We start from the raw sequence: 115,343 nt of genomic DNA, 5'->3' as shown, positions 1-115,343 counted from the left end.
GCTTCTTTCCCTTGCCTTCTTTGATTTCTCTTTCTCTTTCCTTTTCTTTCAGCTCTTTTTCTATCAATTCCGGCTTTTTCTCAACTCTTACCTTTGCCAGCTTGGATCCAAGGCCAAAGAAACCCTTAGTCGGTTCTTCTAAAACAATCACATTTACTTGATCTTCCGTAAGTTTTAAATCTATCAGGGCAAGTCTTACTGCTTCATCAACGTCTTTACCCCATTTTTCTGAAAAATCCATATGTGTTTTTCCTCCATATAATAGCTCGACCAATTTGCAGATCAAATTGACGGCGAACTTTTGCAAAGAAATCACGAATTCTCGATTATTCATATGATTCCTGCTGCTATTAGCACTATTTGCTTTCTTTTTCTGCCAGTTTCTTCTTTTTCCAGTTATTTAACACACGAGTCTGGAATATCTGAATAAGGGTTCCGATAAACCAGTAAACTGTAAGTCCTGCCGGAAAAGATCTGCCCATCCACACGATCATAATCGGGAAGAAGTATCTCATCATTTTCATCATGGGAGCCATGGTATTGTCACCCATTTGTGTCTGGTTCTGGGTTTGTGAAAAAGAAATGAAAGTGGTGATTCCGGCAAGTATCGGCAGTACCCATGGATCCGGCTGACTAAGGTCAGGAACCCATAAAAATGCTTCATGAACAGCCATAAGCATTTCATTGCTCTTAATGAATACGGTTGGGTTTCTGAGCAGGGCAAAAAGACCAAAAATAATAGGCATCTGAATCAGCATAGGCAGACAGCCTCTCATCGGATTGAACTTCTCTTCCTTATATAACTCCATCATTTTGATATTGAGCATTTCTTTATCATTGGCGTACTTCTTTTGTAAAGCCTGCATCTTAGGCTGTACATCGGCCATTCTGGTGGAGTGTTTTATCTGATCTGCATATAATGGAAATAGGCATGCTTTTACTATTATTGTAAATACAATTAAGGTAATCCCGTAATTATCTATAAAACCATAAAGATAACTCAGCAAAATACCTAATGGCTCTGCTATCAATCCTATTAGTGTGTTCATTCAATATCCTCCTGTTACTCATTTCAAGGGATCATATCCTCCCGGATGAAATGGGTGACATTTCAAAATTCTTTTAATTCCAAGAAAACTACCCTTTATGGCACCATATTTTTCCACAGCCTGCAAAAAATACTGGGAGCAAGTAGGGTAAAACCGGCAGGTTGCCGGAAATAATGGTGAAATAAATTTCTGATACCCTCGAATGAGCAGCATGATAATCGTTTTCAAAATTCTTCACCTGGATCCTTATTCTTTTCTCAAGATTCCGGATTTCATAAATGCGGCATCCATAGATTTTTTCACATCCGCACACTTTACATTACAAATCGTATTTCTGGCTATCAGTATAATGTCATAGCCTTTTGTCAGTTTACATTCTAAATCTCTGTAACTTTCTTTCATAAGTCGTCGTGCTCTGTTTCTTAATACACTGTTGCCAACTTTTTTGCTAGCTAAAAAGGCTGTCCTATTATAAGGAAGGTTGTTTTTTTTTAAAAACAAAACCAGATATCTCTCCCCTACGGATTTTCCTTTATTGTAAATTGCAGAAAAATCCTTCTTTCTTCGTAAAACATTTGGTTTTAACATCAATATCCCCTTACAAGCAATGAAAATCAGGCTTCGTAATACCGGCTTTGCCGGATTTTATGATTTTCCCGCGAATTGCCAACAATCTCCAGAGCAAATTGGGCATGGCAAAAAAGGCAAATTAGAAAAATATTCCATGCCACTAAACAAAAAGACCACTTTTGCGGTCTCTATGCTGTCAATTCTTTTCTTCCTCTTGCTCTTCTTCTTTTCAAAACATTTCTACCGTTTTTTGTACTCATTCTTTTTCTAAAGCCATGCTCTTTTTTTCTCTGTCTAACCTTAGGTTGGAAAGTCTGCTTCATCACTCTTCACCTCCTTAAAATTCCTATCATAACGCAATCTTAATTTCAATTTGCGCACAACTGCTTTGTAATTATACATTTAAAGGTCTTTTGTGTCAATATTTTTGTGCATCTCAAGGCAGGAAGATACAGGGATTTCCTTACTCTCTGCTTTTTAAAAAACTAGATGTAGTTGTGGCTGTGAAAACTTTGCACAAAGTTACCCACAGATAGTGGATAACTACTGGGAAATTTATTTTTTCCCTATTTTTATTTTAAGTATTGCCTGTGGATAACTTTTTTTGTTATGATAGAAGCACATTAAATAACAATCTATTTCAATTCACAGAAGGAAAAACAGTATGAACAATCTAACAGAAAACTGGGAAAAAACTTTAGAACTTCTTAAACCTGAGCTCACCGCCGTAAGTTATGATACCTGGGTTTATCCTCTTACCCCCGTTAAAGTTGACTATAAAGAAAATAAATTGTATTTATCGCTGTACAATGATATGGCCAAGTCCATATTAGAAGGCAGATATATTTCTATTATTGAAAATGCGGTAAAAGAAGCATTCGGCCAAAAGTTAAAGGTTTTTTTTGTTTATCCTGAAGAAACACAGGATCAGCAGGAAGAAATTAATTTTACCGATGAACTGTATCTAAATCCCAAATATATCTTTAATACTTTTGTAATCGGCAACAACAACAGATTTGCCCACGCAGCATCTCTAGCCGTAGCCGAATCCCCTTCCAAAGCGTACAATCCGCTCTTTATTTACGGAGGAGCCGGCCTTGGTAAAACCCATTTGATGCACGCCATCGGTCATTACATATTGCAGCAGAATCCAAGGACCAAGGTTCTGTATGTTTCTTCCGAGATGTTTACAAATGAGCTTATCAAAGCCATCAGAGAAGATAAGAATGTAGAATTCAGAAATAAATACAGAAGCATCGATGTACTGTTAATCGACGATATTCAATTTATTGAAAAAAAGGAACGTACTCAGGAAGAAATTTTCCATACTTTCAATACTCTTTATGAAGCAAATAAACAAATTATTATTTCCAGTGACAGGCCGCCAAAAGAAATTCAAACACTGGAAGAAAGACTTCGTTCCAGATTTGAATGGGGCCTAATTGCTGATATTCAACCGCCTGATTATGAAACCAGGGTAGCCATACTCAGAAATAAAGCAGAACTGGAAGGCCTTGAAACAACAGACAGCCTTATTGAAGTGATCGGAGTCATTGCAGAAAAAATCCAGTCCAATATTCGAGAACTTGAGGGTGCCTTCATTCGGGTTATTGCTTATGCTAATTTGACAAATCAGAAAATTAACAGAGATCTGGCAAAGGAAGTATTAAAAGACGTCTTTTCTTCAAAAGACAGACAAGTTACTCCCGCGTTGGTTAAAAAATATATTTGCAAGCATTTCAATATCAAACAAGCCGATCTGGAATCTGCAAAAAGATCAAGAAATCTTGCATTTCCAAGACAAATTGCCATGTATATCTGCAGAGATATGACAGATTTATCATTACCTAAAATTGGTGAATTCTTTGGGAACAGAGATCATACCACTGTTTTGCATGCCTGTGATAAAATTTCCTCAGAGATGAAAACGAATGAATCCTTGCGTGAGGTCATTAAAGAACTCGAAAATTCCATCAAGGAAGATTAGTAACATTCAGCCGAATAACTTTTTAAAGTTATCAACAAGCAAAAATATCAATGAATCATTCGAATTTTGTTTTCCACAGAAGTTATCCACAAATCCACAGGCCCTATTACTATTATTACTAAAAATCCATATAAAAAAAAGGAGGATTCACCATGAAATTCACTTGCAACCAGCAATCTTTATCAAAAGCTTTAAATACTGTTTCCAAGGCTGTGACCTCAAGAACCACTATTCCAATTCTGAAGGGCATATTACTGGAAGCCTCAAATGATAATACGCTGACGCTTTCCGCGTCCGACCTTGATTTAAGCATTGAAAAGAAAATAGAAGTTTCTGTGGAAGAAGAAGGTTCTGTCGTTGTTTCAGCGAGACTGTTCAGCGATATTATCAGAAAGCTTCCCAATGAAGATATTGAAATAGAAGAACTGGAAAATAACAACATTATAATCAGATGTTTATCCTCAGAGTTTATGATCGTTGGTCTTCCAGCGGAAGAGTTTCCTAACATCGGTGAAATTAATGAAGAACAAAAAATAAGTCTGGAAAAAGAATTATTAAAAGAAATGATAAAGAAAACATCCTTTGCCGCAAGCATAGATGAATCGAAAGGTATCATCGTAGGAGTTCTTATTGAAATGGAAGAAGACTCACTCAACATGGTTGCTTTGGATGGTTTCAGAATGGCTGTCACTCGTGAAAACATGAAAAACGAGGAAAATAGAAAGATTATTATATCGGCAAGAATACTGAACGAAATTAATAAAATCATTTCCGAGACGGAAGAGCAAAAGGAAATTTCGGTGATTTTAGATGAAAAGAAAGCAGTCTTCCTTCTTGAAGATACCAGGATCGTTCTACGATTATTAGAAGGAGATTTTATTAAGTATAAAGATATATTGCCGAAAGAAAATAAAGTAAAAGTGAAGGTAAGCAGAACGGATCTTTTGAATAGCATCGAAAGGGCCTCTTTACTTGCAAAGGAAGGGAAGAACAATCTGATTAAGCTTTCTATTTTCAGAGATAAAGTGATCATTACTTCGAGATCTGAAGAAGGAAATGTAAAAGAAGAAGTCTTCATTGAAAAAGACGGTACCGATTTGGATATCGGCTTTAATTCAAAATATATACTGGATGTTTTAAAAGTTGTAACTGATTCCCAGGTTGTGATGGAGTTTAATACCAGTGTCAGTCCTTGCCTGATCAAACCTGTGGAAGGAAACGCCTACGAATATCTGGTATTACCGGTTCGTATTTCGACTAACTGATTTTATCACGATGTGTAAGTAAATTAAATTTATATAAGGTTACAATTTCAATGTATTTAAAAGAAATTACATTACAAAATTTCCGGAATTATAAAGAAGAAAGAGTCTGCTTTCATCCGAAAGTGAACATCATTACCGGAAAAAACGCCCAGGGGAAAACAAATCTCCTGGAAAGTTTATATATTATGTCTCTGGGAAAATCCTTTCGGACCAACAGAGATACAGAAATGATAGGTTTTGGAGAGGAGTATTGCAAAGTTAGCAGCTCCTCTTTTAAAGACGGAAAAAATCTGGACATAGAAATCGTTATAAGCAAAGAAGGAAAGCAGCTCAAAATAGATGGATTGAAAACCTCCAAGAACATTGATCTCCTGGAAAATGTTTATATGGTTATTTTCTCCCCCGAGGATCTGAAAATTGTAAAAGATGAACCAGAAAAAAGGAGAAAATTCGTTGACAGAGAGCTTTGTCAGCTGAAACCTGTCTATTACAGGAATCTGTCCAGATACAAAAAAATACTGCAACAAAGAAATTCCCTGCTGAAGCAGCAGGATGTGAGAGAAGATATTCTTTCGGTCTGGAATGAAGAACTGGCTGAGTATGGATCAAAAATAATACTTGAGAGAAAGGGATTTATCGAAAAGCTGAATCTGATCAGCAAAGAAATCAGCAAAGGAATCACAAATGGAAAGGAAGAGCTGGCACTTTTCTATGAGTCCAGTATCCCCTGCCGGGAAACTCTGGCACAGCAAAAAGAAATTTTTATGACGAAGCTGAATTCAAGTCTGAAAAATGATTTATTCCGAAGAAATACATCATTTGGCCCCCACAAGGATGATATCAAAATATGCGTAAAGGATATTGATATCAGGCATTATGGATCGCAAGGCCAGCAGCGTACTGCGGCTTTATCTTTAAAATTGGCGGAAATCCGTTTGATTCAAGAGGAAACAGGTGAGGATCCGATCCTTTTATTGGATGATGTGTTATCCGAATTAGATGCAGAGAGGCAAAATTTTCTGATTCACTCCCTTGCAGAAGTTCAATTATTTATTACAACCACAGAGATATCTGATGAATTAAGAAGTAATTTGCCGGAGGGGCAAACTTTTTCTGTCGAAAAAGGTGCTGTTACAAATTGCAATAATCTGTAATTTAACTATATATATATCTTAAAAATATTAACCATCAGAAACGCCGAAATATCGTTTTAGGACTCCTAAAACGATATTTTTATAGATTCAGACCCTTTTAATAAAAAACTTGTAAAAAAGCAGAATTTATTATACAATATATGGTGGTCTATTATAACGCCTAAGTAGAAAAATTTCGACTGTAGAAATTTTTCTTACATCTGTGCGTTTCAACGAGGGGGGGGATATACCCACCGCCTGTGAAATTAGGTTGTACCCGCCACCTAAAAGTGGGAGACATCTCCGCCTCGTTATAAGATTTATAGTGTTGGAAAATATAATTCACCGGAAATTTGCATGGCAAATCAGGTGACAGGATATAAGATTAGAAACTACGAGGTGAGAAAAGGTATGGGAGCAGATACAAAGCAGCAGCAATATAATGCGGAGCAAATACAGGTATTAGAGGGATTAGAACCTGTCAGAAAAAGACCGGGAATGTATATCGGAAGCACCGGCCCAAGAGGTCTTCACCATCTGGTTTACGAAGTCGTTGATAACAGTGTGGATGAAGCCTTAGCAGGTTTTTGCAAAAACATTAATATAACGATACAAAGCGATAATTCCATTGTGGTAGAGGACGACGGCAGAGGTATGCCCGTTGATCTCCACCCAAAATTAAATTTGCCTGCAGTAGAAGTTATCCATACGGTGCTTCATGCCGGGGGTAAATTCGGCGGCGGAGGATATAAGGTATCCGGAGGACTTCATGGTGTAGGTGCATCGGTAGTAAATGCACTTTCTGAAATCATGGAAGTGGAAATCAAAAGAAACGGGAAGATCTATAAGCAGACCTATTCCAGAGGAAAGACTCAGACTCCGTTGACAGAAATCGGAGAGTCTAGAAAAACCGGCTCTAAAACTATGTTCAAGCCGGACTACCAGATTTTTGAAGAACTAGAATTCAACTATGGTACCCTGGAGCATAGATTAAGAGAAATGGCCTTCCTGAATAAAGGAATCAAAATTACTTTAAAGGATGAAAGAGAAGGTCAGAAAAGAACGGAAGTCTTCCACTATGAAGGCGGAATCAAAGAATTCGTAAAACATCAGAATAAAAATAAAGAGGTCATCCACCCGGATATCATCTATTTTGAATTTCAGAAAGATGAGCATGAGGTGGAAGTTGCCATGCAATATACCGATCGCTACAATGAACTGATCCTTTCCTATGCAAATAATATCAACACCAGTGAAGGCGGTACCCATATGATTGGGTTTAAATCAGCCCTGACAAGAGTGTTTAATGACTATGCCCGAAAAAACAAATTTATTAAGGAAAACGAAGAAGGCCTTAGCGGAGAAGATGTCAGAGAAGGACTCACCGCTGTCATTTCCGTGAAACTGACCCAGCCCCAATTTGAAGGCCAAACGAAAACAAAGCTTGGAAACAGTGAAATGCGTGGTTTTGTAGAGACTACCACCAATGAAAATCTGACTGCATTTTTGGAAGAAAACCCAAGTCAGGCCAGAATTATTTTGGACAAGTGTCTCCGTGCTGCAAGAGCAAGAGAAGCAGCAAGAAAAGCAAGAGAACTCACAAGAAGAAAAGGCGTTCTGGATGGACTCACCCTTCCCGGGAAGCTTGCGGACTGCTCAGAAAAAGATCCTGCTCTTTCAGAAATCTTTCTGGTAGAGGGAGATTCCGCGGGTGGTTCTGCAAAATCCGGAAGAGACAGAAAAAGACAGGCCATTCTTCCCCTCAGAGGTAAAATCTTGAATGTAGAAAAGGCCAGATTAGATAAAATTTTAAATTCCGAAGAAATTAAAAATATGATTACAGCCTTCGGCTGCAATATTGGGGAGGATTTCAACGAAGAAAAACTCCGTTATCACAAAATCATCATCATGACCGATGCCGACGTGGACGGAGCACATATCAGAACATTACTTCTCACCTTCTTCTATCGGTATATGACACCGTTGATCGAAGGGGGTTACGTTTATATTGCCCAGCCGCCGCTGTTCCAGACCAAAAAGGGCAAGGAAGTCTATTATACCTACTCCGAACGGGAGCAGGAAAAGCTGATGACAGAGCTTGCTGATAAGCCGGGTAAGGCTGGGATCCAGAGATACAAGGGTCTTGGAGAAATGGACTTTCATCAGCTTTGGGAAACAACAATGGATTATAACAACAGAACTTTGATACAGGTTACGATGGACGATATCACGGCAGCAGATGAAATTTTCACTACGCTGATGGGAGATAAGGTTCCCCCAAGAAAGAAATTCATTGAAGATAACGCCAAGTATGTAAAGAACTTAGACATCTAGGGGGGAGATAAAGAATGACAAGCTTTTTAGATGATGTGAAACTGCTTCAGCATGAAATTCATGATGAAATGAAAAACTCCTACATCGATTACGCTATGAGTGTTATTGTCGGCAGAGCGCTTCCCGATGTAAGAGACGGCTTGAAGCCGGTACACAGAAGAATTTTATACGGAATGAGTGAGTTGGGTGTTACCCCGGACAAGCCTCATAAAAAATCCGCTCGTATCGTTGGTGAAGTAATGGGTAAATACCATCCTCACGGTGACAGCTCTATTTATGATGCCATGGTTCGTATGGCTCAGGACTTCTCCATTCGTTATATGCTGGTAGACGGACACGGAAATTTTGGTTCCGTTGACGGTGACGGCGCTGCCGCCATGCGTTATACGGAGGCCAGGATGACGCCTTTTGCTCTTCAGATGCTTCGGGATATCGATAAAGAAACCGTTGATTTCATGCCGAACTTCGATGAAGAAGAGCAGGAACCGGTGGTACTTCCCTCCAGATTTCCGAACCTGCTGGTCAACGGATCCAATGGGATTGCCGTCGGTATGGCTACCTCCATTCCCCCGCACAATCTCAGCGATGTCATTGATGCTACCGTAAAGCTCATCGATGATGCTGATGCAGACATAGAGGATCTGATTAAAATTGTAAAAGCGCCGGATTTTCCAACCGGTGCCATTATCATGGGAAGAAACGCCGCAAAAGCAGCCTATCGTACCGGACAAGGTAAAGTCACGGTAAGGGCGAAAGCGGAATTTGAAGAGACAAATAAGGGAAAACAGCAGATTATCTTTACAGAAATCCCTTATCAGGTAAATAAAGCAAGGGTCATCGAAAAGATTGCAGAGCTGGTCAGAGAAAAACGGCTGGATCACATCTCCGATATCAGAGATGAATCCGACCGAACCGGCATGCGTATCGTAATCGAGCTGAAGAAAGATGCGAATCCTCAGATTACCCTGAATCGGTTATACAAGCATACTCAGCTGCAGGACACCTACAGCATCATCATGATCGCACTGGTGGACGGACAGCCGAAGCTGTTAAATCTGAAGAATATGCTCGAGGAGTATTTAAAGCACCAGAAGGATGTTGTCACCAGAAGAACCATCTATGATCTCAGAAAAGCAGAAGAAAGAGCCCACATTTTGGAAGGACTCAGAATTGCGCTGGATCATATTGATGAAGTAATCAGAACCATCCGTGAAAGCTATAATGACGCAAAACCTCGTTTAATGGAGCGTTTCGGACTCAGTGAAATCCAGGCCCAGGCCATTTTGGACATGAGACTTGCAAGGCTGCAAGGTCTGGAACGGGAGAAAATTGAAAATGAATATCAGGAACTGATGAAACAGATTGCATGGTTTAAGCAGGTTCTGGCAGATGAATCCATTTTAATGAGCATCATCAAGGATGAACTTCTGGAAATCAAGAAAAAATTTGGTGATGAAAGAAGAACCGATATCCAGGCAGATGCAGAGGATATCGATGAAGAAGATCTCATCCAGGAGGGTAAAGTTGCTGTTACCTTGACACATCTGGGATATATCAAGAGAGTTTCCGTAGATACTTACAAAACTCAAAAACGTGGAGGAAAAGGCGTTACCGGCGTAACAACCAGAGAAAATGATTTTGTAAAAAATTTGATCATGACTTCCACCCACGATTATTTAATGTTCTTTACAAATACAGGAAAAGCGCATAAAATAAAAGCGTACGAAATACCGGAAGCACAGAGGACTGCCAAGGGTACACCGGCAGTGAATTTCCTGAATCTGATGCAGAGAGAGAGAATTACCGCGGTAATTCCGATTCAGGATTTTGCAGAGGATAAATTCCTGATTGCGGTAACGAAGCATGGAACCATCAAAAAGACTCCGCTTTCTCAATTTGATACCAATCGAAAAACCGGATTGATCGCCATAAATCTGAAGGATAATGACGAACTCATCGGCATCAATCAAACCACCGGAACCAGCAATGTCATCATTGTTACCAAATTCGGCAAGTGTATCTGCTTCTCAGAGGAAGATGTAAGGAGCATGGGTAGAATTGCAGGCGGTGTGAAGGCGATTACCTTGGAAAAGGGTGATGAAGTGGTTGCCATGGAGCTTGCTGAAAAGGATGAAGAACTCCTTGTAGTAACCAAAAATGGTTATGGAAAGAGAACCCCTGTTGAGGAATACAAGGTTCAATCAAGAGGAGGCAAAGGACTTCTAACTTATGATAAGGCCAAGTTCAAAAAGACCGGAGAACTGATCGGAGCCATGGTTGTAAATGAAAGTGATGAAATTTTATTGATCAATTCAGATGGAATTATCATCAGAATCAAGGCAAGCGAGGTTTCCAGACTGGGAAGGGCTACCCAAGGTGTGAAAATCATGAGGGTGGAAGAGGATGCAAATATTATTACACTGGCTAAAGTAATCAAAGATGACGATGATGAACTAGCAAATGAAGACGCTGAGGAAACTTTAGATGAAAATGGAGAAGAATCAACGCAGATGACCCTTGATACAGAATAAAAAATCGTTTAAGACCTCATAGTAAGGGTATAGATTTCAGGAGGAAGTAGCAATGTCACTAAAGATACAGAGTAAATTTAATGAAGAATTGGAAAAATGGGATTTTGTTGCAGCAGGAGAGGTTGATATTTCAACAGCACCCCAATTAAGAGAACTGCTGAATGGAGCTTATCAGGAGAAGAAAGCTGATATCCTGATCCATATGGATGACCTAACCTATATTGACAGTACCGGTCTGGGCGTAATTATCGGTGCTTTTGGCAGAATGCAGGAAAATAAAAATAAAATCACTTTGATTAATCCAAAGGAAAATATTAAAAAACTGCTCAGTATCACTAGTCTTGACAGAATACTTTGTTCAGAAATCTAAGAACCCTGAAAGAGGAGAGGAAAATGACAGATATATTGAAATTTTCGGTCCCTGGAAAGCCAGAATATGTCGGGATGGTAAGATTGGCTATATCCTCCCTGGCCAACTGCGCGGGCTTTGATATTGAAGCTATTGAAGATATCAAAGTAGCGGTATCGGAAGCGTGCACCAATGTCGTATGCCACGGAAAATCAAGCTGCGAAGTTTGCTACGAAGTCGCCTGTGAGGTTGGCGATGATAGAATGATCATATCTGTGATAGATCAATGCGGGGGCTATGACATTACTAAATATCACAGTCCTGTATTTGAAGAGGATCCCAAAGAGGGAGGACTCGGAATTTTTATCATTAAAGCCTTGATGGACGAAGTGGATATATTATCGGAATTAGGCGCAGGTACCAGCATTAAGATGGTGAAATATATAAGTCGGTTTTAGTGGGGGATGATATGACCTCTGGACAAACAAATAACAAAGAGCTATTCGAAAAATATCGCCAGACAGGAAATATCGAACTTCGTAATGAAATCGTTGAAAAATACCTGTATATGGTAGATATTTTGATTAAAAAATATCTAAACAAAGGCGTGGACTACGATGATTTATATCAGGTAGGCTCCATGGCCTTAGTTTTTGCTGTGGAAAGATTCGACGCTTCTAAAGGGTATGAATTTACCAGCTTTGCTACACCTACCATCATTGGAGAAATTAAGAGGTATTTCAGAGACAAAGGCTGGGCGGTGAAGGTACCCAGAAGGTTAAAAGAAATTTCTGCACAGATTTCCCCTGCCAAGGAGCATTTATACGGGAAATTATCCAGAATACCTACTGTGGCAGAGCTGGCCGAATATCTCGGTTATTCCGAAGAAGAAATTCTGGAAGCCATGGAGGGCGGACAAGCCTACAGCACCTATTCTTTAAACCAGACCTTTGATGAAGGCGGAGAAGAGGGTGAGGGCGCAGTACTTGAAAAATATACAGGGACAGAGGAGTCCGGCTATAACAGCTTCGAGAATGCGGAATTGATCAAGTCTGTTTTGCAGGTGCTTTCAGATAAAGAAAGAGACATATTTAAACGACGTTATTTTAAAAATCAAACACAACAGGATATTGCAGACGACATGGGAGTTTCCCAGATGACGATATCAAGACTGGAAAAGAGAATCAGAGAAAAATTTAAAGATGCGCTGAGAGCTTAGAAAACGGTACATAATAAAAGCATCTTTATCAGAAACGAGGATAGGAAGAAATGAAACGAGTATTTTCAGGAGTTCAACCGACAGGTAATATACACATAGGGAATTATTTAGGAGCATTGAAGCAGTTTGTAGAGCTTCAGGAAGAAAATGACTGTATCTACTGTATTGTGGATATGCATTCTTTAACATTGCCCCAGGATCCAAAATTACTTAGGAAAAATATATTAGATGTGGCTGCGTTGTATCTTGCAGTAGGCTTAGATCCTGAAAACTCCATTATTTTCGTACAGTCAGATGTACCGGGGCACGCTGAGCTGGCTTGGATTCTCACTTGTAATTCCTATACCGGAGAACTTTCCCGTATGACTCAATTTAAACAGAAGAGCAAAGGAAGCGAATCAGCTCCAACGGGTCTTTTTACCTATCCCATCTTGATGGCGGCAGATATCCTGCTTTATGACACCGATGTAGTTCCCGTAGGAAATGATCAGAAGCAGCATATTGAAATAACCAGGGATCTGGCTTTAAGAGTCAATAATCGTTGCGGGGAAACCTTTGTGGTGCCTGAAGGAAGATTTTTAAAGGCGGGTGCCCGTATTATGTCTTTGGATGATCCGACATCTAAAATGAGCAAGAGTGCGGAAAATGTGCACAGCAGAATTTCGCTTTTGGATGATGCAAATAAAATTAAAAAATCGATTATGAAATCAACGACGGATTCAGAAGGATCTATTCGATTTGATATTGAAAATAAGCCGGGAATCAGCAACCTTTTAAATATTTACAGCGCGTTTTCCGGAATGGATATCAAAGAAATCGAGAAGAAATACGAAGGATGCGGATACGGAACCTTCAAAAAAGATTTGGTAGAAGTAGTGGTAGAGGCCATTTCCCCGATTCAGCAGCGATTTCATGAGATCAGAAATTCCAGCGAGCTGGTATCCATCTTAAAGGATGGAGGGCAAAGAGCAAATGCCATTGCAGAGAAAACCATGAAAAGGGTGAAGGATGTGTTCGGATTAGGTATCTAATCTGCTTTGGCACCTGCCGCCCTATTTATGCCAAGCCATGACGGCTGACAACGGGCAATTGTAAATAGTAAACAGAAGACAAAGAGCTCCTGAATAAAATAAAAGAGACGCCTTTGTCTGTTCATTGTTAGTATACAGTATACAAATCAAAAAATCAAGGCGATTTACAATAAAACCTTAAATATTTCAAGATACAATTTGAAAAACATCCGGAATACAAAAAAATAACGGTGAATCAAAAATATTTTTTAAATTAGTGTTGACAGATGAGAAAAACAGGACTATAATCATCAACTATATAGCAAAGGCGCTGTGGGTAACCACCGGCGTCTTTTTTTATTGGCGGTCTAATAGGAAGGGAGGAATTATTTATGTTTTCATCAGTTGATACTATGTGGGTACTGATTGCAGCTGCTTTGGTATTTTTTATGCAGGCAGGCTTTGCAATGGTAGAGACAGGTTTTACCAGAGCTAAGAACTCGGCTAACATTATAATGAAAAATTTAATGGACTTTGCGTTAGGGTCCGTAGTTTTCTGGATTTTGGGTTTTGGACTCATGTTTGGCACCAGCCTCGGAGGAATTATCGGAATACCCGATTTCTTTGTCTTGTCAAATTATGATTCTGCTTTTCCAACTTCGGCATTTTTAATATTCCAAACCGTTTTCTGTGCAACAGCAGCAACCATTGTCTCCGGTGCTATGGCCGAAAGAACGAAATTTTCTGCCTACTGTATTTATAGTTTAGCAATCAGTGCCGTTATCTATCCGATATCCGGACACTGGATCTGGGGCGGCGGCTGGCTTTCACAATTGGGATTCCATGATTTTGCCGGATCCACAGCGGTACATATGGTAGGCGGCATTGCGGCTTTTGTCGGGGCAGCTATTCTCGGACCCAGAATTGGAAAGTACAACAGCAAGGGAGAAGCCCAGGCCATACCCGCACATAATCTTATCATTGGAGCACTGGGTGTATTTATTCTTTGGTTTGGCTGGTTTGGATTTAACGGCGGATCTACCGTATCTGCCACCGGTGACGATGTACTGGTCAGCATGAGCAATATTTTCTTTAACACGAATTTGGCGGCAGCTGCAGCAGCTACGGGAACGATGATCATAACCTGGATCAAATATAAAAAGCCCGATGTGTCCATGACATTAAATGGCGCATTAGGAGGTCTGGTGGCCATTACAGCAGGATGCGATGCGGTAAATGCAATGGGCGCATTTGCCATCGGTTTGATTGCCTCACTCGTTACAGTGTTTGGAATTGAATTTATCGATAAAAAATTAAGAATTGACGATCCTGTGGGTGCCATCGGTGTCCATGGTCTCTGTGGTGCGGCAGGTACTATCTTGACCGGTGTTTTCGCTCTGGACGGAGGACTCCTTTACGGCGGAGGTGTAAGCATGGTGAGTGTTCAGATTATAGGGGTGGTCAGTGTAGGAGCGTGGATCGCAATTACTATGACTATTCTGTTCCAGATCATTAAAAATACCATTGGTCTCCGTGTTACCAGGGAAGAGGAAGAAATAGGATTGGATGTATTCGAACATGATTTGGTGAGCAGTTATGCCGACTTTATGCCGAGATTGGATGCAGTTACTCTTGAAGATATGAAAAACGGCAACAGTAATGGCTATGGTAACGGCTACAGCAACGGGTATGATGCAACGGCTCAGCCAATAGAATCCACCCTGCCTGATGACAAGGGAAAGGCAAAGATCTCCAAAGTGGAAATTTATGCAAATCAAAATAAGTTTGATGAGCTGAAGGAAGCTTTAAATAAAATCGGCATTACGGGTATGACTGTAACTCAGGTTCATGGCTGCGGAGCACAGAAGGGCAGAAACGACTATTACAGGGGTGTTAAGCTGGAAATGAAGCTTTTGCCCAAAGTCTGCATTGAAGTGGTTGTAAGCAAGGTTCCGGTGAGAAAGGTAATAGAAACGGCAAATGCAGTATTGAGAACAGGAACCGTGGGCGATGGTAAAATTTTCGTCTATGATGTGGAAAATGTAGTCAGAGTCAGTACCGGAGAAGAAGGGTACGACGCTCTCCAATATGATGAGAGCAAAAGATAAATAAGGTTTTTTGAAACATATTTTGCCAATTGAATTAGGATTATTAAGTATTTGAAATTTTCTGACAACGTGGTATAATGAGCGCATGCCATTGAGATGCAGCGTTGCTGAGAGGAAGCGCTCATTGAATCATCTTGGATACTCGGGCTATGATATAATGAGCGATGCCATTGAGATGCAGCGTTGCTGAGAGGAAGCGCTCATTGAATCACCCTGGATGCTTGGCCTATGATAACAATGAGCTAATATGTAACCGGAAAGGTGGTGGCTATAGATGGAAAAGATACTTTTGGTGTCAAGAAAAGGAAAAAGTAAAGATATGCTTTTACAACTGCTGGAGATGGGCGTATCTTCACAAATCACCACCTCGTACAGTGATGCGGAAGCCAGAAGCCTAATTGAAAAAACTGAGTTTGATCTCGTTATCATAAATTCTCCGTTGGAAGATAAATCCGGAACTGATTTGGCGGTTTTTGTCACAGAACATTCTATGGCTGGGGTCCTGATGGCAGTTCAAAATAAGTATGCTGATGCTGTTTCACAGAAAGTGGAACCTTATGGGGTTCTGGTGGTGGGGAAACCCATCGTAAGAGCTTTCTTCAACCAGGCAGTGAAATTTGCCGATGTTACAAGGCTGAGATTCATGACTTTAAAGGAAGAAAACATCAGCTTGCAGAATAAGATAGAGGAGCTGAAGCTTATCAGCAGAGCAAAATGCGTACTGATTGAATATCTGGCCATGACGGAATCCCAGGCCCATAAATACATAGAGAAGCAATCTATGGATTTGCGTATTTCAAAATTTCGGGTTGCAAAAAGAATTTTAAAAGCCTACGAGCAATAGGCAATGAATTTTTATGATGCAACATTATTCATAAGATGCATATAATATAACCATACAAAGGCGTTTTTCATCTGCGATAAAAACGCCTGTTTTATTGATACTAAAATCAGTCAATAGATCAGTCAATGGAAAGGTATAACTATAACGCGATTGCGTTATACGAGGTAATATCATGTGCGGAATAGCAGGAGAAATTAATTACAGCGGGAAAAAATATCAAGCGGATTACGGCTTGATGCGGGATGTTTTAAAAAGAAGAGGCCCGGATCAGGATGGTATTTTTCAAAGGGAGTATGCAACCCTTATTCATACCAGACTATCCATCGTTGACCTTGAAAACGGCATTCAGCCTATGAAAACCGTTTATGGAGAAAAAGAATATTGTATTGTATATAACGGTGAATTATATAATACAGAAGAAATCAGAGAACAATTAAAAGCCAAGGGGCATGGTTTTATAGGACATTCCGATACGGAAGTACTATTGAAATCCTACGTAGAATGGGGAGAAGACTGTGTCAATTATTTAAATGGTATCTTTGCCTTTGCCATCTGGGATCAATTTCTGGAAAAACTCTTTATTGCCAGAGACCGCATGGGTGTAAAGCCATTTTTTTATTACTTAAAAGGCAGTACTTTCGTCTTTGGTTCGGAAATCAAAGCGATTCTCGCCCACCCTATTGCAGAACCTGCCATTGATATAAATTCCATTGCTGAGATTATGCTGATCGGGCCGGGCAGAACACCGGGATACGGAGTATTGAAAGGAATTGAGGAGCTGCATGCAGGCTCCTGTGGGCATTTTGGCAAGGATGGGCTGAAGACATATCGCTATTGGAAGCTGGAAGATAAAGAGCATCAGGACACCTTTACTCAAACTGTTGAAAAGGTAAGGTATCTAGTTTCCGATGCTATAGAAAAGCAGCTGGTATCAGATGTACCGGTATGTACTTTTTTATCCGGAGGGCTGGATTCCAGCATCATTTCCGCATTGTCATGCAAATATTTAAAAAACAAAGGCGAAAGCCTTCATACCTTTTCCGTAGACTATCTTGACAATGAGAAATACTTCACCCCAAGTAAATTCCAACCGAACAGCGATGACTATTATATCAATAAAATGAAGGATTTCCTTCAAACGGAGCATCATAAGATTATCATACGGACTCCGGAACTTATCGACGCTTTGTTTAAGGCGGTCGATGCCAGAGACCTGCCGGGCATGGCTGATGTAGATTCCTCTTTGCTGCTGTTTTGCAAGGAGGTAAAAGAGCATGCTCCCGTTGCCTTGTCGGGAGAATGTGCTGATGAAGTCTTTGGAGGATATCCCTGGTACCGGGATGAGACCATACGCAATATTGATGGTTTCCCCTGGGCACAGTCCACCCAATACCGCAGTACTTTTTTGAAAGATGAATTTCTTAGAGAAATTGATCCCCAGAGCTACGTTTACAAACGATATGAATCAACAGTCGAACAAACCTCAAAACTGCCCGGATTATCCCCGTTAGAGTCCAGAATGAAGGAAATGACCAATCTCAATCTGGAATGGTTTATGCAAACCTTGCTTGATCGAAAGGACCGGATGGCAATGCATAATGGTCTGGAGGTCCGTGTACCTTTCTGTGACTACAGAATTGTAGAGTACCTGTATACCGTGCCCTGGGAAATGAAAAACTATGAAGGAAGAGAAAAAGGCATTCTGCGAAAGGCCATGGAAGGGATCCTTCCGGAAGAAGTGCTCTGGAGAAAGAAAAGTCCCTACCCCAAAACACATCATCCGGAATATCTCGAAGCTCTTTCCAAGCTTCTGCAGGAATTGATTTCAGAAGGTACTTCTCCTATCCTGCAATTTATTAAAAAAACCGAACTGAAAAAACTGCTGACGTCAAACCGCTCCGTACCATGGTACGGCCAGTTGATGACTACCCCGCAGACCATTGCCTATTTCCTGCAAATAGATTATTGGATGAAAAGATATCAGATAAGACTGATCTAGCATATAGTATATAAGGAAACCTGATAGGACGAAGGATCAAGGTTTTCAACATACATGAAACAAGCGGAATAATGGTACAATGATAATACTGCAAAAAACCAAAGACCGAGCTGGATCTTAGGATCCCTCGGTCTTTGGTTTATTATATATGTTAAAAAAAGAGAAGAACAAAATTAGACGCTGAACAGCAATTCTCCAAAGGTCGGGAACGGCCAAGCACTGGAGGCTGTCATGGTTTCCAGAGTATCTGCCACACCTCTGACTTCTTTCATGATGGAAAGAACCTTTTTATTGTAGAATTCAGCTGCTGTCTGTACGTTTTCGATAGCATTGACTTCAATCAATGCATTATCCAACTCCTGAGCGCTCTTGTACAGGCATACCGACAAGGAAGACAGGTTGGAAATCAATTCTTCTTCCAGCTCACAGGTAATTTCTGAGGAAACGGCCTTCTTGCCGATGGCAGTTTCCGTTAAGGATTTAATATAACCGGAAACAGCGGGAAGAATATCTTTGTTAACCATATCAACCATGGTCAGAGCTTCTATATTGATGAGATTGCAATATTCTTTCATGACAATTTCCTGTCTTGCACGAACTTCCACTTCGGTGAAGATACAATGCTTTTTAAATAAAGCAAGATTCTTTTCACTGGTATAAAGCGGATATGCATCTACAGCAGATTTCAGGTTTAGAAGACCTCGCTTCTCTGCTTCAATAACCCATTCATCAGAATAGTTATTTCCATTGAATATAATTCTTTTATGTTTTATAATTGTATTTTTAATTAATGCTTTTGCACTGCTTTCAAAGTCACTGGAAGCTTCCAATTCGTCTGCAAACTGGCTTAAAGCCTCGGCTACCGTGGTATTGAGCACGTAGCTCGGACAGGAGATGGAGGCATTGGAGCCAGCCATACGGAACTCGAACTTATTGCCGGTAAAAGCAAACGGGGACGTTCTGTTTCTGTCTGTGGTATCTCTCTGGAAAGGAGGGAGAACCTGAACACCGATATTCATTGTACGATCTTTCGAATCTGAATATACCTCATCTTTTTCGATTGCATTCAGGATTGCTTCCAAATCCTCTCCGATAAACATGGAGATAATTGCAGGGGGAGCTTCGTTGCCGCCAAGCCTGTGGTCATTTCCGGGGCTTGCAACGGAAGTTCTCAATAGATCCTGATATTCATCAACGGCTTTTATGACTGCGCAAAGGAACAGCAGGAATTTCAAATTGGTAGCGGGTGATTTGCTTGGTGAAAGCAGATTCATGCCGGTGTCTGTAGATAAAGACCAGTTGATATGCTTTCCGCTTCCGTTAATACCCGCAAATGGTTTTTCATGAAGCAGACATACCAGCCCATGATTCAGGGCAACCTTCTTCATGATTTCCATTGCCAGCTGATTGTGATCCGTAGCGATATTGTTCGTTGTAAAGATCGGTGCAAACTCATGCTGGGAAGGAGCGACTTCATTATGTTCTGTTTTTGCCAGGATACCAAGCTTCCAGAGTTCCTCATCCAGTTCAGCCATGTAATCGTTGACTCTTGGCTTGATCGCACCAAAGTAATGGTCTTCCAATTCTTGATTTTTAGGCGGTTTTGCACCAAATAAGGTTCTGCCGCAATATATTAAATCTTTTCTTTTATCATACAATTCTTTGTTGATCAGAAAATACTCCTGTTCTGGTCCGACGGTGGAATCCACTTTGCGGACATCATCATAGCCCAGAAGTTTTAAGATTCTGAGAGCCTGCACATTCAATGCTTCCATAGATCTCAGCAAAGGAGTTTTCTTATCCAGAGCTTCACCGCCGTAGGAGCAGAAAGCAGTAGGAATGCAAAGGGTATTCTCTTTAATAAAGGCATAGGAACTAGGATCCCAGTTGGTGTATCCCCTTGCCTCAAAGGTTGCCCTTATGCCTCCGGACGGAAAACTTGATGCATCAGGCTCACCTTTGATGAGTTCTTTACCGGAAAACTCCATGATGACACCGCCGCCATCCGTTGGGGAAATAAAACTGTCATGCTTTTCCGCGGTAACTCCTGTCATTGGCTGGAACCAATGAGTAAAGTGAGTCGCACCTTTTTCCAGAGCCCAGTCCTTCATGGCATTTGCCACGACATTTGCCACCTCAAGCGTCAGGTTGGTTCCTTCTTCCATATTTTTCTTTAAAGCTTTATAAGTGCCCTTAGGCAATTTTTCTTTCATCACTGCATCATTAAAAACCATGCTGCCGAATATTTCCGAAATTCTACTCATAAGATTTTCCTCCTCTTTTTTTAATTGCTAGTTATGTAAAATACATCACTAAATAGTCCGAAAAAGTAAAAAAAAAGGCACTACGGCCAAAATGACCTTAGCGCCTTTGCTATATTGGATATAGTATAATCATATATTAACGTGTTGTCAAGAGCAAAAAATAAAATACTTGCAAGAAAGTTTATTTTATGTTATGTTCTTTAACATGAATGATTATTGTTTTTCAATAGATAATATAACAATATAAGTAAAACGACATAATACAACGACGGTGATCAAGAAAAGTAGTCAGAGAAACGCAAAGCAGGGAGTGACAACGTGACTGAAATTGTCATTTGTGACACTCGTGATGAAAGAACACTTGGGAGTCGGCATTTTGAACGAAAGAAACATATATTCCTGTCTTTTCAGTAAATTTGTCCGGTTGGCATACGTTATGATGCTTAAGAGAGGATGTGCGACAGTACATCAATTTGGGTGGTACCACGGTTTATTTTCGTCCCTAAGAATTTTCTTAGGGACTTTTTATTTATGAAAATTTGCAAATTGAGTGAGTTAATAAATTGTAAGGAGAAAAACGATGAAGATCACAGATGAATTGATTGATTACATTGGAGAGCTGTCAAGGCTGGAGCTTTCCGGAGAAGAAAAAGAGAACGCCAAGAAAGATTTGACGGACATATTAAATTATATGGATAAATTAAATGAACTGGATACTTCAGGAATGCCGGAAATGACTCACCCCTTCGGGGAGGTAAACCGATTCCGCAGAGATGAGGTTATAAATGAAGACCGGCGCGGGGAAATGCTGGTCAATGCACCCCAGGCTAAGGGAGATTATTTTAAGGTATTTAAGACAGTCGAATAGAAAGAGAAAAAAAGAATCGGAAATCTGCAAATTCATGGTGAATTAAGAATTGGATGAATTAAGAAAGGAAAAAAGATCGATGGATATAAGAAGCATGACAGCTCTTGAGATAGGAGAAAAAATAAGGAAGCGTGAAATCAGCAGTGTAGAGGCCGCCAAGGCATTTCTTGATGCTGCCAAATCGGAAGGAAGTGCAACCAATGCTTATATTACTGTATTGGAAGAAGAAGCTCTGGATGCGGCTGAGAAAATTCAGAAACGAATAGATCAGGGAGAATCCATGTCTCCCCTGGCAGGAGTTCCGGTAGCGGTAAAAGATAATCTGTGTACAAAAGGAGTCAAAACAACGGCAGGCTCCAAGATGCTGGAGAACTTTTATCCCCCCTATCATGCAACAGTAATTGACAAGCTTTCGGATGCAGGCGCCGTGATTCTGGGAAAAACCAACCAGGACGAATTTGCCATGGGGGGCTCAACGGAAACGTCATACTATGGCATCACCAGAAACCCGTGGAATACGGATTGTGTTCCCGGCGGTTCCTCGGGCGGTTCCGCAGCGGCGGTGGCGGCAAAGCTGGCGCCTTATGCTTTGGGCTCGGACACCGGGGGATCCATACGCCAGCCTTGTGCTTTTTGCGGACTTACGGGCATCAAACCAACCTATGGCAGCGTGTCACGGTACGGGCTTCTGGCTTATGCATCCTCTTTGGACCAAATAGGACCCATGGGAAAGGATGTGAAGGATTGCGCCGCCGCCTTATCCGTCATTTCAGGGTACGATATCAAGGACAGTACCTCTATTCTGGAAAAACCTTTTGATTTCTCCAGGGCCTTTGACGGAAACATCAAAGGAATGAAAATAGGTGTTCCGAAAAATTATTTTGAAATCGGCATTTCTGAGGATGTAAAAAATGCCGTGCTAAATGCGGCAAAGGAGTTTGAGCACCAAGGAGCTATCGTTGAAGAATTCGAAATACCAACCATCGAATATGCAGTTCCGGCTTATTATATTATTGCCTGTGCGGAAGCCAGCTCCAATTTATCCAGATATGACGGCATTAAATTTGGATATCGTTCGGATCAAGCAAATGATTTACTTTCCACTTTTTACCAATCCAGAAGCGAAGGCTTTGGAAAAGAGGCGAAAAGAAGAATCATGCTGGGTTCCTTTGTGTTAAGCTCCGGATACTTTGACGCTTACTATAAAAAAGCGCTGCAGGTAAGAGGCCTGATTAAGGAGTCCTTCCAACAAGCCTTCCAAAAATATCAGGTGATTTTGAGCCCTGTTAGTCCTGGGACAGCTTATAAAATCGGGGAACAGATCTCAGATCCACTGGCTATGTATCTGGCGGATATTTATACCGTATCCATCAATCTGGCGGGGTTACCTGCGGTGGCACTGCCTTGCGGATTCGGCGAGAACGGTATGCCGGTGGGAATGCAGCTCATCGGAAATGCTTTTACAGAAGAAACCTTGATCAAAACAGCTTATTGCTATCAATTAAATACGGACTATCATACCAAAACACCTGATTTGGTTAAAAATAAGGAAAGTTTACCGGCTAAGGGAGGTGACAGATAATGAAATATGAAATTGTGTTGGGCCTTGAAGTCCATGTGGAGTTATCGACGAAAACGAAAATTTTTTGCGGCTGCACCACGGAATTCGGCGGAGAGCCCAATTCCCATACTTGTCCTGTCTGCCTTGGTTTACCCGGAAGCCTTCCTGTGTTAAACCAAAGCGTCGTGGAAAAGGCTTTGCGGGCCGGATTGGCTTTGCATTGTGATATTCAAAAACATAATCGATTTGACAGGAAAAACTATTTTTATCCGGATCTGCCGAAAGACTATCAAATTTCACAGCTCTATCATCCTATTTGCAGAAACGGTTATCTCGATATCGACCCGGGTGAAGGTGAAACAAAGCGAATTACCCTGTGCGAAATCCATATGGAAGAGGATGCAGGGAAACTCATTCATGATACCGACGGCACTTTGATTGATTATAATCGATGCGGCGTGCCTCTTATTGAAATTGTAACAAATCCGGATTTCAGAAGCGCTGACGAAGTAGTTACCTTTATGGAACGCCTTCAGGAAATGCTTCAATACCTGGATGTTTCCGACTGCAAAATGCAGGAGGGCTCCATGCGCGCCGATGTAAACCTTTCCGTAAGACCGGCAGGACAGAAGGAGTATGGTACCCGAACGGAGATGAAAAATCTGAACTCCTTTAAAGCTATTTACAGAGCCATCCTGTTTGAAAGCGACAGACAGATCAAGATCCTTGAAGACGGCGGTAAAGTGAAGCAGGAAACCAGAAGGTGGGATGACGAATCAGGAGAAAGCTTTGCGATGCGTTCCAAAGAGAATGCGCAGGACTACCGATATTTCCCGGAGCCGGATCTCCTTCCCATTTCCATTGATGAGGAATGGATTTCCCGTACAGCTGAGGAACTTCCGGAGCTTCCGGAAGCAAAAAGAAACCGTTATCAAAAAGAGTATGATCTTTCTCCGGAAATGGCAAAGACCCTGACATCTGCAAAAGAGATCGCATATTTGTTTGAAGAGACGGCAGCAATCGCCCAGGATGCGAAGGAAGCAGCCAATGCCATTGCAGGAGATATTCTCAGACTGATGAAGGAAAGCGGTACCTTGCCGGAAAATCTTTCTCTCTCAGCGGAGAAACTGGCAGATATTATAAATCTGATCGGCGAAGGTAAAATTAACAGAAACGTAGGAAAAGCCCTGATCGAAGAGCTTTATAAAAATAATATCGATCCGAAAGAATATGTAAAGGAAAACGGGCTTCTTGTGGTGGAAGACCTGGCTTTGATCGAAGAGGTTGCTCTGAGAGTTCTTTCCCAAAATCCGAAATCTATAGAGGATTTTCAAAATGGCAAGGATAAGGCCTTTGACTTTCTGGTGGGACAGTGCATGAGAGAGTTTAAAGGAAAGGCAAGTCCTCAGACCATCCATGCTGTGCTGAAAGAAAAGCTGGAAGGTTACGGGATCATTGGAATCATTCCGGCAGCGGGTGCAGAGACCGTCAGGAAAGAAAAGGAACAAAATCAGGAAAAGGAACAAAATCAGCAGAAGGGAGATCCGGATCAAAAAGAACAAATCAGAGATGAAGCCGGGGCTCCACTAAATCCTGCCTATGCTGCTTATCAAAAATACGCAAAGCTTTTGGGAAAATCAGAGGAAGACGACAAATTGAGCAACCGTCCTGAAATTTATCAATCTTCAGCTTATAGAACCAAAAACTGCGGAGAACTTACCATTACCGATGTCAATCAGGAGGTTAAATTGGCAGGTTGGGTAAGCACGATCCGAAATCACGGGGGAATTGCATTTATCGATTTAAGGGATCATTACGGCATTACGCAGGTAGTGGTAACGGAAAACCAGATTGAGAAGCTGAATAAAGAAATGGTCATTTCTGTGTTCGGAACCGTCCTGAAAAGGGATGCGGAAACCTTTAACCCAAATCTCTCAACGGGCGAGGTGGAGCTGAAAGCTCAGGAGATCCGCACATTGGGAGAGTCGGTATCCAATTTGCCTTTTGAAATCGACAGTTCCACCGACACCAGAGAAGAGGTAAGGCTGAAGTATAGATTTTTAGATTTGAGGAATCCGAAGGTTCACCACAATATGGTAATGCGTTCTCAAATCATCAAGTTCTTACGCCAGGAAATGGAAAGTCTGGATTTTATGGAAATCCAGACACCGATTCTTGCAAATTCCTCCCCTGAGGGCGCCAGGGATTATCTGGTGCCAAGCAGAAAGCATAAGGGCAAGTTCTATGCCCTGCCTCAGGCACCCCAGCAGTTCAAACAGCTGCTTATGGTATCAGGTTTCGACCGGTATTTTCAGATAGCGCCCTGTTTCCGGGATGAAGATGCCAGAATCGACCGTTCGCCGGGAGAGTTTTACCAGCTGGATTTTGAGATGGCCTTTGCCACGCAGGAAGATGTTTTTGCTGTGGCAGAACGAGTCCTTTCCGAGACTTTCCATAGGTTTTCGGACAAAGAGATCTCACCGGCACCTTTTGTAAGGATTCCCTATGCGGAGGCTATGCTGAAGTATGGTACCGATAAACCGGATCTGAGGAATCCGTTAATGATTGATGATTTGACTGAATTTTTCAAGAAGGTTGATTTCAAACCTTTTCAAGGTAAAATCGTAAGAGGGATTGTGGTGCCCGACTGTGCAAAGATGCCGAAGTCCTTCTTTGGTGCCATGGAAAAGTTTGCATTAAGCATAGGAATGAAGGGATTGGGATATATTTCAGTCAAAGAAGATATGTCCTATAAAGGACCCATCGATAAATTTTTCAGCGATGAACAGAGAGCTGAAATCAAAGAGAAAATGAATCTAAAAGCAGGAGACGTTCTTTACTTCATCAGTGATGAAAAGGGGCTGGTGGAAAAATATGCAGGCCAGATCCGGACAGAGTTGGGCAAAAGATTGGACCTTATTGATACCAGCCGTTTTGAGTTTTGTTTTATTACTGATTTCCCAATGTTTGAGATCAACGAGGAAACGGGTAATATTGATTTTACTCATAATCCGTTTTCCATGCCGCAGGGAGAAATGGAAGCATTGCTGACCATGAATCCGTTGGATATCAAAGCTTACCAATATGATATTGTCTGCAATGGTGTGGAGCTTTCTTCCGGTGCGGTGAGAAACCACAGGCCTGATGTCATGGTAAAGGCTTTCGAAATTGCAGGCTATACGGAAGAGGATGTAAAAAATAAATTCGGTGCATTATATAACGCATTCCAATACGGCGCGCCTCCCCATGCAGGTATGGCTCCCGGCGTAGACAGAATGGTGATGCTGTTATGTGAAGAGGAAAGTATCCGGGAGGTAATTCCGTTCCCACTGAACAGCAATGCCCAGAATCCTCTTTTCAACTCTCCAGGCGAGGTGGATGAGAAGCAATTAAGAGAGGTTCATATCAAAATTAGGTAAATTTTTTCGGCAAAAACGAAAAATTCAAAAAAAATGGCAAAATAATTACGGCAATAATGAAAGGAAACCTGAGAATATCCAATTGCCGTTTAAAAACCAGGGCAATCCTCCTGAATTGTTGAAATCTATTGTGTTAAGGCCCTCTGTATAATAGAATAGAAGACGTATCATATTATACTAGGAGGGTTCAAAATGATATACAATAACGAAGACGCAGAAAAAAGAGCGATCATGCAAGTGGCAGACCTTATGCTGGCAGCAGCAAGAACAGCTCCCAAAGGCTGCGGCATAGACAATTTAGTTACGATGATTGTAGATGGAGAAGAGAAGGATAAATTAGCAGATGCCATGAGGAAAATAGCCAAGGATACCAGCACGGATTTCTTTGCAAGAGATGCGGGAAATGTGGATGCCAGCCCGGCGGTTGTTCTCGTCGGCACTTACAATAGACCCTTGGGTTTGGATAACTGCAGCTTATGTGGTTTTGCGAATTGTGTGGAGACAAAGAAAGCCGGTGCCAACTGCGCATTTAACGTAAATGATCTGGGTATTGCACTAGGGTCTGCAGTTTCAACAGCAGCGGCTCATAAAATTGACAACAGAATCATGTTCTCTGTGGGAAAGGCAGCTTTGAAGCTGAACTACCTCCCGGAGGACGTCAGTGTAGTCTTTGGAATTCCTCTTTCTACCACATCAAAGAGCATCTTCTTTGACAGGGATTCAAAGAGCGTATTAAGTGAATAGAAGGAAGAGGTAAAGCATGAGAGAACTATCGTATAGAATGCTCGAGATGAAAGCCTCATCAGTCCGAAAACTGACTAAATACGCAGAAGAAGCAGAAGCAAAGGGAAAGAAAATCTATCGATTAAATATCGGTCAGCCGGACTTGCACGTACCACAGGAATATTACGAACGGATTCGAGCATTTGATGAGCCTACGGTAGAATACATGCCGTCCAACGGTATTCCTGAACTTCTTGAGGCAGTTGAAAAGTACTATAAAGGTGCAGGCATAGACATTGACAAAAAGCACATTTATATCACCACAGGCGGTACGGAAGCGGTAATGTTTACCCTTCTGGCTCTGACAAACCCCGGTGATGAGTTTGTATTGTTTGAACCATATTATTCAAATTACAATACCTTTTTTACCATAACAGGAGCAACGCCTGTGGCGGTGACCACCTATGCAGAGAACGGATTCCACATCGATCGAGAGTCGCTGGAGGCAAAGATTACAGATAAAACAAAAGCAATCTTTATCACCAATCCCGGAAATCCAACCGGAACGGTACTGACAAAGGAAGAGGTGAGAATGGTTGCGGATGTGGCAAAGAAATATGACCTTTACATTATTTCGGATGAAGTATATCGGGAAATGGTCTTTGACGGCAGGGAAATCACCAGCTTTGGTTTCCTGGAAGATATCCATGACCGTCTTGTGCTGGTTGACAGCGTATCCAAACGGTTTAATGCCTGCGGAGCCAGAATCGGTGCCGTTATTTCCAAAAACCAGGAAATCATGGATCTGATCTCCAAACTTTGTCAGGGCAGACTTGCGGTCTCAACGTTGGAACAGCAGGGAGCCGTAGGGTTGTATTCTACCGGATACCGGGTTATTCACCAAATCAGAGATGAATTTGAAAAGAGAAGAAATGTCGTTTTTGAAAACTTGAAGAAAATTCCCGGTGTGTTTTGCGAGAAGCCGGAAGGTGCATTCTATATGATCTGCAAGCTGCCGGTAGAGGATGCAGGGGAGTTTCTGAAATGGATGCTGCTGGAGTTTGACGATAATGGAGAGACAGTAATGGCAGCACCCGGAGATGGTTTTTATGCTACGGAAGGTCTCGGCAGGGATGAAATCCGAATCGCTTATGTTCTGGAGACAGACAAACTGGCACGAGCCCTGCAGATCCTTGCAAAAGGACTGGAAGTCTATAATAACAAAATCAAGTAAGGGCAAATTGATTGCCCCTCTTACACCAAACATGTCGTTTGGCATAATAATAAACACAGCTGATCAGACCTCGTCTGGTCAGTATTTTTTTGCTCTGCCGACATATGCCCTCAGCTCGTAGCCACGCTTCCCATTTGTCGCTTCGCTTCTTACTGCAGAGATCCTTCTAAATGTGTACGTTTCACGCATCTATTTGCCGTTTCGCGCATAAATCAACACATAAATTTTCTTATCTGTTAAAATGCTTATAAATCTATTTACATTAAAATAGTTAAATAAGAAAGTGGTGATGCCTATGAGCACGAATATGTAAAGAGACTTTCACATATTCTTTATTCAACACCTGAGAAGTAATTGGAATAGAACGAATATGGAAAATCCCTATTAATACAATACTTAAATTAATAAAAAAAGTAAACAAATATCTTTTAATTAGAAAAGGTTTCTAATTCCTACAAAGTATTAAACTTCGTTTATTGAATTGGAGGTATACTAATGAAAAAAGTATCGATTATAATAATAGCACTATTGATTATTTCGTCTCAAACGTGTTTTTCATCCGCTGCATCAAAAAAAGTTACCGGTTATTTTGCGCCATATGGATCAGTCCCAGAACTTGGAATAGTTGTATCATGGGGAATAGATCTTTCTCTTACTGTATATTACACAAGTATATCATCAACATCAAGTCGTTTAGATGATGCGTATGTCGTTGTTTCAATGACTCCGAAAGCAACAGCTGCTGCTGGTAATGGGTCTGCAACTGGTACACTTAAAGAAAAAGCAGATGGAAGCTCTTATTCTTCGAGATCACTATCTTCGCTGCCTTGGCAAGATATAATACATGATCCAAGTACATATATATATGAGTCTCGTAAATGGCATTCACTTAGAGTATTTAATAGTTCTGCAACGATACAAGTACCGGTGACATACATAAACACTAATGCTATATATTTGTTTAATAATAGTGGTACTGTTACAGCAACGATAAACCGTTAGTCATAATATGATTTGTATATATGAAAGGAGGAAATAAGTATCAAAAGGTACTTATAAATAAATATGAGAAAGATAGCCATTTCTTTAACTCTTGTAGTAATTTTACTATTCGGTATAGTAGCAGTAAACGCAAGCCAGAAAGATCCATCTTCAGCAGGGGCGTGGATAGGTTCGGCATTAAGAGATATTTTATCTAGTAATGAAAGAACATTAGATAGTAGTGAAAGTCCTGATCGAATCGTAGGCACCATATTAGGGGAGGAAATTGAAGCAAAAGATCTTGAAGTAAGAGCAAAGCTTTTTGAACTTGCAGGATCAGATAACCCGTTGGAGGATGCCTGGGACTCAATGAAAGTACAGGCATATGAGAAACAGTTTGCAGAAGAACACAATATTTATCCTACCGAAAAAGAAATAATTGAGTTTACTGAAAAGCAAAGAGCCTTAGTAGAATCTACACCCGATGGAAAAGCTTATTCTAAGGCAGTAATTGAAGCGGCAGGTATGACGGAGGATGAATATTGGAATGATTATAAGATCAGAAAAGAAAGCCCTGCTCATTTAACCAGTATAAAGGTGGCAGAATATCTTGAAACAAATAATTTGCCTGAACTAGATAAAGAAAAAATTAAAGAAAAAGTTAAAGCCGAGATTACTGATGAAAAAATTAAAGAAAAATTTTAGTACTATCAACATTATATCCATTGAATGAATTTAACTTTTTAAAAGAGCCAAAACCCTAAGGTAGAGGCTCTTTCTTTTTGGTGTGTCAGGATATTTTTTCAATGAAACAGGCTATCAGCAAATGATTACTCCCACTTGAAAAAACGAATGGAAACACCGGTACAGATCACCGTAATGGTAATCATCACGATAACGGGAAGCAAGACCTTATCGAGGGGTAAACCTAAAGAAGCGGCTTTCATCAGTTTGATCCCCTGAGTCAGCGGCATTATATCGGCTGTATTTTGAAGCGCCGGAGGCATGACCTCATAAGGCAGGGTGGCACCGGAAAAAATAAGCATAGGAAAGTACAGCAGGCTGGCCATAACGCTTGCTGTTTTCATATTCGGCGCTAATCCGCCCACCAGGAGTCCTATGCTGAACATGGATAACATCACCAGCAAGAATGCGCCTAAAAAGTGCAGCCACGAGCCCTGCAATTGGTATCCGAAGAAAACCGATGCCACCGTGTAAACCAGAAGAAGTGAAATGACAGCATAAAGTGCGTAGATCACAACTTGAACCGCCAAAATAAAGGCTGGGCTGGTTGGTGTTACCTTGAACCGCTTTAAGATTTTCCTGTTCCGATAATCGGATATGACTAAGGGAAGTCCCATGACTCCACCGGCACAAATGGCAATGGCCGCCACGGCTCCAAAGGATTGCGCCAGAAAAGAATAACCGGCGCCATCAAAAGCGGGCTTATTTCCGAAAACAGCCCCTAAAATGATTACTACCACAACCGGCATACAGATTGCAAAGATAAACATGTCCATCCCGCGTAAAGATAGCTTGAATTCTGTTTTAAGCAGGGTTTTAAATGCTTGCATTTTCTTCTTCCTCCTCTTGTGTAAACCAAAGATAGGCATCCTCAAATTTTTCATAAGGGCTTGAGGCAACAGCATTCTGCACGGTTCCGTAAAAGATGCTGTTGCCGTTTTTTAGAATCATGATTTTGTCACACAGAGCCTCCACTTCGTCCATAAAATGAGAGGTCAAGAGAATCGTTAACCCTTTTTCCTTTAATTCAGAGAGGCATTTCCAGACATCACGCCTGGCTTTTGCATCCAGTCCCGTAGTCAGTTCGTCTAGAAATACGACTTCGGGGTCAGGAATGAGTGCAAGGACAATAAACAGACGTTGCCTTTGTCCTCCCGAAAGTTCGCATACCGGGCTTTTTAATTTATCCGAAAGGCCGAACTGTTTTAACAAATCGTGATAACTCAGAGAGGTTTTGTAAAGGGACTGCGTAACCTCACAAAGCTCAGATACCGTTATTTTGTCTTGGTAATTGGCCTCCTGAAACTGAACTCCGACATTCTCAAAAAGCTTTTTGCGGTCCCTTTGCGGGTTCAGCCCTAAAATTGATACGGTCCCCCTGTCCTGTTTTTTTGTACCTAATATGCACTCAATGGTGGTGCTTTTTCCTGCACCGTTGGCTCCAAGCAGACCAAATACTTCACCGCGGCAAATGGAAAAACCCACATTTCGGATTGCTGCAACGGTACCATAAGACTTACTCAATTGATTTACCTTTATCGTTGTCTCCACGTTGAAAAATCCTCCTATTCTTTTTTTGTAAAAAAAGAATAACACCAGAATCAAGTCTGGTGTTAAAGTGTAGGGTTTGCGTCATAGTGTTTTTTCATTTTCCTTAAAAGAGCTAACATGTCATTGGCATTCTTTTCAACCTTTTGCAGGGAAGTTATTAATTTGTCACATACGGAGATGATGTCTTCATCTTCTTTCGGGGTATCAAGGGCTTTCCGTATATCGGCCTGGGGGTTGTCGGAGAGCATGCTGAGCATCCTTAAAATTGCTGAAAGGGAATAATTCGCACATCGTAAGGAGCGTATGATTGTAAGTCGCCGAAGGTCTTCGTCCGTATATACCCGATAGCCGTTTTGCTTTCGCCTGACTGTCAGCAGTCCATTCATTTCCCAATTTCTCAAGGTATCCATAGAGATTTGAAGGCGTCCGGCTGTTTCCTTTCTGGTAAGGACTGCGCCGTTTATATCCTTCCCGTTGCCTGATAGCAACTGCCTTGCAATATCGATGGCCTCTTCCGCATTTCCTTGTTCTCTTTTGATCTGCTGTAAATAGATTTTTGTCAGTTGGATTGCTTTGTCAAAATCTCCTGCAGCAGAGGTCTTAATAATAGCAATTGCCATTTTCCGTAAACCATTTTGCAGAACCTCAACTTGCAGGGCGATTCTTACCAGTTTGGTCTGATCCATATGAAGATCAGTGAAAATGCGATAGCCGTTTGGTTTACGTTCTGGTTTCGGTATCAGTGCGAGTTCTTCATAGAGCCGTACCGTATTGGGATGGATACCGTTGGAATGAGCAATTTCCGTCGTTTTATAAGTATTCATTCGATCGGATTACCTCCTATTTTTTTCGTCATTTTAGCATCCGATAGAAGGCTGGTGTTATAGTGGAGGGTTTTTCTAAAAAAACACCTGCCGGTTTATTTCTGTTTACTCACCGATAATTTTAATCAGCACTCTTTTATCACGCTTTCCATCCAGTTCGTAATAAAAGATTTGTTCCCAGGTGCCAAAATCAAGCTTGCCTTTGGTAATGGCTACAACACTTTCTCTTCCCATAATGGTACGCTTGAGATGGGCGTCGGCGTTATCCTCGTAGCCGTTATGATGGTATTGCTGGTAGGGCTTCTCCGGCGCCAGCTTTTCCAGCCATACTTCATAATCATGATGTAAACCGCTCTCGTCATCGTTAATAAAGACACTGGCGGTAATATTCATGGCGTTAACCAGAACCAGACCCTCTTGAATCCCGCTTTCAGTGACGGCACTCTGAACCTCATCCGTTATATTTACAAGACCTCTTCGTGCAGGCAGGTGAAAATGCAGTACTTTTCGATAGGATTTCATCGTTTGGTCATCTCCTTTTTTAAATTCGTTATGCAAATCATATCAAACAATATGTAGAGAGGTCAATGTATTTGGAAACAATTAAAAAATCCGGAACAACAAAAAATGGTTCCCGTATCCGGGGAAGGTAGTATATAATAAGGGAAATTCCAACTCTTGAAGAATCCGGGGGATGCCATATGAAACAGATAGGGAAGAAAATAGGCAGAAGAAAATTGAAAAGAAAGAATCAGGAGGAGTTCGCAAGGGAAATCGATACAATCCTGGATGCCATCCATGATGATATTCTCATAACCGATGGGACAGGAAAAATTCTGAAAGTCAGTAAAAGCTTTGCGTCCGTTTATGGTATCGGAGAAGACTACATTCTTGGAAAGACAGTTTTTGAAATGGAGAAAAAAGGTGTTTTCAAGCCTTCCATTATTGCAAAGGTGTTGGAATCAGATCAAAAGGTGACTATGAGGCAGAAGAACAGCCTTGGTCGGGAATTGATCGTAACTGCCACTCCGGTTCGGAATCAACAGGGTAAAATTGAAAAAGTGGTAAGCTTTACACGGGATCTGACGGATTATCTGAACCTGCAGGAGCAATATTCCGCATTGGAAAGTAAAATGGAAAAATACACGGCAGAGATCGAGGAATTGAGAAGCAAGATTGTCACCATAGAAGGCATAGTAGGCAACTCTGAAAGTATACGGGAAGTGATCAGAACCATCAATAAAATTGCAAAATTTGATGCTAATGTATTATTTTTAGGCCCTTCTGGGGTGGGTAAAACAATGTTTTCAAGGTTTGTACACAATAAAAGCAACCGGAGTACAGGTCCCTTTATCGAGATCAATTGTGCGGCGATTCCCGACAATTTATTGGAATCGGAGCTTTTCGGCTATGAGAAGGGTTCTTTTACCGGAGCAGGACAGGATGGTAAGATCGGTTTGATTGAGCTGGCTCAGGGCGGAACTCTGATGCTTGATGAAATTTCTGAAATTCCTCTGAACCTTCAGGCTAAAATTTTAAAGGTCATACAGGATAAAACCATTACCAGAGTCGGTGGAACCAGGGAAATAAAGGTGGACTTCCGGCTGATAGCAGCCTCCAACAGAGATATGGAGGAACTGACGGCCCAAAATAAATTCAGACAGGATTTATATTATCGTCTCAACGTGATCACGATCCATATTCCTCCTTTAAAGGACAGGAAAGAGGATATCATACCGCTGGTTTCTTACTTCATTGATAAATTCAACAAGAAATACAGCTTGGAAAAAAGCCTTCATCCGCAAACCATGGATAAATTACTGGAATATAACTGGCCCGGAAACGTGAGAGAACTGGAAAATATTCTGGAACGCGTCATGCTTACTTCGGAGGGAAATAAAATTACAAAAGAAGCATTGCCTCAGGTGATTTTATGTTCGGACAAGAGAGGGGAAGCACCTCCCGGGTGCGGAAATTTAATGCAAGCCCTTGAGGATCTGGAAGGGGCTTTGATTAAGGAGGCCTATAACAGATGCGGAACATCCGTAGGTGTTGCAAAAGCTCTGCAAATCAGTCAGCCTACGGCGGTCCGGAAGATTCGGAAATATATGAAATAGGAAATCAGGGTATTCATATAAGAATAAGTATTCAATCGTGAATACGCGGGCTTTTGACTTCTAAATATCTGAAAATTAAGAAAACAGGAAAGAAGGTATTCACAAATGAATACTTTCTTTTTGTATGCATTTCCCGGCATGTTGAAAAACGGTAGTTTGAATCTTGGCATAAAAATTGCTCAATGAATAAATGCGCGCACTATAACTTAAGGAGGACAACATGAAATATCAACCACCAAGTGCATCTGCAGCACCAAGATTTGCAGGAATCAAAACCTTTATGCGACTGCCCCATGTTAAGACAACGGAAGATGTTGACTTCGCAATCCTGGGAATTCCCTTTGATACAGGCTGCTGCTATAAAAACGGAGCCAGATTCGGGCCGGGTGCGATTCGTGAATCATCAACGCTCATGCGCAATTTCAGCATGAATTTGAATGTGAATATCTTCGATTACTTATCAGGCATCGACTATGGTGATCTTGATATTACACCGGGATATATTTTGGAGTCCTACAAGCAGATTGAGGAGGGCCTAAAACCGCTGCTGGATGCCGGTGTTCTGCCTGTTGCCATGGGAGGCGATCATTCCATTACCTTAGCCGAGCTTAGAGCCATAGCGAAAAAACATGGCCCGGTTGCATTGGTACATTTTGATTCTCACCTGGACACCTGGGATCAGTATTGGGGACAGAAATACGCACACGGGACACCATTCCGCAGAGCCTGCGAAGAGGGATTGATTGACACAAAACATTCCATTCAGGTTGGAATCAGGGGGTCTCAGTATGGGCCGGAGGATGTACAGGGTTCGGTTGATCTCGGGTTTGAGGTTTTGACTGCTAATGAGCTTCATGAGATTGGCATAGCAGAAGCGGGAAAGCGAATCAGGGAAAGAGTGCAGGATGCAAAAGTATTTCTGAGCTTTGATATCGACTTTGTGGATCCGTCCTGTGCTCCTGGTACAGGAACAATAGAAATCGGAGGCTTCACAGGACATCAAACTCTATGCCTGGTTCGTGAAATGAAGAATTTGAATTTTATAGGGATGGATCTTGTTGAGGTTTTACCAACAATTGACCCGGCTGGTATTACTGCCTATATGGCGGCAAACATTATGCATGAATTTATATCAATCCTTGCACTGCAAAGAAAAGACGGAAAACGATAAAGCTTACAGTCGGAAGAAACCTACAGGAGGTATTCACATGCAAAAGATAAAGAAAATAGTAGACCTGACTCACAATCTTACCAATGGGACTGTGGTATATCCCGGGGATCCGGAGCCGAATATTACTGTTGCCACAACACTGGAAAAGGAAGGCTATAACCTGTCCCGAGTCATTGTAGGGACACAGTCAGGCTCACATGTTGATGCACCTTATCATTTCCGCAATGAAGGCAGCACCATCGATAAGATGGATCTGAAGCTCTTTATGGGGAATGCTGTGGTGATTAATGTCAATTATAAAAAGGCGAATGAAATGGTAACGCTGGAAGAAGTTTTGCCTTATGAAGAAAAAATTAATAAATGTGATATTGTGCTTTTTCGGTTTGACTGGTACAAAAAAATAGGAACAGAAGAATTTTTTGATCATCCGTTTTTATCCGGGGAAGTGGGAGAATTCCTTTTAGAAAAGGGAATTATGACCGTAGCTACCGATTGCATCAATCTGGACAGTACAGGCGGCACCGAATTTCCGCTTCATGATATGTATGCACAGGGTGAAGGTATCATTGCAGAAAATCTGGCACATTTTGATGAAATAGACTTTGAGGATCCATTTGTTATATTTCTGCCGCTAAAGCTCATTGGTGTGGATGGATCACCAGTCAGGGCGGTTGCAGTACAATTTGAGTAATCAGGAAAGTTTGGGAGGTTTTTATGTATCAGACGAAACGTGCACCAATGTCTAAAAAAACAATGATTGGTTATGGCGCACCAGGGTGGGCTACTTTATTCACCTTTACAATGTTTACGACATACGGACTCTATTTTTTTACAGATGTAGTGGGATTGGCCGCTTCCTTTGCCGGTTTGATTATGACAATCGGTACTTTATGGGATGCAGTTACAGATCCTGTGGTGGGTATGCTTTCAGATAAGTCGGATCCGGTTAAAGGGAGGCGGAGACCGTACATGTTCTGGGTTGCGATCCCATTTGGAATCGTTACCTGGTTATTATTTACTGATTTTGGTTTTGAAGGAACCTTATCAAAGGCTTACTTTATCATAGTTGCCGTTATATTCTATACAGCTCAGACCGTCCTTGACATCCCGTATACCGCACTGGCCGGAGAAATTACCGATGATTACGACGAAAGAAGCAAGCTTGGCAGCATCAGAATCGTATGGGCCTTGGCAGCTTGCATTTTCGGCGGCGGCGTCATGTATTTCACCAGCATGCTGGAGCCGTTGACCGGATCTACACAATCCGCATGGTCGGTATGTTTCGCAGTTTTCGGTTTACTATGTACCGTAAGCATTTTTATCGGCTGGAAAGCAACGGACGGCTATGAAAATAAAGAAGCAATTGTATCAGATAAGATCAGCTGGAACCTTATTAAAGAAGGACCGCTGAAAAATCGGTCTTTCCTTCATGTGGCCGGAGGCTTTATCTTTGGTATCATGGCACAATGTGTTTTCCTCGGTACTATGGTTTATTATTACTCCTATAATCTGGCCTTAAGCGAAGGACAAATTGCTACTGTTAACACACTAATGTGGATTATTGGACTGCTGTGGGTATATCCAGTAAACTGGATGTCCATACATTGGTCAAAGAAGATTTCCTGGTCCGTTTCTTTCGGGCTTTGGGGTTTATGCATGGTTCTGTTCCCGCTGGTTTTCAACGTACCTGGGAAGGTGGTTGCCCCGGTGATTATGTGTGGAATCCTGGTTGTAGGTTTGAACGCATTGTATCAGGTAGTATATGCATTGATTCCTGATTGTGTAGAGGTTGACGAATTGAAAACCGGCGACAGAAAAGAAGGCATTTTCTATTCGGCGGCCACGGTTTCTCAAAAAGTTGCATCTGCAGTAACCGTCAGTCTGGTTGGTATGATTCTGGGTATTATTGGCTATCAAGCAGGGGGCGTTCAGACAGAAGAAACCTTGAACGGTATTCTGTGGCTGTTTGCCGGTGGGACAACGGTCTGCTGTTTAATCAGTGTTCTTTTTATGGTAACCAATCCTCTGGATAAGAAAAGACATGCAGAGGTGGTCAAGGCTCTGGAAGACAAGAGAGCAGGCAAGGAGATTAACCTGGAAGACTTTAAAGACTTAATAAGAATATAAGGAACAAAAAAACCAGCGGCTGTCATTCATTTTGAAAAAATAAAGATGAAATAGCGTACGCTGAAATCAGGGGTGAAGCATGCAAAATATAAATGCCAAGCCCCTTCTTATTTGTTTGAAATACTTTAACAGAAAGGCGAAAATCATGACGGTAAAGAGACTTAAATTTAACAAAGAAAATTGTATCGGCTGCCAATTATGTATGCTGGCGTGTTCGGGAATGCATGAAGGCGTATATGCTCTTCATCTGGCAAGATTAGAAATCGAATCCTACTACGAGCAGGGAGAAGAATTAAAATTCGAGAAACATATCTGTTCTCTATGCGGAGTTTGTAAAAAACAATGTCCTGTTAATGCGATTACAATCATTGATAAAGTCTCGGTAGACAGGGATACTTGTACAGGCTGCGGCATCTGCGCTGAGAAATGTGCGTTTAAAGCAATTAAACTGAGGGAAGAGAAAGCCGTTATATGTGATACCTGTGATGGCGACCCTTGGTGTGTTAAAATGTGCCCTCATGGAGCATTGAGTTTTGAGTAGCAGGGATTGAGTAACAGGAGGAGTTAGAAAATGCAGGGATATCAAAACAAAATTCTACGAGTTGACCTAAATAATAAAGAAATAATTACAGAGCCTCTTAACACCAGGTGGGCAGAGAAATATATCGGGGGAAAAGGCTTAGCAATCAAATATTTATATGAAGAATTAAAGGCTGGAATTGATCCTCTTTCCGCAGAAAATAAGATGATCCTGATGACAGGTCCTTTTACCGGAACCCCGGTTCCATGTTCAGGCAAATTGTCCATAGCATCTAAATCCCCCGCAACAGGAACAATTCTGGATTGTTCCATAGGCGGGCATGCTGCCAATCGAATAAAGTATGCGGGCTATGATGCTATTGTGCTGGAAGGCAAGTTGGACCAGCCAGGGTATTTATTGATACAGAACCATAAAGTAGAATTCAAGAATGCCATAGAACTGTGGGGCAAAGGCTCCCATGAGACGGAATCCATATTAATCAATAAATATGGAAAACAGGCATCTATACTATCCATTGGTCCGGCAGGAGAGAATCTTTTAGGGACAGCTTGCATCAATTCTGATTATTACCGTCAGGCAGGCAGAGGCGGTATTGGCGCCGTAATGGGAAGCAAGAATCTTAAGGCCATTGTAATCATTGGTACCGGCAGTGTTAAAGTGCATGATATCGTAAATACAACCAAGAGAATACACGAAATTTTAAGAGAAGATACCTTGACAGATTCAAATCTCTGGACATTCTCAGATGGTACTGCATGTTTTGTGGAAGCTTGTAATGATGGCGGCATTCTGCCCGTTAAAAACTTTTCTGATGCCACTCTTGAAAACTGGTCTCTCTATAGTTCAGAAAACATGAAGGCAAATCGGTCAGGTAAAAAAGGCTGCGGAAGCTGCGGCTTAGGATGCGGTAATTTTACAAAAATAAACGGAACTGCATGTGAAGGTCCTGAGTATGAAACGATAGCTGTCGCCGGACCTAATTGCGGCATCACTGATATCCATACGATTTTGAAATTTAATCAGATCTGTGATGATTTGGGAATTGATACCATCAGCACCGGAGATACCATTGCTTATGCCATGGAGATGACAGAAAAAGGATTGCATGATTTTGGCATCCGATTTGGTGAAGGAGATAAATTGATTGAATATCTTGAAATGATCGCGACAAAACGAGATGTTGGAGCTGAGCTTTGTCTTGGAGTGAAGAAGCTGGCTGAAAAATATGGAGGTAAAGATTTTGCAATGCATGTGAAAGGTCTTGAATACCCTCAATATGAACCGCGGGGCTCCTGGGCCACAGCATTGGCCTATGCAGTTTCAGACAGAGGCGCATGCCATATGAGAGCTTATCCGCCTGCGGAAGAGGTATATTCCGCATCGGTTCCCCCTTACACTTCAGAGGGAAAGGGACAGCTGGTTTATGAATTGGCAAAATATAGCGCTGTAAAATTCTCGCTGATTTTATGTGATTTTTGGGCACTAAGTATGGATAGAATGGCCGAGTTGTTAACAATTGTTACCGGGAAACAATTTTCAGAAGAGGATATGGATGATGTGGCAGAGCGTGTTTTACATATAGCGAGAGCATTTAATCAACGGGAAGGATTTGACCGAAAAGACGATACTGTTCCAAAGAGGATTATCAATGAGGCTCTAAAATCCGGAGCTGCGGCGGGACAAAGAATTCCGGAAGCCGATTTTACGAAAATGCTGGATGAATATTATGAAGCATTGGGATGGAACATGGATGGAACCGTTCCTATATGCCTGCTGGCAGAGTTATAGATAAATAGAAATACAGCAACTGAAGTAGTATAGAGGGTGAATGATATGAGAAAAGATAAAAAATTTGTTTCGTTAGAATTCAAAAATTCAATGATGATTCTAGTAATGATACTCATAAATAGTACCAGTATAGGATTCTTAGTACAGCACAGCAAAAGTATGCTGTTAATTTGGATGTTTATTTTATTTTTCTGTATCGTTTTTTTTACAATCTCATCTCGTATGACCAGAAAGTGGGTTGTAAGCCCTCTTGAAATGCTTTTAAATGCTGCAGAAAGTATAGCTGAGGGCTATCCAAATGTGAGTGTCACACAAAAAACCCAGGACCAAATGGGTGTATTTATTGGATCTTTTTCCAGGATGGCAGATCATATTAATAAACAATTTAATCTGATCCGCCAGATAGCAGAGGGTAATTTCAATTCTGATATTTTTGAAAGGAACGATCCGGGCTTCCTATTACATAACATGCGGCGTATCGTAAATGATCTAAACAAACTAAACGCAGAAAAAAATACATATGTCAAAATTCTGGATAGTATTCAGGTGCCTATATATATCATGGATAAAGAGTATCATGTTACTTTTGCCAATAAATCAGCGCTAGAGCACACAGTCGGTGAAATGGACAGGAAGGAGATTATCGGATTAAAATGTTATGAAATTTTCAATTGTGACAGAGAAGGCTGTAAAGGGCTCGATTCTGTCCAGCCCGATCAGGAAATCTCGTTTCTAAAGAATGAAGAGGGCCTTTGCATGAATGTAAGGATCTTTCCATATGAAGATAAGAAAGATGAGGTCAGCGGATATGTTGAAGTCTGGAATGATGTAACGGAATTTAAGAACATAGAGAGTAAAGTCCAATCTCATGTAACAGATCTGACTTCTAAACTAAATAATCTCTTGCAAACCTTAAATAAGCTTGAAAAAGGAGAGGTGGAGTTACCTCAATTGGAATTGAACCGAGAAAATAATGAAGGCCTTTATAACGCAGTCTATGTTATCGCTGATAATATGAAAGATTTAAATCTGGCAATCCATCATTTAAACGAGGCAGTTTTAAACGGAAATTTATTTTATAGATCGGACAGCGATTTAAAGGGCACTTTTAAACAGGTTATCGACGGGACACATGATATAATGGATTGCTATGTAAATCTTTTAGATAACATCAATTCATCCGTGTTAATCGTTGATCAGGATTATAATATACAATTTGCAAATCAGTTCGCTCTTGACTATTCGGTTGTAAATACAGGCAGGGATAAGGCAATCGGATCAAAATGTTATCATATCTTTGGGTGTGACAGAGAAGAATGCAAAGCAGCTGATTGTATAGGAAAAGATGAGAAGATTTCATTTATTGAGAGTGGATCAGGACTTGACTTTGCTGTTGATATGATTCCTTACAAGGACAAAGATGGTAAGATAAGAGGAATTATAGAGGTATCGAAAGATGTAACGGGACTTAAAAATACGGAAAGAAAAATTCAAAAGCAACTTGATTATCAGAAAAATGAAATAGAAAAGCTTATTACCAACTTAAATAAGCTGGAACTGGGCGATCTGGATCTTGTCGTATTGGAATCGGCAGGAGATGAAGATACGAAAGAAATTGCAGATAATTTTCATCAATTAAATCAGTCTTTAATGAAAAGTACAAATGCTATAAAAAATTATATTGAAGAAATTTCTGAGGTCCTTGCTGAAATTGCACATAAAAATATATCGAGAGGAATTGAAAGAGACTATTTGGGGGATTTTTACAGCCTTAAAAATTCAATTAATTATATTACAGATCAATATAATGTGATCCTTTCTGAAATTAGTTCAGCAGCAAATCAAGTTGAAATAGGTGCACAACAGGTATCACTTTCAAGTCAGGACTTATCACGCGGTGCATCAGAGCAAGCTGGTATAGTGGAGCAAATAGTAGCAACAATAACCAATGTAGCAGAACAGACGAAACAAAATGCAGTAAATGCAAATAAAGCAAATGGACTCTCTTCAAAAACAAAGGAAGATGCACAAAATGGCAAGCTGCAGATGCAAGAAATGCTTACTGCGATGAATGAAATCAAAGAATCCTCGAAAAATATAGGAAATATTATAAAGGTAATAGACGATATTGCCTTTCAAACAAATCTATTGGCTCTGAATGCTGCAGTTGAAGCGGCAAGAGCAGGTCAATATGGAAAAGGCTTCGCCGTAGTAGCTGAAGAAGTACGTAACTTAGCTTCAAGAAGTTCAGAGGCTGTAAAAGAAACCGCCAATATGATTGAAAATTCCATCCATAAGGTTGAAATCGGAAATCAAATGGTCATCCAAACTGCAGAATCACTGAATAAAATCGTCAACGATGTAACAGATACAGTTGAAATTGTTGGAACAATAGCGGAAGCATCCTTACAGCAGGCCGAAGCCATTGAACAGATTTATACGGGTATCAATCAGGTTTCAAAAGTTACACAGGCAAATACTGCAACAGCAGAGGAAAATGCAGCGGCCAGCGAAGAAATGGCCGGACAGGCAGAGTTGTTAAAAAGTCAGATTAGTGAATTTAAGCTTAAGGAAAATCAACCGGAGACTTTATTATTTGCTATGCAAAGTACCAATAGCCGATTTTAATATCAGCAAAAGGCAAAAACCAATAGACCAGCCGCCAAGGACGTCGGTAGGATAATGAACGCCCAGATAAATACGACTGAAACCAATGAGAAAGATCATGCAAGACAGCAGGACAGTGGCAATATTCGCCTTTGTCCTGTCTTTTATATATCGCCGGCAAAGCAGAATCATCATGCCATAGAATACCAGTACTGTCATGGAATGTCCGCTTGGATAACTGAAGCCTCCCTGATCAATCAAATGCAGGGCCAAATCAGGCCGCGCCCTGTGAAAGGTTATTTTCAATGCAGTCTGAAGAGTTGAGGAAATAATTGCGGAAATGGTCAAAGGTATTGCTATCAGCTTTCGTTTTGGGAAAAATAGCAGGAGCAGGATGCATATCACGGAAATAGTCTGCTTATTTCCCATGTAGGTGATGGTTCTCAGCACAAAGGTAAGCCCATCATTTCGCATCTCATAAATTTGCTCCCGTACCACCGTATCGAATAACAACGTATCATTTGCCATCACGATAAAGGTGATAACGGAAAAAATAATAAAGCTGAGTAAAGTGGCTGACTTTCTATAATCGAACATTTTCGTTTACGAACCTTTCTTCGACCGTACAATTGACCGTGTACAGCCTATCTATATATTATAATAGTTTTTAGTAGAAAAAACCATCTGCTTTATGATATGATAAAATGGCTGGTAAACATTACGTTTTGGAGGAGATTATGAAGAAACTATATAAAACTATATGCTTTGCAATCTGGATGTATTTCAATTTAAGACATCTCAGGGGTTTTCATTATAAGATAAAACATTTCAGGGAAGCCGGTGATGCAGTAAAGGAAAGAGAACAAATCCTAAATGCCACCACAACCTGGGGCAAAGGAATTATGAAAAAGTACAAAATAAAGCTTACGGTTACAGGCCTTGAAAATGTTCCGGAAGGACCGGTTGTGTTTGTATCGAATCATCAAGGCTATGCGGATATTCCCGTATATGGTGCAGCCATAACAACGAAGCAAATCGGATTTGTGGCAAGGATCAGTTTGGGCCAGATTCCGGTTTTCGGTGAATGGATCCGGGATATCAGAAGCGTATTCATCCAAAGGGATGATCCCCGGGCTTCTTTGAAAACCATAGAAGAGGGAATCGAACTTTTGAAACAGGGTTTCTCCCTGGTAATCTTTCCCGAGGGTACCAGAAGCAGAGGGCCTGAAATGGGCGAGTTTAAAAAGGGAAGCCTTAGATTGGCAACTAAGCCGGGAGTTCCGGTGGTGCCGGTTACCCTGAATGGTACCTACCACGTATATGAGGACAAAGGGTATGTACATCCCGGTGCCTCCGTAGAATTTTATATTCATCCGGCCATAGAGACAAAGGATATGCCTAAAACGGAAGCCAATAATCTTGCCGAAAAAGTAGAGGAGATTATTAAGACTAAATTGACTGAAATGAACAGCCAACAATAAATCATAAGATGAAAAATAGGAACGGGATCGGTACAAAAAGAAATTTTGAGACTGTTTCAAAGTTTGTTTATACCTCTTGGATGATGTAGTATAGCATTGACCAGGAGGTTTTTAAATGGGAAGATGAATTAAAAGGCTATAATTTCCCACCAATCCGAAATTCCAAATTGTGAATCTGTGTTCACCAAAATAAATTAAATTTTTTTTAAAATTTTGAAACATTCCCCTTAAAATCTTCCCCTAATAAATATACTGCTATAGAACAGTCTATTTTTTAGGAAGGGGTGAATGCATATGATTGTAACTCTTTTATTATAATTTTTTAAAGGTGCACTATGCGTTTTATTAAGAAAGGAAGGAAAAAATGAAAAAACTAATGAGAAAATCAGCGATATTTTTACTTGTGGCTATAATGTTGATGTCAAGTGTAACATTATCATTTGCCAACACTAATCAATTAGGTTTATTTAACAGAACATTAGCTATGAATATAGGATTATCAATTAGTAATGAGACTCTAAATAAAGATGGCTCAAAGTCATTCACTACATATAATGAAGCTGCTGACGTTACATCTTATTTTACACAAACTAATCAAAATAATGGCGATATCATCTACAAGATAGTGGAAGGCGAAAAGCAAGATGAAGTTACAATAAAACAAGACGGTTCTCTTTACCTAGATGGTGTTCCTGTTACATTTACAAAGGTTAGTAACGGTGAAACTAAAACAGATATGTTAGACATAAATCAACCAAATATTATTGTACCAAATGCACAACAAGTACATTCTTCAACAAATCCTCCTAGTGGCACTACGTCTCAGCAATTCAGTGATTATAGGGGATTGAATTCAACAGTGGTATCCTTTGGAGACAAATTAATAACTCAACTAACAATAGGTGCTTTGGGTATTATAATAGGCGCTTATGGCGGAATGGGTGTAACAATAGGAGTTATGGTTGCGGGAGCCATTTATGCCTCTATGGTGGCAATGAATCCTACAGCAAACGCTCTTTCTATTAAAGATTACACTTATTGGCATTATAATGGATTTAATTGCAGTCCAGGTACATCAGCTGAAAAACATTTTATGTACTATTACGCCTATCAGAATTTTACTGGTTTAATAGATGATTCTATATACTATAGAATTTGGACTTACTAAACATGGATTAATAATGATACTTTAATTTGTGAGAACGCTATGATAAATTATATTATATAGTTTAGGATAGCGTTCTTTCCTAAATTATAGACTATGTTATTTTTTTATCAGGCCGTGCTGAATTTTATCTAAATAAGAAGGTGCAATTTATGAAAATTTTTAAAATTAATTTTAATTTGTTTATCAAAGACGTTAAAATACCTTTGCATATATTAACCATATATGTGTTACTTGTTACTGTAGTAAAAATGCTTATTTTAAGCTACGTCCCTTTTATTGATGTCTATTATCCTTCCAAAGATGCGTTTCTTTTTGAATTAATTTATGTTCCCCTAGTTTTCTTTTTATTTTGTTTGTATGTTACCCATTTAAAAGTCAACAAAGTTTTTTTCACAGAAGGCAACAATAAGAAAATATTTCTTAGAAGCGCTTTTATTGTTGCCGGAGGAGTTTTCTTATCTCAATTCATTATATATTTATTAATAAAATGAGCATACAAGTTCCTCTTTCTTCATTTATGCCGGTTTGATGCAGATCGTTGTGATCCCGCTTATGCTCTCATGTGTTATCTGCTTTGGACCTTATGTTCCGGAGGCGGCGCTATCCTTGGTCAGACTTTGATCGTACTTATCTTTCTCAAGGATACGATACGAAAAAATTTCTTCCTGAATTGATGACCTATAAAATAAGAACCGCCAGAATTTCATCGGCGATCGCCTCGGGTCTTTTCCCATCAATTTTCACCGTAAAGGAAGCTGCCTCCTGATAGAGTGTTTCTCTTTTTTTGTAAAGATCCAGGAACTTCTGGAAGCGTTCTTTCTCGTCGGCCACATCCATAAAGGCAAAGGGTCTTCCGGTGTCACCGTTTACTCGTTCAAACAAAAGCCTTGGATTTCCCTCCAGAAACACAGTTTTTTGCTTTTTTAAAATCATACGATTCAAATCGTCCAGAATGATGCCGCCTCCGCAGGATATGACAACACCGCCTTGAAGCCCCGCAAAAGATTCATATTTACTTTTCTTATCCAGGACCCTGGGGGTATTCGTATTCTCGCCTGCCATGAGATCAGCGGCGCTGGACACCTGACAAAGCTTGTCCAGCAGCTCCGATTCTTTATTCCTGAATTCATGTTCCCCGTATTTGATAAACATGGTACGGATCGGCATCTTTTCAGCCCGTTCTATTTCAGTGTCCATATCCACAAGCTGAAAGCCCGTCCTTTCACTTAATATTTTGGAAACCGTTGTTTTTCCGGAACCCATATAGCCTATTAAAAATATACGATTGTTTTCTGCTTTCATGTTCACTCCTGTATTCGCTTAAGATCGCCGCCCATTACCAAGTAATTTGACAGACGTAATCTTACAGATGTAATTTGACGGTTGTAATTAGATTGTAACCACTTTATCTCTATCTATTTATTATATACGGTAGTCCGTGATGGTGACAACAGCAATTTTAAGTTGTAAAGCCATACCCGTTAGTATAGAATAAAAGTCGGGATAAGGATGTAACCAAAATTATTTGTGTAATATTGTGCATAATAATTATAGATTTTATTTTGGGAGAATCCTGGAGATTATGAAAATAAGATATGAGGTGGAAATATGAAAGAACCTGTGTTAATCGTTATGGCGGCCGGAATGGGCAGCAGATACGGCGGACTGAAACAAATGGATCCTGTAGGCTCTGCAGGAGAGTTGATTATTGACTTTTCGCTCTACGATGCGGTTATGGCCGGATTCAAAAAAGTGATATTCATCATAAAGAAGGAAATGGAAGAGGACTTCAGAGCCTTAGTGGATGATAAAGCAGGAAAATTTATCGAAATAGAATACGCTTTTCAGGATATCAATGATTTACCGGACGGCTTTACGGTACCAGAAGGAAGAGTAAAGCCCTGGGGTACTTGCCATGCGGTGCTGAGCTGCAAGGATAAGATCTCAGGCCCCTTCGCTGTAATAAATGCAGATGATTACTATGGTGCAGGAGCCTTCCAGTCTATGTATGAATTTCTGGAAAAGGCAGAGGACAAGGAGCGTTATTGCTACGCTATGGTAGGCTATCGGTTGGAGAATACCTTGACGGAAAACGGCCATGTGGCCCGCGGCGTTTGTGAAACTTCCCCGGAAGGCTATCTTACGGGAATTACCGAGAGAACCAAGATCATGTGGAGAGACGGCAAGATACAATACACGGAAAATGATACTGACTGGGTAACGGTTGCGCAAGGAACTACGGTATCCATGAATTTCTGGGGATTTACGCCTAGTATGATGACGGAAATGGAAGAAAGATTTCCCGCTTTTCTAGAAAAGGCTATGAAAGAAAACCCTTTAAAAGCGGAATATTTTCTGCCGCTTGCAGTGGATCAGCTTTTGAAGGAAAACAAAGCAGACATTAAGGTACTGGAATCCGCCGACCGTTGGTATGGCGTGACTTACCGGGATGATAAGGAATCGGTAATTGCAGCGCTGCAGTCTATGAAGGACAAAGGGTTTTACCCGGAAAAACTTTGGGGATAATGGGCGTGGGGGTAAGCATATGAATTATAAAAATGCATGGATCTATGGGGAGGATTTTACTTTTCATAAAGGCGGATTTACCGTCGCCAACGGGATATTTACGTCTATGGAAGAAAAGGATGACGCTGTCGATTTACATGAAAGCTATGTGATCCCCGGATTGATCGATATTCATTTTCATGGCAATTCCGGTTTTGATTTTTCTACCGGAGGTTTGGAAGGGCTTCACAGGATAGCAAGCTATCTTGCTGAACATGGAATCACGTCCTTCGCGCCGGCATCCATGACCTTGCCCGAGGAGACCTTGAAAAAGGCCTACGAACATGCTGTTCAATTCAGAAACCGGCAGCCGGAAGGGCTGGCAAGGCTGATGGGCATCAACATGGAAGGGCCGTTTTTCTCTCATGAAAAAAAGGGTGCTCAGGCCGAGGAACATTTAATACTTCCCGACTATGATATGTTTCTACGGTTAAATCAGGCAGCTGACGGATTGATAAAAGTTGTATGCATCGCACCGGAGCTTTCGGGAGCATTGGAGTTTATCAAGAAAGCCAAAGATATTTGCACGGTATCTCTGGCTCATTCCACAGCAGATTACGAAACGGCAAAGAAGGGATTTGAGGCAGGAGCGACTCAGGTGACACATCTGTTTAATGCAATGCCTCCGTTCTTACATAGAGCGCCTGGTATTGTAGGTGCGGCAAGGGATGCAGAACAGGTGTCGGTGGAATTGATCTGTGATGGTGCGCATCTTCATGAAAGCGTGATACGCGCTGCCTTTGCAATGTTTACGGCGCACAGGATTATCCTTGTAAGCGATTCTCTGTCGGCCTGCGGAATGCCTGAGGGCGTCTATGAATCCGGCGGTCAGAAAATCTACATGAAAAATGGTGCCGCCGTATTGGAGGACGGAATTACTTTTGCGGGATCGACAAAGGATCTTTTCGAATGTATGCAAATGGCTGTCTCCTTTGGAATCAGGCCGGAGGATGCAATTAGAGCCGCTACGATAAATCCGGCCAGGGCCTTGGGCGTTCAGGATCGGGTAGGCAGTATTTCCTCAGGGAAACAGGCGGATTTCCTTATCTGTGATAAAGAATTCCGGCTTAGGGAGTGCTATATCGGAGGAACCCTTGTATCCTGACAGTACCCGAATATCTGTTATATAGAGTTGATAAGAGAGTCAAAATATTTCTCTCTGGAAATCGCAAAGAGGCCCATAATTCCGGCATAATGGCCCAACTCAGAGGGCAGAATGGCTGGAGTAAACAGACAGTGTTTGTTTACAATTTTCCTGATCTGCTCGATAAAAATTTCCTGGAAGGCTACGTATTCCCCGCCCAGGATAACGGTGTCGATCGAAAGAAGATTGACCGTGTTGGATACTGTACAGCCCAGTTCAACTCCAATGTCTTCTAAATGCTTTAAAATATAAGGATTACTGTCTTTATAAGCTTTCACTACACTATGAAAGTCCGATACATCCTCGCCGTAAGACGAGGATTTTCTTTTCATGCTATCCTGGGCTTTTTTGATCAGGGTGTCAAGATAAATGATTTTTTCTAAGTTTGTTCCGATGCTTAGCTTTCCAGGGTCTATATGATTGAAAATTTCTCCGGCGGAATTAAACCGGCCCTCATAAAGTTTGGAATTCAGGATCAAACCGGCTCCCAACCCGATGCCGCAGCTGACATACAGCATATTTTGCGAATTTTTGCCTGCCCCGTATCTGGATTCTCCAAAAGCGGCCATATTCACATCGTTTTTCACCAAAACATTGACGTTGAATTCTTCAGAGATCAGCCTTGGAAGATCAAGATCGAACCATTCTTTAAACTGCGGATTGGCAAAGGATAATTCCTTTTTGTCCGGGAATACCCCTGGAGAGGAAATTGCTATGCATGCCAGACTTTCCGTATTTAAATCCTTGGAGTTTAATAGAATATAAATAGCATTTTTTATGAGGCGCATACGGACCTCGGCGTTTGCATTCTCCGTTATCTTTACAGAAAATTCATTAAAAATATCCCCCTTCAAATTACCCAGGACAAAGATAGGATCCTTGAAATTCAGCTCAATGGCGATAATATTTTTATGATTTTTATTAAAACGAATCAATCTTGGTTTTCGGCCGCCGCTCTTGGCGACTTCTCCCTCACCGCATTCCTGTACAATGCCAACGGATAAAAGATCATCCAGATTGTCGGCAATAGCAGGTTTGCTGATCATCAGTTCCCGGGACAATTCGGTCCGGGAGGTAATATTTTTTTCAAAAATGGCATCCAGAATTACTCTCTGGTTTATGGATCGAAGCGTGGCATTGCCAATGGAACGATTCACACTTCCTGAGACGTTTTCTTGATTTTTTCTGTCCTCTGACATAAGATCCCTCCCGTATCAAATCATAAACATTAAATAAGTAATCATATATTATCAACCTAGTAAATATGATAATAACAATCTGAGTTTGAGTCAAGATAATAATTACGGATAATAAAAATTATCAAAACCAGGGGTTAATAAGAAGCGATTATTATTTATGATAAAATGGCATAAAATGTTGAAATATAGGGGTTGCTTGACAATTTTTCAGAGTTCGATTTTACGGATAAAGGCCTAGATTTGGGACGGCCCATCTGTTGACATGCTCGCAAAATTTAAGTTATAATGCACTCAACAAAGATGGTTCGGACTTGGTAAGGTATGCTTAGATGGGAATTTCAATCTAGTAAACAACAAAAATCAATTAAACGGGGTTCCTTGTAATATTTCATGCAGAGTGGAATGAAACGGTTAAATACCGCATAATTATTCGGATAAGATTCCAATAAGGGGAGGATATTCAAATGGAAAGAATCATTGGTGTTAATTCGAATTGCTATCATGGATATGCCATTGAAGAGGCAATTGAGGGAATTGGTAAGGCGGGTTTTCATTATATAGAACTTACTGCAACCAAGGGTTGGACCGAGCATGTTTTTCCAACCATGAGTTTTACATATTTAAATAGTGTAAAAAAGAAGCTGAGGGAAGCGAAGCTGATTCCCTTTGCTATGAGCGGCCATTGCAATCTGATGGATCGGGATCGTATTGACGATTTCATTTCCAACATGAAACTGGCTGCTTTTTTTGGCTGCGAATATATCGTATCTTCTATTGGTGAGGCACATCTTGCGGATAAGGCAGTGGTCTCCAACGAAGAAGTGGCCGGTCATGTGAAAGAGCTGATTCCTTACCTGAAAGAGGATGGCTTAAAGCTCGTCCTGGAAGTGCACGGAGATCACGGTACAGGGGTAATTCTGAAAGATATCGTTGACCGGGTGGATTCGGACTTGGTATCCATCAACTATGACACGGCAAATGCCATTTACTACGGAGATGTAGAGATGGAAAATGATCTTGACGCCTGCCTGGAAAAGATCGGGTTTATTCACCTAAAAGAGAAAGCAGGAGGGAAAAAGGAGTGGAATTTCCCTGCTCTGGGAAAAGGTTATGTAGATTTCGCCATGCTTTTTCAAAAACTGGAGCAAGGAAAAAATCCTTGTCCCTTCAGCATTGAAATTGAGTTTACGCAGGCCGGACCAAAAGATCTGAAAGAAATCAATGATGCAGTACAAACTTCCTATGATTATTTAAAAGAATACGGATTTGAACTCTAAAAGAAATCGAAGCATTTTTGCTTTGATGATAAAAGCACATTTTATAAGGAGGGTAAACAATGAAAAAGTTTTTAGCTATTATGTTAGTGCTTTCCATGGTACTTGCATTATTTGCTAGCTGCGGCGGCAGTGAAAGTGCCGATAAAGGTGATCAGGCACCTGCCCAGGGATTCAAAGTTGCTTCTCATAACGCTGAAATCGAAGGCAACCCGTATCGAGTTGTTTATGAAAATCAGCTGTTGGAAGCAATTGAAGGGTATAAGGCAGATGGGATTGTAAGCGAATTTGCATCCTTCACTTCCAACAATGACTCTGCTGTAGAATCGCAGCAAGTAGAGCAGACCATCAACGACGGTTATGATCTCATTATGATCAACCCAATCGCTGCAACTGGTCTGGATCCTGTGATTGCGAAGGCAAAAGAAGCAGGTATTACTTATATCAACGCTGACTGTGTTTACAATTCCAATGACATCATCAATGTGACCGTTGACCAGGAAGCCTGGGCGCGCATCAATGTTGAATGGGCAGTTGAAACGCTGGGCTCAGGATCTAAGATCGTGCTGTTTAACGGTATTGACGGAAATTCTGCTTCAGAACTTCGTAAAGCCGTTTACCATGAAGTCTGCGACAAAAATAACGTAGAAATTGTAAAGGAATTTGCGCATGGCTGGGATGACACGCAGGCTCAGCAGCAGATGGCACAGATCATCAGCTCCGGTGTAAAATTTGATGGTATCGTGAACCAGGAAGGTGCAAACGGCATCATGAATGCCATCGAAGAAGCGAAAATTCCTTATCCCGGATGCATCACTTCCTCTGAAGAGGTTCGCTGGATCAGAAAAGCAGCCGCAATCAATGAAAAGGAACTGGTTATGCCATTTATTATCGTTGAAAATCCTCCGGGAATCGGTGCAACGGCTTTGGCTGTAGGGCTGAATCTGTTACAGGGCCATAAGCTTGATGATTCCAAGCTTGCCGAATGGAATAATATTAAATATACCCCATCCTGGATCATGACTTATGACAATATGGGTGAAAAACTGGACAGCATTAAAGATCTTCCGGATTCCACTTCCGTATCAAGCTATATGTCTTTAGATGAAGCCAGAGCGGCTTATTTCGTAGATTAAAAGAAAAATAGATTGATGGAACAAATTTTTATGTTGGCCGACGGGTTTCCGTCGGCCATATCAGCAAAGCCATAGGTAATTGGAAGGAGGTATCCGCTATTGTTTAAAATGCATGGAATCACAAAAAGATTTGACGCGGTGGTAGCCCTGAATGAAGCTTCCTTTGAAGTAGAGCCGGGAGAAATCAGGGCATTGCTGGGCTCCAACGGTTCCGGAAAATCCACTTTGGTAAAGGTTCTTTCCGGCCTTGTCAACCCTAATGCCGGGAAAATAGAGTTTGATGATATGCCTGTGCAAATTCATAATGCACAGGATTCAAGAAAGTTGGGTATTGCTGTTGCCTATCAGGATTTGAGTTTAATTCAAAGCATGAGCGTCATGGATAACATTGTTCTTGGAATGGAACCGAAGGGTGCGCTCGGTATCATAAATCGAAAACAAGCTTACGTGCAGGCAAAAGAGATTCTTGCACGACTTAAAATAGATTGCAGGCCTGAAGATCTGGTACAAAATCTTGCTCCGTCTTTACAGAGTATGATAGAAGTGGCAAAGGCCATTTCTCAGAAACCAAGATTACTGCTTCTGGACGAAGTGACAGCCTCTCTGCATCATGATGAAGTAGATATCCTGTTTGAAACACTGAAAGAGCTAAAAAAAGAAGGGGCAGCTATTGTCATTGTAACCCATAGAATGGAAGAAATCTTTAAAATCTGTGACAACTGTACCATTTTAAAGGGCGGAGAGACCGTTGCCCGGGGCAAGATGTCAGAAATGGACTTAAATGAAATTGTCTATCATATGACAGGAAAACGTCCCGACGCAGATGCCAGGGGAGTTTGCTCCGATCAGAACGAAAACATGGACCAGGGAGAACCGGTTCTGGAAGTAAAAAATCTGGTCCTGCTTCCGAAGGTAAAAGATATTTCCGTAACGGGCCATAAAGGGGAAATCATAGGAATCGGGGGATTGGAAGGCCAGGGTCAGTCGGAATTCATTCGAACTTTGCTGGGTGCTCATAAACCTTCCAGCGGTGAAATTATCTATAAAGGAGTATCTGAAAAATTCAAATCACCGGCTCAGGCCATAAAAAAGGAAATGGGCTTTGTATCTGGTGACAGAAATAAAGAGGCAGTCTTTCCCATTCGTTCCGTTGCGGAAAACATCTTTGCAGGGAAAACCACAAAGGGGAGAATGTTCGGTTATCTGGGGCCAAAAGAAATCAACCGGTTTGCGAAGGAAACGGTGGAAGAATTCAATATCAAGGTGGGGTCTTTGAAACATCCTGCAAATTCCCTGTCCGGCGGAAACCAGCAAAAACTTGTAGTTGGGCGATGGATCGCATTGGCACCGAAGCTTCTGCTGCTGGATGACCCGACGAAAGGCGTAGACATCAACTCTCGAAGAGAAATACATAAAATTCTAAAGAAATGCACGGAAGAGGGAATGACAGTCATGATTTCCTCCAGCGATAATGCGGAACTATTGGAAATTGCCGACCGTATCTATATCTTTTACGAGGGTAGAGTCAGTGCCATGCTTGCAGGGGAAAACCGCACCGAAGAAAAATTAGTTGCTGCCATGATGGGGCTTACCAGCTGTGAAGGAGGTGCTGAAATCAGTGGATAGAGTAGACCAAAAAATGATTGAGAGATTCGAATCCTTCCGACGTGCGCCGGCTTTTACCGGATTTGTTCTCTTTTCTCTTGTCCTGTTATTAAATATTGGATTGCAGGGTCCGCAAAATTTCTTTACCGCAAGCAACTTTGGACTGCTGCTGGAGAAGAATACACCGCTGATTCTGGTCACTATGGCGCAGGCAATGCTGATGCTTCTGGGCATGATCGATATCTCTATTGGCGTTCAACTATCTTTGGTGAATGTCATCGCTATCATGCTGCCCCAGGAACTGGGAGTGCCCTGGCCTGTGGCATGGGCACTTGGAATTCTTGCAGTTATGGCAATAGCCGCTATTAACGGATTTTTCGTAGCATATATGAGGATCCCTTCACTCTTGTCAAGTTTTGCTATGATTTATATTGTAAAAGGGATCAATGTTATCATCATGTCAAAACCTCAGGGGACAGTGCCCGAGGTGGTCTGGAGAACCTACAGCAAGGAAATCGGTGGTATGATTCCCATTACTTTCGTAATCGTATTGATTATTTTCCTATTCTGGATCTACCTGAAGAAGACAGATTATATGAAGCATGTCTACGCGGTAGGAGGTAATGAAAGAAATGCTTATGCCTCCGGAATCAATCCGGCCAGAGTCAAAATGAAAGCTTTTTTGATCGCCGGTTTTATCACGGGAATTGCAGGTCTGTGCCTGACAGCCATGAGTGCTTCGGGAAATCCGCTCATGGGGGAAGCTTACGGGCTGAAGAGCATCGCTGCCTGTATTCTGGGCGGTATTGCTCTCTCAGGAGGCTGGGGCACCATGAGCTGTGCCTTGTTTGGATCCGGATTTTTAGTATTGATACAAAGCAGCGTATATTATCTGTTTAAGCAATTATACGTTCTGATCCCAGGATTTCAGGTCACTACCTACTGGCAGAACCTCGTATCCGACAGTATCATTTTATTGGGGCTGGTTGCTACCATCTTTACGGCTCAGACTCAACGGGCAGCCTTTAAGAACGGAATCAAAAAACAGCTGAAGGGTGGTGAGCGCCTTGGTGAATAACAACAAACTGAAGCAATTTGTCAGGGATAATCAAATAGGAATGGCCTTGATCATATCTGCGGCCCTTTTCACAGTCAATATCGCCATTAACCCGGCATCGTTAAATGCGAATACCTTTGGCTCGATTATTGCGCTGACCCTCCTGTTAAGCTTTGCCTCGGCAGGCCAGACGATGATTATGATCACCGGAGGAATAGACCTTTCCGTCGGTGCTGTCATGTCAATGGCTGCTATTTTTACCGCAAATACTATGGCAGGGCAGGAAGGCATGATGCCCTTGGTGCTGGTTCAGGTAATCCCTATGGCATTGATTGTCGGCCTCATTAACGGGGTTGGTGTTGTAAAGCTGAAGCTCCCTGCGATGGTCATTACCATGTGCGTGTCCAACGTAGTAACGAGACTTCAATATGTATACACCCAGGGTCTGCCAACGGGGACTACCTCCAAATTCTTTACCCAGACGCTGCAGCACCGGTTCTTTGGCTTCATTCCGGCTATGAGTCTGTATGCCGTAGTGATTTTTATTGCGGTGCTGTATTTGCTAAACCGTTCCCGGTTCGGGCAGCAGCTTTTCCTTACAGGGAACAATAAAAATGCGGCGTATCTTGCAGGAATCAGGAAAGATACCGTTGAGATATTAGCCTACGTAATCGGCAGTCTTCTGGCAGGAGTTGCCGGCATTATCGGTGCCGGCTACATGAACTTTGTCATTTGCCAGTCATTGGATTCCTATACTATGATGTCCATTGTGGCAGTAGTGGTGGGAGGAACCCTGCTGATAGGCGGTAAGGGGTCCTATCTGGGTACCGCTGCGGGGGCGTTGCTGATCATTGTGCTTGGCAATTGCCTGTCGGTTTTAAATTCTTCAGATTCAGTGCGAAGCATTATCATGGGAGGTGTCCTGATTTTGCTGCTGGCCCTTTACAATAAAGAAAAACCAATCAGACAATAAAAAAAGCAGGACCGGAAAATACCGGACCTTCAATGTGAAAAAGGAGGAATTGAACATGAGGCAAATGAGAGCGGGAATTATCGGAGTCGGATTTATCGGTGCGGTGCACGTTGAAGCATTAAGAAGGCTTGGATATGTGGATGTTGTAGCCCTTGCGGATACTGCTGACGCAGAGAAAAAAGCAGCGGCTCTGCATGTACCGGCCGGATATGCTGATTATAAGAAGATGATAGATTTGGAAAGTCTGGATGCCGTACATATTTGTACTCCAAATAGTATGCATTTTGAAATGGCCATGTACGCCATGGAAAGAGGTGTGAACGTCATTTGTGAAAAACCTCTTTCCGTAACGGTAGAGCAGGCAAAAATCTTAAAAGAATACGCATTGGCTCACGGTATCGTGACGGGTGTAAACTTTAGTCTTCGTTTCAATCCTCAGATTGTACAGATGAAAGAAATGGTGAAGGCTGGTGATGCAGGCAGCATTTACACGGTTCATGGATCTTACCTTCAGGATTGGCTGTATTATGATACGGATTACAGCTGGAGATTGGAGCCGGAGCTTTCCGGAGAGTCCCGGGCATTTGCTGATATCGGTTCTCATTGGATTGATATGGTGGAAACGATTATCGGTCAAAAAGTCACGGAGGTTTTTGCCGATTTTGAAACCTTCCATAAAACCAGAAAAAAGCCGCTGAAGGCTATCGAGACGTATTCCGGTATGGCGCTTCGGCCTGAAGACTATCAGGAAGTAGAGATCGGGACGGAAGATTACTGCTCTGTTTTGTTCCATTTTGACGGTGGTGCAAAGGGAAGCTGCAATATCAGCCAGGTTTACGCAGGCAGAAAGAATCAAACCATTATATCCGTTGCGGGCAGTAAATGCTCCCTGCACTGGGACAGTGAGACAGCCAATGAATTGTGGATCGGCAGAAGGGAGACCTATAATCAAGTAATCGTAAAGGAGCCCTCTATTTTATACCCCGAAACAAAAGCCGTGATCAGCTATCCCGGCGGCCATGCCGAAGGTTTTGCGGATACTTTTAAACAAAACTTCTTAAAAATATATCAGGCTATCGAAGATAGAGACGTAAAAGTTCGAGATTTTGCTACCTTTGAAGCGGGCTATCGGGAAATGCTTTTATGCCAGAAGGTATGTGAAAGTGCAAGAACAAGACAATGGGTGAAAATAGAGGAAGCGTCGTCAAATTCATAAGAATCAGATTTATTCGTAAGCAGTCAAGTACAGAAATATTAGGAGGATAGGGTTATGATGAAATTAGGTTTGGTATCGGCAATCCTGCCTGGCTTTACCTTTGAAGAGCTTATGGATTACGCAGCGGAAACGGGTTTTGGCTGTGTTGAAATTTGCTGCTGGCCTGTAGGGAAAGCGGTTCGAAGATACGCGGGAGTCACGCATATCGACATCAACAATATGGATGAAGACCGAATGGAGTATTATAACAATTACGCAAAGTCATGCGGTGTTGAGATTTCGTCACTGGGCTATTACCCGAATCCCATGGATCCTGATCCCGAAACGGCAAAGGCCGCACAGGACCATATCATAAAGCTAATTGACGCGTCTGCAAAGATGGGGATTCATATGGTAACCACATTTTTGGGAAAAGATAAAAATAAAACCGTGGAAGAGAATCTGGATCTGTTCCGGAAAATCTGGACTCCTATTATGAAAGTGGCAGAGGATAAAGGTGTAAAGGTTGCTATTGAAAATTGCCCCATGCTTTATACAAAGGATGAATGGCCGGGTGGCAACAATCTTGCATCAACACCTTACGTTTGGCGGCAGATGTTTGAGTTGAGCCCCAACCTTGGATTGAACTATGATCCTTCCCATCCTTATCTGCTTGGAATGAATATCACAAAGCCCTTATACGAATTTTCGGATCGTATTTTCCATGTTCATTTTAAAGATATTAAAATCAATCAGGACAAATTGGATGAATATGGTTTGTTTTCCTATCCCTCCCTTTGGCATTCGCCGAAGTTGCCCGGTTTGGGAGGCGTTGATTTTGCAGGATTTGTCAGTGCGTTAAACGACATCCGATATCAAGGCTGTGCCTGCATCGAGGTAGAGGATAAGGCTTTTGAAGGAAGTATTGAAGATGTGAAATACGGCATTGAGCAGAGCTGCCGATACATGTCCCAGTTTCTTGGAAAATAAATGGTCTGCAGTTTATGAAATGTAAAAAGATAAACAGGAAAGGGATCGCGATATGTTACGAATTGGTATTGTAGGAGCTGGCGGTATGGGAACCGTGCACAGGAGCAACTATGCCTATATGAAGGATTGCCAGGTAATGGCCGTCGTAGGCCGTACAAAGCAGGATGAAGAGCGGGCAGCGGAATGGGGGCTGCCTTTATATGACGACATAGACTCCATGCTGAACCAGGAAGAAATCGATGTGGTGGACGTCTGTACCCCTACATTTTTGCATAAAGAGCATGTAATAAAATCGCTCTCAAGGGGAAAACATGTCATTACGGAAAAACCCATTGCGCTAAGTGCATCGGATGCCAAAGAAATGTTTGATCTGGCAAGGGAAAAAGGTGTACAATTACTTGTCGGTCAGGTTTTACGGTTTTACAGAGAAAGTCAAATTTTGAAGCAACTGGTGGAGGATCAGCGATATGGCAAGGTACTTGACGCCACCTTTGAGCGATTATCAGCCTGTCCGCGGTGGGCGCAGGGGGGCTGGCTTTTTGACAAGTCAAAAAGCGGTCATTTGCCCTTTGATCTGCATATCCATGACTTGGATCTGATGGTAAGCCTGTTCGGAAAACCTGAAGAATTTCAGTTTACCAGCTGCGGAAATAATAACAAGGATTACAGAGAACAATACCGATTCTTTTATCGGTATCAAGACTTTCATGTTGTAGCAGAGGCCGCATGGTTTAACGCGGATATTCCATTCACAGCAAGGTGGAGAGTCTATTTTGAACATGCAGTGGTAATCAACGACGGAACCAGACTGGTGGCCTATCAATTCGATCGGGAACCTCTGGTTTTTGACACGGAAGAAAGAATCAAAATCCCCACAGGTATTAACGTACCTCCAACCGGGGTATATTTAGAAGAATTGGAACATTTCACAGAATGTATCAGAAATTGTCGTCCTTCCGAAAGAATAAAGGAAGACGAGATTATGACAGTCATTGAGATTTTAGAGCAAATTTCTAAAGAATAATAGGAGAAAAGGAATGTATCAAGTAGGATTTGATGTAGGCGGTACGAATTTAAAGGTGGGTGTGGTCCACGACAATTTGGAAATCGTCGCCAGCAGAAATGTTGCGTTTCCTAAGGGAGAAACTTATGAAAAAGTGGCAGCGCTCATGGCTGAGCAGGTTGTTGCATTAGCCAAAGATATGAATATTCCGGTAACAGATTTCAAATCAATCGGAATTGCAACGGCGGGCTCCATCGATGCCAGCGGCTCGATTATTATTCATGCCCATAACCTGGGATTTCATGATGTCCCTATGATTGATGAAATGCATAAGCATTTTCCGAAAATACCGGTTTATTTGGCAAATGATGCGGATGCGGCGGCTTTGGCGGAACTTCATGCGGGAGCATTTCGGGGAAAGAAGACAGCAGTTCTGTTTACACTGGGCACGGGAGTCGGCGGAGGCATCATTCTTGGCGGTAAAATGTTCAAGGGCGGCATGGGCCACGGAAATGAGCTTGGACATATGATCGTACAGCATGGCGGACCCATTTGCACCTGCGGAAACAGGGGGTGTATCGAATCTCTTTGCACCGCCACCTGGCTGATCCAACAGGGTAGAAAAGTGATCGTAGAGTACCCCATCAGCATGATTTATGAAAAAGCTGAGGGCGATATGAATAAAGTTACAGCCAAAATCGTGATCGACAGCGCAAAAGAGGGAGATACCATTGCTTTGGATATTTTCAATACCTATGTGGATTCTCTGAGCTCCGCCATTACTTCTGTGGTTGCCCTGCTTGATCCGGAGGTGGTAGCCCTCGGAGGAGGAGTCAGCCTGGCGGGAGATTTCCTCTTTGCACCTGTGAGAGAGATGGTGAAGCAAAAATCCTTCTTTAAAGTATATCACGAGGTTGTCCCTGCACAGCTGGGAAATACTGCCGGTATTATCGGTGCAGCCATGCTTGCAAGAAACGAGGAAGGGTCAGTCTGAACAGACGTCATCTTTTCATCTGATAACTTTAGGGGGGAAGGCATTGATTGAAGTTAAGAATCTAACGAAGTACTATGGGAAAAAAATGGCACTGGATCGGGTAAGCTTCTCCGTAAAGGACGGGGAAGTTTTGGGGCTGCTGGGTTTGAACGGTGCCGGAAAATCAACCACCATGAATATTCTGACCGGATATATCGGCGCTACGGAAGGTACGGTAACCGTAAATGGGTATGATATCATGCTGGAGCCCATGAAAGCGAAGAGCACCATCGGATATCTGCCGGAACAGCCCCCGCTCTATTTGGATATGAAGGTAAGAGAATATCTGGAATTTGTCTGCAGCTTAAAGAAAGTTAGAAATAAGGATGTACATATTGAGGAAATTTGCCGGCAAGTAGGGATTACGGCAGTTTCCAATCGGCTTATAAAAAACTTATCAAAAGGGTATAAACAACGAGTCGGTTTAGCCCAGGCTCTGGCAGGAAACCCGAAAGTATTGATTCTGGATGAACCTACAGCAGGTTTGGATCCGTCTCAGATTATTGAAATCAGAACCCTTATCAAGGAACTTGGAAAAGAAAGAACCATTATTGTATCTTCTCACATTCTCCCTGAAATCAAGGAAATGTGCAGCCGGGTGGTCGTTCTTCATCAGGGAAAACTGATTGCGGATGATACCCCCGAGAATTTATCCCGTACCATCACCTCTCCTCATCAGGTCACGGCCTGGATCAAAGGCAGTTCGGAGGCCGTAATCCAGGCCGTGTCCGCTATGGCTGTACCATGCCATGTGAAGCTGCTGGCGGAAAAAGAAACGGATGTATATGAATACGAGTTAACTGGACCGGAAGACCAGGATATCCGCGAGGCTGTATTTCGAACCTTTGCGAAAGCGGATTTGCCGATCCTTTCAATGAAGGGAAATGACTTTACGCTTGAAGAAATTTTCCTTAAGCTGATTCATCAAAGCCCGGAAAAAGGAGGTGGCAAGGATGCTGGCAATATTAGACCGGGAAATTAAAGCTTATTTTCAGTCTCCCCTTGGCTATGTATTCGTGGGGGTTATGTTTCTATTTACCGGATACTTTTTTTTCGCCTATAACCTCTATGGAAATACTACGGACATGCGCGGTATTTTCAGCACATTGTTTACCGTAGTTTTATTTCTGATCCCTATCCTGACCATGCGCCTGATGAGTGAGGATAAGAAGCTGAAAACAGATCAGCTTCTCTTAACGGCACCTGTCAGCAGGGCTAGTCTTGTGCTTGGGAAATATCTTTCTGCTGTATGCGTTTATCTTCTTTCCATCATGAGTACCATGGTGGCAGCGGTGGTGATTTCCAGACTTGCAGAACCGGAGTGGCCGGTGATTTTCAGCCATTTTATCGGATTGTTTCTTTTAGGCATCACGTTAATCGCTATTTGCCTGTTCCTGTCGTCTTTGACGGAAAGCCAGGTAATTGCAGCTATATGCGGTTTTGCTGCCAGTTTTTTTCTAATGCTCATTGATACCCTTTCCCCGGTGATCTCCCTTCCTTTTGTAAAGAAGATTCTTGAAGGCCTATCCTTTCAGAACAGGTATACCTCTTTTACACTGGGCATTTTGAATGTAACGGATATTATTTTTTTTCTAAGCATCACTTTTTTGTTTTTATGTTTAGCCGTTGGTGCTCTTGAGAAAAGACGCTGGAGTTAGGGGGTTACGAGATGAAGCAAAATTCCATCCATAAAACCGGGCAGACCAAGTTTTATTTCTGGGCGTTCCTTCTGCTTTTGGTTATCATCGTCTTCTTACTCAATGCCATAATGGGAGTTTTACATGAGAGATATCCCATAAGCGTCGATTTGACCAAGGATGGACTTTATGAGATCAGCCCGGAAAGCAAAGCTTTCATTGCCGATCTTCAAAATCCGGTGGAGATTCATGTGCTTGCAAAGGAAAATGATTTTGTAGGCGATTCTACATACATGGCCCAGGCGAACGAAATCATTCGTCAATACGAAAAATACGGAAAGAATATTTCTCTAAACTACGTTAATTACGTGGCGGATCCAACCTTTTCTTCCCAATATCCCGATGTGATCATGTCGCACGGAGATATTCTTATCTCCAGCAACGGCAAACATAGGGTTATCACAACAAAGGAGCTGTTCAATTATACCTATGACAGCAATGGAAGGTCTGCCATTGCTTCTTCCAAGGCGGATCAGGTACTGGCATCTGCCATTTTGAACGTTATCAGCGACGATCCGACTTTGGTTACCATACTTACGGGAAGCGGGGAATATACCATGTCATCCTTTGCCACTCTGTTAAAAAATAATAATTTTGAAGTAGTGACGGCAAATTTGATTACGGAGGACTTAGATCCAGAATGTAAATTTGCTGTACTGATTGCTCCGCATACGGATCTGAGCCAGGATGTCATAAAGAAATTGGATGAATTCTTATACAATAACGGTAATTACGGAAAGACACTTCTTTATACCGCTGATGCGGAACAGAAACCCCTTCCGAATCTGGAAGCATTTTTGCGGGAATGGGGGATCCAAATAGAAGACGGTGCTGTTTTCGAGACAGATGAGAAACGCGTTTATAACTATCATCCTTTCTACGCGGCAGCGGATTATGCCGAGGAAGAATACAGAGACATGCTGCGGGACAGGAATTCGCCAATGCTGATGCCCATTTCCAGGCCGTTGGAAACGCTATACGAATACCGCAATAATAATTCGGTAAAAGTACTGTTGGAGTTTGGGAAAACTGCGGCGGTAAGACCTTCCGACGCACCGGAAAGTTTTACACAGAAAGACGCTTCGGTGAGGGGACCGTTTCCGGCATTGGTACTGGCCAGCTACGCTATCAAAGATAAATCCACAGGAAAGGTGGAGAAGCAGTCTAATATTATCGTATCCGGCTCTTCGGGAATGCTGGACGGCTATTCCATTGAAAATGACTCTTTATCAAATAGTGAATATTTATTAAATTTATTCAATACCCTTTCCGAGAAGAAGGATTCTGTTAAAATACAGTCGAAAACCATAACCGGGAGAGAATTGAACATTTCTACTTCGCAGGCAAACTGGCTTGGATTGGTCTTTGCATTGCTGATTCCGCTGGCGATTTTCGCAGTAGGTATCGCGGTATGGCTTTACAGGAGGCATAAATAATGGGTAATCCAAAAAAACTGCTGATAGGGATGCTTGTATTTGCCGGGGTACTGGCCGTAGTACTGGTGTTTTTGCTTTTTTCTCCAGTTGAAGTGAAGAAAGAAGAACAGGACGTTTTCTATCTTCTTGAACATGACATGATGGACGTGGCTCATGTTTCCGTAAACAACGAAGAGGGATTTTATGAGGTGATTCAGGAAGGCGGCGGATTTACCGTCCATGATATTCCTGCTGAGCTTGTAAACACCGATTATCTGCAGCTCTTGCTGGATGAATGCAGTATGATTGCAGTGAGTGAAAAAGTATCCGATCAGCCGGAGGATCTGAGTCAATATGGACTGGAAGCGCCAAGAGCTTCCGTGGAAATTGAATATACGGACGGGTCCGCTGCCCAACTGTTGATCGGGCAGGAGGAAAAGCTTTCGGATGGTGTTTACGTGCAGATGGCGGGTGATCCCGCAGTTTATTTAATGCCAAGGTCTTATACCATTCGTTTCACCATGGCAGTGGAAAAATTTATACAATACCAGATCACACCTACCCGAAAAATGCCCTCCGCTCTGTCGGTGGTCAGAGATGTTACTTTTGGAGGTTCCCTGCTGCCGGAACCCATCGTTATTGAATGGGTGGATGAACACGATAAGCAGGAGATGAGAGAAGCAGCTTCCTTCGGCGTGGCCACGCACTTGATCCGGTCTCCTGGATTTCACGAACTGGATCAGACGAAAGGTGCGGAGGTATTCCAGTCCATGCTCGGAATTGTTTCAGAAGGGATTGCGGCTTATAATTGTGACGAAAATACCCTTTCTTCCTATGGTTTTGATCATCCCTATCTTACCGCTGATTTTACCATACAGAACGGGGAAGATGCCAAATCGGAGGAATATCATCTCAAAGTTGTGAAACAGGATGACGGCAGTTTGATCATGACCTGTAACGATAATGCAGTAATTTATAAAATTTTGGATGTGGCATTTACAAAAATTACGTATGAAGACTTTGTCATGCGTTGGTTTTTGACTCCCTTTATTACTGATCTGGATAAGATGAAGGTCACCACACCGGCAGAAACGTTGGAGTTTGCGTTTTTCGGTGAAACCAACAAAGATCTGTCGGTTACCCTTTATGGACGAAATCTGAATATGGAACTGTTCCGGTCCTATTTCCGGCTGATAACCAGCGCCTGCAACGATGGAGAACCGAGAACGAAGATGATTGCTGACGGCAGCCCTGTTCTCACCGTCGAGTACGTTTATAAGGACAAAGAAAAACCAAAGGATACCATGAAGATTTATGAAGCTGATTCCAGAAAGGTTTTGGTAGAAGTGAACGGAAAGCTGGAATTTACCATGAAGTCTTCCTATCTTGAAAGGGTATTGGACGGTTGTGAGGGGATCAAGAACGGAACAGCAATAGAAGAAAATTGGTAAGGTATAAGGAAACATCCTTGATGGCAAACTAAGTCTGTCAATCGTTAAGATTTGATTTTAGTTTACTGATAGGAGAATAACTCTATGATTCATACCAATATGAAATTGCCGCCTACATCCTGGCGCGTTGACCGGAGTACGGATCCGGAGATCAATAAGAAAATTAGAGAGCATACGGTAGAAAGGTTAAGCCTTTTTAAACATGCAGATAAGGATGTAATAACGGAGCAAATCCATAAGCTTGATTCAGAATGGGATACGGAACGTTTTCTGGAAGCGAATGCGGCCACCTTGGTAGTGGCGACTTCTTTTGCGGCTCTTACGAAAAGCAAATACTGGTCCCTGCTGTCTCTTACAGCAGGTGCATTTCTTCTTCAGCATGCGCTTCAAGGATGGTGCCCGCCGGTTCCGATCATAAGAAGGATGGGAGTCCGTACTGCAGAGGAAATTAATCAGGAAAAAATGGCCTTAAAGCTGCTGCGGCGAGATTTCACGAAATCCAGGTTAACAACTACCAATCGGATTCTCAAGAAGGCGGAAAAGCACTAAGGGGCAAGACCCATCAGCACAATTGCATATTTCTATATTTGATGGAAAAGATAAACATGATAGATACAGGACAACTGTATCAAAGTCGTTTTAAGACCATAAAAAATTAAATATAGGGAGTAGAGACAATGAAAAGACTAGAAACAATGGATGGAAATCAGGCTGCTGCGTATGCATCCTATGCGTTGACGGAAGTAGCCTCCATTTTTCCAATCACACCTTCCACACCAATGGCGGAAGGCGTAGACGAGTGGTCCGCTCATGGAAAGAAAAATATCTTCGATCAGGAAGTTAAAGTAATTGAAATGCAATCGGAGGCAGGTGCCGTAGCGGCTATGAGAGGTGCGCTTCAATCCGGATCGTTGGCAGCTACCTACACGGCATCGCAGGGGCTTTTGATGATGATCCCGAATCTATATAAGATGGCAGGAGAGCTTTTGCCCGGCGTCCTTCACGTAACGGCAAGATCCATAGCCACTCATGCTTTATCCATTTATGGTGATCATCAGGATGTCATGGCCTGCCGTCAGACCGGTGTTGCTCTGCTGGCTTCCACCAATGTGCAGGAAGTTATGGATTTAGGCGTAATCGCCCACTTGTCGGCCATTGAGTCAAGAATCCCTTTTTTACACTTTTTTGATGGATTCCGAACATCTCACGAATATCAGAAGATACAGGTTATTGACTATGAGGATATTAAAAGTATAGTAAATCATCAAGCGATAGATGCATTTAGAAATCGTGCCCTGAATCCCGAGCACCCTGTAGCAAGAGGAACCACACAGAATCCGGACATCTATTTTCAGCAAAGAGAAAGTGCAAATCCTTATTATGATGCACTACCGGATATCGTACAGGGTTATATGGACAAATTGGGTGCAATTACGGGCAGAAAGTATAAATTATTCGATTACTATGGTGCGGCGGATGCGGAATATGTAATTGTAGCCATGGGCTCAGCCAGTGATACCATTGATGAAACCATTGATTATTTAAACAATAAAGGAGAAAAAACCGGAGCAATCCGAGTTCACTTATATCGACCGTTTTCCGAGAAACATTTGCTGGAAGCAATGCCGAAGACGGTAAAGAGAATCGCTGTACTGGACAGAACCAAAGAACCGGGATCACCGGGAGAACCCCTGTACCTGGATGTTCTGAAGGCTTACAAGGATATGGAAAATCCGCCTGTTATCGTAGGCGGCAGATATGGGCTTTCTTCGAAAGATACAAGACCGTCACAAATCATTTCTGTGATAGAAAACTTAAAACAGGAAAAACCCAAGGATCGCTTTACCATCGGTATCGTAGACGATGTTACGGACACATCGCTTCCGGAGGGTGAAGTGGTTGATACAACACCGGAAGGAACCATCAGCTGCAGAATCTGGGGACTTGGTTCGGACGGAACGGTAGGCGCAAATAAAACAGCCATTAAAATCATCGGCGACAATACAAACCTGCATGTACAAGCCTATTTTTCCTATGACAGCAAAAAATCAGGAGGAACTACGGTATCTCATCTGCGGTTTGGGCCAAGTCCGCTGAGATCTCCGTATCTGGTTTTCAATGCAGATTATATTGCCTGCCATAACAAGGCTTTCGTTTATCAGTATGATTTGTTAAAAGGGTTGAAAAAAGGCGGCACTTTTGTATTGAATTGCCCTTGGACCGAAGATGAATTAGAAGAGAAGATACCTGCCTGCATTAGAAACTATATCGCTGAAAATGATATTCATTTTTATATCATCGATGCACTGGCCATAGCTTCTGAACTGGGACTTGGAAATAGAATCAATATGGTTATGCAGGCGACTTTCTTTAAGCTCTCAAAGGTGCTTCCCGTGGAAGAGGCATTGAATTACCTAAAAGACTCTATTGAGAAGATGTACGGGAGAAAGGGCAGTGACATTGTAGCAATCAATAAAGCCGCCGTGGATCACTCCATAGCAGCTTTAAAAAAGGTAGAAGTTCCTTCCTCCTGGATCAATGCGGAAGATGGCGATGACCTGACGCAAAAGGATGAGCCGGCATTTGTAAAGAGTATTCAAAGACCCATGGCAAAACTGGAAGGTGATGATTTGCCGGTAAGCACCTTCAAGGGAATGGAGGACGGAACCTATCCTCTTGGTACGACCGCCTATGAAAAGAGAGGAATTGCCCCTATGATACCGGAATGGCAGATTGATAAATGTATCCAATGCAATCGCTGCTCCTATATCTGTCCGCATGCCACCATACGTCCTTTCCTTTTGGATGATAATGAAAACAAACAAAAACCCGATACTTTCAAAACCAAAAAAGCAGCAGGTAAGGGGTTGGAACATCTGGAATACCGCATACAGGTGGCGCCGTTGGATTGTACCGGATGCGGTAACTGTGCCGATATTTGTCCGGCAAAGGGAAAAGCGCTGATTATGAAGCCGGCGGAGCAGGAAATCGAAATGGAAGCTGATAATTGGGAGTTCGCTATGACAGTAACTGCCAAGGACGATTTAATGGACAAAAAGACATTGATCGGAAGCCAGTTTGTAAGACCGTTGCTGGAGTTTAACGGAGCTTGCCCAGGCTGCGGGGAGACACCTTATATCAGATTACTGACTCAGCTTTTCGGAGATAGAATGATGATCTCCAATGCCACCGGGTGTTCTTCCATTTGGGGAGCCTATGCTCCGTCCATTGCCTATACAACCAATGCTGAGGGGAAAGGGCCTGCCTGGATCAATCCGTTGTTTGAAGATGCTGCTGAATTCGGGCTGGGAATGTGCCTGGGAGTAGAGCAAATAAGGGAAAAACTAACGGAAATAATAGAGAAAGCCGCGAAGGCACCCTTTGATCCTACGTTAAAAGAGGCATTTTCCAATTGGCTGGCAGTAAAGGATGACGGGGAGGAATCCAAGAGGGCAGCCGCAAAAATTTTAAATGTCATAAAAGGCAAAAACTTTAATGATCACCATTTAATTGATGAAGTCCTGAAACGAAAAGATTTTCTCATCAAGAAGTCTGTCTGGGCAATCGGCGGAGACGGCTGGTCCTATGACATTGACTTTGGAGGTCTTGACCATGTATTGGCCATGGGGAATGATATTAACCTCTTCGTCATGGATACGGAGGTTTATTCCAATACCGGAGGACAATGCTCAAAGTCTACACCTACCGCTTCGGTTGCAAAGCTGGCGGCAGCCGGAAAGAAGATCAGGAAAAAAGATCTGGGGCTGATTGCAATGACCTATGGTTATGTCTATGTAGCCCAAATTGCAATGGGAGCCGACATGAACCAAACACTGAAAGCGATATCAGAAGCAGAGAACTACAAAGGACCGTCACTAATCATCGCGTATTCTCCATGTGTAAGTCATGGAATCAAATCCGGGATGGGAACCAGCATCATGGAGGAAAAGAGGGCAGTTGAAGCAGGCTATTGGCAGCTTTACCGATTTAACCCGGATCTAAGGAAAGAAGGGAAAAATCCATTTACCCTTGATTCTAAAGACCCTAAAGCTGACTTTAAGGAATTTATTCATGGAGAGGTACGGTATTCACAGCTCAAAAATGTATTTCCGGAAATCGCGGATAAGATGTTTGATTTGGCCGAAGAACATGCAGAGATCAGGTTAAAAAGAAACAAGAGTCTGGCTGAGCATCAAATTTTATAATAAAAATAAAATTTAAAAAGGAAGGTTATTAAAGACCTTCCTTTATTTTTGGTTTGTATCCACGTATTCCTTTGCATTGTTTACTTGAATTTCATCTGGTATTGGAACGTTGGAGACTTCTTTCATTGCATTGATATTTGCCCAAGCTGCCGTATCATGGTTTTCTACCGGCATGGACATATGCGTTTCTTTATATCTATTCTGTGCCATTAAAACAAAACACTCCTTTTCACTTGTTTGTAATTAGTATTTGCTTTATTTTATCGTTTATTCTATTGACAGATTTCGCGGATTTCATTAGCAAAACTATTTCTATAATCCCATATTTTTTGGAAAAGATAGGAGAAATAGAATGAATAATAAACTTAATTCTGCAAATACTTTTAGATGGGAGGTGATTGAAAAATGGACAACAGAAATAACAACAACAATTTGAGAAATACTCAAAACAATAATGAGCAGAATTTCAGAAATTCTCAAAATAATAATGAACAGAATTTCAGAAATGCTAATGAAAAGAACGTTAGAAATGCTCAGAATGTAAGAAATGCTCAAAATACTAACAACGATAACTTCAAAAACAACCGATAAAAAGCAATTGAATAACAGGAGCAGAAGTAGTGAAAACTACTTCTTGTTTTTTTGAAAAAAATAAGACTTTAGTTCTTTGGAAACTGGTTATACTAGCTATGTTAGAAACGTTAAAAGAAGTACGATATAAGAGGTTTTTCTATGTTATTGATAAAAAACGGGAAAATATTAACCATGTCAGGGTGCAACTATGAAACCGGAAGTGTGCTGATCAAGGATAAAAAAATTATTGAAGTGGGGGAGCAGATCGTTGCAGATGAGCAGGAGATAACAGAAACCATTGATGCTGCCGGAAGTTGGGTGATGCCGGGATTGATAGAAGCGCATTGTCATATTGGGATCACCGAAGAGAAAAAGGGCTTTGAGGGAGATGATTGCAATGAGATGAAAGAACCCATTACACCTTACATCAGAGGTGTTGATGCTATCAACCCGATGGATTCGGCTTTTCATAATGCAATTTGCTCCGGGATAACATCTGTGATGGTTGGGCCGGGCAGCTCCAATGTCGTAGGAGGACAATTTACCTTTCTAAAAACAAATGGACGCTGCATTGATGAAATGGTAGTCCTGGAGCCGGCGGCCATGAAGATTGCTCTGGGAGAAAATCCAAAAACAAACTATAACGATATGGATAAAATGCCAACAACAAGAATGACCATCAGCGCCATGCTGAGGGAAGAATTATTTGAGGCGAAGCAGTACTTAAAGAAAAAAAAGCAGGCACAAGAAAAAGGGAAGGACTTTGAGGAGGAATTCAGAAAGGAGTGCTGGATCCCCGTATTAAATAAAGAAATTCCGCTAAAGGCCCATGTTCATAGAACGGATGATATTCTGACAGTGATTCGAATTGCAAAGGAATTTGACGTAAATTTAACGCTGGATCACTGTACGGAAGGACATTTAATTCCGGAACATATTAAAAATTCCGGTTTTCCGGCAATTTTAGGCCCTGCCATTGCCTCAAGAAGTAAAATAGAAGTACAGAATATGGACTTCAAAACGGCAGGAATTTTGCATAAGGCCGGGGTGAAAGTTGCGATCACTACAGACCATCCCGTATCGCGCATTCAATATCTACCAATTTGTGCAGGTTTTGCGGCCAAGGAAGGACTGGGTATTGAAGAAGGTTTAAAAGCCATTACGATCAATGCCGCGGAAATCTGTCAGGTAGGACATCGTGTTGGCAGCCTGGAGTCCGGAAAAGACGCCGATATCGCAATCTTTGACGGAAACCCCATGGAGACTTTCACAAAAACTTTGTATACGATTATTGACGGAGAAATCGTCTATAATCATAAAAATAAAGAAAAGAAAAGGGATCAGGTTGACGATCCTAAAAATGAGTAGGAGATACAGTTTCATCCTACTCATTTCTTATTTTAAATAAAATCTACTTTTTTGTTAGTTTTGTTGAGTTGAGTCTGCACCGGCGGAAGGAGGCATCTGGCCGTTTTCTCCGGAAGGACGTTGGGGACGTCCTGTTCCTGAGGGTGCCTGCCCGCCGTCTTCTCCCAAGGGCGGCTGTTGTCCGCTCTGCTCGAAGGACCGCTGACCGCCGGGCCCTCCGTTCATTCCGCCGGCCCCACCCATGCCGCCGGTTACCGCGGTTCCGTCCTGTGAAATTCGGGTTGCTGTATCCGTTATAGTAATTTCCGTAAGCTTTGTTCCGCCTGAAAAGCTTCCCCCGATGATGAGGCCGTCCGATTTCTCGCCGGTGTTGGTTCCTCCGGTATAAAGGCTGTAGGTTTTTTCTTCTGCCAGGTCCGGAGAACTAATGAGAATGGACTGATATTCCTTTAAGGGGGTAAAGGAAAAGATTGAATTTCCGCTTTCGTCTGCCAGTGTCACCATGGTTCCTGCTGCTTGAACCGACGTATAATAAACCAGTATGGAGTTTTGTGCGGAGGTATCACTGGGGGATTGGGCCATCCCGGAGCTTCCCGCAATTGCCAGGATTCCTCCTGTTATCTCAAAGGTATCCGTGTAATCTATAGGCCCGTTGCCGTTATCCGTAGGACCGCTTACCTGTATGGTACCGCCGTCGATATAAAGAGATCCGTTGGAGTCGATTCCGTCGCCCGCTGCATCAATGGATAAATTACCGCCCGTGATACGGATAAAGCAAGCTGCGTCAGCAGCAAAGCTGTTTTCTCCCGGTCTTTCGCCCTGGGAGGAGCTGTCCGCTCCGCCTGCGGCATTCAATCCATCATCTGAAGCTATTAGATGCAGGGTTCCGCCGTTTACGGTGATTGAGGCGCCTTCCAACCCTTCGTAGGATTTGGTGATGTCCAGGGTTCCGCCGTCCAGGGTCAGGGCAGCATCTGCATGGATACCGTCATCGCCTGAAGTCAGGGTAAGGGTTCCCGCTTTGATAAGAACATCCCCGTTTGAATGAATAGAATCATCTGAGGAATCTATGGAAAAGTCACCGCCCTTTAGCAATATTCCGACACTTGATTTAAGCCCCTTTGCGGAAGCAGTATCTTCTTCCGTTACAGCAGTAGCCGTTGTTTGTGTATCCCACTGGCCCCATTGAGGACGCGGGTTTTTATTTTTATCGGTGCTGGCATTTGCGCTCCCTCCTCCGGTGGTGATGCCGAAGGTCCCGTCCGTAACCTGGAGCAATGTTTCTGCCTGGACCCCGTCATTTCCTGCAATGATCGTAAAGGCTCCTCCATCCAGAGAAATCCAACCCTTGCTGGGATCTTCGTCATTGTTGGATTGTATGCCGTCCCCATTTGCCGTTATGGTAAAGGCTCCTCCGTTAATCGCTACGGAATCTCTGCCCCGTAAGCCGTCATTGAATGCCGTAAGGTTTATTTCACCTCCAGTGATCACCAAATCATCTTTTGAAGTGATACCATTGTTATAATTCCCGTGAACCGTCAGTGCCCCGGATCCGTTTACGGTAAGATCATCTTTGCCAAAAATGGCAGCATCCGGTTCATCAGCACCATTTTCATAGGTATAGGCACTTCCGTCAGATACTGAATTGACAGTTCCTTCTGCCAGTGTAATGATGGTTTTTTTCGATTGCATTGAGTAGATTCCTGCGTTGTCAGAGCAAGAGATTTCCGCACCGTTTAGAACGATTCGTACGGTGTCTTTTTTTCCGGCATCTACCAAGATCTGTCCATCTGTTAAGGTACCGCTGAAGGCGTAAGTCCCTGCCGCCGTTATGGTAAGCTTGCTGCCGTCAACAGATGTTCCGCTGCCATCAACGGTAAAAGTGCTGCCATCCATAGTAATCAAAGTTGCGTCTGCAGGATCCCAGCTGCCATCCATATCTTCCTCACTGTATTCAACCTCAATTCCTGTCAGGGTGTCCAAGGCTGCTCCTGTAACGGTTCCTGCATCTGCATCCGCTTTACATCCTGTAAAAATGCTGAGCACCATTGCCAATGCCAACAGAAAAGAAATCAGCTGCCTTTTTTCAATAAATGGATGTTTTCTATCTTCTTTCATCTTCCTATTTCTCCTTCTCTTTACAATCCATCATGTATTTGATGGAATAATCCCTTTACTTTTTTTATAGTTCATCACGTCGGAGAGGAATTCTTCCGCAGATGATGTTTAAGTTCCCATTCCGGCACCGAAGTTCGTCCAGGAAGCTTTTTTCTATGTCGGAATTTCTCGTTACGACATGGTAATGCAGTTCATACAGACTGCCCATATTCGTAGTTTTCACCCGAATCAGCTCAGCTTTTTTTGTATACTTATCAAAGAGATCATCAAAGATCCCGGTGTAATCAAGATTTTCGGGTATGGTTATTTTCAATTCTTTTTCTGCTTCCTTTTGCTCTCCAAACCGAAGGGTGTTCAGCAGGAGATTCATAATGCCTATCAGAATCAGAAAGAGCACTGCTATTGCCACATAGCCCATGCCCGTGGCAAGACCTATTGCCATTGCGAAGAAGATGCTGCTGATTTCTCTTGCGCTGCCGGGTATGGATCGAAACCGGACCAGACTGAAGGCGCCCATCACGGCGACACCTGCGCCAAGATTTCCGTTTACAAGCATAATGACGATTTGCACCATGGCGGGCAGCAATGCCAGAGTTACTACAAAACTTTTACTGTATAGATTTCGGTACATATAGATCAAAGCCACTCCCAGTCCCAGAATCAAGGAAGCCAAGGTACAAATCAGCAGACTTTCCAGTGTTACGGAGCCGGATGCCGTTACATTCGTTAGACTATTAAGCACAGTTCATTCCTCCTTTTGCCAGCATCTGACGAAAGAGATGCTCTTTATAACAGGTTCCGTATTTTGAATAAGACGTCGGGAAAATCTCCAAGTCTGCCAGTATATGGCTCAGCCAGAGCGGCATGACACCGGGAATTTTAATCTCCATCAGGGTTTTTCCTGAATTCAACAGGGGTTCGCCCCAGTTCCCTTTTGAGAGATCCAGGCAGGATTCCCGAAATCGGATATTTTCATCAAAGGTAATCCGCAGATTTGGATCATCATTGCCAAAGAAAGCGGTTCTGTCATAAGCAATAAATACTTTGGGATCGGGCTGATACATTTTCATGAACCAGTCGATTTCCTGAAGAATTTGATTTGATTTTTCCGGCTTTTCCCCCAGCAAAAGGTAGCGATGGGCCGCCCCTAATGAAAGTGCTGCTCTTCGTTTGTAAACAACACCTTTAAACTTCTTTTTTATTTCCACAAAAACTTTATCTTCCCGCTTTGGAACTCCGTAGCTCCGTAATCTCAACTTCTCTTTGTAAATGGGTTTTTCGATAGAGGTACGAATCAAGTCGTAATTCTCGGTGTCGAAATAGATATTGCCGATGGTGTGCAGACCGTAGTCATCTTTCGTGACGGCCCCTTTCAATTGAGTCATGAAGTCTTGATGCTGCTCTTTGCTTAACATATATTTCTTTTCATATCTCTGAAAGTTATCTTGATATTGTTTCATTCTCTTCTCCTCCTATCTCGAATCGGTTATCTGATGGACCTATCATACAATGAGTTCCTGAAATTAGTCTGAAAAAATCACTTCAGACTAATTTCAGCTTTTTCTGTTACACTATCCCTGAGAAAAGAAAAATGCCCATTCAGATAAGATTTTCAAATATTCATGGCTGTGTTATGATACAGTCAGAAAGATTCTATTGGACGAGTAGTAGAGACGAGCATTAGAAAGGTAGGGGTTATGCGTATTTTAATCGTAGAGGATGAAGTCCGTCTGTCTGAAGCATTGGGGCAGATCATGCTGGAGCAAAAATATTCGGTAGATATTGTGCATGACGGAGATTCGGGATTGGATTATGCCATGAGCGGTCTTTATGATGTTGTGATTCTGGATGTCATGCTGCCGAAAAAAAACGGCTTTGAAGTAGTAAAAGAGCTTAGATCCCAAAAAAGTACGGTGCCGGTGCTGCTCCTGACCGCAAAGGATGAAATAGGTGATAAAGTTACGGGATTGGACTGCGGGGCGGACGATTATATGACAAAGCCCTTTTCACCGGAAGAACTTATGGCCAGAATACGGGCTCTTTCAAGAAGGCAGGGAGATGTGGTTCTGGAGGAACTCACCTTTTCCGACCTTACACTGAACCTTTCCACCTATAGCCTAAATCGAGGGATGAAATCTGTTCACCTTGGATTTAAAGAATTTGAAGTATTGAAGCTTCTTATGTCAAATCCCAAAATGGTAATTCCCAAGGAGGATATGATCATGAAGATCTGGGGAGTTGAATCAGGAGCGGAAGACAACAATGTAGAGGCTTATATTTCCTTCCTGCGAAAAAAATTCTTTTTTCTGGGTTCTAAAGTAACCATAGGAACCTTACGAAAAGTAGGTTATCGATTGGAGGAGGAAGAATGATTAAAAAATTACGAAAAAAATTCATTCTTATTAATATGACCTTAATCAGTGTGGTTATGGTAATCGTATTTCTCGCGATCTGCATGTTTTATTATCAGTGGTCCAAGGCGGAGACCTATGAAGTAATGGACAAAGTCATCAGCATGAAGGGAGGTATGGAACCTCGCGTTTTTGAAATCGGAGGGAGGGGCCCGCGGAATCCAGAGGCCTTTATTCCTACTTTTACCGTATTGCTGGATAGCAATCATGAGATCCAAACGGTAGGGAAGGATCGTGTTTCCATATCGGACGAAAGCATTGAAGAAGTGACACAATTGGTACTCGCATCCGGCAAAATAGATGGCACTCTTCTGGATTTTCAGCTTCGTTTTCTGACCAGGCAGACACCGGAGGGCTTTAAAATTGTATTTGCTGATATGGGCAGAGAAATTGAGTCCATGACCAATATGGTTACTATGCTGGTGTTCGCAGGCATTGGCGGTCTTGCTGCGTTCTTTTTTATTAATCTTTATCTTTCGGGTTGGGCCCTGCGGCCGGTTGAAAAAGCATGGGAACAACAGCGCCAGTTTGTTGCAGATGCTTCCCATGAACTGAAAACCCCCTTAACGGTTATTCTGGCCAATACGGGTATTCTTTTGTCCCATCCCCATGATACCATTTCCGATCAAAAAAAATGGGTAGAATATACTCAAGCAGAAGCGAATCGAATGAAAAAACTGGTGGATGATTTACTCTTTCTCGCGAAATCGGATGCATACCGCGCACCGGCTTTGGTGCAAACTAATGTAAATTTTACCGATGCGGTATGGAGCTGCCTTCTTCCTTTTGAGTCCTATGCGTACGAACAGGGAATCAGCATTGAAAGCAATATTGCCCCTGACATTACACTGCAGGGCGACGAAGGACAGCTGAAGCAACTGGTGGTGATTTTGCTGGATAACGCCTGTAAGTATGCCGGTGCACAGGGAACGGTGACCTTTTCTCTGGAACGTAAAAATGATCAGATACGGCTATCGGTAAATAACACCGGAGTACCTATTTCACAAAAACATCTGGATCATATTTTTGAACGCTTTTATCGTTCAGACAGTGCCAGGGCAAGGGAACATGGAGGTTTTGGATTGGGTCTGGCTATCGCGAAGGCTATCGTTGACAATCATCACGGAAGAATTTCCGTAGAAAGCAATCAGGCTGCGGGAACCACCTTTACCGTAATTTTTTCCAACAAGTCCTGAAGAAATGATAAATTTTCATTTGACGAATTCCTGTTTGTTGATATGATTGAAGGGAATACCAAATGAAAAAAGGGCAGAAAGATTATGAGCAAGAAGAATTGGACTTCAATTCTGATAGATACGGGGTCTTCCAAAATAAAAAATAAAATGAAAGCACATAAAAAATATACGGCATTTTGTTTTGCTATGCTGGTATTTTTTGTTGCTGTTTTTCTGGTTGTTTCACAGAATTACAGCTGGTATGACGACGCCATCGTAAAGATCCTCCATGAGGAAACTTCTTTTGACCATATAGAATCCGGCGGACATGGAGAAACGGAGACTTATTATAAGCAGACTCTGACCGGTATGATCAAGAATGGCTCCCTAAAAGGGAAGGAGATAAAGATTAATAATGTGTTTTCTTCCTCCGGTGTCTATGATGATGAATATAAAGCCGGGGACGAGGTCTTTGTCAAGATAAAGGATGAAAATCAGCAGCAGCTGACAGGATCCATTTCAGGTCTGAAACGTGATAAATATCTGAGTATACTTGTAGCTTTGCTATTCTTGCTTATTGCGGTAGCTGCAGGAAGAAAAGGACTTTTGACGATGCTTTCTCTAATGATTAATATTGTTGTATTCTGGTTTGCTCTTGACCGGTATGCCGATGGTATCAATATATTGGCCCTCAGCAATGGCCTGGTGATATTTTTTTCTTCCATATCCCTCTTATTGGTAAGCGGATTTCAAAGAAAGACTTTTTCGGCGATCTTTTCGGCAATTCTGACGGTATGGATTACCATGACGTTGTTTCAAGTTTCGATGTCCGTTACGGATGGCGTAGATTATGCGTTTATGGAATATCTGGTGAACCCCAACGATCTTTATGAGATTTTTATGTCCCAAATTCTTCTTGGCGGCTTGGGAGCTATTATGGACGTATCTATCACCATGTCCTCTACAATCAGTGAATTGATATCCAGAGACCCGAAGATTTCTTATCGGAGCTTGTTGCAGTCCGGAAGAGAAGTAGGACATGATATTATGGGAACCATGATTAATGTTCTGCTCTTTACGTATTTAAGCGGAAGCATTCCTCTGATCATTCTTAAGATGAAGAACGACGTCAGATTATTCACCATCGTCTCTCAGCATATGCCTATGGAATGGTATCGGTTTTTGATCGGCAGTATCGGGATCCTTCTGTGCATTCCCATCTCCCTGTTCGTTGCAATGATACTGTTCCGGAGAACAACAAGCTGGAGGAATTGGAGGTTCAGCAGATGATTTTCTTATTAGGAGCCGTTCTTGTCATACTTTTGGTTGTAATAGGCGGCGAGCGGGGCGCAATCACCTTTTTTTCTCTTGGTTGGAATCTGCTTGTCCTTACGATTTCCATACTGGCCATGTCATGGGGCATAAGCCCTATACTGGTGACTTTTATATCCTGTCTTTTAATCAGTTATATCACATTATTTTATCAAAACGGGAAAAATGCAAAGACGATTGCCTCCTTCGCAGCATTATTGATTGGGATTCTGATTTTATTTTTCCTTACCTATGAAATAGGGTATGATGCAAAGCTGCGGGGACTCAGCGAAATTCTCCAACGGGAGGATGAAGTCTTTGGACTGTCTGCAGATATTCAGGTCAGTATGGCCCAGATAGCCGTCTCCATGATTCTTATCGGGTTGATGGGGGCCGTGATGGATACTTCCATTGCTGTATCATCAGCGGTTTATGAAGTTTATAAAAATAATAGACATCTAAGCGTTACGGAGCTCTTTCGATCGGGAATGGCAATTGGCAGGGACATTTTGGGAACCACAATAAACACCTTGTATTTTGCTTACTTGGGAGAATCCATGATGCTGTTTCTTCTGTTCAAAAATTTCCATTACTCCGTCTTGGATGTCATCAACTCAAAAGCTTTTTTTCAGGAGGTTGCCGCCATTCTTCTCAGCGGTATTGGGTGTGTCATGATGATACCCCTTACTTCGTCGATCATCTCCTATTTGCTGAAAAATCCAGGCAGGTTTCAAAAACTTTTGAATGAAGATGAGTTGTTTTCAAATCATTGATTTTGCAGCTGCCGGCTGAGCCGGGCGGTCATGATTTTCTGAAATGGAATCGAGTTAACGTAATTCCGTCTTTTCGGACCCAGCCCCTTTCTTCACCGTTCCGAAGAACCTCATACCATTCGTCGGAACTGCTTACGATCCTTAGTTTTTCATTTGGAATCAACCGTCCTATTATATTGTCATCTGAGAGTTCTGGCAGAGATCTGAAATTTACGTCCGTCTTCGCCATACCGATTTTTTCCCTGCTGTATTTTAACAAAAGGGCAGCGCATACAGAAGTGGCGGGAATAGAAAGTATGATACCGATGCTTCCCGAAAGGGCTCTCAGGATTTCCGCTGAAATCATTTCTGAATTCAATAATATAAGCAGTGGTGTTTCTTTTACCATACTGAACATAATTAACGGGATAGCGGTACCGACATAGGCAAGGATTAAAGTGTCGGCCATTGTGCCCATCACATCCTTGCCGATACTCATGCCCGATTTTACCAGATCCAACCAGCTGGCGGCCGGATTGCTTACATGGATTTCATTCATAGAGGATGCGATGGACATACTGACGTCCATAACAGCCCCTAAGGTTCCAATAATAATACCTGCAAATAAAATTCCGGTAAGGTCGAATGGGGCATCGTGATTTACCAGCATCAACAGAAGGGAATCTTCATCACTTAAACCGGAGAAATGGGACACGATACTGACAAGATAAGCAAGAAGGCCTGCGGCGATTACACCAAAACTGGTGCCGAGTAATGTAGATAAAGACTTTGTACTGACTCCCGTGATAATGAGGAGATTCAGAATTGTGATAACAACGCAGCAGCCAACGGAGGCCAGAATGGGATCATAGCCCCGCAAAATGAGCGGAATCATCGCTTTGATTATGATAAAGATTGTAATAATCAGCGATAGAGCTGATTTTACACCTTGCTTCTTTCCAATTAAAATCAGCAGGAACAAAAAAATGATGACAAGATAAAAACTGTAAGTATCTCTTGCAAAATCAAGAATGGATATAACAGGCGTCTCAGAATTTTGCGAGGAATCTATTTTTATGATGATTTTATTTTTCTCATGGAAGGGTTTTACATAATAATCGGAATGATAATAGGAATTATTGATGGAAAAGCTTTTGCCTTTATATTCTCCGGTTAATACTTTAATCAAAAGGCTTTCGCCGTTTTGGCCACTTTTGCCGCTTTCGCCGCCTCGACCGCTTTCGCCGCCTTGACCGCTTTCGCCGCCTTGGCCCGGTACTATTTCCAGAATCACAGCTCTTTCCGCAGTCTGGTTTTCGTCCAGGGAAACGCTATGATACCGAGTCTCAAAAAAGATATCACGAATAATAAAACACATGAGGAAAGCAATTATTACAACCCACACGATTTCTCTGATCTCCTTTTTCATTGTACCTCCTCCAGGCCAACCCGGCCAGCCAAAACATCTCTTTTGTTCAACTTGACCACTTTTAAAAACGATCTCTTTTCATTTTATTCGTACAGGCTGTAATTATTACCCATCCTGTGGTATTCTTTTTAATAGAAATAAGAAGTTATTCCGGGATTGGAGGACAAAGCGTTGAGTAGGTTAAAAAAGAGAAATATGCTGATTTTATTGGGCGTGATTATCGTAATTCTTAGCGGGATCGGTTTCAACTATTTGCAGCAAGTAAAAGAGTATCAAAATACTGTTGAAAACATTACATTTTCCAATATCGATATTACCAAAATACCGGATGGTCAGTATATCGGAGAATGTGATGTTCAGTTTATCTATGCAAAAGTGAAAGTAACCGTTTCGGGAGGAAGGATCCAAGATATCACACTTTTGGAGCATCGAAATGAGCGCGGGGCCGAGGCGGAGACCATTACGGATAAAATCGTTGAAGAGCAGAAAGTGGACGTAGATGCCGTTGCCGGAGCTACCAATTCAAGTAAGGTGATTAAAAAAGCTGTAGAGAATGCTCTTCTGCAATGATATTAAAAAAGTCATTGAGAATGCTCTTCTGTAATGAGATTTAAATTTATCAAGTCTTAATAGATTAGAACGGCTTAAGAAAAAGAGGGGACAGCTCTCTATGATGATTCATCATTTTGAAATGCCCCCTTTCATATTTTTTCTTTTTACGGCAGCAGCTTTATTTAAAAGCCGGATTGAAAGCATAGAAATTCCTGGAATCCAGATGATCCTGGACAACCCTTAAGGCTTCGCCGAACCTCTGGAAATGAACGACCTCGCGTTCACGCAGGAATTTGATGGGATCTCTGACATCCGGATCGTCTACAAGACGAAGGATGTTATCATAAGTTGTTCTTGCTTTTTGCTCTGCAGCCATATCTTCAACCAAGTCGGTAATAGGGTCGCCTTTGGATTGGAAGAATGTTGAAGAAAACGGCATGCCGGAAGCAGCCTGTGGCCATATTCCTGCGGTATGATCCACAAAATAGGTATCAAAGCCTGATTCTTTGATTTGTTCCATGGTCATATCTCTTGTCAATTGATGTACGATTGCTCCAATCATTTCGAAATGAGCAAGCTCTTCTGTGCCAACATCGTTCAGTACGCCTACGGCCTCTTTGTAAGGCATCGCATATCGCTGGGATAAATAACGCATAGATGCGGCCAATTCACCATCCGGTCCTCCAAATGGCAATATCCTATGATAAGGAACTGTGGTATTACAGGTACAAGTAAACCATGATTTTATCCTTTGCTCGCTGATAGATGATCTTTTCCACAATTTCAGCAAGGGCGGCTGCCTTTGTGTCATCAGAATCTGCACCGGTAAGAATGGTGCTCATTTTTGAAGACTCGGATATGGATGGATCGGAGCAGGGCTGGAAAGGTTGGAGCCCAAGTTCCGCCTGAGCAGTTTTTATCTTCTGAATTTTTCTGTGAAGGGTCTCTTTTATTTTTTCATATTCCATGAGGGAGTCGATCTCCGATAAATATGCTTCTCTTGCACGCTCCAGCATTTTTTCCAAAGCTGTGATTTCTTTCTCCATGAGCTCTTTTTTTTCGCTTGCACTGCAGCTGCTGCCGTGGTCTTTTCTTCTATAATTTCCGGTATAGGAAATACCGTCGAGAACCTGCAGGACAGCATTTTCTATTCTTTGTCTTTGGATATAGTGTGAGATACTGCATAAGCCTCGTGAATAGCCGGTACATTGAAAGCCGTCGTGGGAGCGGCTGTACGCCAGAGTAGAACCACAGGCTCCGCACTTGATAAAACCCGATAAATAATGTTTCCTGTCCTCGGGCCTTCCTTTTGTCCCTTGCGAGCGTGTTCTTTTTTTCAGCTTTTCCTCCACTGCATGAAACAAAGGCTCCTCTATAATCGGCATATGATCTGATTTTATGACTAAGGTTTCAGGACTGTTAAAAATCCGTTTGCTTAACGTTTTTCCGCCTGGCGTCCATCTTACATAACCTGTATATACGGGATTATTTAAAATGTATTCGATATTTCGTCTTTCAAATTTGTTTCCTCGTTTCGTCCGAATTCCCATGGAATTCAGATTTTTGGCAATGACAAAACAACTCGTTCCGCTTAAGAATCGCTCAAATATATAACGCACATAAGGAGCCTCCTCCGGAGCCACTTGAAGGGGACAGCCTGCCGGCTTCCGGTATCCGAAGGGCGGCGCGGCTTGAAATTCGCCTCTGGATGCTTTTTCTGTCATTCCCTTCTTTACCTCTTCGGCAAGATTGATGCTGTAGTATTCATCCATGGCCTCGATAAAGGCTTCTATCAGTACCGATATTTTGTCATCACCGATCTTTTCGGTAACGGAAATAACTTCAATATCTAGCTGTCTGCGAAGCATGGACTTATAAACGATGCTGTCCTCCCGGTTTCTTGCAAAACGGGAAAATTTCCATAACAGAATCGCGTCAAAGGGCTTTGGCTTCTCCTTTGCCTTTCCGATCATTTGGTTGAAAGCAGCCCGGTTTTTCGTACTTTTTCCGCTAATGCCCTCGTCTATATAGATATGCTCCGGCAGGATCTGTAAGTCGTTCTTCTCAGCGTATTCCCTAACGGCCTTTAACTGGGCGTCAGGAGAGTACTCTGTCTGTTCTTCCGTAGAAACACGAATATAAACAGCTGCTTGCCTCATGTTGACCCCCTTTCAAGATTTTTCAATATGCGCTTTGAGATGCTCCTAATATTTTACTGAGAAATGTAAAAGAAAAGACCTGTAATAGAAATCCGTTTCCCTTCATAGGATTTAGAAAGGAGGCGGAGGGATGAAAAAAAAGGAGGTATCTGCTGAGGTTTTTTTTGTAACAGTTTCGGAAGAAAAAAGAGCAGAGAAAAGGTGGGATCAGCTGTGTGACAAGGAGAAAGATCGGGTATCCCAAAACCTCACAGATAAATTTATGACTGCGGCAGGTTACGTCAGCACACAGCAGCAGGAGCAGCCTTAAAATTTGGATCCAATTTTGGAATCAAAAAGCGCCCGCTACAGCGGGCGCATCGAAAACTAATGAATCGTTACGATTAAGGTTATCACTTCATTTCTGAAGTTCTGTTGGAGTTGATCGATTAGGTGATTTTACTATATAATATGCGGCATTTGCCGATGGGTGCATTTCATAAAACCCAATGTGGAAAAAACAGTTGAAATGTGGAAAGTATAGGGAAGGTTTCTGCGTAAAATGCATTTGCCTGTGGATAAGTGTTGGAAAAATCATTTTGTATTTAAAAAATATGTTGAAATTTCACCTCTTATGAGGGGTAAAGTTATCCACACAGAGCCTTGGATAAAATTGTATGCGATTTTGAAAAATTTGTGGAAAAATATCGAAATCCTTAAAATTATAATATCTGAAGTCTGTTGAAAAATTTTTTATAGAGGCAATCGATGGTTTACATAATATTTTAAACACAAAGGAGAGATGACAATGAAAAGTAAGTCACCCTGTTTAGACTGCAAGAATAGGTATCCTGCCTGTCACAGCACGTGTGAAATTGGCAAAGCTTACTCAAAAAGCCTTGAAGAGGAAAGAGCGCTGATCAGGGCTATCAGAAGTCAGGAACGTACATACAACGAGTATAAGTCCCGAAGAATTTTCGAAACGAAAAAAAAATACGGGATTGAATAAATACCATGGACAACATGTTCATATCCATACCTTTGTCCGCATAAAATGAAGTAGCGTTTGTAAATGAAAAACTATTTGATAGGAGGGTTATCATTGACTGGTAAAATAATTTGGGGTGTTATCCTGGGAATTCTAGGTGCAATGATCTCCGTGGTTCCTAATTTTATACTTAGAACCTGCGAACATTGTATGGACATGGGTATGAAATGCCCGACGGCAGCGAAAGCAGAGTTTATTATCGGAGTTATGATTCTGTTGATGGCTGTTTTTTTCATCGCCTCGGAATCAAATCAAGCAAGATGGGGAATCAGTGTCGGAATGGTTATGCTGGGAATTCTGACAGCCTTAATGGCTACAATTATAATTGGGTTCTGTGACGGCAGCTGCAGTACGGAGTGTACCTGCAGTTCATTGCGAGCCCCGGCAATGATTGCGATGGGCACGTTGGTTTCTCTGATATCCTTAGTAAACAGTTTCTTCTTAAGCTGTTCCAAAAGGTGATCCAGATACTGCTTTCCGGCACCAGATTATGAAAATTAAGAGAATGCAAAAGAAAGAGTTATCCATATAAGCGGTAAAATGTTCAGCGCAAAAAGAACATTTTACCGCTTCATAAAAGGGTGACTTTTTTTTGATGCACCTGATATAATGGAAAAGAATAAAAAACACAGGGGGATCATTTATGAAAAGCATTAAGCCGGGAAGAGCACCGTCCATGATGGGGGGGATCGGATCCATTGCCGCCGCGATTTTTGGAATCATATGGACGTTTTTTGCAATGTCCATGGGGGCGCCTATATTTTTTGCATTATTTGGTATCATTTTTATCGTAATGGGTATCGTCCAGGCGGTTTATCATTTTAGAAATGCCACCGGTGAAAATCGCTATTCCGTTTATGACATTACAGATGGGGAAGAAGAACCGGATCCACTCAATGAAACATTTAGAAAAAGCAATAAATCTGAGGTTACGATCTCAAGGCAATTACATAACAGTGCTTTCTGTCCCTATTGCGGAACGGAAGTAGAAGAAAGTTTTGTTTATTGTAACAAATGCGGCGAAAAGCTGCCGGGGAAAGAATAGAATCCTATCGGATAATTTCTGAAAATCATCACTGAAAGCCATTTGGTCCTCCATATTGTGTAATGATAATCTTAGCTATTGCAGGATTGGGACATGCAATTTTGACGGGGTACTGCAATTTTTTATCGTAACTCCACATAGCTATTTGCCTCCTTTTCCCATGGCCATGGCTGATCAATCCAGGTCCACATATCTGCTGATTTTACAGTATAGGGAGTTAAGGGCCCATAATTATCCGTATACTCCTGTACCATTTGATCCATTAATGTTCGGTATTTATGATAATAATTCAGAGCCGCTCTGTCATCTGGGTGCGTATCGAGATAAAGATTGGTGTCAACCAGTACAAAACTGACCATCTGAATTTTTTGAAACAGTTCACTTCGACGATCCATCATTTTAATATCTCCACCCCTCCCACGGTAAATCCAGACAGGGGAAAATGGTTCCCCGCTTTAATGCTACATTTGGCTCATAAGGTTGTTCCCAGCACTGCCAGGGTACATAGGCCATGGCTAGAGGACAGCTGTTAACAGCGGTACAATAGGACTTCTTTTGAACGGAACGATTCATATTGGCTATGGGCATACCAACGTAAGGTTCTTCAAATTCATTATTTGGTTTAGATCCAGAACTATTCAAAATATATTGTCTCCTTTCCTATATTTCTTTAATCATTTTATGAAATTGGATAAATTTTGTGCCAGGCTTCGGGAAAATATGGGTTAAAATCCTACAGAAAATGTTTAGAAATCCATAAAAATCAGCATACTACTTTTAGCTCGCCTAATTTGAAAATTGATGGTTGGCGAACTATGTAACAGAAGGAGGCGATTTTATGGAAGAACAAAATAATTATCAAAATACGGAGACCTATCAGAAAGTCAAAAAAGATTTTTTGACTTCCGATGCTGCTTATCAGTTGGCAGATGTGGTAAAAACAGTTCCCCAGCTTGAATCTATTACGCCCAGATGGCTTTCCAGAATGCTGGAGTGGAAGCCTTTGGAAACGGGTATTTTTCGATTGAATAAAGTAATTGAAGGAGATTTTCCTTTAGATATGATGAACTCTGAAGTAGGCTTTGAAAACATTCCCGAAGGCTATATAGAATACGAAACCAAGCCAAGAGAATACCTGCTTAATCCCATTTCCTCCATTGTCAAAATCAGTACGCGTGTTTCGGATATATACAGCAGCCCTTATAGCCAAAGTGAGGAACAACTGCGGCTGAGTGTGGAATGCCTGAGAGAAAAACAGGAGAACCTGCTGATAAACAGTGAGGATTACGGCCTGTTAAAGAATATATCGGAATCTCAGAGAATTCGAACCCGCAATGGGTATCCTACGCCGGATGATTTAGATGAACTCATTGCAAAGGTATGGAAAGAACCTTCCTTTTTTCTTGCCCATCCAAAAGCCATCGCCGCCTTTGGCAGAGAATGCACCAGAAGAGGAGTTCCGCCGGTTTCCATTCAGATTCACGGATCCAGCGTCTTGACCTGGAGAGGAATCCCCATTCTTCCCACCAACAAGCTTTTAGTGGATGGGGAGCAGAATCCAAAAGGTCAGACAGGATCTACCAATATCTTGTTAATTCGTACCGGAGAAGAAAAGCAGGGGGTTATCGGCCTCTATCAGGCCAATCTGCCGGGAGAACAATCGGAAGGATTATCGGTACGATTTATGGGAATTGACAATCGCGGGATTGGCATGTATCTTCTCATGCTTTACAGCTCGGCTTGCATCTTATCCTCTGACGCGGCAGCAGTGCTGGAGAATGTAGAAATTGGGCACTACTATGATTATAAATGAGTTTCTTCCCGTTCCCGGTATCCTGAAAAATTCATGCGGGAAGCCATTCCCCGTTCATGCAGTGCGCAGAGACTTTCCTATTTTATCCGAAAAAGTAAACGGAAAAGACTTGATCTGGCTGGATAACGCAGCAACTACACAGAAACCGGCAGCTGTAATAAACCGCATTTCACAATATTACCTGCACGAGAATTCAAATATTCACAGGGGCGCGCATACCTTGGCTGCGAGAGCCACCGATGCCTATGAGGAGGCCAGAAGCAAGGTTTGCAAATTTATTCACGCATCGTCTCCCAGGGAAATTGTCTTCGTAAGAGGAACCACGGAGGCCATTAATCTGGTTGCAAATACTTATGGAAAACAAACGCTCCAACCTGAGGATGAGATTTTAGTATCCTGTCTGGAGCATCACGCCAACATTGTTCCCTGGCAGATGATAAGTGAGGAAACCGATGCAAAACTCAGGGTGATTCCTATCGATGACCATGGCCAGATACAACTGGATGAGTATGAAAAGATGTTGAATCCAAAGACAAAATTGGTCTGTGTAGCTCACGTTTCCAATGTGCTGGGAACCATCACTCCGATTGCCCAAATGACGAAGATGGCACATGCTCACGGAGCAAAGATTCTGGTAGACGGTGCCCAGGCAGTATCTCATTTGGCAGTTGATGTTACGGATTGTGATTATGATTTTTATGTATTTTCCGGTCATAAATTGTATGGCCCCACAGGGATCGGCGTTTTATATGCCAAAGAAAATCTTTTAAAGGAAATGCCGCCTTACCAGGGCGGCGGAAATATGATTCAGGATGTTACCTTTGAAAGTACACAGTATAAAGTTGCACCAGATCGTTTCGAAGCGGGAACCGGAAATATCGCAGATGCTGTCGGACTGGGTGCTGCAATTGACTATGTAGAAAGTATCGGCATGGAGCATATCTGCCGATACGAACATTCCCTGTTGGAACATTCGATGGAAGCCTTGCATAAGATACAAGGATTAACTTTTTTAGGCACTGCTGAAGACAAAACCAGTGTGATATCCTTTATTATAGATGGTTTATCAAACGACAAAATTGGAAACGCTTTGAGCAAGGAAGGCATCGCCGTCCGCACCGGCCACCATTGTGCGCAGCCTGTTTTGAGACGATTTGGCATGGAGACTTCGGTAAGACCCTCTCTTGCATTTTATAACACGAAGGAAGAAATTGATGAAATGGTACGTGTGTTAATAAGGCTGAAAAAGGGACAACATAATTTTTACTTGCAAAATCCACATTTTATGGTATACTAGAAAAGCATTGAATTTTGCATTTAGACAAATGAATGCTCTCTGCTCTTGAAAAAGAGCCATTTAGTCCACAGGGAGGTGAAAGAATGATTAATTACGAGGTTATGTTCATCATTGAAGCTGCTTTAGAAGACGACAAAAAAGAAGCTGCAGTCGGAATGGTAAAAGAAGTCATTTCAGCAGGCGGTGAAGTCGGAAAAGTGAATGTTTGGGGAACAAAAAAGCTCGCATACCCAATCCAGAAGAAAAACGAAGGATACTATGTGGTAATCGAGTTTACAGGAAACGCCGAACTTCCGAAAGAGCTTGATAGAAGACTCAGAATTTCTGATGCGGTCATCAGACATATCATTATCAACAAAGACGAAAAATAACAGTTGCATATAGGGTATTAAACAAAAGAAGAAGCAAGAAGGGTGGTAGTTATATGAATCATGTAGTATTAATCGGAAGATTAACAAAAGACCCTGAGTTACGGTACATTCCGGAAAGTCAGAACGCTGTGGCTACCTTTACCGTTGCTGTGGATAGACCGTTCTCGAAGGATAAGCAGGCAGACTTCATCAGAGTTACCGTGTTTGGGAAACCTGCGGAAAATTGCGAACGTTTTTTAGCAAAAGGGAAATTGGTAGGCGTTCAGGGTAGAATTCAGACCGGAAGCTATAAAAACAAAGATGGGGCTACGGTATATACCACAGATGTTATTGCTGAACGAGTTGAATTTTTAGAATGGGGCGAAAAAGGATCCGGTGGATCCGGCTCCGGATTTGATAGAGAAGATCCTAAGGGCAGCCTTGGAATTCCAGAAGGCTTCCAGGCCCTGGAAGATGATGATGATATACCATTTTAACAGGAGGTAAAATATCATGATGGACAAAAAACGTGGCATGAGAAGAAAAAAAGTATGCCAATTCTGTGCAGACAAAGCTGAAACCATTGATTATAAAGAAGTTGATAAGCTTAGAAAATATGTAACAGACAGAGGGAAGATTCTTCCTAAGAGAATAACAGGTACATGTGCTATTCATCAGAGAGAAGTTACAAAAGCCATCAAAAGAGCAAGAATCGTGGCTTTACTGCCTTACACAGCTGATTAAGTTCGGTACAGACACAATGAGGAAAAGGGAAGAAGCGAGTAATCGCTTCTTTTTTATCTGATAGGAAATATCGTAAAATAGAAAATATCGTAAAACTCTCAAAAGGGGGATCTATGTACACATTAATCATATTAGTCGCCATTCTGATCGTTCCGATTCCCGTTATGATCAAGTATATGCTTGCGGGCAAAAGTGCTTATCGGGGTGTCCTGGAAGGAATTCTGAGTGCGATGATAGCGGTATCCATGGTATTTTTGCTTTTCTGGGCCATAACCGGGCAGACTATATTTCATGCTATGGAGACGATTTTAAACCAGATCAGTGTTTCCGACATGAATTTGATGCAAAGGTATGAAATGCTTGGAATTACAAATGTTGATCCTGCTGAGCTGCAAACGACGCTGGACAATGTCAAGGAAACCATGATGCTGGCGGTGCCGGGGTCCATCATCCTTTGTGCTTCCGTATTCGCTTATATAAACTATAAGATCATTTCCTGGATTTTACGGAAATCAGGAAAAAGGGCAGCGATGCTGCCTCCGTTTTGGGCATTTTCATTACCCAAAAGTATTATGTTAGGTTCTATTTTAATTTACCTTCTGTCTTACCTGGCAGCCGGTGCGGGAATTATTGATAAAAACATAATCATGTACAATATGCAAATGCTGTTTATTTTTATTTTTTCCGTACAGGGGTTGGCGGTGGTCTTTTATTATGGCTATTTGAAACGAACACCCCGGTTGCTGGTCTGGATTATATCGGTAATTTTTATTGTAACATGGATTGGGCAAACCTTCCTGTTCCTGTTAGGACTTAGTGATATTGCATTGGACATCAGAAAAAGATTTTCGCAAACCAACTTAAAATAATGTGAAAATTATGTTATAATTGGAATGCAGCGCTGCTGCATTGAAATTCTTGCAATTCTTATTTACTATGGCGACCTGCGGGAATTTATAACGTTATTCACATGAGGAGTAGAGAAAATAGGAGTTAGAATGGGCGAGAAAACATTAAAGAGCCGTATCGAATCTTATTTCAATATTGGTGTAAATAAGAAAAAAGAATCGATGCGGGCGTACACAGAGCATATTGTGAAGGCCGTTGACAAAACCATGAGCTATTCCGTTGCCAATCACCCTCTTCCCCTTTGCCTGATTGATTCCGACGGAATGTTTCTTTGGTTTAACAAGAAGTTTTCGGATATTTATCAAGATGCAGAAGCTGCTAACGCAGGGATTTATAAAATAACCGGATTAAAACCCTCGGATTTTTTCACTGAGGATTTGGAGAAACCCATTGTTGTTTCTCACAATGGAAAGACCTATCGGGTAGTATCCTCCTTTGTAGATGAGGATAAAGCAAATAATGCGGTCCTTTACTGGATTGATATTACAAACTACGAACTCTTAAAATCACTTTATAAGGATGAAAAAAACTGCTTTGCCTACGTCAGTGTAGATAATTATGATGAACTGATTGCAAGTTCTCCAGACGAAAGAAAATCCATAATAGCTGCTGAAATAGAAAGGACCATAAGACAGTGGGCGACAAAAATATCCGCTTCTGTTACAAGATTTCGCAGCTATCAGTATTTTATAGTCTTTGAATACAAACATTTTGAGAAACTGGAGGCCGGTAAATTTTCCATTTTGGACGAGGTTCGAGAAATAGAGACAGATGCGGATTTCCCGGCGTCATTAAGCATCGGTATCGGTGTAGGCGGAAAAACACCGCAGCAAATGGATGAATATGCAACCGCCGCACTGGATCTGGCATTAGGCCGCGGAGGGGATCAGGCTGTCGTAAAAAAAGTGAATAAAGTGGAATACTATGGCGGCAGGCTGCAAACGGTAGAAAAGCGCAATAAGGGCAAATCAAGAATTATGGCCCATGCTTTAAGACAGCTTATTGATCAGTCCAGCCAGGTCATTATTATGGGTCACAAAAAACCCGACATGGACTCCTTTGGGGCTGCTTTGGGAATTTGCAGATTCGCGAAAAACCGAAATAAAGAAGTTTTTGTGATCATTAATTCGTTTAATGAAACACTTACGGAAATGTATAACCGGGCCTATGACACCGGGAATTATAAATTTATTAAGAACGAAGACGCATTAGAGTTGGTGGATAAAGACACTCTGGTGGTGATCGTGGATACCCATAGAACCACATTGGTAGAGTGCCCTGAGCTTCTTACCAAAACGGATAAACTCGTGGTGATCGATCACCATCGAAAAACAGAAGACTTTATTGAAAATGCCACATTGACATATATGGAGGCTTATGCTTCATCCACTTCAGAGCTGGTTACAGAAATTCTGCAGTATACCGGTGATAAGAAAGATATCGACAAACTGGAGGCAGAAATTCTGCTTGCGGGGATAACGGTGGATACAAACCGTTTCTCCATCAAGACGGGAGTCCGAACCTTTGAAGCAGCGTCCTGGCTGCGGCGAATGGGGGCGGACACCGCGAATGTAAGGCAATTTTTCCAAACAGATATTGAATCTATCAAGCAGAAAGCCAAGATTATTTCCAATTCCGTCATGCCATATCCCGGCGTTGCTATAGCAGTATGTGAAGGCAAGCATGTGGATGTCCAAGTGATCAATTCCCGGGCTGCAGATGAAATGCTGGGCATCAAAGGGGTAAAGGCTAGTTTTGTGCTGGGACAGAACGAAGAGGGCACGACGGTAATTAGTGCAAGGTCTTTAGGAGAGATGAACGTTCAAACAATTATGGAGAAGCTGGGAGGCGGAGGAAATCTGTCCAAAGCTGGTGCCCAGGTAGAAATCTCTGTTGAAGAGGCTATACAAAAAATCGTGGAGATGATCGAAGAGCTGGATCATAAATAGGAGGTACGTTTCATGATAGTGATATTGGTAAAAGATGTAAAAGGCGTGGGTAAAGCTGGTGACGTTGTAAAAGTCAGCGACGGGTATGCCCGAAATTTACTGCTGCCGAAAGGACTTGCTACGGAAGCAACAGAAGGAAATGTCAGAAACCTTGAAAAACAGAAGGCATTAAAAGAAGAAAAACGACAACAGGAATTGGCTGAAGCAAAAGCTTTAGCGGAAAAAATAGGTGATAAGAAGGTGACCATTCAGACAAAATCCGGAGAAGGAGGAAAATTATTCGGATCTATCACCTCCAAGGATATTTCGGAAGCTCTGGAAAAACAGCATCAGATCAGCATAGATAAAAGAAAGTTCGTCCTGGATAATCCCATTAAGCATACCGGGGATTTTGAAGTGGAAATCAAAATTTATCCTGAAGTTACGGCAAAGCTTAAGGTAACCGTCTCTGTTTAGAATGGAGTAAATGATCTGAGAGGACAGAAAAATGAGCCAATATGAAAGAATTCCGCCACATAATGACGATGCGGAAAAATCGGTGTTAGGTTCTATCCTGCTGGACAAGGATGCTCTGTATGATGTTCTGGAAATTTTGAAAGCAGAAGAGTTCTATAACGATATGCATAAAGAAATCTATCAGGCAATTATAGAACTGTACAGAAAAAACGAACCCGTTGATACCCTCACGGTGTCGGAAGAACTGAAGAAGAGAAAAACACTGGAAATGGTAGGGGGAAGGGCCTATATTGCCTTGCTTTCCACCATCGTTCCTTCCACCTCAAATGCGGTGCAATATGCGAAAATTATCGGGGAAAAGGCGGTACTGAGACGGCTGATCAATACGGCATCAGATATTATCGAAAAGGGCTACCAGGAAAAGATGCAATCCGAAGAGGTTTTGGACTATGCGGAAAGAGGTATTTTTGAGATTGCTCAGTCAAAGCAGACCAAGGATTTTCAGATCCTTAAGGACGTTCTCTGGAGCAATATTGCAAAGATTGATGAAATGTCAAAGCTGGAGGGTAACATTACAGGACTGACCACCGGTTTTATCGATTTGGATGCAAAAACTTCAGGGCTGCAAAAGTCGGATTTGATCATGCTGGCTGCAAGGCCCGCTATGGGGAAGACTGCCTTTGCGTTGAATATCGCACAGCAGGCGGCTATCAAAGGAAAAGCAAAGGTTCTGATTTTCAGCCTCGAGATGTCCAAGGAACAATTGGGCCAAAGGCTTTTGAGCATGGAATCCAGAATAGAGATGCAGAAGCTCAAAACAGGAAGCCTAGAAAGACAGGACTGGGATCAGATTCACATTGCCCTTGATACCCTTTCTAAAACCAGTATTTACATAGATGACACGCCTGGCATTACAGCCATGGAAATTAAAAACAAATGCAGAAGGCTGAAGGCGGAACATGGCCTCGACCTTGTTGTGATAGATTATCTTCAGCTGATGTCTTACGAAGGAAGGTCAGAGAGCAGACAGCAGGAAATTTCATCCCTTTCGAGATTTTTAAAGCTGCTTGCAAGAGAGATGGACTGTCCGGTTATCGTATTATCCCAGCTTTCCCGCGCGGTGGAGCAAAGAACGGACCACAGGCCGATCCTGTCGGACTTGAGGGAATCCGGTTCCATTGAGCAGGATGCGGATATTGTCATGTTTTTATACAGAGATGAATATTATAACCCGGAGACTACAGAAAAGCCGAATATTTGCGAAGTAATCATAGCAAAGCAGAGAAGCGGACCCACAGGAAATGTTGAACTCACCTGGCTTGGCAAATATACCAGATTTGTTGATAAAAGCCGTATCAGTGACCGATAGGAGGGTTGTTATGAAGATTACGGAAGCCATGCTGCTAAACGATATCCTGGATATGGACCCCGAAATTTCTGAGGTCTTGCTCTTTCATGGATTGTACTGTCAGGGTTGTCCCGGTGCTCGAAATGAAAGCCTGAAGGAAGCTGCAGAAGGACATGGCATCGACCTTCAAAAATTAATTTCGGATTTAAATGACTATTTAAGCGGTAGAAATCTGTAAGTTTGCCGACAATTTCCCTAGCAAATTGGGCAAGCTAAAGAATAAATAATGGTAAGTTTATTTTAGTAGTACAGGCAATATATGCTGTCTGAAAAAAGGAGTGATCACATGCCAGGTTTAGCAATCGTTGGCTCTCAATGGGGAGACGAAGGAAAAGGCAAAATAATTGACTATCTAGCAGAGAAAGCAGATATGGTAGTCAGAGGCCAGGGAGGAAATAATGCCGGCCATACGGTAGTTATTGACGATAAAAAATACGCCCTTCATTTGATTCCGTCAGGAGTGCTGAATAAAGGAGCCGTGAATATTGTCGGCAACGGTGTAGTCTTTGACGTGGAAGGCTTTTTCAATGAAATTGAAGAACTGAAAAAAGACGGTGTCGATACGGAGAGTATTTTTGTCAGTGACAGGGCTCATCTGGTTTTCCCCTATCACAAAATTCTGGATGGCCTTTATGAAGCGGCCAGAGGGAAGGATGATATCGGGACAACCAAAAAAGGTATTGGACCATGCTACATGGACAAGATTGAAAGAAGCGGAATCCGTACCTGCGATATGCTGGACGAGAAAGTCTTCAGAGAAAAATTATCCGCTCAGATCGATAAGAAAAATGAAATTATCATAAAGCTTTTTAATGAAGAACCAATGGATAAAGAAGCGATGATCGAAAAATATGTAGCGTATGCCAATCGCTTAAAGCCATACATCAGGGATACCGGCGTTATGGTTTATGAAAGCCTGCAGAAAGGGCAGAAGGTTCTCTTTGAAGGGGCCCAGGGCTCACTTCTTGACGTAGATCTTGGAACCTATCCTTATGTTACAAGTTCCCATCCTACTTCAGGCGGCTTTACCACCGGATCGGGAATCGGGGCAGGAACCATCCAAGAGGTTCTTGGGATCACCAAGGCTTATACAACACGAGTAGGCAAGGGGCCCTTTGTAACGGAAGAGGATAATGAAACAGGAAATAAAATACGGGAACTGGGACATGAGTATGGGGTAACCACAGGAAGACCAAGACGTTGCGGTTGGTTTGACGCGGTGGTGGTGAAATACTCTGCAAGGATTAACGGTATGACGGGTATTGCCCTGATGCTGCTGGATGTGCTTGGAGACTTCGATACCATTAAGCTTTGCACCCATTATGACTATAATGGAGAAAGAGTGGATCACTTCCCGGCCAGACTGGAACTGCTTGAAGAATGCAAACCTGTTTACAGGGAACTTGCCGGCTGGAAGAGTGATATTTCAAGCTGCAAAACCTATGAAGAGCTGCCGGAAGAAACAAAGGCTTATATCAAGGCCATCGAAGATACCACAGGGGTTCCTGTTAAAATCGTATCGGTAGGCCCAAGAAGAGATCAGACCATTATCAGAGAACAGTTATTTTAATGTTGCAAATGAACATAGCTTCATTTGATTGAATAAAACAGAATTAAAGGATGTAAGATGAATTTTAGAAAAGAGCGTATCAAGGATTATTATTTAAGAGATACCAGTGTGGAAAACATATTTATCAATGAATACATGACAGATGCTCCGGGGGATTATGTCAAGGTGTATTTGTTTGCTTTGATGTACGCTGATTTTGATATGCTTATGTCCAATGATACCATTGCAAAGCATCTATCCATGGCTGATGAAGATGTGCTAAAGGCGTGGAGCTACTGGGAAAGTAAGGGTGTTATCCGAAAGAATTATGAAAAAGCCGGAGATAAATTTCGATACCAAGTGGAATTTATTAACCTGAAGGAGCTTGTATACGGCCAAAAGGTAAAAGAAAAAAAAGCTGAAGGCAAAATTCCGAGTCACCTGAAAGAACAAATGGATAACGATGTGATCAGAAATATGTACAGCGAAATAGAAAGAATCATCGGTAGGCTCTTTGAAGGAAAAGAGCCTGCTGAGATTTTATCCTGGATTACGGATTACAATGCCACACCGGAAATGGTGATTTATGCATACTCATACTGTGTGAAAAAGAAAAATCGCAGCAATCATAAATATGTCGCGGCAGTCGTAAAGGAATGGGTAAATCAGGGCCTAAAGACCCTTGAACAAATAGAGGATTATCTGGAGGAAACGGATAACAGGCACTACTTGTATAAGAGGGTGCTGCGGGCGCTGGGCTTTATGCGAAACGCTACGGAAGAGGAAAAGAGGATTATGGATGTCTGGTTCGATGAGATGGGATTCGGCATTGATAAAGTGCTGGATGCCTGCAAGAAAACCAGCGGGATTTCCAATCCGAATATCAATTACATAAACAGCATACTGAAAGCATGGAGCGGCGGGGATAAGAAGACCGTAAAGGCAGACAGCAGCGGAAAACCGAACCAAATCGCAAATATATTGAAATATTATGAAGAATTAAGAGCAGAAAATGAAACCCGGGCTGAAGCAAGACGTACGGAGGTTTATCAAAAAATACCAAGAGTAAAGGAAATTGAAGAGGAAGCCAGAGGTATAGGATTACAGATCTCCCGTATCATGCTTTCGGGAGCCGGGGATGCAAAAAATAAAATTCGGGACATGAAAGTAAAAGTGGATAGGCTGAATGAAGAAAAAGCCTTCTTAATGACTGAAAATAATTTCAAAATCGATTATATGGATATGGTGTATACTTGTCCCCTGTGTAAAGATACGGGGATACAAGATACAGGGGAGCGGTGCAGCTGCTTCGTTGACAAGCTGTCGGACATGCAAAAAATGGATTGAAAACAGCCCCCAAAAAGAGTATACTTGATATGATAACAGTATAGAACATGGCAACATATGAAAAGTACCCCATTGCAAAATGGCCGGGAGGACGCATATGACGAAAAGCACGAACTGGAATAAAGAACATCTGGTTACGATATGGAATGATACCTTTGAAAAAGTAAAAAAGATTGCAGCCAAGAAAGCAACAACTGTCGAAGATGGTATGGAACTCAGGGATATGGGCGAGGCTCATAGCCCTATTTCTCACCTGAACTTGTCAGGACTTAATAGGGAACAAGCAAAAGCAGAGCTTGCGAAGCTCATAGATGAAAAAATTGAAAAGGTTTCTCAACTGCAGATGCCTGAACTGAAACTTGATCTTCAGGAAAGAGAAAGACAGCGAGCGAAAGCAGCTGAGAGAATCAATGAGAGAAGGACCAGAAGAAAGGAAAGATCTTTGCATAAAGAAGAAGAGACCCTGATAACAGAGCAGGGGGTATTCGGAAGCTTCAAAACCGGATCCGTTTTTGATATGATACAGCCGGAATCCTTTCCCTTTGAGGAAGAGGAACAGATGCAGATTGAAACAATTACGGAGCCCCTGGCAGGGCAAATCGCCATGATGGAGTTGAAGACTGAGGAAGCCCCGACCGAGTTTATAAAAAACGAAAATAGTGAAGTTGCACAAACGGAATTGACAATAGACGAAACAATAGAGGCAGTACAACCGGAAGAGCCTTGCAAAAACGAAAAAGTGGTCAGTACAACCATCGATTCTGCCATTGACAAGGTATTTCTATTTTTTGGGATAATAGGAAGAAAAATTCTGATTCTTTATCATAACATAGCAAATTATTTGGAATTAAACCTGCTGCCCAAAGTGGCAATCTTATATGATAAAGGAAGAAGCAAAGGAAAAGTGATACTAGCCGGAGCAAAAGAGATTGCAGGGAAATGGGAATTGGATAAAAAGACAAAGCCCCTGTTTCTTTCCCTTTCGGAAAAGGAAAAAGCGGCTTCGGAGAAGATGTTCCGCTTTATTACCTTCCTGGATGCCCAAAATGATAAATTCCTGTGTAAAACCTGCAGCGTGGCAAAAGCAGGGTGTTACAGATTCGACTGCGTAAGAGACTATGCAGAACATAACAAAAAGAAGGTTCTGATGCAATTTGGAGCTTTCGTCGCTGTTTCAGCCATAGCTATGCTAGTGGTCGGGAATATGACGGCTTACGAGTATGTCTATAACGGCAAGACCCTTGGAGTTGTAAAAAATCAGGAAGATGTATATAAGACCATCGATATTATCGGTGATAAGCTTAGTTATGAATACGATGCGGAAATTACCATAGACAAAGAAAAGGATATTACTTTTAATAAAGTGATTGCTTTTCATCAGGATTTGGATGATAAGGAAGATATTCTCAACAGGCTGACTTATATGAAGGATATGAAGGCCAACGGGCATGGTATCTATGTAGACGGCAAGCTGGTAGCGGTTCTTGACAGTGTAAAAAGCGCCAGGGAGATCCTGGATGAAATCAAAAGCCTTTATGTGAAAAAGGATGAAGGCATCCGATACGAAAGTGTCGGCTTTGCTGAGAATGTTGTCGTTGAAGACATTGAGACGAAGCTTGGAAATATTCAAAGAAAAGATGATGTAATAGAATATATGCTTACCGGTGCCACAGAGAAGAAGATTCATCGGGTTCAGTCCGGTGAAACCTTTTCTGAAATCGCCAAGATATACGGCATGAAGCAGAGCGAACTCAGAGCTTCCAATCCGGATGTAATACCGGAAAAGCTCCAGATCGATCAGGAAATCTGCCTGACACAGGCCGTACCGGTAGCTACGGTAAAAACCGTGGAAGTGGCTACATATAAAGAGGCTATTCCTTTCGAAATAGCCTATGAAAGTACAAGTAATCTGTATAAAGGTGAGCAGACGGTCAAGTCCAAAGGTGTTAACGGCGAAAGAGAAGTCGTAGCTCAAATTATACGAAGTAACGGTCTTGAAACGGAAAGAGTGGAGCTAAACTCCACAATTCTTTCTCAGCCTGCTTCCCAGGTGGTACTGCAAGGTACCAAAGATCCGCCGCCGCTCATTGGAACAGGAACCTTCATCTATCCGATAAGAGGAACCCTTACCTCCAGATACGGCACCCGATGGGGGAGACTCCATGCAGGAATCGACCTGGCTGCGCCTACGGGAACCAAGATTAAAGCCGCAGATGGCGGAACCGTAATTGCGGCAGGTTATAACGGAGCTCTCGGCTATTGTGTAAAAATAGACCATGGCGGAGGAAAAGTAACCGTATATGGACATTGCAGCAAGTTATTTGTAAAAACTGGTGACAAGGTGTATCAGGGACAGCATATTGCCAATGTAGGGAATACCGGCAGAAGTACCGGGCCACATCTGCACTTTGAAGTACATGTTAACGGCAAAACAAAAAATCCGTTAAACTATCTATAAGTTTAAAAATACTTTATAATTTAGAAGACCGCGGCCTTGTGCATTGCGGTTTTCATTTTTTATAGGTAACGCATCCTGTATTAATATCCTTTTGACTTGTGAAGGTGTCAATCGGGGCCTCATGGCATACAGGCAGGCAGCAGCCCCGCTAACCACCGGAGCTGCCATGGAAGTTCCGGACTGAACGGCATATCCCTTCGGATTTTTTCCGTCCAGAGAAGGAATTTCAACTCCCGGTGCTATCAGATCCGGCTTGATATCTCCAGCTAATGTCGGTCCGCGACTTGAAAAATTAGCAACCTTAATGCCTCCTAATGAATCGGCCTGGGTAAGGTCTGCAGCGCCAACGGTAATGACGTAGGGACTGACTCCCGGAGAATTTATGGTGCATTTTCCCGGACCATTGTTTCCTGCAGCCGTTATCACGGAAATCCCATGCCGTACCGCAGCATTGGCACCTCTGACAAGAGGGTCGTCATCATAAGGTGATTCAATTTTAATTCCTAAAGACAGATTAATAACCCTGATATTATAAATGTGCCTGTGATTAATGCTCCATTGCAGAGCGGCAAGAATATCCGACTCAGTGCCGTTTCCGTTATCATCAAGCGCCTTGATAGCAATGATGTTTGCACATGGAGCTGTTCCCATAAATTTCAATGAGGTATATCCGTTTCCTGCAATGATTCCACATACATGGGTACCGTGCCCATCATCGTCATAGGGGGTCTCTTTATTTCCAATTAAATCCTTGAATGCAATAATTCTATTTTCCGGCTTTATTAAATCGTAGTGAGGCGTCACGCCGGTATCGATTACGGCGACTCCTACACCTTTTCCTCTTTCCGCGCAATTGAAAGCGGCCGGTTCAAAATCTGCAGGACTGAAGCTTGCAGAGCTAACGGTTTTCGAAGAAGGATAGATGGGTGTCTTGGAGACAATCGCATCTTCACTGATAGAAGCAACCGCTTTGTTTTGGGCCAACTTTATTAATTTTTCTTTTGGAATCTCAACGGAAACCGCATTGATGAATGGGAGCTCATACTTTATTTTCCCGTAATTTTCAGCAATGCAGTCCCTTATCTCTCCGATGGTGCGTTTTGAATATATAATCACAGGGGTTAGTTCCCCATTACTTAAATTCATAGTTAATCACTTCCCTTGCTCTCATAATATGAAGCAGTGCTTGGGAGAGTGAGCGGAGAAAAAGTTTAAACTTTTAGTTAAACTTTTTTTAATTTTTTGCAACATTTTTTGAAAAAAACGCCTCTAATAGATACCGGAGTTTTTCTCTGGCGGAAGGAGTAGAAAATGCTGATACTAGGTGCCTTAACAACAGATGAGGAGAGAAAAATTGAAAAGATACATAACCTGTATTATAAAAACATGTATTTGCTTTCTTATAAAGTACTAAAAGATCATTATTTGGCTGAGGATTCCGTGCAGATCAGCCTGGTAAAAGTCTTGAATAATTTGGAGGAAATTCAAATAGTCGAATCCAATCAAACAAAAAGTTATTTGTATATCATTACAAAAAATACAGCATTAGATCTATATAATCAAAGAAAAAAAATAAAACAGGTCACAAATTCCCTGGAAGAAAGGTCTTATATAGTAGATGGGTTTTTCGTGGATGAATATTTTGCGAATATCGGAACCGATATGGATATGCAGTACTATATTAAAAAGCTGAATTATGACGATCAACTCATCCTATATTTGAAATATCATAAGGATTACTCAAACGATATGATTGCCGGGGTATTGAAAACGACAAATGAAGTGGTACGAAAAAGATTGTCCCGTACCAGAAAAAAGCTGAAGCAGATAATGGGTCGTGAAGAGAAAGGAGAGAAAGCAAATGGATAAAAACAGTGAAGAATACAGGAAGATGATTGAAGCCAGAAGCACCGCTTTTCTTTCCTACGTGGGCAGTTGTATTGAAAAAGAATTTGTAGAAGAATTTGATAGTATAGAAAAAGAAATGGCGGATGTAAAAATCCCGGAGGAATTGGAACAACGTCTGAGAAGCGTTATCAGGGATTTTGAAAAGAAGGATCACACGAGAAAAAGGAATCTCCTGCTGAAAAGAACTGCCAAAATCTGCGCCTGCATTTTGTTGGCGCTGGTCCTGGTAGGCACTGCTCTGGTCTATAATGTCGATGCTATCAGGCTTCGGATATTTGATTTATTATTTCACGAAGAACCGGAATATATTGAAATTACTCCTATTGAAGTGAACTCGGGGGAATCCGCTGAAATACCCAAGGATTGGAATCCATTGTGGTATCCTGAATATTTGCCGGAAGGGTATATTCTGAACTCCACAAGTGAATTCGGCCGTACAAAAACATTTGTTTTCACGGATGAGTCAGGGAAAATGATAAGACTCGATCAAATCTCTATTAGAGATAATGGCACCAGCATACAAGTTGACAATGAAGCAGAGGAATCCGGCGATATACTGATTCATGATAATCAGGGGCATTGGTGGAGCAGGTATGGAACTACCAGTTTGCTTTGGCAGCAGAACGGTATGGTGTTTACTTTATCCGGCGAACTGGAGCTGAACGAAATCATAAAGGTGGCGGAAAGTATTGTTTATCTAGAGCGGAATCCATAAACAATCTTTAAAAGAAAGGAAAAGTATGATTATAAACTTATGAATATATCATACAAGGTATAAAATGAGCATTATAGAAAAATATAATACCCTGGAGAATGATTTAAAATTTTTAAAATTCATTAAAATTTTTTTAAAATAACGGTCACAAAATATCTCCCCGAAGGGTCTTAATATATAAGATTATAAGGAGGTGTTTTTTATGTCAAAAAAATTCTTTGCGGCCGTTATTTCTATTGCTATGGTATTATCTTTGCCAATCACTGCATTTGCATCCATGGATGAACCAAACATCATAAAGATCGGCAACACAGGGATTACTCCCTACTTTATCGGCGTTTCACAGGTAAACTATAATTTTTATAATGAAGGAAGCACTGCGTATGCGGACATTTCTGTCGTTCCCTACCAAGGAAAAATTACAAAGGCTACGTTTTCCGTCAATGTAAAGAAAGATAACGGCACCCTGGTGAAAAGCTGGTCAAGTACCGCATATCTATCCGGAGATGGGCGCATCTACTTCAGTAAATCTTGCACTCTGCCGGCCAGAGGAACTTATCAAATGACCACAACGATCAAGTGCTATAACGGCAGCACTCTGGTGGATACGATCAATAGCGGAACAATCTATCTAACTTATTAAAAAACGGTTTGTTTGGATATCGGTAGACTCTTTCTGAACAAAAATAAATAGAGAGCAATGCAGGAGAATCAAAAATGAATATTGGGTTTAAGGTTGCTGGTATCATCATCATCCTGGCGCTGGCTTGCTACGTTCATTATGTGTGGCCTCATAAAATAGAGACGCAATTGACAGGGATTGAATATAATCAGAAGGATTCGGCCTATGCCGAAGAAATCGTTCTTCGATTCGACGGATGGGTAAATAAGTTATATAATGGAAATAGGCGATATGTAGGAAAAATTTATCTGGAAAGTCCCTCTTTCACTATAAAGGATGAAACTTTTACTCTGATTTTTGAAAAAGATAGAAATTATGCCAATTTATACTCCCGGGACACAAAGGGAGAACTAAATGACTATGGCGGAATCTTTGCAAAGGAAGACATGAGTGAGATTATAATCCAAACTCCGGACAAACCAGACCCGCAAGGAGATGATGAGTATGGGATCATCCTTGCTTTTCCGGCAAAGTCTCGAGGGCAGGCGGTAACCCTTTCCTTAAAATATCAGGAAATGGAGCAGAAATGGCTGCAATCTCAGTTTTAAACAAATCATCACACTAATTGAGGAAAAGGAGTAAAGAAAATGGCAATGTTTCAAAGAATCATATCAGGAGATTTTGATGATGTCGTGAACAGGCTGCATGATATTATTATGAAGTCCGCTATGAGCATTCAGCTAATCGACCAATGTCAATATGATGTTCAGGATGTAAAGACCATTGTGATGGTCTACGATAAATATTATATGAGGTCCTCCAATAGGGCAAGCCTCACAGTTTCCGTCATCGGACATGGATCTACTGTTATGGTTTGTGCAATCGGTGCAGGAGGAAGTACCGGAACCCTATTCAATTTCTCCTGGGGTGCGGAAGAGGACTTCGTATCGGTAGTAGAGAGAGCAATAAACCAAATTAGTTAAGAACCCAGATATATTTACAGGAAGGGTCAATTTATTGAAGGGCGAAAAGATGCTGAACATTTTAGTAATTGAAGATCATCCTGATGAATCGGACTATTGCTGTAATGCAATCAATGAGACTCTGGGAAATTGTAATATTATGAAGGCATATAACGGGGAAGAGGCCTTTGTTCTGATGAATCAGAGGTTCATTGATAGTTTTTTTGTAGATGTTGATCTCCCTGGTATCAATGGGTTTCAAATTGCCCAGGAAATCAGACAAAACGCTAATTACAAGCTGACTCCTATTGTATTTATCACCGGGTATCGGGCAAATCAACTCAGTATCCATAAAAAGTATCATCATTATGAGTATATTGAAAAACCTTATACCTTGGAATCTTTCAAACATGCGGTGGGGCCTTTGCTTCAGGAATTGAATCTTCAAAAAGAGCGATTCCACCATCTGCAGACTCGAGAGAGAAAGAAAATGGTGTTACTGGAAACAAAAGAGGATTTAATGCTTGTGAATCTCGATGATATTTTATATGCGGAAAGGCAAGGAAGAGGTTTGCTGCTGCATACAAAGCAACAAACCTTTACAGATATTAAAATGTCAATAGACGATATTATACGCGCTGCCAACAGCCATTCCTTCTTACGCTGCCATAAGTCATTTGCAATTAATATAAAAAATGTAAAATCTATCACGAATATTACCAGACGGTTGTGGTATGCTGGATTTGGTTATAGATCAAACCTATATTGTCAGATCAGCAGTACTTATTACGATAATATTTATCGGTTGATTATGAAGTAAAAGGGGTAAAAGCCATGCCAACGTATCTGACTTTTTTTCTTATGTCGTTTCTCTTTTTCAGTATCGTCTTCAATCTCCTTTTGTTATTCAACTTATTCTACAGAAAAAAAGCGAAATCTAATAGGCAGATCCATCAGGAATACGGAGAATATCTGGAAGCTTTGGTACATCAGTTCTCAGCAAGACAGCATGAATTTGCCAATCAAATCAATGTCATGATGGGACTGGCTCAGTCCAAAAAAATGGAGGACCTTGCAGCGGCAATTATCGATTATGGAGAAAGAATCTTAGATGAGAAAAAGAGAACGAATGCTCCTCTTCTTTGTGACGACAGCATGGTGGCAGCAATGCTATACCGAAAGAAATTACAGGCGGACAAAGAGAGCATTCAATTCGAATGTTTAATAGAAGAGCCATTCCCGCAGTATTCCGTTTCACCTTTTGATCTGGTCGAGTTAATTGTAAATATGATTAATAACGCTTTTGAAGCAGTAGCGGCATTGCCGGTGCCGGAACGGCAGGTTTTCTTAAAGATAAGCAAGAACAGCATTGAAGTTATCAATGCTGTAACAGAAGATTTTGACCAGGCTGCCATTATTAATTTTGGTAAAATCGGCTATTCAACAAAGGGAAAGCAACGGGGATATGGAGTTTCCAATATACAAACAATTGTAAACAGATACCATGGAAGCCTGGATGTTTATCTTCAAGAAAATATGCTTGTTTTCGCTCTTAGCCTGCCATGATTCTATTTTATGAAAAACCCCTTTTTAAATTTGTCGGTATTGGATGTATGTCCGAAGGATGAACCCCCATACCCCATAAGCCAACTCATTTTAGCAGATATTGAGAAGAAAAGTAATAATTCGTGCGCGAAACGGCAAATACGTGCATGAAACGTACAAAAATAACGTTTTGGACACGTATTTGCCGTTTCGCGCATAAAGGATTGAATTATAATCTGGAAGGTTAGGATAGAGGTAAGAGATCTCTTACACTTCTATAGATCGGTATTCAATTTCCGTAGACATTTCCGCTAGTCAACTTAGTACATTAAATACATTTTTAACAAACTCATATTACGATGACTATTCACCTGTATGGAAAAATTGTGCTTTCTTTGCTTCTACAATGTGGAATAAAGTGGGTTCGACAATAAGTGCAGGTACTATTCTACACCAAAAACTTTAGCTACTAATATTAAGAAAGTGAGTGGATATTCTCATAATATATCTGTTCCATATCTTAATACAATATACTTCACAAAGGATGCAGTTGTATGTGGGAGTGGGGATGTAAGCATATAATAAATTAATCATCCAATTGCTTTTGACTAAATATAAGTTTAAACTAGAAAAAGCTCAATATTATAATTGGGCTTTTCTTTTAAATTTCTAATAATGTTAAAAGTTTTTAAATATATAAGTACTCAACAAAGGAAGATAAAGAATATGATAAATTTTGTTATTTTGTTTGTCTTAGTTATTTGCTTTATTGTTATGGGATTGGCTATTTTTTTGATGTCTAGAGAAAAGCAAAGAAAAAATTATACTGTTAAATTTATTATGATAACTATATTTATATTTCTAGGGATAATTATATATTTATTTTTTTATATCAATCCCCAAGTAAACATACAAGAAGTTTACTTCGATGAATCTCGGATTGTAAACAATGAAGTAATCATACATGGGATTTTTCGATCTGATTGGGACTCATATTATAATTATAAGTATGAAATTGAAGGAGATTCTTTGATACTAACTATTTATAAATATAATTTTTTTCGTAAAGCATTATTCCGGATACATGCCCTTGGCATAGTTGATATAAAGATAAAAGAAGTATATGATATCAATCAAATCTACATAAAATATCATGATGAAAAGGAACTTTTATGGCATAAAAATTAGAATATTTCAGGCAGTATTTTAATAGCATACTAGAAAGTAAAATGATGATATGTATTGATAATTATTTCCAGAGTAATATCAATTTTAAAACTTATAATAAGTTAAAGTACCAATGCAAAAATCAGAAAAAAATGGATTTTTGACGAAATGCATTTTTTTTGATATAATGGCGAGGTACTGTTTTTATGATAAGGAGGATATTCTTATGGACTCTAAAAAAGTATTAATTATCGAAGATGAAAAATCCATTTCAGATATAATAAAGTTCAATCTAAATAAAGAAGGATTTGAAGTAGAAACTGCATATGACGGTCAGGTTGGTTTGGAAAAGGCTCTTGCCGTTAAACCTGATCTGATTTTGCTTGATGTCATGCTTCCCATTATGGACGGCTTTCATGTATGCAAAAAGATAAGAGAATCGAGTACGGTACCTATTTTAATGTTAACCGCCAAGGAAGAAGAAGTGGATAAGGTGCTGGGGCTTGAGCTTGGTGCAGATGACTACATAACAAAGCCATTTGGTATGAGAGAGTTAATTGCAAGGATCAAAGCGAATATCAGAAGGACAGATCTAGTGGCTAGCCTTCAGGATCAGCCTTCCAATGTACAGGATTTTGGAAGTCTTGCCATTGATCTGAATCGTTATGAAGTAAGAAAAAACGGAAACGCTCTCGAGCTCACCCTCAGGGAGTTTGAGCTTTTAAAATACCTGGCAGAAAGAGAAAACAAAGTGTTTTCAAGAGAACAGCTCCTTGAAGAGGTCTGGGGATATGAATATTATGGAGATATTCGAACCGTTGACGTTACGGTGCGGAGACTCAGGGAAAAACTGGAAGACGATTCAAGTGAGCCTAAGTATATCATGACGAAAAGAGGAATAGGATATTACTTCAGGAGGCCGTAGGGGAATGTTTGGGAAAAAGAGATGGTCAAGTATCAGGTGGAAAATTGTATTCATCTATTTTCTGCTGGTTTTTATTGCCACAACCATTATCGGCGTATTCATTATGAACCAGCTGGAGTCTTATTATAAGGATTCTATCACAAGTAATATTACAAAAATGGTACATGAAAGCACGCTGCTTTCCTCCCTGAACGAATATGACGATCTCAAAAGCCATCAGGAAGAAATTCAAACGAATGTACAAAGCTGGTACGGCGGAGTTCTTCAGGAAATCTTTGTTGTAGATAGTGATTTTACCATTATTGCGTCTAACAATGAGAGCCTCGTGATGAAAGGCGCGGTTACTTCATTGAATCAAACCCTGATCCTCAGAGGCCTTAATGGGGAAAAGGCAGAAGCTGACGGAATTATAACAAATAATAAAAATATCCCGGTTAAAAATATGGTGTTTCCCATTGGTGAGGACGACGATATCAAAGGAGTTCTCTATTTGAGGGAAGATATGTCCAGCGTATACGATACTATTGACCAGTCAAAGGTTATTTTTGTAAGAGCTATGGCGATTGCTCTTGTAATTACCGTTGTGCTGGGATTTTTTATTGCCAGAAGTATTACCGTTCCCATTAACGATGTAACGGAAAAGGCAGAAAGAATGGCACAGGGAGACTTTACCCAGGAAGTCAGTGTAAAATCAGACGATGAAATCGGACGTCTTGCAGAGATGTTCAACCTGCTGAGAAAGCAGCTGGACTTGACCCTTTCCGAGATCTCCAGCGAAAAAAGCAAGTTGGAGACCATCCTCCGTTATATGGCGGACGGACTCATTGCCGTTGATCTTTCGGGACATATTATTCATGCAAATCCGGCAGCGATGCAAATGCTCGGCATATCCGATGAAGATATGGAAAAGAGACGTTACGATGATATTATCAAAGGATACAATGAAGAACTGCAGCTGGAGAAGCTGAGAGAAAACAGCAAGGATGGCGGCGCGGAAGACATCTTTTTTTACAGAGGCTCTACCTTCGCCGTAAGATATGATCGATTTAAGGATGAGAGTGGACAAGATATCGGAATCATCATGATTCTTCAGGATATCACAGAACGTCAAAAACTGGAAAACATGCAGATGGACTTTGTAGCAAATGTATCTCATGAGTTGAAAACCCCGCTTACTACAATAAAGAGCTATACGGAAACGCTGCTTAGCGGAGATGTGGAGGATAAAGAGCTTACAAGGAATTTTCTCAGCATCGTAGATGCGGAAGCGGATCGAATGAACCGTCTGGTGAAGGATTTACTGCAGCTCTCCAGACTCGACTATAAACAGGAGAAATGGTATAAAAAAGACAGCAACCTTATCAGCTTGCTGAAATCGGCCGTGACAAAAGTAGAATTGACGGCGAAAAACAAGAACCAACACCTGAACTGCATTTTCGATGACTCACAAAGAATCATGGTAGTCATTGACAAGGACGGCATTGAACAGGTGCTCCTGAACATTTTAAGCAATGCCATCAAATATACCCAGGAAGGAGGCCGAATTGATATCGATGCTTTCCGAGTCGGGAAATATGCAAGGATTATCATCGCTGATAATGGAATCGGAATTCCGGAAAAGGAGTTGTCCAGGGTTTTCGAGCGGTTCTTCCGAGTGGATCGGGCAAGGTCCAGAGCGATGGGAGGAACGGGACTTGGACTTTCCATATCAAAGCAAATTGTAGAAGACCATAACGGGAACATAGAACTTGAAAGCAAGGAAGGAAAAGGCACCAAGGTAACAATCAGTCTGCCGCTGGCTCCTATCAGAGGAAGACAGAATATAGAATGAATAAAAGCACCCTGCCTTTAATATATTAAAAAGGGGTGTTTTTTTATGGATAGCGGACACATTGTAAATATTGATAACAGGGAGCGAATCTCCGTTACCGAAGTGGTGGACGTTGAAAGCTTCAATGAAGAAAGTATCCTGTTGATTCTGAAAACTGGCGGGCTAATTATCAGAGGAGAAGTACTGCATATACAGAAACTGGATTTGGAAGAAGGAAGGGTAACCATAACCGGTGCAATCAGCTCTGCCGTTTATACAGAAAAAAAGGATAAACAGGAAAAAGGGTTCCTGAAGAAAATATTAAAATGAAAATTGCCATCAATCAACTTATCCTTGATCAGTCATTTGAGTTTGTCATCATGCTTTGCGCCGGAATGACGGTAATGCTTTTCCATGATCTTTTCCTTATGATAAAAAATAAGTTAAAACCAAGAAACAGTATATCCTTTATTCAAGATATACTGTTTTGGTTATTTGCGAGTATCCTAACCTCCTCTTTCCTCTACTATTGCAGCTTTGGCAGAATCAGCGTTCATGCCGCCATCGCTTTTGGAATCGGGGCTGTCTTGTGGAAAAAGTTCTTTTGTGGTATAATGAACCCCAGGTGATCCTTAAGACTAGAGTTTCCGGGCCACCTATACAAATGTTCGGGATAAGCAGAGCAGAGGGGTTTTATGTTTAAGAGGAAAAAAAGGCGAAGTAAAGTATACAAAAATAGTAGCCAGGTCATTGACATAGAAGAAGCCCGTAAAGGAAGAAAACTTAAAAGAGAAGCGGCCATAGAAAAAAAGAACAAGGTAAAAAAAACCAAAGCCGTAGTAACAGAAAGGCAGGCAGGGAAGAAGGCAAGGCGCAGAATGATCTATTTTGCCGTATTCCTTGTAATAATCGGGCTGATCAGTGCTTCGGCTATTAATATTGTTACGTTAAAAATAAATGAAGCAAAAGCCTTGGAAGAGCAGCAGGCATTGTTGAAGCAAAAAGAAAGATTAGAAACAGAATTATCACAGATCAACAGTCCGGAATATATTGAACAGCAAGCAAGGCAGCAGCTTAGAATGGTAAAACCCGGAGAAATCTTGTATGTGCTTCCCGATAAAACGAAGAAGACAACATCTCAGGGTATCGTTCCGGAGTAGGGGGCAGTTTTGATTAAAGAGATCATTGTAGTAGAAGGAAGAGATGATGAGGCGGCAGTGAAAGCTGCGGTAGAAGCTGAAACCATTGCAACACATGGATTCGGAATTCGGAAGGAGACCTTTGATTTAATCAGAAAGGCTTATCAGGAGCGGGGCATCATCATTTTTACCGACCCGGACTTTGCAGGAGAGAAAATTCGTAAGCGTCTGGCCGAACAGTTTCCGGACTGCAAGCACGCCTACCTTCCAAGGGATGAAGCTTCCAAGGATGGAGATGTAGGAATTGAAAATGCCTGCCCGGAGCATATCAGGGAGGCTTTAAAAAAGGCAAGATTTTCCACGCATACAACGCATACGGAATTCAATAATGAGGATATGATAGAATATGGCCTGGCGGGCGCTCCCGGCGCTGCAGAGAGAAGGGACAAGCTTGGCAAGGCACTGGGGATCGGGTACGGAAACAGTAAGGTTTTTTTAAACCGGCTGAACCAATATGGGATTACAAGACAGGAGTTTAATGAGGCATGGACAAGCTATATGCACCAACAACAATAAGGGACATCAAGAACAGGTATGGGTTTAAATTGTCAAAAAGCTTAGGGCAGAACTTTCTTACCGATAAAAATATAATTGACAAAATCATAGAACAATCTTTCATATCAAAAAAGGATCTGGTTATTGAAATCGGACCGGGAATCGGCGTACTTACAGCTGCTGCCGCAGAGGCGGCAGGAAAGGTCGTTTCCATTGAAATTGATCATAATCTGATCCCTATTCTGAAAGAGACACTGCACGAATATGATAACATAACCATCGTCAACCAAGATATTATGAAAACGAATCTTCATGAAATTATGGAACAAAATCATGAAATCAATGGTCAAAAAATTGAAGGGGTTAAAATAATTGGAAATCTTCCCTACTATATCACCACTCCGATTATCATGAAGATCCTTGAGGATGGAGTGAAAGCGGACAGTATTACCATTATGCTGCAAAAAGAAGTAGCGGACCGGATCAAGGCCCAGCCGGGAACCAAGGCATACGGAGCATTATCCGTTGCAGTGCAGTATTATTGTACGGTTTCTCATGTGGCCAGTGCACCAAAGGAAATCTTTATTCCACAGCCCAAGGTGGATTCGACGGTAATCAGATTGGATATCAGAAAAGAAAAGCCTGTATTGCTGCACAATGAAGAGGCTTTTTTCGCCGTTATAAAAGCTGGCTTTGGACAGCGAAGAAAAACATTACTAAACTCCCTGACAGGAGTTTATGGTTTGTCTAAAGAAGAAATTCTGGCAATCCTGAATACTACGGGAATTGACCCTTCCAGAAGGGCCGAAACATTACGGATAGAGGAATTTGCCGAGCTTGCAAATACAATCTTTCCAAGCACTTAACTTACTGGAGGAAAAAACGAAATAAAAATGAAATCTTTTTTTGAAAAATATCTGCACAATTCCATATCATTGTGCGTATTGTTAGCATTCTTAATTAATTTTATCATTGAGTCGGTGAGCAGAAGATCAGCCCTTTTGGGTCTTGATTTTTTATTGGATTCACCCATGACCTTCTTCTATAATGCATTCATCATCTTTGCTACCCTTTCTATTGCATTTATAGTGAAGAGACGTATCTTTGTCTATATCATGGTGTCCATTTTCTGGCTGGCGATTGGTATTACAAATGGTGTGATATTGGGATTCCGAACGACGCCTTTTACCGTTACCGACTTAACGCTTCTGGAATCCGTCATGTCAATCATACCCAATTACTTAACCACAACACAAATGATTCTCGCCGGAGCAGCGGCAGTGATCATTATTATTGCGTTGGTACTGGTATTTATATTTATGCCGAAACATAAACAGAAGATAAGCTATAAGAAAAGCTTGCTTGGCTTGATCGTTCTGGCAGTCTCCATGGTAGGCATAACAAATTTGGCAATCAGCAGAAATTGGGTATCTACCTACTTTGACAATTTGAATTACGCCTATAACGATTATGGATTCCCTTACTGCTTTATAAATACCTGGTTGAATACCGGAATCTCTGCACCAAGAGGATACTCCAATAAAGAAATCCTCAGTATTTTCACACCGGAAGAGCTGGCGGATTTGACCAGCGTGCCTACCTCAACTTCAGGTGATAAGAAAACACCCAACGTGTTAATGCTGCAGTTGGAATCATTTTTTGATCCAACTCAATTAAAGGAAGTAACCTATTCGGAGGAGCCGGTACCAAACTTCGAAAAATTAAAGGAAAACTACTCAACGGGCTACCTTACGGTGCCGGTACTGGGTGCAGGTACGGCGAATACGGAATTTGAAGTGCTGTCCGGAATGCGGGTCAGATTTTTCGGGCCTGGTGAATATCCCTATAAATCCGTTTTGAGAGATGAAAGCTGTGAAACCATAGGTTATGACTTGAAGAGGCTTGGTTATTCAACTCATGCCATACACAACCACCGAGGAGCCTTTTACGGAAGAAATAAGGTTTTTTCCAATCTTGGATTTGATACCTTTACCTCCTTGGAGTATATGAATAATGTAATCAAGACACCGAAAAACTGGGCAAAGGACGGGGTTCTGACAGGTGAAATTCTTTCTGCTTTACAATCCACGGAAAACCGTGATTTTGTATATACCATTTCTGTTCAGGGACATGGCCAGTACCCGACTGGAAAGGTACTGGAAAACCCCGATGTTATTGCAACAGGGCTAAGAGAAGGTATTGATGCCAATGCATTTCAATATTATCTGCAACAGGTGCATGAAATGGATATCTTTATCGGAGAGTTGACCGATGCCCTGGAAGATTTTGATGAAGATACCGTACTGGTCATGTACGGCGACCATCTGCCAAGCTTGAATTTAATGTCCTCTGATTTGGTCAATAATACGGTCTACCAGACGCAGTACGTCATTTGGGATAATTTTGGCATGAAGAAAGAGGATAAGGATTTATTTTCCTATCAGTTGAGCGCTGAGGTACTCTCAAGACTAGGCATCCATGATGGTGTTCTTACAAAGTATCACCAGAATCACAAGGAAGATCCAAATTATCTGACCAACTTGAAAGCACTGCAGTATGATATGCTTTACGGCAACAATTACATTTTTGGTGAAACCAATCCTTTTGCTTCCACTGATTTAAAAATGGGCGTTAAGGACATCAAAGTTGAAAAAGTTGTGGAAATTGGAAGCAAGTACTATATAAAAGGACAAAACTTCACTCCATTCAGTAAAATTTCCATTGATGATAAGGTTCTTGATACCATCTTCCTAGGCCCGACCATTTTAGGTCTGCTGGAGGAAGTGGATCCCGATCAGGTGGTAAATATGAAGGTAAGCCAGGTTGAAAAGAACAATGAAATTTTAAGCACAACAGAATAAAGAAATTAGAATCACAATCGTACGAGAAAAATACAGCTTGAGATTTGAAAGTAATTTGAAAGTAAAAAGAAATATATATTCGGACTTAAAAATGGTATCCCTGCTTTGTCAGGGGTACCATTTTGTGTCTCTTATTCACCTTCGGTTCAGTTCGCCAATAATTAGGGGCTGAAAAGCAGCCAAAAGCAATCATTTCATTCTGTTTTTGGCTGCTTTCGCCGGATTACATCCGGTCTGAACAAACCTTTTTTTAATTTCCGGTTTGTTCATCAGCCCCTAATTATTGAGAACCCCAAAATATGGAGATTTATGGTATAATGGTAAAATAGGTTCTATACGATAACTGAGAAACACTTTATCAGGAAAGGGGAGAAACCAATGGACTCCTATCAAGAAGGGGGAATTACCATCAGACCGGCAACAGAAAAGGATGTGCCCACGATTCTTAAATTTATTCTGGAGCTTGCTGAGTTTGAAGGAGCGGCTGATCAGATCCAAAGTACGGAAGAAGGTCTTCAAGAGGTGCTTTTTCAGAGAAAGGGAGCAGAGGCGTTGATTTGTGAGATGGAGCAAGTTCCCATAGGCTTTGCAATATGGGCATACAGCTTCTCTACATTTACCGGAAAACAAACTTTATATATTGATGATATTTACATACAGCAGCCTTTCCGCGGCAGGGGGATAGGGAGTAAGATTTTCTCCTGGCTTGCAGGGGTTGCCTTCGAAAAGGATTGCGCGAGGATGGACTGGTACTGTATGGAGACCAATGTAGCTGGCAAAGAGTATTATAAGAAAATCGGAGCGGAAGAGATAGACTGGTTTCGGGTTTATCGGTTTAACCGTGAAAAAATCGAAGCGTACAGGAGGACGATATAATGATTGAGACAGAAAGATTGCTGCTGCGGGAATGGGTTTTGGATGACGTTGATGATCTCTATGATTATGCAAAGAATCCAAATGTAGGCCCTCACGGGGGATGGAAGCCTCACGAAAGCAAAGATGAATCGCTTGATATCATACAAAATTTGTTTTTGGATAAATATCATTGCTGGGCCATGGTATTAAAAGAGACCGGAAAAGTAATCGGATCCATCGGATATGAGGTAGATAAGAAGCGGCCGGACGTAAATTGCAGAGAACTGGGATACGCTATGGGTGAGGATTACTGGGGAAGAGGTCTTATGACAGAGGCGGCTAAAGCAGTCATCCGATATGCATTTGATGAGATGAGCTTGGACTTGGTATCTGTATATCGAAGTCCGAACAATCATCGATCAGGAAGAGTCATTGAAAAATGCGGCTTCGTATACGAAGGTATTTTGCGGAAGGCCTATAAGATCTATGATGGTTCCATACGGGATGTGGCTTGCTATTCCATGACAAAAGAAGAGTTCGAGAACCATGTCTGTTAATTTTGCTTATATT

113 protein-coding genes and 1 other annotated feature (2 of these 114 running past the window's edge) are annotated in these 115,343 nt (G+C 41.7%); of the genes, 89 read left to right on the top strand and 24 right to left on the bottom strand.

Translation table 11 applies throughout. The features are described from left to right. The 5 genes from jag to rpmH all read right to left on the bottom strand — a co-directional run. A protein-coding gene (gene jag / locus KCX82_RS11185; protein ID WP_227018547.1) for an RNA-binding cell elongation regulator Jag/EloR crosses the window boundary here: on the bottom strand, positions 1-241 show its 5' portion. The gene continues 605 nt to the left of window position 1, outside the view; the window shows 241 of its 846 coding nt (coding positions 1-241); it begins with the start codon at positions 239-241; its stop codon lies beyond the left edge, outside the window. Between the two features lie 115 nt (positions 242-356). Then, on the bottom strand, positions 357-1,049 hold the full coding sequence (locus KCX82_RS11180) for a YidC/Oxa1 family membrane protein insertase (protein ID WP_227018546.1): 693 nt from the start codon (positions 1,047-1,049) through the stop codon (positions 357-359). A gap of 18 nt (positions 1,050-1,067) precedes the next feature. Further along, complete coding sequence (yidD, locus tag KCX82_RS11175) at positions 1,068-1,262, bottom strand: membrane protein insertion efficiency factor YidD (RefSeq protein ID WP_264373259.1); 195 nt, start codon at positions 1,260-1,262, stop codon at positions 1,068-1,070. Between the two features lie 33 nt (positions 1,263-1,295). Beyond that, positions 1,296-1,637, bottom strand: coding sequence for a ribonuclease P protein component (gene rnpA, locus KCX82_RS11170; RefSeq protein WP_227018545.1), 342 nt, complete (start codon positions 1,635-1,637; stop codon positions 1,296-1,298). 170 nt (positions 1,638-1,807) lie between these two features. Then, the gene (rpmH, locus tag KCX82_RS11165; RefSeq protein WP_027399623.1) at positions 1,808-1,942 is read right to left on the bottom strand and encodes a 50S ribosomal protein L34; all 135 of its coding nucleotides are present in this window, start codon (positions 1,940-1,942) and stop codon (positions 1,808-1,810) included. Positions 1,943-2,283: 341 nt separating this feature from the next. Between rpmH and dnaA the strand changes: the two genes are divergently transcribed. The 12 genes from dnaA to asnB all read left to right on the top strand — a co-directional run bounded on the left by dnaA (position 2,284) and on the right by asnB (position 18,398). Then, on the top strand, positions 2,284-3,606 hold the full coding sequence (gene dnaA, locus KCX82_RS11160; RefSeq protein ID WP_227018544.1) for a chromosomal replication initiator protein DnaA: 1,323 nt from the start codon (positions 2,284-2,286) through the stop codon (positions 3,604-3,606). Positions 3,607-3,758: 152 nt separating this feature from the next. Beyond that, positions 3,759-4,871, top strand: a complete 1,113-nt coding sequence (gene dnaN, locus KCX82_RS11155; protein ID WP_227018543.1) for a DNA polymerase III subunit beta — start codon at positions 3,759-3,761, stop codon at positions 4,869-4,871. 50 nt (positions 4,872-4,921) lie between these two features. After that, positions 4,922-6,025, top strand: a complete 1,104-nt coding sequence (recF, locus tag KCX82_RS11150; RefSeq protein WP_227018542.1) for a DNA replication/repair protein RecF — start codon at positions 4,922-4,924, stop codon at positions 6,023-6,025. 390 nt (positions 6,026-6,415) lie between these two features. After that, positions 6,416-8,338 carry a DNA topoisomerase (ATP-hydrolyzing) subunit B gene (gene gyrB, locus KCX82_RS11145; RefSeq protein ID WP_227018561.1) on the top strand — a complete coding sequence of 641 codons (1,923 nt, stop codon included), beginning with the start codon at positions 6,416-6,418 and terminating at the stop codon, positions 8,336-8,338. Positions 8,339-8,352: 14 nt separating this feature from the next. Beyond that, complete coding sequence (gyrA, locus tag KCX82_RS11140) at positions 8,353-10,869, top strand: DNA gyrase subunit A (protein WP_227018541.1); 2,517 nt, start codon at positions 8,353-8,355, stop codon at positions 10,867-10,869. A gap of 52 nt (positions 10,870-10,921) precedes the next feature. Next, a complete protein-coding gene (locus KCX82_RS11135) occupies positions 10,922-11,239 on the top strand; it encodes an STAS domain-containing protein (protein ID WP_227018540.1) in 318 nt (105 codons plus the stop codon). A 23-nt stretch (positions 11,240-11,262) separates the two neighbouring features. Then, positions 11,263-11,676, top strand: a complete 414-nt coding sequence (locus KCX82_RS11130) for an ATP-binding protein (protein WP_227018539.1) — start codon at positions 11,263-11,265, stop codon at positions 11,674-11,676. An 11-nt stretch (positions 11,677-11,687) separates the two neighbouring features. Then, complete coding sequence (locus KCX82_RS11125) at positions 11,688-12,437, top strand: SigB/SigF/SigG family RNA polymerase sigma factor (RefSeq protein WP_227018538.1); 750 nt, start codon at positions 11,688-11,690, stop codon at positions 12,435-12,437. A 50-nt stretch (positions 12,438-12,487) separates the two neighbouring features. Next, positions 12,488-13,468, top strand: coding sequence for a tryptophan--tRNA ligase (gene trpS, locus KCX82_RS11120; protein ID WP_227018537.1), 981 nt, complete (start codon positions 12,488-12,490; stop codon positions 13,466-13,468). 371 nt (positions 13,469-13,839) lie between these two features. Beyond that, positions 13,840-15,555, top strand: coding sequence for an ammonium transporter (locus KCX82_RS11115; RefSeq protein WP_227018536.1), 1,716 nt, complete (start codon positions 13,840-13,842; stop codon positions 15,553-15,555). A 274-nt stretch (positions 15,556-15,829) separates the two neighbouring features. After that, a complete protein-coding gene (locus tag KCX82_RS11110; RefSeq protein WP_227018535.1) occupies positions 15,830-16,399 on the top strand; it encodes an ANTAR domain-containing response regulator in 570 nt (189 codons plus the stop codon). Between the two features lie 172 nt (positions 16,400-16,571). Beyond that, the gene (asnB, locus tag KCX82_RS11105) at positions 16,572-18,398 is read left to right on the top strand and encodes an asparagine synthase (glutamine-hydrolyzing) (RefSeq protein WP_227018534.1); all 1,827 of its coding nucleotides are present in this window, start codon (positions 16,572-16,574) and stop codon (positions 18,396-18,398) included. Between the two features lie 173 nt (positions 18,399-18,571). Here the strand turns inward: asnB and KCX82_RS11100 are convergent, their stop codons facing one another. Then, entirely contained in the window at positions 18,572-20,662 is a 2,091-nt protein-coding gene (locus tag KCX82_RS11100) for a glutamine synthetase III family protein (protein ID WP_227018533.1), read from the bottom strand. Positions 20,663-20,924: 262 nt separating this feature from the next. Then, positions 20,925-21,169: a binding site (T-box leader), on the top strand. A gap of 73 nt (positions 21,170-21,242) precedes the next feature. Here KCX82_RS11100 and gatC point away from each other — a divergent pair. The 7 genes from gatC to KCX82_RS11060 all read left to right on the top strand — a co-directional run bounded on the left by gatC (position 21,243) and on the right by KCX82_RS11060 (position 30,153). Next, positions 21,243-21,530, top strand: coding sequence for an Asp-tRNA(Asn)/Glu-tRNA(Gln) amidotransferase subunit GatC (gene gatC, locus KCX82_RS11095; RefSeq protein WP_227018532.1), 288 nt, complete (start codon positions 21,243-21,245; stop codon positions 21,528-21,530). Between the two features lie 79 nt (positions 21,531-21,609). Then, complete coding sequence (gene gatA / locus KCX82_RS11090; protein WP_227018531.1) at positions 21,610-23,112, top strand: Asp-tRNA(Asn)/Glu-tRNA(Gln) amidotransferase subunit GatA; 1,503 nt, start codon at positions 21,610-21,612, stop codon at positions 23,110-23,112. After that, on the top strand, positions 23,112-26,510 hold the full coding sequence (aspS, locus tag KCX82_RS23375) for an aspartate--tRNA ligase (protein WP_465250648.1): 3,399 nt from the start codon (positions 23,112-23,114) through the stop codon (positions 26,508-26,510). The genes gatA and aspS overlap by 1 nt, the downstream gene beginning before the upstream one ends. 192 nt (positions 26,511-26,702) lie before the next feature. Beyond that, entirely contained in the window at positions 26,703-27,254 is a 552-nt protein-coding gene (locus KCX82_RS11075; RefSeq protein WP_227018530.1) for a ferredoxin domain-containing protein, read from the top strand. A gap of 16 nt (positions 27,255-27,270) precedes the next feature. Beyond that, positions 27,271-28,467, top strand: coding sequence for a pyridoxal phosphate-dependent aminotransferase (locus tag KCX82_RS11070; protein ID WP_227018529.1), 1,197 nt, complete (start codon positions 27,271-27,273; stop codon positions 28,465-28,467). A gap of 495 nt (positions 28,468-28,962) precedes the next feature. Next, positions 28,963-29,469, top strand: coding sequence for a hypothetical protein (locus KCX82_RS11065; protein WP_227018528.1), 507 nt, complete (start codon positions 28,963-28,965; stop codon positions 29,467-29,469). Positions 29,470-29,532: 63 nt separating this feature from the next. Further along, positions 29,533-30,153: a hypothetical protein gene (locus KCX82_RS11060; RefSeq protein ID WP_227018527.1), complete on the top strand. Its 621-nt coding sequence runs from the start codon at positions 29,533-29,535 to the stop codon at positions 30,151-30,153. 125 nt (positions 30,154-30,278) lie between these two features. Here KCX82_RS11060 and KCX82_RS11055 read toward each other — a convergent pair whose 3' ends face one another. The 4 genes from KCX82_RS11055 to KCX82_RS11040 form a co-directional block, all read right to left on the bottom strand. After that, the gene (locus KCX82_RS11055; protein ID WP_227018526.1) at positions 30,279-31,022 is read right to left on the bottom strand and encodes an ABC transporter permease; all 744 of its coding nucleotides are present in this window, start codon (positions 31,020-31,022) and stop codon (positions 30,279-30,281) included. Continuing rightward, entirely contained in the window at positions 31,009-31,743 is a 735-nt protein-coding gene (locus KCX82_RS11050) for an ABC transporter ATP-binding protein (RefSeq protein ID WP_227018525.1), read from the bottom strand. The genes KCX82_RS11055 and KCX82_RS11050 overlap by 14 nt, the downstream gene beginning before the upstream one ends. Before the next feature lie 62 nt (positions 31,744-31,805). Continuing rightward, entirely contained in the window at positions 31,806-32,567 is a 762-nt protein-coding gene (locus KCX82_RS11045; RefSeq protein WP_227018524.1) for a MerR family transcriptional regulator, read from the bottom strand. A gap of 105 nt (positions 32,568-32,672) precedes the next feature. Continuing rightward, positions 32,673-33,089 (bottom strand): secondary thiamine-phosphate synthase enzyme YjbQ, encoded by a 417-nt coding sequence (locus KCX82_RS11040; protein WP_227018523.1) that lies wholly within the window; start codon positions 33,087-33,089, stop codon positions 32,673-32,675. A gap of 179 nt (positions 33,090-33,268) precedes the next feature. Here KCX82_RS11040 and KCX82_RS11035 point away from each other — a divergent pair, with 179 nt between their 5' ends. From KCX82_RS11035 to KCX82_RS11005, 7 genes are all read left to right on the top strand, one after another. After that, positions 33,269-34,684 carry a sigma-54 interaction domain-containing protein gene (locus tag KCX82_RS11035; RefSeq protein WP_227018522.1) on the top strand — a complete coding sequence of 472 codons (1,416 nt, stop codon included), beginning with the start codon at positions 33,269-33,271 and terminating at the stop codon, positions 34,682-34,684. A gap of 220 nt (positions 34,685-34,904) precedes the next feature. Further along, entirely contained in the window at positions 34,905-35,855 is a 951-nt protein-coding gene (gene speB, locus KCX82_RS11030; protein ID WP_227018521.1) for an agmatinase, read from the top strand. Between the two features lie 37 nt (positions 35,856-35,892). Next, on the top strand, positions 35,893-36,546 hold the full coding sequence (locus tag KCX82_RS11025; RefSeq protein WP_227018520.1) for a cyclase family protein: 654 nt from the start codon (positions 35,893-35,895) through the stop codon (positions 36,544-36,546). Between the two features lie 23 nt (positions 36,547-36,569). Continuing rightward, positions 36,570-37,982, top strand: a complete 1,413-nt coding sequence (locus KCX82_RS11020; protein ID WP_227018519.1) for an MFS transporter — start codon at positions 36,570-36,572, stop codon at positions 37,980-37,982. A 79-nt stretch (positions 37,983-38,061) separates the two neighbouring features. Then, complete coding sequence (locus KCX82_RS11015; RefSeq protein WP_227018518.1) at positions 38,062-38,523, top strand: 4Fe-4S binding protein; 462 nt, start codon at positions 38,062-38,064, stop codon at positions 38,521-38,523. A gap of 30 nt (positions 38,524-38,553) precedes the next feature. Beyond that, entirely contained in the window at positions 38,554-40,311 is a 1,758-nt protein-coding gene (locus KCX82_RS11010) for an aldehyde ferredoxin oxidoreductase family protein (protein WP_227018517.1), read from the top strand. 45 nt (positions 40,312-40,356) lie between these two features. Continuing rightward, positions 40,357-42,939, top strand: coding sequence for a methyl-accepting chemotaxis protein (locus tag KCX82_RS11005; protein ID WP_227018516.1), 2,583 nt, complete (start codon positions 40,357-40,359; stop codon positions 42,937-42,939). On the opposite strand, the gene KCX82_RS11000 is transcribed toward KCX82_RS11005, so the two are convergent. Then, positions 42,904-43,515 carry a phosphatase PAP2 family protein gene (locus KCX82_RS11000; RefSeq protein ID WP_227018515.1) on the bottom strand — a complete coding sequence of 204 codons (612 nt, stop codon included), beginning with the start codon at positions 43,513-43,515 and terminating at the stop codon, positions 42,904-42,906. The genes KCX82_RS11005 and KCX82_RS11000 overlap by 36 nt on opposite strands. Positions 43,516-43,655: 140 nt before the next feature. Here KCX82_RS11000 and KCX82_RS10995 point away from each other — a divergent pair, with 140 nt between their 5' ends. The 3 genes from KCX82_RS10995 (at position 43,656) to KCX82_RS10985 (ending at position 46,058) form a co-directional block, all read left to right on the top strand. Then, a complete protein-coding gene (locus tag KCX82_RS10995) occupies positions 43,656-44,399 on the top strand; it encodes a lysophospholipid acyltransferase family protein (RefSeq protein WP_227018514.1) in 744 nt (247 codons plus the stop codon). Positions 44,400-44,763: 364 nt separating this feature from the next. Continuing rightward, the gene (locus KCX82_RS10990; RefSeq protein WP_227018513.1) at positions 44,764-45,567 is read left to right on the top strand and encodes a hypothetical protein; all 804 of its coding nucleotides are present in this window, start codon (positions 44,764-44,766) and stop codon (positions 45,565-45,567) included. 149 nt (positions 45,568-45,716) lie between these two features. Further along, complete coding sequence (locus KCX82_RS10985) at positions 45,717-46,058, top strand: hypothetical protein (RefSeq protein ID WP_227018512.1); 342 nt, start codon at positions 45,717-45,719, stop codon at positions 46,056-46,058. A 187-nt stretch (positions 46,059-46,245) separates the two neighbouring features. On the opposite strand, the gene KCX82_RS10980 is transcribed toward KCX82_RS10985, so the two are convergent. Further along, positions 46,246-46,869: a shikimate kinase gene (locus KCX82_RS10980; RefSeq protein ID WP_227018511.1), complete on the bottom strand. Its 624-nt coding sequence runs from the start codon at positions 46,867-46,869 to the stop codon at positions 46,246-46,248. A gap of 306 nt (positions 46,870-47,175) precedes the next feature. Between KCX82_RS10980 and KCX82_RS10975 the strand changes: the two genes are divergently transcribed. Continuing rightward, positions 47,176-48,093, top strand: coding sequence for a nucleotidyltransferase family protein (locus KCX82_RS10975; protein ID WP_227018510.1), 918 nt, complete (start codon positions 47,176-47,178; stop codon positions 48,091-48,093). 19 nt (positions 48,094-48,112) lie between these two features. Further along, complete coding sequence (gene nagA, locus KCX82_RS10970) at positions 48,113-49,237, top strand: N-acetylglucosamine-6-phosphate deacetylase (RefSeq protein WP_227018509.1); 1,125 nt, start codon at positions 48,113-48,115, stop codon at positions 49,235-49,237. 17 nt (positions 49,238-49,254) lie between these two features. Here the strand turns inward: nagA and KCX82_RS10965 are convergent, their stop codons facing one another. Continuing rightward, the gene (locus KCX82_RS10965) at positions 49,255-50,475 is read right to left on the bottom strand and encodes an ROK family transcriptional regulator (RefSeq protein WP_227018508.1); all 1,221 of its coding nucleotides are present in this window, start codon (positions 50,473-50,475) and stop codon (positions 49,255-49,257) included. A 464-nt stretch (positions 50,476-50,939) separates the two neighbouring features. Between KCX82_RS10965 and KCX82_RS10960 the strand changes: the two genes are divergently transcribed. From KCX82_RS10960 to nifJ, 15 genes are all read left to right on the top strand, one after another. Next, positions 50,940-51,752, top strand: a complete 813-nt coding sequence (locus KCX82_RS10960; protein ID WP_227018507.1) for a sugar phosphate isomerase/epimerase family protein — start codon at positions 50,940-50,942, stop codon at positions 51,750-51,752. Between the two features lie 59 nt (positions 51,753-51,811). After that, entirely contained in the window at positions 51,812-52,885 is a 1,074-nt protein-coding gene (locus KCX82_RS10955; RefSeq protein WP_227018506.1) for a substrate-binding domain-containing protein, read from the top strand. 108 nt (positions 52,886-52,993) lie between these two features. Further along, positions 52,994-54,511: a sugar ABC transporter ATP-binding protein gene (locus KCX82_RS10950; RefSeq protein WP_227018559.1), complete on the top strand. Its 1,518-nt coding sequence runs from the start codon at positions 52,994-52,996 to the stop codon at positions 54,509-54,511. After that, a complete protein-coding gene (locus KCX82_RS10945; RefSeq protein WP_227018505.1) occupies positions 54,504-55,568 on the top strand; it encodes an ABC transporter permease in 1,065 nt (354 codons plus the stop codon). The genes KCX82_RS10950 and KCX82_RS10945 overlap by 8 nt, the downstream gene beginning before the upstream one ends. Continuing rightward, a complete protein-coding gene (locus KCX82_RS10940; RefSeq protein WP_227018504.1) occupies positions 55,561-56,520 on the top strand; it encodes an ABC transporter permease in 960 nt (319 codons plus the stop codon). The genes KCX82_RS10945 and KCX82_RS10940 overlap by 8 nt, the downstream gene beginning before the upstream one ends. A gap of 55 nt (positions 56,521-56,575) precedes the next feature. Then, the gene (locus KCX82_RS10935) at positions 56,576-57,736 is read left to right on the top strand and encodes a Gfo/Idh/MocA family protein (protein WP_227018503.1); all 1,161 of its coding nucleotides are present in this window, start codon (positions 56,576-56,578) and stop codon (positions 57,734-57,736) included. 54 nt (positions 57,737-57,790) lie between these two features. Continuing rightward, a complete protein-coding gene (locus KCX82_RS10930; protein WP_465250647.1) occupies positions 57,791-58,705 on the top strand; it encodes a sugar phosphate isomerase/epimerase family protein in 915 nt (304 codons plus the stop codon). Between the two features lie 52 nt (positions 58,706-58,757). After that, a complete protein-coding gene (locus tag KCX82_RS10925) occupies positions 58,758-59,729 on the top strand; it encodes a Gfo/Idh/MocA family protein (RefSeq protein WP_227018502.1) in 972 nt (323 codons plus the stop codon). Between the two features lie 13 nt (positions 59,730-59,742). Continuing rightward, entirely contained in the window at positions 59,743-60,702 is a 960-nt protein-coding gene (locus KCX82_RS10920; RefSeq protein WP_227018501.1) for an ROK family protein, read from the top strand. A 43-nt stretch (positions 60,703-60,745) separates the two neighbouring features. Then, positions 60,746-61,723: an ABC transporter ATP-binding protein gene (locus tag KCX82_RS10915; protein ID WP_227018500.1), complete on the top strand. Its 978-nt coding sequence runs from the start codon at positions 60,746-60,748 to the stop codon at positions 61,721-61,723. Next, a complete protein-coding gene (locus KCX82_RS10910; protein WP_227018499.1) occupies positions 61,695-62,399 on the top strand; it encodes an ABC transporter permease subunit in 705 nt (234 codons plus the stop codon). Before KCX82_RS10915 ends, KCX82_RS10910 begins: the two co-directional genes overlap by 29 nt. Positions 62,400-62,410: 11 nt before the next feature. After that, positions 62,411-63,874, top strand: a complete 1,464-nt coding sequence (locus KCX82_RS10905) for a DUF7088 domain-containing protein (RefSeq protein WP_227018498.1) — start codon at positions 62,411-62,413, stop codon at positions 63,872-63,874. Then, positions 63,874-65,304, top strand: coding sequence for a DUF4340 domain-containing protein (locus tag KCX82_RS10900; RefSeq protein WP_227018497.1), 1,431 nt, complete (start codon positions 63,874-63,876; stop codon positions 65,302-65,304). The genes KCX82_RS10905 and KCX82_RS10900 overlap by 1 nt, the downstream gene beginning before the upstream one ends. 84 nt (positions 65,305-65,388) lie before the next feature. Next, positions 65,389-65,853, top strand: coding sequence for a YgaP-like transmembrane domain (locus KCX82_RS10895; protein WP_227018496.1), 465 nt, complete (start codon positions 65,389-65,391; stop codon positions 65,851-65,853). Positions 65,854-65,981: 128 nt separating this feature from the next. Then, the gene (gene nifJ / locus KCX82_RS10890; protein WP_227018495.1) at positions 65,982-69,509 is read left to right on the top strand and encodes a pyruvate:ferredoxin (flavodoxin) oxidoreductase; all 3,528 of its coding nucleotides are present in this window, start codon (positions 65,982-65,984) and stop codon (positions 69,507-69,509) included. Positions 69,510-69,551: 42 nt separating this feature from the next. Here the strand turns inward: nifJ and KCX82_RS10885 are convergent, their stop codons facing one another. Beyond that, on the bottom strand, positions 69,552-69,719 hold the full coding sequence (locus KCX82_RS10885) for a CDIF630_02480 family spore surface protein (protein WP_227018494.1): 168 nt from the start codon (positions 69,717-69,719) through the stop codon (positions 69,552-69,554). A 195-nt stretch (positions 69,720-69,914) separates the two neighbouring features. Between KCX82_RS10885 and KCX82_RS10880 the strand changes: the two genes are divergently transcribed. Both KCX82_RS10880 and KCX82_RS10875 read left to right on the top strand, forming a co-directional pair. Then, positions 69,915-70,100 carry a hypothetical protein gene (locus KCX82_RS10880; protein WP_227018493.1) on the top strand — a complete coding sequence of 62 codons (186 nt, stop codon included), beginning with the start codon at positions 69,915-69,917 and terminating at the stop codon, positions 70,098-70,100. Between the two features lie 141 nt (positions 70,101-70,241). Then, on the top strand, positions 70,242-71,450 hold the full coding sequence (locus KCX82_RS10875) for an amidohydrolase (RefSeq protein ID WP_227018492.1): 1,209 nt from the start codon (positions 70,242-70,244) through the stop codon (positions 71,448-71,450). A gap of 54 nt (positions 71,451-71,504) precedes the next feature. On the opposite strand, the gene KCX82_RS10870 is transcribed toward KCX82_RS10875, so the two are convergent. The 3 genes from KCX82_RS10870 to KCX82_RS10860 all read right to left on the bottom strand — a co-directional run bounded on the left by KCX82_RS10870 (position 71,505) and on the right by KCX82_RS10860 (position 75,028). Continuing rightward, positions 71,505-73,568 (bottom strand): carbohydrate-binding domain-containing protein, encoded by a 2,064-nt coding sequence (locus KCX82_RS10870; RefSeq protein WP_227018491.1) that lies wholly within the window; start codon positions 73,566-73,568, stop codon positions 71,505-71,507. Between the two features lie 64 nt (positions 73,569-73,632). After that, entirely contained in the window at positions 73,633-74,310 is a 678-nt protein-coding gene (locus KCX82_RS10865; protein WP_227018490.1) for a DUF4956 domain-containing protein, read from the bottom strand. Further along, the gene (locus tag KCX82_RS10860) at positions 74,303-75,028 is read right to left on the bottom strand and encodes a polyphosphate polymerase domain-containing protein (protein ID WP_227018489.1); all 726 of its coding nucleotides are present in this window, start codon (positions 75,026-75,028) and stop codon (positions 74,303-74,305) included. Before KCX82_RS10860 ends, KCX82_RS10865 begins: the two co-directional genes overlap by 8 nt. A gap of 237 nt (positions 75,029-75,265) precedes the next feature. On the opposite strand from KCX82_RS10860, the gene KCX82_RS10855 reads away from it, so the two are divergent. From KCX82_RS10855 to KCX82_RS10840, 4 genes are all read left to right on the top strand, one after another. Further along, positions 75,266-75,940: a response regulator transcription factor gene (locus KCX82_RS10855; protein WP_227018488.1), complete on the top strand. Its 675-nt coding sequence runs from the start codon at positions 75,266-75,268 to the stop codon at positions 75,938-75,940. Continuing rightward, positions 75,937-77,175, top strand: a complete 1,239-nt coding sequence (locus KCX82_RS10850) for a sensor histidine kinase (protein WP_227018487.1) — start codon at positions 75,937-75,939, stop codon at positions 77,173-77,175. Before KCX82_RS10855 ends, KCX82_RS10850 begins: the two co-directional genes overlap by 4 nt. Positions 77,176-77,259: 84 nt before the next feature. Continuing rightward, positions 77,260-78,444: a YibE/F family protein gene (locus KCX82_RS10845; protein WP_227018486.1), complete on the top strand. Its 1,185-nt coding sequence runs from the start codon at positions 77,260-77,262 to the stop codon at positions 78,442-78,444. After that, positions 78,441-79,238: a YibE/F family protein gene (locus KCX82_RS10840; RefSeq protein ID WP_227018485.1), complete on the top strand. Its 798-nt coding sequence runs from the start codon at positions 78,441-78,443 to the stop codon at positions 79,236-79,238. The genes KCX82_RS10845 and KCX82_RS10840 overlap by 4 nt, the downstream gene beginning before the upstream one ends. Positions 79,239-79,266: 28 nt before the next feature. Here the strand turns inward: KCX82_RS10840 and KCX82_RS10835 are convergent, their stop codons facing one another. Continuing rightward, a complete protein-coding gene (locus tag KCX82_RS10835; RefSeq protein ID WP_227018484.1) occupies positions 79,267-80,646 on the bottom strand; it encodes a YibE/F family protein in 1,380 nt (459 codons plus the stop codon). Positions 80,647-80,817: 171 nt separating this feature from the next. Here KCX82_RS10835 and KCX82_RS10830 point away from each other — a divergent pair, with 171 nt between their 5' ends. Beyond that, positions 80,818-81,216, top strand: coding sequence for an FMN-binding protein (locus KCX82_RS10830; RefSeq protein ID WP_227018483.1), 399 nt, complete (start codon positions 80,818-80,820; stop codon positions 81,214-81,216). 160 nt (positions 81,217-81,376) lie between these two features. Here the strand turns inward: KCX82_RS10830 and KCX82_RS10825 are convergent, their stop codons facing one another. Continuing rightward, positions 81,377-82,009: a manganese catalase family protein gene (locus KCX82_RS10825; protein ID WP_465250646.1), complete on the bottom strand. Its 633-nt coding sequence runs from the start codon at positions 82,007-82,009 to the stop codon at positions 81,377-81,379. After that, positions 81,918-83,357 (bottom strand): recombinase family protein, encoded by a 1,440-nt coding sequence (locus KCX82_RS10820; RefSeq protein ID WP_227018481.1) that lies wholly within the window; start codon positions 83,355-83,357, stop codon positions 81,918-81,920. The genes KCX82_RS10825 and KCX82_RS10820 overlap by 92 nt, the downstream gene beginning before the upstream one ends. A 130-nt stretch (positions 83,358-83,487) precedes the next feature. Between KCX82_RS10820 and KCX82_RS10815 the strand changes: the two genes are divergently transcribed. From KCX82_RS10815 to KCX82_RS10800, 4 genes are all read left to right on the top strand, one after another. Next, positions 83,488-83,667, top strand: a complete 180-nt coding sequence (locus KCX82_RS10815) for a hypothetical protein (protein WP_227018480.1) — start codon at positions 83,488-83,490, stop codon at positions 83,665-83,667. Between the two features lie 477 nt (positions 83,668-84,144). Then, entirely contained in the window at positions 84,145-84,345 is a 201-nt protein-coding gene (locus KCX82_RS10810) for a hypothetical protein (RefSeq protein ID WP_227018479.1), read from the top strand. Positions 84,346-84,438: 93 nt separating this feature from the next. After that, positions 84,439-84,846 carry a DUF4418 family protein gene (locus tag KCX82_RS10805; RefSeq protein WP_227018478.1) on the top strand — a complete coding sequence of 136 codons (408 nt, stop codon included), beginning with the start codon at positions 84,439-84,441 and terminating at the stop codon, positions 84,844-84,846. A gap of 181 nt (positions 84,847-85,027) precedes the next feature. Next, on the top strand, positions 85,028-85,429 hold the full coding sequence (locus KCX82_RS10800; RefSeq protein WP_227018477.1) for a DUF7577 domain-containing protein: 402 nt from the start codon (positions 85,028-85,030) through the stop codon (positions 85,427-85,429). Positions 85,430-85,457: 28 nt separating this feature from the next. On the opposite strand, the gene KCX82_RS10795 is transcribed toward KCX82_RS10800, so the two are convergent. Genes KCX82_RS10795 through KCX82_RS10785 form a run of 3 tightly spaced genes read right to left on the bottom strand, consistent with a single transcriptional unit; the run spans position 85,458 to position 86,071 of the window. Continuing rightward, entirely contained in the window at positions 85,458-85,568 is a 111-nt protein-coding gene (locus tag KCX82_RS10795) for a manganese catalase family protein (protein WP_405127691.1), read from the bottom strand. After that, entirely contained in the window at positions 85,552-85,827 is a 276-nt protein-coding gene (locus KCX82_RS10790; RefSeq protein WP_227018476.1) for a spore coat protein CotJB, read from the bottom strand. The genes KCX82_RS10795 and KCX82_RS10790 overlap by 17 nt, the downstream gene beginning before the upstream one ends. 1 nt (position 85,828) lies before the next feature. Continuing rightward, positions 85,829-86,071, bottom strand: a complete 243-nt coding sequence (locus KCX82_RS10785) for a spore coat associated protein CotJA (RefSeq protein WP_405127690.1) — start codon at positions 86,069-86,071, stop codon at positions 85,829-85,831. Between the two features lie 196 nt (positions 86,072-86,267). Between KCX82_RS10785 and KCX82_RS10780 the strand changes: the two genes are divergently transcribed. From KCX82_RS10780 to KCX82_RS10720, 13 genes are all read left to right on the top strand, one after another. Further along, the gene (locus tag KCX82_RS10780) at positions 86,268-87,242 is read left to right on the top strand and encodes a family 2A encapsulin nanocompartment shell protein (protein WP_227018475.1); all 975 of its coding nucleotides are present in this window, start codon (positions 86,268-86,270) and stop codon (positions 87,240-87,242) included. Next, positions 87,229-88,539: a SufS family cysteine desulfurase gene (locus KCX82_RS10775; protein WP_227018474.1), complete on the top strand. Its 1,311-nt coding sequence runs from the start codon at positions 87,229-87,231 to the stop codon at positions 88,537-88,539. The genes KCX82_RS10780 and KCX82_RS10775 overlap by 14 nt, the downstream gene beginning before the upstream one ends. 83 nt (positions 88,540-88,622) lie before the next feature. Beyond that, a complete protein-coding gene (rpsF, locus tag KCX82_RS10770) occupies positions 88,623-88,910 on the top strand; it encodes a 30S ribosomal protein S6 (RefSeq protein ID WP_227018473.1) in 288 nt (95 codons plus the stop codon). 53 nt (positions 88,911-88,963) lie between these two features. After that, a complete protein-coding gene (locus KCX82_RS10765; RefSeq protein ID WP_227018472.1) occupies positions 88,964-89,386 on the top strand; it encodes a single-stranded DNA-binding protein in 423 nt (140 codons plus the stop codon). Between the two features lie 16 nt (positions 89,387-89,402). Further along, positions 89,403-89,633: a 30S ribosomal protein S18 gene (gene rpsR, locus KCX82_RS10760; RefSeq protein WP_227018471.1), complete on the top strand. Its 231-nt coding sequence runs from the start codon at positions 89,403-89,405 to the stop codon at positions 89,631-89,633. A 113-nt stretch (positions 89,634-89,746) separates the two neighbouring features. Next, positions 89,747-90,502, top strand: a complete 756-nt coding sequence (locus tag KCX82_RS10755) for a DUF2232 domain-containing protein (RefSeq protein ID WP_227018470.1) — start codon at positions 89,747-89,749, stop codon at positions 90,500-90,502. A gap of 129 nt (positions 90,503-90,631) precedes the next feature. Further along, positions 90,632-92,491 carry a DHH family phosphoesterase gene (locus KCX82_RS10750; protein WP_227018469.1) on the top strand — a complete coding sequence of 620 codons (1,860 nt, stop codon included), beginning with the start codon at positions 90,632-90,634 and terminating at the stop codon, positions 92,489-92,491. Between the two features lie 12 nt (positions 92,492-92,503). Beyond that, a complete protein-coding gene (gene rplI, locus KCX82_RS10745; protein WP_227018468.1) occupies positions 92,504-92,947 on the top strand; it encodes a 50S ribosomal protein L9 in 444 nt (147 codons plus the stop codon). Positions 92,948-92,978: 31 nt separating this feature from the next. After that, on the top strand, positions 92,979-94,316 hold the full coding sequence (dnaB, locus tag KCX82_RS10740) for a replicative DNA helicase (protein WP_227018467.1): 1,338 nt from the start codon (positions 92,979-92,981) through the stop codon (positions 94,314-94,316). Between the two features lie 10 nt (positions 94,317-94,326). Next, the gene (locus tag KCX82_RS10735; protein WP_227018466.1) at positions 94,327-94,533 is read left to right on the top strand and encodes a DUF1858 domain-containing protein; all 207 of its coding nucleotides are present in this window, start codon (positions 94,327-94,329) and stop codon (positions 94,531-94,533) included. A gap of 108 nt (positions 94,534-94,641) precedes the next feature. After that, a complete protein-coding gene (locus KCX82_RS10730) occupies positions 94,642-95,925 on the top strand; it encodes an adenylosuccinate synthase (RefSeq protein ID WP_227018465.1) in 1,284 nt (427 codons plus the stop codon). A 57-nt stretch (positions 95,926-95,982) separates the two neighbouring features. After that, positions 95,983-97,251, top strand: coding sequence for a DnaD domain protein (locus tag KCX82_RS10725; RefSeq protein ID WP_227018464.1), 1,269 nt, complete (start codon positions 95,983-95,985; stop codon positions 97,249-97,251). A 97-nt stretch (positions 97,252-97,348) separates the two neighbouring features. Continuing rightward, entirely contained in the window at positions 97,349-99,709 is a 2,361-nt protein-coding gene (locus tag KCX82_RS10720) for a LysM peptidoglycan-binding domain-containing M23 family metallopeptidase (protein WP_227018463.1), read from the top strand. On the opposite strand, the gene KCX82_RS10715 is transcribed toward KCX82_RS10720, so the two are convergent. Next, positions 99,704-100,855, bottom strand: coding sequence for a S8 family peptidase (locus KCX82_RS10715; protein ID WP_227018462.1), 1,152 nt, complete (start codon positions 100,853-100,855; stop codon positions 99,704-99,706). The two genes, KCX82_RS10720 and KCX82_RS10715, sit on opposite strands and share 6 nt — an antisense overlap. Positions 100,856-101,020: 165 nt before the next feature. Between KCX82_RS10715 and KCX82_RS10710 the strand changes: the two genes are divergently transcribed. From KCX82_RS10710 to KCX82_RS10620, 19 genes are all read left to right on the top strand, one after another. Then, positions 101,021-101,578, top strand: coding sequence for an RNA polymerase sigma factor (locus KCX82_RS10710; RefSeq protein ID WP_227018461.1), 558 nt, complete (start codon positions 101,021-101,023; stop codon positions 101,576-101,578). Then, positions 101,571-102,332, top strand: a complete 762-nt coding sequence (locus tag KCX82_RS10705; RefSeq protein WP_227018460.1) for a DUF4367 domain-containing protein — start codon at positions 101,571-101,573, stop codon at positions 102,330-102,332. Before KCX82_RS10710 ends, KCX82_RS10705 begins: the two co-directional genes overlap by 8 nt. Positions 102,333-102,534: 202 nt before the next feature. Further along, complete coding sequence (locus KCX82_RS10700; protein ID WP_227018459.1) at positions 102,535-102,975, top strand: hypothetical protein; 441 nt, start codon at positions 102,535-102,537, stop codon at positions 102,973-102,975. A gap of 74 nt (positions 102,976-103,049) precedes the next feature. Beyond that, positions 103,050-103,562: a hypothetical protein gene (locus KCX82_RS10695; protein WP_227018458.1), complete on the top strand. Its 513-nt coding sequence runs from the start codon at positions 103,050-103,052 to the stop codon at positions 103,560-103,562. Positions 103,563-103,601: 39 nt separating this feature from the next. Further along, entirely contained in the window at positions 103,602-103,937 is a 336-nt protein-coding gene (locus tag KCX82_RS10690; protein ID WP_227018457.1) for a DUF6054 family protein, read from the top strand. A gap of 49 nt (positions 103,938-103,986) precedes the next feature. Beyond that, positions 103,987-104,736, top strand: a complete 750-nt coding sequence (locus tag KCX82_RS10685; RefSeq protein ID WP_227018456.1) for a LytR/AlgR family response regulator transcription factor — start codon at positions 103,987-103,989, stop codon at positions 104,734-104,736. Between the two features lie 14 nt (positions 104,737-104,750). Continuing rightward, the gene (locus KCX82_RS10680) at positions 104,751-105,482 is read left to right on the top strand and encodes a sensor histidine kinase (RefSeq protein WP_227018455.1); all 732 of its coding nucleotides are present in this window, start codon (positions 104,751-104,753) and stop codon (positions 105,480-105,482) included. A 705-nt stretch (positions 105,483-106,187) separates the two neighbouring features. Next, a complete protein-coding gene (locus KCX82_RS10675) occupies positions 106,188-106,649 on the top strand; it encodes a hypothetical protein (protein ID WP_227018454.1) in 462 nt (153 codons plus the stop codon). A 205-nt stretch (positions 106,650-106,854) separates the two neighbouring features. Then, positions 106,855-107,553, top strand: a complete 699-nt coding sequence (locus KCX82_RS10670) for a response regulator (protein WP_227018453.1) — start codon at positions 106,855-106,857, stop codon at positions 107,551-107,553. Between the two features lie 4 nt (positions 107,554-107,557). Then, the gene (locus KCX82_RS10665) at positions 107,558-109,384 is read left to right on the top strand and encodes a sensor histidine kinase (RefSeq protein ID WP_227018452.1); all 1,827 of its coding nucleotides are present in this window, start codon (positions 107,558-107,560) and stop codon (positions 109,382-109,384) included. 45 nt (positions 109,385-109,429) lie between these two features. Then, entirely contained in the window at positions 109,430-109,693 is a 264-nt protein-coding gene (gene yabP / locus KCX82_RS10660) for a sporulation protein YabP (protein WP_227018451.1), read from the top strand. Further along, positions 109,690-109,992 (top strand): spore cortex biosynthesis protein YabQ, encoded by a 303-nt coding sequence (gene yabQ / locus KCX82_RS10655; protein WP_227018450.1) that lies wholly within the window; start codon positions 109,690-109,692, stop codon positions 109,990-109,992. The genes yabP and yabQ overlap by 4 nt, the downstream gene beginning before the upstream one ends. 66 nt (positions 109,993-110,058) lie before the next feature. Beyond that, positions 110,059-110,523 (top strand): FtsB family cell division protein, encoded by a 465-nt coding sequence (locus KCX82_RS10650; RefSeq protein ID WP_227018449.1) that lies wholly within the window; start codon positions 110,059-110,061, stop codon positions 110,521-110,523. 9 nt (positions 110,524-110,532) lie between these two features. Further along, entirely contained in the window at positions 110,533-111,078 is a 546-nt protein-coding gene (gene rnmV, locus KCX82_RS10645) for a ribonuclease M5 (protein WP_227018448.1), read from the top strand. Continuing rightward, positions 111,048-111,923 carry a 16S rRNA (adenine(1518)-N(6)/adenine(1519)-N(6))-dimethyltransferase RsmA gene (gene rsmA / locus KCX82_RS10640; RefSeq protein WP_227018447.1) on the top strand — a complete coding sequence of 292 codons (876 nt, stop codon included), beginning with the start codon at positions 111,048-111,050 and terminating at the stop codon, positions 111,921-111,923. Before rnmV ends, rsmA begins: the two co-directional genes overlap by 31 nt. 27 nt (positions 111,924-111,950) lie before the next feature. Then, positions 111,951-113,918 carry an LTA synthase family protein gene (locus KCX82_RS10635; protein WP_227018446.1) on the top strand — a complete coding sequence of 656 codons (1,968 nt, stop codon included), beginning with the start codon at positions 111,951-111,953 and terminating at the stop codon, positions 113,916-113,918. A gap of 378 nt (positions 113,919-114,296) precedes the next feature. Next, positions 114,297-114,794 carry a GNAT family N-acetyltransferase gene (locus KCX82_RS10630; RefSeq protein WP_227018445.1) on the top strand — a complete coding sequence of 166 codons (498 nt, stop codon included), beginning with the start codon at positions 114,297-114,299 and terminating at the stop codon, positions 114,792-114,794. Further along, a complete protein-coding gene (locus KCX82_RS10625; protein WP_227018444.1) occupies positions 114,794-115,330 on the top strand; it encodes a GNAT family N-acetyltransferase in 537 nt (178 codons plus the stop codon). The genes KCX82_RS10630 and KCX82_RS10625 overlap by 1 nt, the downstream gene beginning before the upstream one ends. Further along, positions 115,320-115,343: the beginning of a GIY-YIG nuclease family protein gene (locus KCX82_RS10620; protein ID WP_227018443.1), read on the top strand. The gene runs 249 nt beyond the window's last position; only the first 24 of its 273 coding nucleotides appear in the window; its start codon is at positions 115,320-115,322; its stop codon lies beyond the right edge, outside the window. Before KCX82_RS10625 ends, KCX82_RS10620 begins: the two co-directional genes overlap by 11 nt.

The organism is Sinanaerobacter chloroacetimidivorans (genome assembly GCF_018128545.1).
GTDB lineage: Bacteria > Bacillota > Clostridia > Peptostreptococcales > Anaerovoracaceae > Sinanaerobacter > Sinanaerobacter chloroacetimidivorans.
Note: the sequence above shows the minus strand (reverse complement) of the source record. Positions and strands in the feature narration are given on the sequence as shown.

What these genes read in the sequence shown, in the direction of transcription:
- KCX82_RS10925 (WP_227018502.1), top strand. Translation starts at nt 58,758, where the DNA reads ATGTTACGAATTGGTATTGTAGGAGCTGGCGGTATGGGAACCGTGCAC.
- KCX82_RS10700 (WP_227018459.1), top strand. Translation starts at nt 102,535, where the DNA reads ATGTCAAAAAAATTCTTTGCGGCCGTTATTTCTATTGCTATGGTATTA.
- KCX82_RS10630 (WP_227018445.1), top strand. Translation starts at nt 114,297, where the DNA reads ATGGACTCCTATCAAGAAGGGGGAATTACCATCAGACCGGCAACAGAA.
- KCX82_RS11045 (WP_227018524.1), bottom strand. Translation starts at nt 32,567, where the DNA reads ATGAATACTTATAAAACGACGGAAATTGCTCATTCCAACGGTATCCAT.
- KCX82_RS10820 (WP_227018481.1), bottom strand. Translation starts at nt 83,357, where the DNA reads ATGAGGCAAGCAGCTGTTTATATTCGTGTTTCTACGGAAGAACAGACA.
- KCX82_RS11010 (WP_227018517.1), top strand. Translation starts at nt 38,554, where the DNA reads ATGCAGGGATATCAAAACAAAATTCTACGAGTTGACCTAAATAATAAA.
- speB (WP_227018521.1), top strand. Translation starts at nt 34,905, where the DNA reads ATGAAATATCAACCACCAAGTGCATCTGCAGCACCAAGATTTGCAGGA.
- KCX82_RS10905 (WP_227018498.1), top strand. Translation starts at nt 62,411, where the DNA reads ATGAAGCAAAATTCCATCCATAAAACCGGGCAGACCAAGTTTTATTTC.
- KCX82_RS10635 (WP_227018446.1), top strand. Translation starts at nt 111,951, where the DNA reads ATGAAATCTTTTTTTGAAAAATATCTGCACAATTCCATATCATTGTGC.
- KCX82_RS10910 (WP_227018499.1), top strand. Translation starts at nt 61,695, where the DNA reads ATGCTGGCAATATTAGACCGGGAAATTAAAGCTTATTTTCAGTCTCCC.
- KCX82_RS11070 (WP_227018529.1), top strand. Translation starts at nt 27,271, where the DNA reads ATGAGAGAACTATCGTATAGAATGCTCGAGATGAAAGCCTCATCAGTC.
- KCX82_RS10845 (WP_227018486.1), top strand. Translation starts at nt 77,260, where the DNA reads ATGAGCAAGAAGAATTGGACTTCAATTCTGATAGATACGGGGTCTTCC.
- KCX82_RS10885 (WP_227018494.1), bottom strand. Translation starts at nt 69,719, where the DNA reads ATGGCACAGAATAGATATAAAGAAACGCATATGTCCATGCCGGTAGAA.
- KCX82_RS11180 (WP_227018546.1), bottom strand. Translation starts at nt 1,049, where the DNA reads ATGAACACACTAATAGGATTGATAGCAGAGCCATTAGGTATTTTGCTG.
- KCX82_RS10980 (WP_227018511.1), bottom strand. Translation starts at nt 46,869, where the DNA reads ATGAAAGCAGAAAACAATCGTATATTTTTAATAGGCTATATGGGTTCC.
- KCX82_RS10815 (WP_227018480.1), top strand. Translation starts at nt 83,488, where the DNA reads ATGAAAAAAAAGGAGGTATCTGCTGAGGTTTTTTTTGTAACAGTTTCG.
- KCX82_RS10775 (WP_227018474.1), top strand. Translation starts at nt 87,229, where the DNA reads ATGATTATAAATGAGTTTCTTCCCGTTCCCGGTATCCTGAAAAATTCA.
- KCX82_RS11130 (WP_227018539.1), top strand. Translation starts at nt 11,263, where the DNA reads ATGACAGATATATTGAAATTTTCGGTCCCTGGAAAGCCAGAATATGTC.
- KCX82_RS10735 (WP_227018466.1), top strand. Translation starts at nt 94,327, where the DNA reads ATGAAGATTACGGAAGCCATGCTGCTAAACGATATCCTGGATATGGAC.
- recF (WP_227018542.1), top strand. Translation starts at nt 4,922, where the DNA reads ATGTATTTAAAAGAAATTACATTACAAAATTTCCGGAATTATAAAGAA.
- yabP (WP_227018451.1), top strand. Translation starts at nt 109,430, where the DNA reads ATGGATAGCGGACACATTGTAAATATTGATAACAGGGAGCGAATCTCC.
- KCX82_RS10765 (WP_227018472.1), top strand. Translation starts at nt 88,964, where the DNA reads ATGAATCATGTAGTATTAATCGGAAGATTAACAAAAGACCCTGAGTTA.
- KCX82_RS11000 (WP_227018515.1), bottom strand. Translation starts at nt 43,515, where the DNA reads ATGTTCGATTATAGAAAGTCAGCCACTTTACTCAGCTTTATTATTTTT.
- dnaA (WP_227018544.1), top strand. Translation starts at nt 2,284, where the DNA reads ATGAACAATCTAACAGAAAACTGGGAAAAAACTTTAGAACTTCTTAAA.
- KCX82_RS11060 (WP_227018527.1), top strand. Translation starts at nt 29,533, where the DNA reads ATGAGAAAGATAGCCATTTCTTTAACTCTTGTAGTAATTTTACTATTC.
- KCX82_RS10975 (WP_227018510.1), top strand. Translation starts at nt 47,176, where the DNA reads ATGAAAGAACCTGTGTTAATCGTTATGGCGGCCGGAATGGGCAGCAGA.
- KCX82_RS10955 (WP_227018506.1), top strand. Translation starts at nt 51,812, where the DNA reads ATGAAAAAGTTTTTAGCTATTATGTTAGTGCTTTCCATGGTACTTGCA.
- KCX82_RS11125 (WP_227018538.1), top strand. Translation starts at nt 11,688, where the DNA reads ATGACCTCTGGACAAACAAATAACAAAGAGCTATTCGAAAAATATCGC.
- yabQ (WP_227018450.1), top strand. Translation starts at nt 109,690, where the DNA reads ATGAAAATTGCCATCAATCAACTTATCCTTGATCAGTCATTTGAGTTT.
- KCX82_RS10985 (WP_227018512.1), top strand. Translation starts at nt 45,717, where the DNA reads ATGAAAATTTTTAAAATTAATTTTAATTTGTTTATCAAAGACGTTAAA.
- KCX82_RS11075 (WP_227018530.1), top strand. Translation starts at nt 26,703, where the DNA reads ATGATATACAATAACGAAGACGCAGAAAAAAGAGCGATCATGCAAGTG.
- KCX82_RS10870 (WP_227018491.1), bottom strand. Translation starts at nt 73,568, where the DNA reads ATGAAAGAAGATAGAAAACATCCATTTATTGAAAAAAGGCAGCTGATT.
- KCX82_RS10710 (WP_227018461.1), top strand. Translation starts at nt 101,021, where the DNA reads ATGCTGATACTAGGTGCCTTAACAACAGATGAGGAGAGAAAAATTGAA.
- KCX82_RS10825 (WP_465250646.1), bottom strand. Translation starts at nt 82,009, where the DNA reads ATGACACAAAGGCAGCCGCCCTTGCTGAAATTGTGGAAAAGATCATCT.
- KCX82_RS10935 (WP_227018503.1), top strand. Translation starts at nt 56,576, where the DNA reads ATGAGGCAAATGAGAGCGGGAATTATCGGAGTCGGATTTATCGGTGCG.
- KCX82_RS10790 (WP_227018476.1), bottom strand. Translation starts at nt 85,827, where the DNA reads ATGATGGATCGTCGAAGTGAACTGTTTCAAAAAATTCAGATGGTCAGT.
- KCX82_RS10680 (WP_227018455.1), top strand. Translation starts at nt 104,751, where the DNA reads ATGCCAACGTATCTGACTTTTTTTCTTATGTCGTTTCTCTTTTTCAGT.
- KCX82_RS10665 (WP_227018452.1), top strand. Translation starts at nt 107,558, where the DNA reads ATGTTTGGGAAAAAGAGATGGTCAAGTATCAGGTGGAAAATTGTATTC.
- KCX82_RS10835 (WP_227018484.1), bottom strand. Translation starts at nt 80,646, where the DNA reads ATGAAAAAGGAGATCAGAGAAATCGTGTGGGTTGTAATAATTGCTTTC.
- KCX82_RS10675 (WP_227018454.1), top strand. Translation starts at nt 106,188, where the DNA reads ATGATAAATTTTGTTATTTTGTTTGTCTTAGTTATTTGCTTTATTGTT.
- KCX82_RS11015 (WP_227018518.1), top strand. Translation starts at nt 38,062, where the DNA reads ATGCAAAATATAAATGCCAAGCCCCTTCTTATTTGTTTGAAATACTTT.
- KCX82_RS11025 (WP_227018520.1), top strand. Translation starts at nt 35,893, where the DNA reads ATGCAAAAGATAAAGAAAATAGTAGACCTGACTCACAATCTTACCAAT.
- rpsF (WP_227018473.1), top strand. Translation starts at nt 88,623, where the DNA reads ATGATTAATTACGAGGTTATGTTCATCATTGAAGCTGCTTTAGAAGAC.
- dnaN (WP_227018543.1), top strand. Translation starts at nt 3,759, where the DNA reads ATGAAATTCACTTGCAACCAGCAATCTTTATCAAAAGCTTTAAATACT.
- rpmH (WP_027399623.1), bottom strand. Translation starts at nt 1,942, where the DNA reads ATGAAGCAGACTTTCCAACCTAAGGTTAGACAGAGAAAAAAAGAGCAT.
- KCX82_RS11055 (WP_227018526.1), bottom strand. Translation starts at nt 31,022, where the DNA reads ATGCAAGCATTTAAAACCCTGCTTAAAACAGAATTCAAGCTATCTTTA.
- KCX82_RS11040 (WP_227018523.1), bottom strand. Translation starts at nt 33,089, where the DNA reads ATGAAATCCTATCGAAAAGTACTGCATTTTCACCTGCCTGCACGAAGA.
- KCX82_RS10860 (WP_227018489.1), bottom strand. Translation starts at nt 75,028, where the DNA reads ATGAAACAATATCAAGATAACTTTCAGAGATATGAAAAGAAATATATG.
- KCX82_RS10960 (WP_227018507.1), top strand. Translation starts at nt 50,940, where the DNA reads ATGGAAAGAATCATTGGTGTTAATTCGAATTGCTATCATGGATATGCC.
- KCX82_RS10875 (WP_227018492.1), top strand. Translation starts at nt 70,242, where the DNA reads ATGTTATTGATAAAAAACGGGAAAATATTAACCATGTCAGGGTGCAAC.
- gatC (WP_227018532.1), top strand. Translation starts at nt 21,243, where the DNA reads ATGAAGATCACAGATGAATTGATTGATTACATTGGAGAGCTGTCAAGG.
- KCX82_RS10685 (WP_227018456.1), top strand. Translation starts at nt 103,987, where the DNA reads ATGCTGAACATTTTAGTAATTGAAGATCATCCTGATGAATCGGACTAT.
- nifJ (WP_227018495.1), top strand. Translation starts at nt 65,982, where the DNA reads ATGAAAAGACTAGAAACAATGGATGGAAATCAGGCTGCTGCGTATGCA.
- KCX82_RS11005 (WP_227018516.1), top strand. Translation starts at nt 40,357, where the DNA reads ATGAGAAAAGATAAAAAATTTGTTTCGTTAGAATTCAAAAATTCAATG.
- dnaB (WP_227018467.1), top strand. Translation starts at nt 92,979, where the DNA reads ATGAGCCAATATGAAAGAATTCCGCCACATAATGACGATGCGGAAAAA.
- rpsR (WP_227018471.1), top strand. Translation starts at nt 89,403, where the DNA reads ATGATGGACAAAAAACGTGGCATGAGAAGAAAAAAAGTATGCCAATTC.
- KCX82_RS10995 (WP_227018514.1), top strand. Translation starts at nt 43,656, where the DNA reads ATGAAGAAACTATATAAAACTATATGCTTTGCAATCTGGATGTATTTC.
- rnpA (WP_227018545.1), bottom strand. Translation starts at nt 1,637, where the DNA reads ATGTTAAAACCAAATGTTTTACGAAGAAAGAAGGATTTTTCTGCAATT.
- KCX82_RS10625 (WP_227018444.1), top strand. Translation starts at nt 114,794, where the DNA reads ATGATTGAGACAGAAAGATTGCTGCTGCGGGAATGGGTTTTGGATGAC.
- KCX82_RS10750 (WP_227018469.1), top strand. Translation starts at nt 90,632, where the DNA reads ATGGGCGAGAAAACATTAAAGAGCCGTATCGAATCTTATTTCAATATT.
- KCX82_RS10900 (WP_227018497.1), top strand. Translation starts at nt 63,874, where the DNA reads ATGGGTAATCCAAAAAAACTGCTGATAGGGATGCTTGTATTTGCCGGG.
- yidD (WP_264373259.1), bottom strand. Translation starts at nt 1,262, where the DNA reads ATGCTGCTCATTCGAGGGTATCAGAAATTTATTTCACCATTATTTCCG.
- KCX82_RS10705 (WP_227018460.1), top strand. Translation starts at nt 101,571, where the DNA reads ATGGATAAAAACAGTGAAGAATACAGGAAGATGATTGAAGCCAGAAGC.
- KCX82_RS10720 (WP_227018463.1), top strand. Translation starts at nt 97,349, where the DNA reads ATGACGAAAAGCACGAACTGGAATAAAGAACATCTGGTTACGATATGG.
- KCX82_RS10755 (WP_227018470.1), top strand. Translation starts at nt 89,747, where the DNA reads ATGTACACATTAATCATATTAGTCGCCATTCTGATCGTTCCGATTCCC.
- KCX82_RS11020 (WP_227018519.1), top strand. Translation starts at nt 36,570, where the DNA reads ATGTATCAGACGAAACGTGCACCAATGTCTAAAAAAACAATGATTGGT.
- rsmA (WP_227018447.1), top strand. Translation starts at nt 111,048, where the DNA reads ATGGACAAGCTATATGCACCAACAACAATAAGGGACATCAAGAACAGG.
- gyrA (WP_227018541.1), top strand. Translation starts at nt 8,353, where the DNA reads ATGACAAGCTTTTTAGATGATGTGAAACTGCTTCAGCATGAAATTCAT.
- KCX82_RS11100 (WP_227018533.1), bottom strand. Translation starts at nt 20,662, where the DNA reads ATGAGTAGAATTTCGGAAATATTCGGCAGCATGGTTTTTAATGATGCA.
- gatA (WP_227018531.1), top strand. Translation starts at nt 21,610, where the DNA reads ATGGATATAAGAAGCATGACAGCTCTTGAGATAGGAGAAAAAATAAGG.
- KCX82_RS10840 (WP_227018485.1), top strand. Translation starts at nt 78,441, where the DNA reads ATGATTTTCTTATTAGGAGCCGTTCTTGTCATACTTTTGGTTGTAATA.
- rplI (WP_227018468.1), top strand. Translation starts at nt 92,504, where the DNA reads ATGATAGTGATATTGGTAAAAGATGTAAAAGGCGTGGGTAAAGCTGGT.
- KCX82_RS10650 (WP_227018449.1), top strand. Translation starts at nt 110,059, where the DNA reads ATGTTTAAGAGGAAAAAAAGGCGAAGTAAAGTATACAAAAATAGTAGC.
- KCX82_RS10670 (WP_227018453.1), top strand. Translation starts at nt 106,855, where the DNA reads ATGGACTCTAAAAAAGTATTAATTATCGAAGATGAAAAATCCATTTCA.
- gyrB (WP_227018561.1), top strand. Translation starts at nt 6,416, where the DNA reads ATGGGAGCAGATACAAAGCAGCAGCAATATAATGCGGAGCAAATACAG.
- KCX82_RS10725 (WP_227018464.1), top strand. Translation starts at nt 95,983, where the DNA reads ATGAATTTTAGAAAAGAGCGTATCAAGGATTATTATTTAAGAGATACC.
- asnB (WP_227018534.1), top strand. Translation starts at nt 16,572, where the DNA reads ATGTGCGGAATAGCAGGAGAAATTAATTACAGCGGGAAAAAATATCAA.
- KCX82_RS10850 (WP_227018487.1), top strand. Translation starts at nt 75,937, where the DNA reads ATGATTAAAAAATTACGAAAAAAATTCATTCTTATTAATATGACCTTA.
- KCX82_RS10920 (WP_227018501.1), top strand. Translation starts at nt 59,743, where the DNA reads ATGTATCAAGTAGGATTTGATGTAGGCGGTACGAATTTAAAGGTGGGT.
- nagA (WP_227018509.1), top strand. Translation starts at nt 48,113, where the DNA reads ATGAATTATAAAAATGCATGGATCTATGGGGAGGATTTTACTTTTCAT.
- KCX82_RS11035 (WP_227018522.1), top strand. Translation starts at nt 33,269, where the DNA reads ATGAAACAGATAGGGAAGAAAATAGGCAGAAGAAAATTGAAAAGAAAG.
- KCX82_RS10855 (WP_227018488.1), top strand. Translation starts at nt 75,266, where the DNA reads ATGCGTATTTTAATCGTAGAGGATGAAGTCCGTCTGTCTGAAGCATTG.
- KCX82_RS10930 (WP_465250647.1), top strand. Translation starts at nt 57,791, where the DNA reads ATGATGAAATTAGGTTTGGTATCGGCAATCCTGCCTGGCTTTACCTTT.
- KCX82_RS10990 (WP_227018513.1), top strand. Translation starts at nt 44,764, where the DNA reads ATGAAAAAACTAATGAGAAAATCAGCGATATTTTTACTTGTGGCTATA.
- KCX82_RS10715 (WP_227018462.1), bottom strand. Translation starts at nt 100,855, where the DNA reads ATGAATTTAAGTAATGGGGAACTAACCCCTGTGATTATATATTCAAAA.
- KCX82_RS10800 (WP_227018477.1), top strand. Translation starts at nt 85,028, where the DNA reads ATGAAAAGCATTAAGCCGGGAAGAGCACCGTCCATGATGGGGGGGATC.
- aspS (WP_465250648.1), top strand. Translation starts at nt 23,112, where the DNA reads ATGAAATATGAAATTGTGTTGGGCCTTGAAGTCCATGTGGAGTTATCG.
- KCX82_RS10880 (WP_227018493.1), top strand. Translation starts at nt 69,915, where the DNA reads ATGGACAACAGAAATAACAACAACAATTTGAGAAATACTCAAAACAAT.
- KCX82_RS10690 (WP_227018457.1), top strand. Translation starts at nt 103,602, where the DNA reads ATGGCAATGTTTCAAAGAATCATATCAGGAGATTTTGATGATGTCGTG.
- KCX82_RS10780 (WP_227018475.1), top strand. Translation starts at nt 86,268, where the DNA reads ATGGAAGAACAAAATAATTATCAAAATACGGAGACCTATCAGAAAGTC.
- KCX82_RS10810 (WP_227018479.1), top strand. Translation starts at nt 84,145, where the DNA reads ATGAAAAGTAAGTCACCCTGTTTAGACTGCAAGAATAGGTATCCTGCC.
- KCX82_RS10795 (WP_405127691.1), bottom strand. Translation starts at nt 85,568, where the DNA reads ATGTGGAGTTACGATAAAAAATTGCAGTACCCCGTCAAAATTGCATGT.
- KCX82_RS11135 (WP_227018540.1), top strand. Translation starts at nt 10,922, where the DNA reads ATGTCACTAAAGATACAGAGTAAATTTAATGAAGAATTGGAAAAATGG.
- trpS (WP_227018537.1), top strand. Translation starts at nt 12,488, where the DNA reads ATGAAACGAGTATTTTCAGGAGTTCAACCGACAGGTAATATACACATA.
- KCX82_RS10695 (WP_227018458.1), top strand. Translation starts at nt 103,050, where the DNA reads ATGAATATTGGGTTTAAGGTTGCTGGTATCATCATCATCCTGGCGCTG.
- KCX82_RS10730 (WP_227018465.1), top strand. Translation starts at nt 94,642, where the DNA reads ATGCCAGGTTTAGCAATCGTTGGCTCTCAATGGGGAGACGAAGGAAAA.
- KCX82_RS10895 (WP_227018496.1), top strand. Translation starts at nt 65,389, where the DNA reads ATGATTCATACCAATATGAAATTGCCGCCTACATCCTGGCGCGTTGAC.
- KCX82_RS10950 (WP_227018559.1), top strand. Translation starts at nt 52,994, where the DNA reads ATGCATGGAATCACAAAAAGATTTGACGCGGTGGTAGCCCTGAATGAA.
- KCX82_RS11065 (WP_227018528.1), top strand. Translation starts at nt 28,963, where the DNA reads ATGAAAAAAGTATCGATTATAATAATAGCACTATTGATTATTTCGTCT.
- KCX82_RS11115 (WP_227018536.1), top strand. Translation starts at nt 13,840, where the DNA reads ATGTTTTCATCAGTTGATACTATGTGGGTACTGATTGCAGCTGCTTTG.
- KCX82_RS11110 (WP_227018535.1), top strand. Translation starts at nt 15,830, where the DNA reads ATGGAAAAGATACTTTTGGTGTCAAGAAAAGGAAAAAGTAAAGATATG.
- KCX82_RS10965 (WP_227018508.1), bottom strand. Translation starts at nt 50,475, where the DNA reads ATGTCAGAGGACAGAAAAAATCAAGAAAACGTCTCAGGAAGTGTGAAT.